The organism is Cupriavidus sp. C2SS-8b, from assembly GCF_057073745.1.
In genome coordinates this window covers 3,341,228-3,454,522 of record NZ_CP172716.1, presented here as the reverse complement: position 1 = coordinate 3,454,522, position 113,295 = coordinate 3,341,228, and the positions used below count along the sequence as shown (strand labels likewise).

Genomic DNA, 113,295 nt, shown 5'->3' with positions numbered 1-113,295 from the left:
AGCGCGACTTACGCCGTGCGCTCGTCGCGCGTGGTCGGCAGCACGTAGTTGCGGTATTGCTCGCGCAGCTTCAGCTTGAGCAGCTTGCCGGTGGCCGTATGCGGCAGCGCATCGACGAACACCACGTCGTCGGGCACCCACCAGCGCACTACCTTGCCAGCCAGGAAGGCAAGCAGTTCGGCCGCAGTGACTTCCTGATCGGGTCGCTTCACCACGATCAGCAGCGGCCGCTCCTGCCACTTCGGATGCGGCACGCCAATCACCGCGGCCTCGGCCACGGCAGGGTGGCTCATGGTGGCGTTCTCCAGGTCGATCGAGGAGATCCACTCGCCGCCGGACTTGATCACGTCCTTGGCGCGGTCCACCAGCTGCACATAGCCTTCGGGATCGATATTGGCCACATCGCCGGTGTCGAACCAGCCGTCGTTGTCGAGCGCGTCGTGATCGGCCTTGAAATATCCCGACGCAATCCACGGCCCGCGCACCTTGAGCCGGCCGAAGGCCTTGCCGTCGTGCGGCAGCGCGCGGCCCTCGTCGTCCTCGATGCGCAGTTCGACGCCCCACAGCGCGCGGCCTTGCTTGAGCTTGATCTTGAGCTGCTCGGCTTCGCTGAGGCCGGCGTGCTGCGGCAGCAGCGTGTTGATCACGCCGATCGGGCTGGTCTCGGTCATGCCCCAGCCCTGCATCAGGGTCGCGCCAAACTGCTTCTCGAAGCGCTCGATCATTGCCGCGGGCGCGGCCGACCCGCCTACGCCGGCCACGCGCAGCTCCAGTTCGCGCGGATCGATCTCGGGGTGAGCGTCCAGATACTGGAACAGCATCAGCCACACCGTGGGCACGGCGGTGGAGTAGTTCACGCGCTCGTCGCGCAGCAGCCGGTACACGCTTTCGCCGTCGAGGTGCTGGGCCGGCAGCACCATCTTCGCGCCGTTCATCGCGCACGCGTAGGGCAGGCCCCAGGCGTTGGCGTGGAACAGCGGCACGATCATCAGGATGCTGCTGGCCGGGCTCACGCCGAAAGTGTCGGAGCCGCTCGCCTTGAGGCTGTGCAGCACGGTGGAGCGGTGCGAGTACAGCACGCCCTTGGGATTGCCCGTGGTGCCGGACGTGTAGCACAACGACGATGCGGTGCGCTCATCGAACTGGGGCCACTCGTAATCCTCGCTGCTGCCGGCGAGCAGGTCTTCGTAGCAGAGCAGGTTGGGAATGCCCGCATCGGCCAGCGCCGCCATGTGTTCGGGATCCGTCATGGCGACGTAGTGCCTGACCGTCTTGAGTTGCGGTGCGAGCTTTGCGACCAGCGGCGCGAAGCAGCTGTCGAAGCACAGCACGCTGTCTTCGGCGTGGTTGACGATGTATTCGATCTGCTCGGGGAAGAGCCGCGGGTTGACGGTATGCAGCACGGCGCCGGAGCCCGACACGCCGAAATACATCTCCAGGTGCCGGTGCGTATTCCACGCCAGCGTGCCGATGCGATCGCCTTCGCTCAGCCCGAGCTTGGCGAGCGCGTTGGCGAGCCGCTTGGCGCGACGATGCACCTGGTCGTAGTTGCTGCGCACCGTGCCGCCTTCCACGGTGCGCGAGATGATCTCCTGTTGCGGGTGGTACGCCGCCGCGTACTCGATCAGCGATGAAATCAACAACGGACGGTCTTGCATGAGGCCCAGCATGATGCGTCTCCTTGTTTTGTTCTCGTGATGCCCCGGGAAGGACACCCCGGGGGTACTGGATACGGCGACAACAGGTGGATCAGCGGCCCTTGAACTGCGGCGGGCGCTTGCCCGTGAACGCGGCCACGCCTTCGCGGAAATCTTCGCTGCGGCAGGCCACCGACTGCTGCGACGCCTCAAGCTCGAGTTGCGCCGCCAGGTCGTTGCCCATGCTGGCATTGAGCGATGCCTTGATCAGGCCGTAGGCGAGGGTCGGCATGTTGGCGAGATGGTGCGCCATCTTGCTGGCTTCGGCCTGCAGCTCGTCGTCGGCGTGGACCTTCCACACCAGGCCGATGCGCTGGGCTTCCTCGGCATCGATCTTCTCGGCCAGGATGGCCAGCGCGCGCGCGCGCATTTCGCCCGCGTAGCGCGGCACGAAGTAGGTGCTGCCGGCATCGGGCACGAGGCCGATCTTCGAGAACGCCTGCAGGAACGAGGCGGACTTCGCGGCCAGCACCACGTCGGCGGCCAGCGCGATGCTCATGCCTGCGCCGGCGGCCACGCCGTTCACGGCGCTGATCACGGGCTTGGGCATCTCGCGCAGCTTGAGGATGAGCGGGTGGTAGCGCTCGCGCAGCAGCGCGCCGGAGTCGGCCATCTCACCGCCGGCATTCTGGCGCGCGGCCAGGTCCGCGCCCGACGAGAAGCCGCGGCCGGCGCCCGTCAGCACGACGGCGCGCACCGAATCATCGTCTGCGGCGCGCTCGACGGCGGCGCGCAGCTCGCGCAGCAGGTCGGCGTTGAGTGCGTTCAGGACTTCAGGGCGGTTCAGGGTGATGGTGGCTACGCCTTCGCTGGCGTGGTAGAGCACTGGGGAGGTCATCGCGGTGGTTTCCTTCGGGTGATCGTGGTGCTTCAGTTGGTCTTCAGGGCATCGGCCGAGGCGTCGCCGAGCTTGCTGCCGCCGTCGCAGTCGAGGATGGTGCCGGTGACGTAGCGCGCGTTGTCGCAGCTCAGGTACAGCGCGGCATCGGCAATGTCCTGCTTGCTGCCGTAGTCGCGCAGCGGCAGGCGGCCCTTGTAGCGCGCTTCCATCTCGGGCGTGGGCGCCAGGCGGGCCATGCCTTCGGTATCCGCGATCGGGCCGGGAGAAATGGCGTTCACGCGCACGCCGGCCGGGCCCCATTCCATCGCCAGGCATTTCACCAGCATGTTGATGCCCGCCTTGGCCGCGCACGCGTGGGCCTGGAACATCATCGCATTCACGCCCTGCGGCGCGGTGATGGCGATCAGCGAGGCGCCCGGCTTGTTCAGGTAGTCGAACGACGCGCGAAACACATTGAACGTGCCGATCAGGTCGATATCCACGACGGTCTTGAAGCCGTTGGCCGACATGCCGACCACCGGCGCCAGGAAGTTGCCGGCGGCGCCCGAGATGACGATGTCGATCGGGCCGAGCGTGTCGCGTGCCTGTTTCAGCGCCGCTTCCACGGCTGCGTAGTCGCGCACGTCGGCGGCCATGCCGATGGCGGTGCCGCCGGCCTCGGTAATGGTGGCTGCTGCAGCGGCAACGCGCTCGGGGTCGCGGCTGATCAGCGCGAGCTTTGCGCCGGCGCGGGCAAAGCCCTGGGCGATGCCAAGGTTGATGCCGGACGAGCCGCCGGCCACGAACACGGTCTTGCCGGCGAGCGCGTCAGGACGAAATGCACTGGACATGGGATTCCCTCTGTTGAATGGGTGAGCGAAGCAAGGCACCGGTGCGCGCAGCGTACCGGCGGTTCACGTAAAGGGAGCAGGGGAAGCAGGGCCAGGTTCAGCGCAATGCGCGCGGCGTCGGCCAGGGATTGCGGCAGATATTGCAGCAGATATTGCGGCAGGAATCGGCGTAGGCGCAAACGTGCATGGGTGTCTCCTGTCTGTAGTTTTGGCTGGCTCGGCTTGCGACATGCTAACCTGAAGACGGATTCGATTCATGCACGCCTTGCGCAATACCGCGCCGCAGCACCGGAAATTATGTGGCGCCACGCGGCGGCGCGGCAACCAGCAAAGACAGGCTTCCAAAAAGAAAAAGCCCGCACACCGTTGCGGTGTGCGGGCGGGCCTGCCGGATGAATCAGAGATGTATCAGGTAGGCGCAGTGCCCGTGAAGTGCGCCCCCGCGTCTTCACGAGCGGGGTCAATATTGCATCGGCGCACCCGGAAGCGCTTTGACCGGGGTCAAGCACTCAGGCGAGCAGCGCCGCAACCAGGTCCTTGCCGCGCGCCGCGGGCGCGCTTTCCTCAAAGTGCAGGGCGGCTTCGACATGGCTCAGGTGGTCGACCATCAACGCCACGGCGCGCTCCACGTCGCCCGCGCGGGCTGCTTCGATGAATTCGCGGTGCTCGTCGGACGAGCAGGCCGCGTCGCGCCGCGACTGGTACAGCATGGTGATGACCGCGCTGCGCGCGGAAAGCTCGCGCATCATCTCGGTCAGCACGCTGTTGCCGACCACTTCGGCCAGCACGATATGGAAATCGCCAAGCAGGCGGGTGCGGGTCTGGGCGTCGATGCCTTCAATCGACTTGCGCTCGGACGCCAGGTGCTTGTCGATGCGCTTGTAGTCCGCCGGCCGCGCCTTGGCGACGAACTCGCGCGCGAGCGCCGCTTCCAGGATGCGGCGCACTGCAAAGACCTCGCGCGCTTCTTCGGCGCTCGGCTTGGCGACGAAGGCGCCCTTGTCCGGCACGATCTGGATGACCTTGTCCTTGGACAGCATCAGCAGCGCCGCGCGCACCTTGGTGCGGCTCACGCGGTAGACGCTGGCCAGGGCTTCCTCCCGCAGCTTGGTGCCCGGAGGCAGCCGGTGCGAGACGATCGCCGCGACGATGTCGTCGGCGATCGCTTCGGCGGTCATGTCGGGATCGATATGCTCGGGCATGGCGTCTCTTGGGCGCAGCGGTTGCGCGTTGAGGAAATGCCGAGATTCTAGCGTCCCGCCGCGGGCGACGGCACCGGCGCTACGACTTCGGCCGCATCGGCCATCGGCAGGCCCTCGTCCAGTTCGGTGGCCGGCACCATGCCGTTGAGCACGTCATGCGCGCGGCCGCGGTCGATATCCTTCTCCCAGGCCGCCACCACCACGGTCGCCACGCAGTTGCCGATCAGGTTGCCCAGGGCCCGCGCAATGCCGATAAACCAGTCAACGGAAAGCACCAGCACCAGGCCGATGGCCGGGATGGCCGGATGCGCCGACAGCGTTGCCGCCAGGATCACGATGGCCGAGCCCGGGATGCCGTGCGCGCCCTTCGAGGTAATCAGCGCCACCGCCAGGATGCCGAGCAAATCGCCCATGGCCAGCGGCGTATTGGTGGCCTGCGCGATAAACACGGCGGCCAATGTCAGGTAGATCGAGAACGCGTCGAGGTTGAACGAGTAGCCAGTCGGGATCACCAGGCCGACCACGGACTTCTTGATGCCCATGAACTCGAGCTTCTTCATCACCTGCGGCAGCACGCTGTCGGACGAAGCAGTGCCGAGCACCACCAGCAGTTCGGCGCGCAGGTAGCGGATCAGCTTGATCACCGAGAAGCCGCACAGCCGCATGATCGTGCCCAGCACCACCAGCACGAAGAGGGTCACCGCACCGTAGAACAGCACCACCAGGAAGCCGAGCTGCTTGAGCGAGCCGATGCCGTACTTGCCCACCGTGAATGCCACCGCGCCCAGCACGCCCAGCGGCGCGAGCTTGATGATGAAGCCCATCATCTTGAACAGCGTGTGCGAGAAGGTGTCGATCAGGCTGACCAGCGGCCTGGCCTTTTCCCCGACCAGCGACAACGCGCAGCCGAACAGCACCGAGACCAGCAGCACCTGCAGCACGTCGCCGCTGGAGAAGGCGCCCATGATGGTGTTCGGGATCAGCTTGAGCAGGAAGTCGGCCGTGCCCTCGCTCTTCACCTTGGTGGCGTTCTCGATGTAGCCGGCAATGGCGGAAGCATCGAGCGAGCGTGGATCCACGTTCATGCCGGTGCCCGGATGGAACACATAGGCCAGCAGGATGCCGAGCCCCAGCGCAATGGTGGTAACGATCTCGAAATAGAGCACCGCCTTGATGCCCACGCGGCCGACCTTCTTGAGTTCGCCCGCGCCGCAGATGCCGGCCACGACCACGCAGAACACGATGGGGCCGATCAGCATCTTGACCAGCTTGATGAACGCGTCGCCCAGCGGCTTGAGCTTGGCGGCGAATTCTGGGAACAGCATGCCGAGCACCGTGCCGATCACCAGGGCGATCAGCACCTGGCCGAACAACGAGCGGGTAAAGCGGGTGTGGAGGCGGCCACCAGGGGCGGGGCGCGACTGGACTGCGTGCTGCATGGTTGTGTCTCCGTACCGGGTCGTCGCCTGCGCTGTTCGCTGGCCGCCCGTTATCTGATTCCAGGAATGCCTGGCTGCCCGGTACTGATTCACTGCCTGGGCTGCCGGCCTGCCGTTCAGGACGCACCGTCGAGTCTCGGAAGCATCACCCCGCGGAATGCCCCCCTGTTGGGGCGGAATCCACGCAATCCATTGTTCGGACCGGATTGTCCGCAGCGGATTGTCTGAACGTTGGACCGAATATAGTGCATATCATTTTTGTATGCAATTTTTGAATTCACTGTGCTACCATGAATCGCACAGAATAGAGCTTCGGCCCGGGGTTTCGTACTCCGGCTGGCGCCCCCGCCAGCCCGCGTGCCGCCGCTCCAAGCCCTTCAGCAGGAGACAACGCATGGCAGCAAACCTGTCGCCGTCCGCAGACATCGGCACGCGCATCATGGCCTGGCACGACGCCCTGGCCGTCCACACCGAGCAGCCCGGCATGCTCACCCGCACCTACCTGACCGAGGCCCACCATGGCGCCGCCGCGCAGTTGACCGAGTGGATGCAGGCCGCCGGCATGACCGTGCGCCGCGATGCCGCCGGCAACGTGATCGGCCGCTATGAAGGCACCGAGCCCGGCGCTCCCGCGCTGCTGACTGGTTCGCACTTCGACTCGGTGCGCGACGGCGGCCGCTATGACGGCAACCTCGGCGTGATCCTGCCGGTCGCCTGCGTGGCCGAATGGAATCGACAGGGCAAGCGCTTCCCGTTCGCCATCGAGGTGGTCGGGTTCGCCGAGGAAGAGGGCGTGCGCTTCAAGGCCACGCTGCTCGGCAGCCGCGCGATTGCCGGTACCTTCGACACCAACGTGCTCGACAACGTCGACGACAGCGGCAAGACCATGCGTGAAGTCATGGCCGCGGCCGGCTTCGACCCGGCCGGCCTGCCCGCCGCCGCGCATGACCCGAAAAAGGTGCTGGCCTTCATCGAAGTTCACATCGAACAAGGACCGGTACTGCTCAATGAAGGCCTGCCGGTCGGCGTGGTGACCGCGATCTCGGGCGCCAGCCGTTTCCTCGTCGAACTGGAAGGCCTTGCCGGCCACGCCGGTACGGTGCCGATGGACATGCGCCGCGACGCGGCCATGGCCGGCGCCGAGATTGGCTTGTACATCGAGAAGCGCTGCGGCGGCAAGCCTGGGCTGGTCGGCACGGTCGGCCAGTTCAACGTGCCCAATGGCGCCACCAATGTGGTGCCGGGGCGCGCGGTGTTCTCCATCGACATCCGCTGCGGCGAGGACGCCGAGCGCGAGGCCGCCGTCAATGACGTACTGGCCGAGATCGAACGCGTGTGCGCACGCCGCAACGTGCGCGCGCAGGTGCGCAAGACGCACGAAGCCAAAAGTGTTCCCTGCGCCCCGTGGCTGCAGGAGCAATGGGCCGCCGCCATCGCCCGCCAGGGCGTGCCGGTGCGCCACCTTCCCTCCGGCGCAGGCCATGACGCCATGGCCATTGCCGCGATTGCCGATGTCGCGATGCTGTTCGTGCGATGCGGCAACGGCGGCATCAGCCACCACCCCACCGAAATCATGACCGCCGAGGATGCCGAACTGTCCGCGCGCGTGTTCAGCGATTTCGTCGAGCAATTCCAGCGGCAGCAATAAGCTGCGCACCGGAACGCTTCCTGAAGCTACAGCACAACCCCTGAGAACAAGACATGACCGCACGAGACAATATGAATCCGACCGAAACCGCGCTGACGACGTTCATCGACCAGCACCGCCCGCAGCAGGAAGCCTTCCTGGCCGAGCTGGTCAAGGTGCCCTCCGATAACCCGCCGGGCGACTGCGACGCCCATGGCAAGCGCGCCAAGGAACTGCTCGAAGGCCTCGGCTTCACCGTCGAAGCGCACAAGGTGCCTGACGAGCAGGTCAAGGCCGCCGGCATGATCAGCGCCACCAACCTGATCGTGCGCAAGCAGTTCGGCACGGGCGGCCCGGTCATCGCCATGAACGCCCACGGCGACGTGGTGCCTCCGGGCCTGGGCTGGACCAAGGACCCGTACGGCGGCGAGATTGCCGACAGCGAGCATGGCCCGGTCATGTACGGCCGCGGCGTGGCCGTGTCCAAGTCGGACTTCGCCACCTACACCTACGCCGTGCTGGCGCTGATGGAAGCCGAGAAGCAGGGCGCCGAGATCAACGGCGCGGTCGAGCTGCAGTTCACCTATGACGAGGAAACCGGCGGTGACATCGGTCCCAAGTTCCTGCTCGACAACAACCTGAGCAAGGCCGACTACGCGATCTCGGCCGGTTTCTCGTACGGCATCACGTCGTCGCACAACGGCTGCCTGCACGTCGAAGTGACGGTCAGGGGCAAGCAGGGCCACGCCGCCATGCCGCACACCGGCGTGGACGCGATCGAAGCCGCCACGCATATCCTGCAAGCCATCTACGGCCTGCGCGCCGAGCTGGCCACGCGCAAGTCGAAGGTGCCGGGCATCGACACCGCCACGCTGAACGTCGGCCTGATCAAGGGCGGCATCAACACCAACGTGGTGCCGGACCTGGTGACGTTCCGCGTCGACCGCCGCATGATCCCCGAGGAAATCGGCTTCGACGCCGAAGGCGAGATCCGTGCCGTGGTGGAAAAGGCCGCCAAGGACCGTCCGGGCATCGAAGTGAAGGTCGAGCGCATCATCCTGGCCGAGCCGCTGTCGGAACTGCCGGGCGTGGAAAAGCTGATCGGCGCGCTCAAGGGCCGTGCCGAGTCCGTGTTCGGCGTGGACATCCCGGTGCAGGGCGTGCCGCTGTACACCGACGCGCGCCACTACACCAAGCGCGGCATCCCGACCGTGCTGTACGGCGCCGGCCCGCGCACGCTGATGGAAGCGCGCGGCCACAACTCGGACGAGAATCTGCGCCTCAATGACCTGAACCGCGCGACCAAGGTGGTGGCGCTGGCGCTGTCGGACCTGATGAAGTAAGTCAAAGCCGCTTCACCTATGAAAACAGCCCGCAGCGATGCGGGCTGTTTTCATTTGTGCCGCGCGACGCAATTCGATCGGTATCCGGATGAATAATGTCACCCAACTTATTGCCTTCATAATTCATTCGGTCGATGGAATCATAGCCATTGCAGCAATGGGTACGCGCCATGAGGGATCGCCGTGCACCAAACTGGCCTCCGGCCTTGCTAACGGGCTGATTCTGGCAAACTACCGCGCCCGATCCCAAGCTCTCGCTGCATCAGCACCGTATCGATCCACTGCCCATGCTTGAAGCCGACCGCCTCCAGCCGGCCGACGGTGCGGAACCCCAGCCGTTCGTGGACAGCGAGCGATCCCGCGCCTTCCCCGTTGGACGTGCAGGCAACGACGGCGATCATCTGCCGCCAAGGCCCGGTCTCGCAGCGCGCGATCAGCGCTTCCAGCAGCGTCCGCCCCAGGCCCTCGCCGACACAACGGTGGTCGATGTAGATCGAATCCTCGATGGCGAAGCGGTATGCGCTGCGCGCACGGTACGAAGACGCGTAGGCGTAGCCGAGCACCTCTCCATCGCGTTCCGCGACCAGGTAGGGCAGGCCCTTGCGCAGGACTTCGGCCATGCGCAGCTGCATGTCGTCGGCGTCCGGCGGCGTTTCCTCGAACGAAGCCCGGCCATGCAGCACATGATGGGCGTAGATGGCCTGGATAGCCGGGACGTCGGCCCGACCGGCGTCGCGCAGGGTGAAGGGCTTGCGTAGCGGGCCCGTGGTGGCCGGCATGGCTGGATTCGTCATGATGGAAGGGCGCACGCCGCGCTCCGCGGAAGGTAGATGTGCAGGGAACCAGCACAATGCATGCCGGAGCACGCAAGCAAACTTGCACTACGCTGGTGCACGTATATAGTGCGTCATTATTCGACAAGAAGGACACCTGCCATGATCACGATCTATCACAACCCCCGCTGCTCGAAATCGCGCGAAACGCTGGTCATGGTCGAAGCCGCCGCCGAACGCCTGGGCGAACCGCTGGAGATCGTGGAGTACCTGAAGGCGCCGCCCTCCCTGACGACGCTGCGCCAGCTCCAGACCATGCTGGGCGTGTCCGCGCGCGAGATGATGCGTGACAACGAGGCGCCTTATGCGGAACTGGACCTGGCGGACCCAGGCCTGACCGAGGCGGAACTGCTGGCCGCGGTGGCTGACAATCCTGTCCTGCTGCAGCGGCCCGTGGTGGTACGGAATCGCCGGGCCGTGATCGGCAGGCCACCTGAGAACGTGGTGTCGTTGCTGGCCTGAGGGTTTGAGAGCTTCGTAGCCCTCAAATAAAACCGGCCTTCACGAACGTGAAGGCCGGCCCGGTCAGTCAAGCGAAAACGCTTCAGGCGAGTCGTCTAATAAACACCCAGCCAGTGCGCGGCTTCCTGACCGAAAGAGATGGCGGCCATCACCACAAGCAGCACGACCAGCACGACCGTGCTGACGTACAGGGTGGCCCTGGCGACTTCGGCGTCCTCGTCCAGGCTGTGGTGGTGCTGGATCTGCGTCTCATGGCGCGCCGGATGCGGCCAATGGATCCGGCCGGCCAGTTCCCTGAAGTGCAGGTCGGTTGGAATACGCATGATCAACTCCTCCTCGACGGGAGCCGCGCAGGCCGGGTGACAGGATCAGGTTGGCAGATGGCGTTGATTGCGCTGGGTCCGCGCATCGCAAGTCGTCTGGTTTCACCCGGTGTCGCCACCTGCATCTTTACTATAGGCGGGCTGGGCGCAGATGCCAGTCCGCGCACATGCACCGTCGCCCGTGACCTATGGGGCGAGCGGCGGAGGTGAGGGTTCGCTTGCTTCAGAAGCCGCGCCAGCGGCCAATCTGGCTTCTCGCGCACGGACTTCAGCGAGCATGTTGCAGAACAAGGCGCCTTGCTCGAGCGCGTCGTCCAGCGCCACGTGGGTATGGGGCAGCGGGTCCTTCCAGGCGTCCGGGAAGGCCGGCTTGATGGTCTTGCGGTACGGCAGCCCGGTCAGCGCGAAGCCCAGCGTCTTGACGTCGAGCGCGGCCCAGCCGAACGGCGAACGGCCCGCGAAGCGCATCATGTACCAGAACATCCACGTGAAATCGAAGCCGGCCGGGAAGGCCACGAAGACCGGCTTGCCGGGCAGGCTCTCGACCCATTCGACGTAGCGCACCATGGCTTGTTGGGGCGGTTGAAGGTCGCGCCGGCAGGCGGTCCAGGCTTCGGGCTGGGTCTCCCACCACTGCATCTGGACCGGATGGCCCACGGCGCCCGGCAGGGTTTCAAGATTCGCCGAGAACGTGCCCACCACGGTCTTGTCGGCCAGCATGGCGGCCGAGGCGAACGACAGCATCGAATGGGGGCCGGGAATCGGCCCGTCGGCCTCGATGTCGGTGCTGACGTAGATTTCCGGACGGGTATCGGGGGCTTGTCGTTTGGCCATGGCGCTTGCGCTTGCGGAGCTGGCCTGCCGCTCAGGCCGCGTCGATGAGGTGATCGGCGACGTACGGGTTGTTGCGGCGCTCTTCGCCGAACGTCGACACCGGGCCGTGGCCGGGGATGAAGGTCACGTCCTCGCCCAGCGGCCACAGCCGCGTGCGGATCGAGCGGACCAGGTCGGCATGGTTGCCGCGCGGAAAATCGGTGCGGCCGATCGAGCCGGCGAACAGCACGTCGCCCACCACCGCGAGCCGGTTCCCGCGCGAAAAGAACACCACGTGGCCGGGTGTGTGGCCGGGGCAGTGGTAGACCTCGAGCGTTTCGCCGCCGAACTGGACGGTATCGCCGTCCTGCAGCCAGCGATTGGGCTCGAACACCTCGGCCTGGCCAAAGCCGAAGCGGCGGGTCTGTTCCGGCAACTGTTCGATCCAGAAGCGTTCATCCTCCTGGGGGCCTTCAATCGGGATGCCGAGCTGGCGCGCCAGTGCCGCGGCACCGGCGCAGTGGTCCACGTGGCCATGCGTCAGGAAGATCTTTTCCAGCGTCACGCCCTGTTCCTTCACCGCCTCCAGGATGCGATCCAGGTCACCCCCAGGATCACACACGGCCGCCTTGCCGGTGTGCTCGTCGATCAGCAGCGAACAGTTTTGCTGGAAGGGCGTGACGGGGATCAGCAGGACTTTCATGAGTGTCTTTTCGTAGGCCGCGACGGGGCTCGGTCGCATGCGGCGGGTTGTGCCGGCATTGTAGCGCCGGCCGACATCGAACCTCGTTCATCGCATGAATGTGCTGATTGCGGTACTCGCCTCGCGCACCTCGCCATCGCCGCAATCCCTTGCCACACGGTGGATTCCGGGGAATTGAGGGGCCGTTCGTGCGAGATCGCACATAATTCGTAACAAAATCAATGGTATAGCTGCAGCGGTACGATGTTAGACTCCCGCGATGAATTGGATTCTGCCGATTTTCTCCGGCTGGCAGCGGCTGGCAAAACTGGGCACATGCACGGCATGCGCCGTAGTGCTGGCCGCCTGTGCAACGCCGCCTGAAGGTGGCGATTCTTCGAGCGCCGGCACTTCCGGCGCTGTGCCGACCAAGGCTGCCCGCACCCCGAAAACGGCCCAGGCCGACAAGCCGGATACCGGCAGCTGGAACCTGTTCGGTGTCGAGCAGGAAGACAGCAGCCTGAGCGGCCGGTCGCTGGACGGCCTGCGCGCTGACATGGGCTCGTTCGAGCAGCGCGGCATGGCATCCTGGTATGGCAAGGGCTTCCATGGCCGCAAGACCGCCAATGGCGAACGCTTCGACATGCGCGCGATGACCGCGGCCCATCCGTCGCTGCCGCTCGATAGCTGGGTGCTGGTGCGCAACCTGCGCAACAACAAGGTGGCCGTGCTGCGCATCAACGACCGCGGCCCGTACCACGGCAACCGCGTGCTGGACGTGTCCTACGGCGCCGCGCGCCGCCTGGGCTTTGTCGACCACGGCGCCACGCAGGTGGAGATCCGCCGCCTGTCGCGCACCGAAGTGGCCGCCCTGGGCCCGCAGTTCGACGCTGGCGGCAATGAAGCCGGCGACGGCGCCGGCGATGACGATGTCGCGGTGCCCGAACTGGCCAACTCGCTCGCGCCCGCCAAATCGCACAAGGCGTCCGCGAAGGGCCGGTCGACGGCCAAGCGCAAGCGCCACTGACACGGCGCGGGCCGAGCATGCCGCCGCGCGCGCCGGTCCTCCCTTTCGCCTGTCTCTGCCTTTCCCGCCTTCCCGGCTTTCCCCGCTTTTCCTCAGTCCCCGCCGCGCTGCGCCAGTGCCAGCTTGTAGAGCGCATCGGTATCCGCGCCAGTAATCGCGGCGGCCAGCTTGGCCGCGCGCTTCGCGGGCAGCTCCGCCAGCAGCAACGACAGGACGCGCTGCGCTTCGGCGTCGGGCGCGCCATCGTCCGCGGTTCCCGCCGCGCCTTCCACGACCAGAACGAATTCGCCCTTGGCGCGCGTGGCCTCGGCCGCCAGCCATGCGGGCGCCTCGCCGACGGTCATCACCGGGGTTTCCTCGAACAGCTTGGTCAGCTCGCGCCCGATCAGCAGCCGTCGGGTGTCCGGCAGGCCGGCGGCCAGCGCGGCCAGCGTTTCGGCAATGCGGTGCGGCGCTTCGTACAGCACCCAGGCATGGTCGAGCGCAGCGAGCGTGGCGATCGCCTCGGCACGCGCCTTGGCCTTGCTCGGCAGGAAGCCGACAAAGGTGAAACGGCCCGCGCCGGTATCGAGCATTTCGCCGGCAACCGACAGCGCCGCCACGGCGGCACTGGGGCCGGGCAGCGGCACCACGGGCAGGCCGGCGGCGCGCGCCGCCTCGACCAGCCGCGCGCCGGGATCGGAAATGCCCGGCGTACCCGCGTCCGATACATAGGCAATGCGCTCGCCTGCGGCCAGGCGCTGCACGATACGGCCGGCGGCCTCGCGTTCATTGTGTTCGTGCACGGCCACCAGCGGGCGCTGCAGGCCGACGCGCGACAGCAGCTGCCCGGTATTGCGCGTGTCTTCGCAGGCAATGGCATCGGCCAGGCCGAGCACATGCAGCGCGCGCAGCGACAGGTCCGCCACATTGCCGATCGGGGTCGCCACGACATACAGCGTGCCGGCCGGGTACGACTGGCCGGCCGCCAGCGAGATCCAGTCACTCATGAGAACTTCCGTTGATTCGAGCATTCAAAAGCACGACGCAGGCGCGCGGCGCGCTGGCCGAGGACCGCGCGCTTGCCCACCTGCAGCGGCACGGCTTGCAGCCCGTGGTGCGCAATTATCGCTGCAAAGGCGGCGAGATCGACCTGGTGATGCGCGCGCCGGACGACACGCTGGTGTTTGTCGAGGTGCGCCAGCGCAGCGCGGCCGCGTTTGGCGGCGCGGCGGCCAGCGTGACGCCGGCCAAGCAGCGGCGCCTGGTGCTGGCGGCGCTGCACTACCTGGGTACGCTGGCGCAGCAGCCGCCGTGCCGGTTCGACGTGGTGGCCCTGGCGCCGGGCCGGCTCGAGTGGCTGCCGCACGCCTTCGACCTGGATGCCGCGGGCGACCTTTACTGAGCGCGGCTGAGCGCGGCTGACGGGCCGCGCTGGTTCATAATGCGCGATATTGCGCGGCACGTGCCGCGACAGCAACAACAAGGCCCCCATCGAGCGATGAGCATCGAAAGCATTCAGCAGCAATTCCTGGACAGCGCCGACACCAAGCGCCAGGCCGCGGACGTGATGGCGCCGCACATCGACGCCGCCATCGAACGCATGGTCGGTGCGCTGACCAGCGGCAACAAGATCCTGGCCTGCGGCAATGGCGGTTCGGCCGCCGACGCCCAGCATTTCGCCGCCGAACTGGTCGGCCGCTTCGAACGCGAGCGGCCCGGCCTGGCGGCGATCGCGCTGACCACGGACAGCTCGATCCTGACAGCCATCGGCAACGACTATGACTTCAGCATGGTGTTCTCCAAGCAGGTCGAGGCGCTCGGCCAGCCCGGTGACATCCTGCTGGCGCTGTCCACGTCGGGCAACTCCGCCAATGTGATCGCCGCGATCGAAGCCGCGCGCCAGCGCGACATGGGCGTGATCGCGCTGACCGGCAAGGGCGGCGGCCAGATCGGCGCCATGCTCGACGAATTCGATATCCACCTGTGCGTGCCGAGCGAGCGAACGGCGCGCGTCCAGGAAGTTCACCTGCTCACCCTGCATTGCCTGTGCGATGGTATCGACGAGGCATTGCTCGGCGAAGCCTGACCCACTTACCCCAAGCTACAGCAAGGACAGCATGAAGAAACTGCCTTTCCAAGCCTCCCGGCTGACCCGCATCGCGCTCACCGCAGCCGTGCTCGCGGTCGGCACCACCCAGCTCGCCGGCTGCCTCCCGGTCATGGCCGGCGCCGTGGCCAGTGGCGTGACGGTTGCCACCGACCGCCGCCCGACTGCCACGCAAACTGTTGACCGCGGCCTGCAGATGGAGGCCGACAGTACGCTCAGCTCGCGCTACAACGGCCAGGCGCGCGTGAGCGTCACGGTATTCAACCGTAAGGTGCTGCTGACGGGCGAGGCCGCCAACGACAACGTGAAGCAGCAGGTCGACCAGTACGTGCGCGGCCTGCCCAATGCGCGCGTGGTGATCAACGAGCTCGAGATCGCGTCGTCGCCGTCGTTCATGACAACGAGCGAGGACACCTACCTGACCAGCAAGGTCAAGACCCAGCTGATGGCCGCCGAGGGCGTGCCATCCAACTCCATCAAGGTCACCACCGACAAGGGCGTGGTCTACCTGCTGGGCATCGTCACCACGCCCGAAGGCGACCGCGCCACCGAAGTGGCCCGCAACACCAGTGGTGTCACCAAGGTCGTCAAGGCGTTCGACTACGTGAACGAAGCCGAACGCGCGCGCCTGGACCAGGCCTCGACCTCGCAGAACCCGCAGCTGGATGGCACCGTCGGTACACCGGCGCCCGTGCAATCGGTGCCGGGCGTGGGTGGCCCCGTCAATGCGCCGGCCGGCTCCTCCACCGCCAATGGCGCTGTTGCAACGCCGGTGACGTCGCCGGTGGCTTCCCCGGTGGCGCTGCCGCCAGGCCGCAGCCTGCCCTGAGCAGGACCTTGCCGTCAGGCCGCAACGCCTGCCTGACATCATGCGGATTTCGTTCCGCCCGCCCGCGCGCAATGTGATACGGTAGCCACGCGCCGCCCGCCGGGCGGACCCCGGAGCGAGACCATGACCAGGATCCCCTTGCCCGCGGCGCTGGCCGCGCTGGCCTTGCCGATCGCGTGCGGCACCGCCTCCGCGGCCGACACGGATGCATCGGCGCTGCGCGCCCGCAACCACGCCGCGGCCTGCACCAGCTGCCATGGCCCGCAAGGGCGGCCGCCTGCGGGTAGCCCCATTCCGGCGCTGGCCGGGCGTGCCCAGTCCGAACTCGTCTCCCAGATGCAAGCGTTCAAGGCCGGCAAGCGCCCCGCGACCGTCATGCACCAGATTGCCAAGGGCTACAGCGACGACCAGATCACGGCGATTGCCGGCTGGTTTGCCGCTGTCAGGTAAGGGAGAACGCCATGCAACGACGCGACTTCCTCAAAGCGGCGGCCGGCGCCGCTGCACTGGGTACGCTGGGCGCGCACGCGGCAGCGCCGGCGAAAGTGGTGGTGATTGGCGGCGGGTACGGCGGCGCCACCGCGGCGCGTTATCTGCGCGAGTGGAGCGGCCACAAGATCGATGTCACGCTGGTAGAGCCCGATCCGGCCTTCGTCTCATGTCCGCTGTCCAATCTTGTGATCGGCGGCAGCCGGCGCATGGAGGACATCACCGTGTCCTATGACGCGCTGGTGCGCCGTCACGGCGTGAAGCTGGTTCGCGACCGCGCGCTGGCCATCGACGCCGGCAGGCGCACGGTACGCCTGGCCGGCGGCGCCACGCTGCCCTATGACCGCCTGGTGCTGTCGCCCGGCGTCGACATGCTCAGCGACGCCTTGCCCGGATTGCAGCAGCCCGGCGGCGACCAGATCCTGCATGCCTGGAAAGCGGGTCCGCAGACGCTGGCGCTGCGCCGCCAGCTCGAAGCCATGCCGGACGGCGGCACCTTTGCCATCAGCATTCCGCTGGCGCCTTACCGCTGCCCGCCGGGCCCCTACGAGCGGGCCTGCCAGGTGGCGCACTATTTCCGCCGGCACAAGCCGCGCAGCAAGGTGCTGATCCTCGATGCCAATCCGGACATCACCTCGAAGGCGGCGCTGTTCCGCCAGGTCTGGGGCACGCAGTACCAGGGCATGGTCGAGTACCGGCCGCAGTACAACGCCGTCGATGTCGACGCCGCCACGCGCACCCTCAAGTTCGACGTGCAGGATGACGAACGGGCCGACGTGCTCAACGTGCTGCCGCCGCAGCGGGCCGGCGCGATTGCCGTGTCGGCCGGACTGGCCACGGCCAATGGCCGCTGGTGCGAGGTGGATTTCCTGACCTTCGAATCGATCGCCGTGCCCAACATCCACGTCCTCGGCGACGCCATCCAGATCGCGCCGCTGATGCCTAAATCGGGGCACATGGCCAACCAGCATGGCAAGGTCGCGGCGGCGGCCATCGTCGCGCTGCTCTCGGGCGGCACGCCGGACGCCGAGCCGCTCTATAACAACACCTGCTACAGCTTCACGTCGGATCGCGAAGCGGTGCATGTGGCCAGCGTGCATCGCTACGATGCCGCGCAGAAGACGATGGTGACGGTGCCCGGATCGGGCGGACTGTCGGCGGCGCCCAATGTGCCGGAGGGCGATTTCGCGCTGGCGTGGGCGAAGGGGATCTGGGCGGATATGTTGGGGTAGCCGGCTTCGCAAGAACCGCAAGAACGTGCAATGCCCCCGCCCCGGGGGGCTGCTACGCTGGAGCTTTCCGATCCGCGCCCCGTCCCCATGCAAGCCAAAGACCGTCTCCTAGCCCTGGCCATCGTCTGCGTCTGGGGCGTCAATTTCGTTGTTATCAAGGTCGGACTGGCCGGTGTTCCGCCGATGCTGCTGGGCGCGCTGCGCTTCTGCCTGGTGGTGTTTCCGGCCATCTTCTTCATCCCGCGCCCGCGCGTGCCGCTGCGCATGTTGCTGGCCTATGGCATGACCATCAGCCTCGGGCAGTTCGCGTTCCTGTTCTATGCGATGGCAGTCGGCATGCCCGCCGGGCTGGCGTCGCTGGTGCTGCAGTCGCAGGTCTTCTTCACGGTGGGCATCGCCGCGCTGTGGCTCGGCGAGCCGGTGCGCTGGCATAACCTTGCCGGCATGCTGGTGGCCGCTTGCGGACTGGTGCTGATCGGTTCGGGCGCTGCAACGGGTACGGCCCCGGGGGGCATGAGCGTCGCCGGATTCCTGCTGACACTGTGCGGCGCGGCCTGCTGGGCAAGCGGCAATATCGTGAGCAAGACGATCGGTCCGGTCGACCTGCTGGGCCTGGTGGTGTGGGCGGCGCTGATCCCGATCGTGCCCTTTGCGCTGCTGTCGCTGTGGTTCGAGGGGCCGGCGCGCATCGCGGCAAGCCTCACCCATGTCTCCGGCGCGGCGATGTTCGCGGTGCTGTACCTGGCCTTCGCCGCGACCATCTTCGGCTACACCATGTGGGGCCGGCTGCTGACACGCTACCCGGCCAGCCAGGTGGCGCCGCTCACGCTGCTGGTGCCGGTGGTGGGGCTGCTGGCCGCGCACGGGCTGCTTGGCGAAGACTTGTCGCTGGCCCAATGGGCCGGCGCCGCCGTGGTGATGGCGGGGCTGCTGCTCAATGTCTTCGGCGGCCGGTTGTGGGTCGGCCGGCGCTTCGCACGCCGCTGAAGACGCGTGGGTTCTGGTGCCGCCGTGCCACAGGCGGCACAATCATGCTGTTCCGCATCAATGGGTAAACACTATATGCGCAATCACGCATATACGAATATATTGGAAGCCATGGAAGAGCTGGATCGCGTGTTCGAAAAGGTGTCGGGTTATTTCAGCCTGCTGGCGGAGCCTACGCGGCTGAAAATCCTGCACGCACTGTGCGACGGCGAGAAGCCGGTGAATACGGTGGTGGAGACGGTGGGTTCGTCGCAGACCAACGTGTCACGGCATCTCAACGCGATGTACCGCTCGGGCGTGCTGTCGCGCCGCAAGGAGGCGAACCTGGTGTACTACGCCATTGCGGACGAAAGCGTGGTGGAGCTGTGCCGCACGGTTTGCGTGCAGGTGGCCAGCCGGCTGGAGGACAATGCCCTGGCCTCCGGCGCGGTGGACCGCTTCATGGCCCAGCCTGAACCGCCACCCGCCCGGCGCCGCAAGGCCGCGCAGTAGCCTGGCTCTTCCTGCAGACCGCATCAGAACAGGCGCGCCGCCGTGGCGAGCGTGCCGGAGGAGACGGCATTGCAGGAACGGAATCCGCGCGGGCGCATCGTGCCAGCGCCCGAACACTTCGTCAGCCCCACGCTGCAGCAGGACATCGACCGGCACGGCCTGGACAGCCCGCGCCGGGACTTCCTGCGCAAGAGCTTCCTTGGCGCCGCCGCCGGCATCGCCGCGGCCGGACTGGGCCGGCGCGCGCTGGCCGCCGATGGTGATCCCGCCATCCTGGAGCCGCAGCCGTGGGCCACGACGCTGGGCCAGCCCGTGGCGGCGCGGCCGTACGGGCAGCCTTCGGTCCATGAGAAGAACCTTGTGCGGCGCGAGTCGCCGGGCCTGACGCGCGTCTCGGCGGCCTCGGTCGCCTTCGCGCCGCTGCAGGGGCTGTTCGGCATCATCACGCCCAGCGGCCTGCATTTCGAGCGGCACCATCAGGGCTGGCAAGACATCGATCCCGTCCGCCACCGCCTGATGATCAACGGACTGGTCAAGGCGCCGCGCGTCTATACGATGGACGACCTGATGCGCCTGCCGTCGGTGTCGCGCATGCATTTCATCGAGTGCGGCGCCAATACCGGCATGGAGTGGGGCAACGTGGCGGTGCCGACGGTGCAGTACACCCACGGCATGCTGTCGTGCTGCGAATTCACCGGCGTGCCGCTCAAGGTGCTGCTGGACGACGCCGGCGCGGACCTGCGCCGCGGCAAGTACCTGCTGGCCGAGGGCGGCGACGGCTCCGGCATGACGCGCACCATCCCGATGGAGCTGGCCGACGAGATCATCGTCGCCTGGGGCATGAACGGCGAGATGCTGCGCCCGGAGAACGGCTATCCGCTGCGGCTGGTGGTGCCGGGCGTGCAGGGTGTGTCATGGGTCAAGTGGCTGCGCCGGCTGGAGCTGGGCGATCAGCCCTGGAACGCCAAGGACGAGACCATCCACTACGTGGACATGATGCCGGACGGCAAGCTGCGCCAGTATTCCTCGATCCAGGAATGCAAGTCGGTCATCACCTCGCCGTCGGGCGGGCAGCAGATGGTCGGCAAGGGCTTCTACAACATCAGCGGGCTGGCATGGTCCGGGCGCGGGCGCGTGCGCCGCGTGGATGTCTCGACCGACGGCGGGCGCAACTGGCGCACGGCACGGCTGGAGACGCCGGTGCTTTCCAAGTGCCTGACGCGCTTCAATCTCGACTGGGACTGGGATGGCGGGCCGGCCATCCTGCAAAGCCGCGCGATCGACGAAACCGGCTACGTGCAACCGAAGATGGCGCAGCTGCGCGCGGTGCGCGGCACGCGCTCGATCTATCACAACAACGCTATCCAGAGCTGGCAGGTGGCCCGGAGCGGGGAGGTGTCCAATGTCCACGTGGGCTGACACGGCGCGCGCGCTGGCGCTGGCGGCCGGCTGCCTGGCCTCGACGGCCTGGGCCGGTACGGCAGACACGGCCGCGGCCCGCGCGGCACTGGGCCGAACCGCGACCGCGGCCGAGGTCGCGGCCTGGGATATCGACGTGCGCCCCGATTTCAAGGGGCTGCCCAAGGGCAGTGGCACGGTGGCCCAGGGTCAGAAGATCTGGGACGGCAAGTGCGCGTCGTGCCACGGCGATTTCGGCGAATCGAACGAAGTCTTCTCGCCGATCGTCGGCGGCACCACGGCCGAGGATATCCGCAACGGCCGCGTCGCCGCGATGACCGGCAACCAGCCATACCGAACCACGCTGATGAAAGTCAGCACGGTCAGCACGCTGTGGGACTACATCCATCGCGCCATGCCATGGAATGCGCCGCGCAGCCTGAACGCCGACGATGTCTATGCCGTCACAGCGTACCTGCTGAACCTGGGCGAGATCGTGCCGGCAGACTTCACGCTGTCGGACGCGAACATCGCCGAGGTTCAGCGCAAGATGCCGAACCGCAACGGCATGACCACGGACCACGGCATGTGGCCGGGGCGCGGAAAGCCTGATACGCACAACACGGCGTGCATGGAAAACTGCGAAGCGACGGTGAAGGTAGTCTCGGCCATGCCGGACTACGCGCGCGATTCGCACGGTGACCTGTCGCAGCAGCAGCGCGCCTTCGGGCCGACGCGCGGCGTGGCGGCGCTGGCTTCCGCGCAAGCCGTACCGGTTGCTGCGGCGCCAGTGGCGCCCGGGGCCAGACTGACCGGCCAGTACCAGTGCATGGCGTGCCATGCGCTCGACCGCAAAGTGGTGGGGCCGTCATTTTCGGAGATCGCCGGCAAATATCGCGGGCAGGGTGACGCCCATGCCGCGCTGGAGCGCAAGGTCAAGGCGGGCGGGCAGGGCGCGTGGGGCAGCGTGCCGATGCCGCCGCAGCCTCAGATTCCCGATTCGGACATCCGCGCCATGGTGGGGTGGATTCTTGAGGCAAAATAGCGGGCTGGCCGCTGGAGTGCCCCCAGGCGGCGGCCAGCGTGTGTTGCGCCGCAGCGCAGTCCGGTTGTGGCGTTGCCTTTGCCGTCCCCACGGCTATACAAAGCTTGGAGCTTAATAATGAAGCAGTTTGTCATCGCAGCGCTGATGCTTGGCGCCGCCGCATCGGCCCACGCGGTCGATGCCGCCAAGGCACAGGAGATTGCCAACAAGAACGCCTGCATGGGTTGCCACCAGGTCGACAAGAAGCTGGTTGGTCCCGCCTACAAGGACGTGGCCGCCAAGTACAAGGGCGACAAGAACGCCCTTGCGACGCTGACCAAGAAGGTCAAGACCGGTGGTTCGGGCGTGTGGGGTCCTGTGCCGATGCCCGCCAACACTGGCCTGAGCGACGCCGAGGCGAAGACCGTGGTGGAGTGGGTCCTGGCTGGCGCGCCGGCCAAGTAAGCACCGGCCCGCAAGGGCCAGCGCACCGATGCAACAGGCCGGCCGGCATCCGCCGCGCGGGCCTGGACACAGAGCACAGCGGCCGGCCAAGCACCGGCCGCATGCAGCAAGCACCGCCCTGGCGGTCGACCACGACTGGGAACGGAGTAGCCGGAGAGCAAAGCACAATGAATTCCAAACGAAGAGAAGTACTGCGGGTCACCGCTGTCCTGTCGCTGATGGCCGCAACGGGCCTGATCACCGAAGCGCAGGCAGCCGAGTGGAACAAGACCGCCTTTGACGGCAAGAGCGTGGCCGATGTCATCAAGGCCCTCGGCGGCAGTGGCACCGAAAAGAGCACCGCCATCACCTTCAACGCCCCGGATATCGCCGAAAACGGCGCCGTGGTGCCGGTGGCCGTGACCAGCACGATCCCGGATACCGAGCAGATCGCCATCCTGGTCGAGAAGAACCCGAACACGCTGGCCGCGGATTTCGTGATCCCGGCGGGCACCGAACCGTTCGTCTCCACGCGCGTGAAGATGGGCCAGACCTCCGTGGTGCATGCCGCGGTCAAGGCCGGCGGCAAGTGGTACGTGGCATCCAAGGAAATCAAGGTCACCTTGGGCGGCTGCGGCGGCTGAGCCCCGCGCCCCGCGACACCACGAACATCTGCAACAGGAGAGAACCATGGCAGACCCGATGCGCGTACGCGCCACCGAAAACGGCGGCGTGACAGACGTCAAGATTCTGATGAAGCACGACATGGAAACCGGCCAGCGCAAGGACAGCGCCGGCAAGACCATTCCGGCGTGGCATATCCAGACCGTGAGCGCCCAGTGCAAGGGCAAGGAAGTGTTCCGTGCCCAGTTCGGCCCGGCGGTGTCCAAGGACCCGTTCCTGAACTTCAAGTTCAAGGGCGGCGCCAAGGGCGACAAGGTCACCGTGACCTGGATCGACAACCGCGGCGACAAGCGCACCGACGAAGCGACGATCGCCTGATCAGCGACGAATCGTCGACGCAAAGGCGGCCCGGCGCGCGCGGCTGTCGTCTGCTATGGTTCTGGTCGGAAACTGACCTCGGGAACAATCATGCGGCGAGCATTCATTCGGGCATCGGCGGCACTGGCCGCCATCGGACTGGCGGCCAAGGCGGCGGCGCAGACGGCGCCGGCAGGCAAGGGCGGGCGCGTCAAGGTGGTGTACCAGCTTTCGGAAGGCATCGACCAGGCGGTGCGCGCGATGGGCAACCTGCGCAACCACCTGAACGGCGCGCCGGGGACCAAGATCGTCGTGGTCGCGTTCGGCTACGGCGTGGATTTCCTGGTGGAAGGCGCCAAGGATTCGCGCGGCAACACCTTTGACGGCCCGGTAGGCGCGCTGGCTTCGGCCGGTGTCGAATTCCGCGTCTGCCGCAATACGCTGAACGCACGCAAGATCTCCGAGTCGAGCCTGCTGATGGAATCGAAGATCGTACCGGCCGGCGTGGTGGAAATCGCCCGCCTGCAGTTTGACGAAGGCTACGCCTACATCAAGCCTTGAGGATGGCCCGGGCTCCGGAAGGCCCGGCAACAGAAGAATGACCCGGCGCACGAGCGGCCGGGAGGAGAAGCCCCCAATGACCAAGATCCGACGCCTTGCCACGGGCGCCGCGCTGGCCGCGGCCGGTGCGGCTGCGCTGACCCTGGCGGCCGCCGTGCACGCGCAGGGCAGCACCGCCGACGAAATCGCCAAGTACCGCCAGATGCTGGCCGAAGGCAATCCCGCCGAGTTGTGGGAAGCCGCCGGCGAAGAGCTGTGGAAAAAGCCCGCCGGCCCGAAGAACGTCTCGCTCGAACAGTGCGACCTGGGCAAGGGCCCGGGCGTGACCAAGGGCGCCTACGCCGAACTGCCGCGCTACTTCAAGGACACCGGCAAGGTCATGGACCTGGAGCAGCGCCTGGCTTATTGCCGCGTGACGCTGCAGGGCCTGACCCAGGAACAGGCGATGGCCAATCCGTTCTCGTCGTCGGGCAAGCCGTCGGACATCGAGCGCCTGGTCTCGTACCTGACCGCCGAATCGCGCGGCGTGAAGATGAACGTGCAGCTCAGCCACCCGGAAGAGCAGCGTACCTACGCGCTCGGCCAGAAGATGTTCTTCTACCGCGGCGGCGCCTATGACTTTGCCTGCGCCACCTGCCACGCGGTGGACGGCCAGCGCATCCGGCTGCAGGACCTGCCCAACCTGCTGAGCGAGAAAGGTGCGCAGGCGGCCTACACGACGTGGCCCGCCTACCGTGTCTCGCAGGGCGAGGTACGCACCATGCAGCACCGCCTGTACGACTGCCTGCGCCAGCAGCGCTTTCCCGAGCCGGCCTACGGCTCGGACGTGATCACCGCCCTCACCATGTTCCTGGCCAGGAACGCCAACGGCGGCACCTACGATGGCCCCGCCATGAAGCGCTGACCAGCACGGGAGACAGACATGCAACGATTCACCAAGCAATACGGCGTGTGGGCGGCCGCCGCACTGGCACTGGCCGCGAGCACCGGCGCGATCGCGCAGGACAGCGCCAAGGCCAAGCCGACGGCGAAGGCCAAGGTCGCCGCCGTCAGCAGCGCCGACATGAAGCACCTGATCGAAGGCTCGTTCACTTCGAAGGGGCCGGCCACGGTCGAGGGCGTGCTCAACCAGGACGCCATGCAGCAGGCCTGCAGCCAGTACCCGGACCGCTCCAAGGTGCCGGCGGCTACTGCAAAGAAGATTGAAGCGGGCGAGCTCAAGCAGGTGAAGTACCCTGCCGACGGCCAGTGGCTGGGCGACTGGAAGGAAGGCGAGAAGGTCGCGCAGAACGGCCGCGGCATGCAGTTCTCCGACAAGGTAGGCGGCACCAACGGCGGCAACTGCTATGCCTGCCACCAGATGACCAAGGCGGAGATCTCGTTCGGCAATATCGGCCCGTCGCTGTACCAATACGGCAAGCTGCGCGGCAATTCCGAGGACGTGGTCAAGTACACCTGGGGCAAGATCTGGGACTCCAGCGCGTATGCGGCCTGCTCCAACATGCCGCGCTTCGGCCACAAGGGCATCCTGACCGAAACGCAGATCCGCGACGTGATGGCGCTGCTGCTGGACCCGGCTTCGCCGGTCAACCAGTAAGGGCACGGGCATGCTGCGTGCTCGCACCGCCTTCATCGCGTGGCTGCTGGCCGTTGGCCTGATGGCAGGCGCCGGGAGCGCCGGCGCGCTGGAGGTCGGCGACACCGTGCGGCTGCCCGATGTGCAGACGCTCGATGGCCGCACCGTCAGCGCCGCATCGCTCGCCGGCAAGCCGCTGATCGTCGAGGTGTGGGCCTCGTGGTGCCCGTTCTGCGCCATGCAGAATCCGCGCCTGCAGAAACTCTACGAGCGCACGCGCGGCACGCCGCTGCAGGTGCTGACCGTCAGCATCGATAAGGATCCGCGCGAGGCCGCCGAGTACCTGCGCAAGCGCGGCTACACCTTCCCGGTCACGATGGATTCGCCGGCACTGCGCAGCGCCATCAGCCCGCGCAAGGGCCTGCCGGAGCTGTATGTGATCGACGCGCGCGGGCGCGTGGTGCAGAAGGAAGTGGGCGAGATGCTCGAAGACGAGGTCGCAGCGCTCGACCGTTACGCGAAGCCCTGAATCATTGCCTTGCCGCGTGCGCCGACGCCTGTCGCCACGCGGCCAATATGAAACCGATGCCGGAAGCGCCTTGCAGGCCTTGCAAGGTGCGCACCGGCACGCCGATTCGACAGGAAGAGACGACATGAACCGACGCGAGTTCCTGCAGGTGCTGGCCATTGCCGGCGCGGGTGGCATGAGCTTTCCCGCCAGCGCGGCCCAGGCGGCGAAGTCCGCCGAGGCCATGTACGACCTGCCGCGCTTTGGCAATGTCCACCTGCTGCATTTCACCGATTGCCATGCGCAGCTGCGGCCGGTGTACTTTCGCGAGCCCAACGTCAACCTTGGCATCGGCGCCTATGCCGGCAAGCCGCCGCACCTGGTCGGCGACGCGCTGCTGCGCCACTACGGCATCCGCCCCGGCACGCCGCAGGCGCATGCGTTCACCTACCTGGACTTCAACGAGGCCGCGCAGCGTTATGGCAAGGTCGGCGGGTTTGCGCACCTAGCCACGCTGGTCAAGCGCATGAAGGCCAGCCGGCCCGGAGCGCTGCTGCTCGATGGCGGCGACACCTGGCAGGGCTCCGCCACCGCGCTGTGGACCAAGGGCCAGGACATGGTCGACGCGGCGCTGGCGCTCGGCGTCAACGTCATGACGCCGCACTGGGAAATGACGCTCGGCGCCGACCGCGTCAAGGAAATCGTCGAAAAGGACTTCAAGGACAAGGTCTCGTTCCTGGCGCAGAACATCAAGACCAACGACTTCGGCGATCCGGTCTTCGATCCGTACGTGATACGCGACATCAACGGCGTGGCGGTGGCCATCATCGGCCAGGCATTCCCGTACACGCCGATCGCCAACCCGCGCTATTTCGTGCCGGACTGGACCTTCGGCATCCAGGAGGAGAACCTGCAGCAGGTCATCGACGATGCGCGCAGCAAGGGTGCGCAGGTGGTGGTACTGCTGTCGCACAACGGCATGGATGTCGACCTGAAGCTGGCCTCGCGCGTGCGCGGGCTCGACGCGATCCTGGGCGGCCACACGCATGACGGCATGCCGGCGCCGGTGCCGGTGAAGAATGCCGGCGGCACCACGCTGGTCACCAACGCGGGCTCCAACGGCAAGTTCCTGGGCGTGCTGGACTTCGACGTGAAAAACGGCAAGGTGACGGATTTCCGCTATCGCCTGCTACCGGTGTTCGCCAACTACCTGCCGGCGGATCCGGCCATGGACGCGCTGATCAAGAAGGTCCGCGCCCCGTACGAACAGAAGCTCGGCGAAGTGCTGGCCGTGAACCGCGGCCTGCTGTACCGGCGCGGCAATTTCAACGGCACGTTCGACCAGCTGATTCTCGACGGCCTGATGGAAGTGCAGGGCGCGCAGATCGCGTTTTCTCCGGGCTTCCGCTGGGGCACTACCTTGCTGCCGGGCGAGGCCATCACCATGGAACACCTAATGGACCAGACTGCCATCACCTATCCGTACACCACGGTGACGGACATGAGCGGCGAGACCATCAAGACCATCCTGGAAGACGTGGCCGACAACCTGTTCAACCCGGACCCGTACTACCAGCAGGGCGGCGACATGGTGCGCGTGGGCGGGCTGCAATACACCATCGATCCGAACGCCGGCATGGGCAAGCGCATCAGCGACATGCGCCTGAACGGCCAGCCATTGGATGCCGGCAAGACCTACAAGGTGGCCGGCTGGGCGCCGGTGGCCGAAGAGGCGCGCCAGACGGGCGGCGCGCCGATCTGGGACGTCATGGCCCAGTGGCTGCGGGCCAGCAAGGAAGTCAGCGCCCGCCCGCTGAACCAGCCGCGCGTGGTCGGCATGGACCGGAATCCGGGCATGGCGGCGTGATGTTGTGCGGGATCGTCACCCGGCGGGTACCGATTGAAGCGTCAAACGGAAGTAGGCTACAATCATCCGCGTCGGGCCGATAGCTCAGCTGGGAGAGCGCTGCGTTCGCAATGCAGAGGTCGGGAGTTCGATCCTCCTTCGGTCCACCAGATACAAAGCACAAAGGGCTCGGAATTCGTTCCGAGCCCTTTTGCTTTTTGTCTTCCGCGTTTCTTCGCCGTGTCTCACGCCACCCGCGGCCCCCGCTTAACCTTCAGCGCCGAAGGCCGTACCTGTTGCAGCGCCCGCAATGACTGCAGCGCATCCTCCACCGCCTCGATCCCGTCCCGCAGCCGTGCCGTGGCATAGCCGAGCCGGCTCTGCATATCCGGGTCCGGCGCGGACAAATGCTCGAGCGCATCGACCTCCGCCTGCATCTGGCCGATCAGGCGGCGCAATTGTGATGTGCTATGCGAAGCAAGCGACCGGATTGCCATGCGAACTCCTTGGACGTCGACATCGGGGACGCAAGTTGTACGGTAGTACGTCACAGCAGGATCGCCAGCGCTGTTACGTCTCCATACACCTGTCTCGTCTCTTGCAGGCGACGGCCGCCGCTCAGTCCATCGCTGCGTGCGCCATGTCGGCCGGAACCTGCCGGGCGGGGCGAACCAGAAGGATCAGCGGTACGACCAGCAGCGTGGCGATGAACATCAGCTTGAAATCGTTGAGGTAGGCGATCATCGACGCCTGCTGGTTGATGGCATGGTTCAGCGCCAGCAGGTCGGTGCGCGAGCCGTTCGCCACCATCGACTGCAGGTTCGGGTTGAAGACGCTGACATGCGCGGCCAGGTCGGCGTGCGCGACCTGCGTGTTGCGCGTCATCAGCGACTGGATGACCGAGATGCCGATGCTGCTGCCGATATTTCTCACCAGGCTGTAGGTGGCGGTGCCATCGGCACGCAGATCCGGCCGCAACGTGGAAAATGTCAGCGCGCTGAGCGGCACGAATACCAGCCCAAGCCCGAAACCCTGGATCACGCCGGGCCAGACGATATCGGACATCGACAGCACAATGGTGTAGTGCATCATCTGCCACAGCGCGAACGCGGAAATCAGGAACCCCGACAAGAGCAGAAGCCGCGCGTCGATGCGCCGCAGCAGGCGGCCCGCTAGCAGCATCGCCACCATGGTGCCGGCGCCGCTGGGCGCGGTGACCAGGCCGGTGGTGGCCACGGGATACTGCATCAGCCCCTGCAGCATCGGTGGCAGCAGCGCGCGCGTCGCGTACATGACCGCGCCGATGACGAAGATGAAGCAGGTGCCGGTGGCGAAGTTGCGGTCCTTCAGCAGTTCATAGCGGAAGAAGGACTTCGAACCGGCGGTGGCCGTGTGCACGACGAAGTAGGCGAAGCTGATGAGCGCCAGCATCGCCTCGATGCGGATTTCGAGCGAGCTGAACCAGTCGAGCTGCTCGCCGCGGTCCAGCATGGCCTGCAACGCGCCGATGGCCAGACTCAGCGTGGCAAAGCCGAACGCGTCGAACCGGACTTCGCGGCGCGGCGGCCGGTCGGGCAGGAAGGTCATAACGCCGAACATCGCGAACGCGCCGATCGGCACGTTGATGAAAAACACCCAGCGCCAGTTGTAGCTGTCGGTCAGCCAGCCGCCCAGCGTCGGGCCGAGGATCGGGCCGACCATCACGCCCATGCCCCAGACCGCCATGGCCTGGCCTTGCCGCGAGGGCGGGTTGATGTCGAGCAGGATGGACTGCGACAGCGGCACCAGCGACGCCCCGAAGACCCCCTGCAGCAGGCGCGCTGCCACGATCTGAGGCAGCGTGTCGGCCAGTCCGCAAAAAGCCGAGGCCACGGTGAAGCCGCCGATGGCGACCAGCAGCAGCTTTTTCACGCCCAGGCGGTCGGACAGCCACCCGGTCAGCGGCGTGGCGATGGCTGCCGCCACGATGTACGAGGTCAGCACCCACGTGATTTCGTCCTGCGATGCCGACAACGCGCCCTGCATATGGGGCAGCGCGACGTTGGCGATGGTGCTGTCCAGCGTCTGGATCAGCGTGGCCAGCATGATCGATACCGTGATCATCGGCCGGTTCAGCGGCGTGTCGGCGCCGGCCTGCCGGGCAATGGAAGACATGGGAGACGGTGGGGGCTGTTCGATTGATAAGCGTGCTTATTATATGGCCGGCCAGGCCTTGTGCGCTGGCTCCGCGCGGGCCGTGTGCCGGCCCGTTCACTGTCATGGTTCTTCGGCTATAGTCGCGCGATGGAATCGGAATCGGAAAAACGCCTTGGCTTCCTGGTCACCGACGTGGGCCGCCTGTGCGGCAAGCGCTTCGACGACCTGGCGAAGTCCACGCTGGACCTTACGCGCGCGCAATGCCGCGCGCTCGCCTACCTGGCCCACCACGGCGAGATCAACCAGGCCAGCCTGGCCGACATTCTCGAGGTAGCGCCGATTTCGGCGGGGCGGCTGCTCGACCGCATGGAGGAGGGTGGCTGGATCCTGCGCCGGCCCAACCCGGACGACCGCCGCGAGCGTCTCGTGCAGATGACCGGCAAGGCCCGCAAGGCGCTGGACCGGGCGCGGCGCGTCGGCGACGAGATCGCCGGCGAAGCCATGCGCGGCTTCACGCCGCAAGAGCAAGAACAACTGATCACCCTGCTGCAGCGCGTGCGCGCCAACCTGGTCGCCGCGGTGGAGCGCTGAACCATCATGCCCCTTCAGGATCCTTCCGTGCGCCGCGCAGCGGACGCACACGCCGATTACCTTGCCGGCCGGCGCAGCACGCTGGTCAGTGTCGCGGTCAATATCGGGCTAAGCCTGGCCCAGGCCGTGGCCGGGCTGTGGGCGGGCTCGCAGGCGCTCCTTGCCGATGCGCTGCACTCGCTGTCTGACCTGTTGTCGGACTTCGTCGTCCTGCTGGCCGGCCACCACGGCCGCAAGGGCCCGGACTCCGATCACCAGTACGGCCACCGGCGCTACGAAACCGCCGCCTCGCTGGTACTGGGCTGCCTGCTGCTGGCGGTCGGGCTGGGCATGCTGTGGTCGGCGGTCGGCAAGATCCAGCATCCGCAGGGTGCCCAGGCGGTCAAGCCGATCGCGCTATGGGTGGCCGCGGTCGCGCTGCTGTCCAAGGAGCTGCTGTTCCGCTACATGCTGGCCGTGGCCAAGCGGGTGCGCTCGGGCATGCTGGTGGCCAATGCCTGGCACGCGCGCTCGGATGCCGCGTCCTCGCTGGTGGTGGCGCTGGGCATCGGCGGCAACCTGCTCGGCTACCACGTGCTCGATCCGGTGGCCGCCGTCGTGGTGGGCCTGATGGTGGCGCGCATGGGCGCGAAGTTCGGCTGGGACGCGCTCAATGACCTGATGGACCGCGCCGCCGATGCCGAAACCGTCGAGGCGATCCGGCACACCATCCTCGAAACGCCGGGCGTGCTGGGCGTCCATGACCTGCGCACGCGCAAGATGGGCGACCAGATACTCGTCGACGTGCATCTGGAAATCGATGCCAACCTCACGGTAGCCCAAGGCCATGCCATCGCGGCCGAAGCGCATCGGCGCACCGTGGTCAGCCACGGCGTGCTGAACGTCATGACCCATGTCGATCCGGTATACACCTCCGCGCCCCGAGCGCCCCACTGAGCGCCCTGTGGATATCTACGCCCCGGCCTGGGGATAACTGCACGGGAAAGCTGTGCTCCGCCTGGGGGCGCGCTGTGAGCCGTATACGGACAAAACGGGCGCCGTTTTTGCCGACGTATACGGAAGGTTCCGGATATCCCGGTGCAGCGGCCATCGCTCCATAGGGTTGTCTTTATTGCAACCTCTTGATCCACAAAGAAAAAGAGCGGTTATCCACACCCAGGCGTGACGTTTACCTACTACTACTATCTACGTATACGTAAACAGTATTAAAGACAGCAGTCAGATCATTCCTGTCAGCGACGAGTCAGGTTTACGGATCCTGCCTAAACGCGGCGTATACCGTGCCGCGCCCCTCCTTTCCAAGCGTCGCTCCCTAGAGCTTGCCGCGCAGCACCGCGAGAAGCCGTGGTGGTATGTGAACTCCACAGCTTATTGTAGATGAGAATGTTAACCATTATCATTTGCATCTAGTCGAAACGTATACCTCCGCTGTGCGCTCAAATCGTTGCTCTCGCCACCATCGGCCCCTCGCTATCGCCATCGCATTGCTTTGCCCATGGTTGGCACCAGCCGTGGCCGAGGCAGCCGACGCGGATGCCCTGCCGACCGTCGTGGTCACCGGCACCCGTTCGGAGAAGACGCTCGATGAAACGCCGGTGCGCACCGAGGTGGTCGACGGCAAGGAGATCGCGCGAACCCATGCCCGCACGCTCAAGGACGCGCTCGAAAACGTGCCCGGCCTCCAGTTGCGCGAGATCCATGGCAAGTCCGGCTACGAAGTCACGCTGCAGGGCATGACCAGCGACCAGGTGCTGATCCTGATCGACGGGCTGCCGGTCAGCGCCAGCACCGGCTCGACGGTGGATGTATCGCAATACCTGCTGACCGAAGTCGATCGCGTCGAGGTGGTCAAGGGTGCGAGTTCGGCCCAGTACGGCAGTTCGGCGATGGGCGGCGTGATCAACGTCATCACCCGCCCGATCGCGCGCGGCTTCGCGGGGGCGGTGTCAGCCGACGCGGGCTCCTACGGCGCGCAGAACGCCGATGGCAGTCCCGGACAGCTGCACGGCAATGTCCGGGTCGAAGGCGGCGGAGAAACCTGGCGCGCGCGCGTGAGCGCCGATGCGCTCGACAACAAGGGCTTTGCGGTGGATCCCGATGGCTGGACGCGCCACGGCGATGCCGTGCGCCGCGAGCAATATGCCGGCCGCCTCGAGTGGCTGCCCTCTGCCGCCGGCAAGTTCTGGATCGATGCCAGCGCCTATCGCGAGAACGACGAGCAGCGCTACCAGTACTACGCGCCACCGTTCTACGTGCCGCAGCGCAAGACCGAGGACATCTCGCGCAACCGCTTCACCGGCGGCGGCAAATGGCGCTTCGACAACGGCCTGACCGCTCGTCTTGCCGGCGTGACCGAAGACTACGACAGCACCACGCACGAGTACTCGAACAACTTCCAGACCGCCACGCGCAACGCTTCAATGCGCACCGACCACGTCTCGCTGCAGCTCGATCTGCCGGCGCGGAAATCCCAGCTGTGGCAGGTCGGCGGCGACTTCCACCACGAAACCCTCAGCCAGACGGCCAACGGCACCTCCGAACTGCTCGGCAACGCGGTGCGCACCGCCAGCGAGCTCTATGTGCAGGACGACATCATTCTCAGCGATACCTGGGAGATCGTGGCCGGGCTGCGCGGCCAGCATGACTCCGATTTCGGCAGCCATTTCGCGCCCAAGGTCGGCGTGCGCGCGAACCTGCTGGCGAGCGAAGACTGGAAGGGCGTGGCGCGTGCCAACTTCGGCCAAGGCTATCGCGTGCCAAACCTGAAGGAACGCCATTTCCTGTTCGATCACAGCTCGCTCGGCTACATGGTGCTCGGCAACCCGAACCTGAAGCCGGAGTCGTCCAACAGCTTCCAGTTGGGCGGCACGCTGAGCTGGCGCGACCGCGTGACGGTCGACACCAACCTGTTCTACAACCGCGTCACGGACCTGATCCAGACCGACATGAGCAACTTCGCCGTGGTCAACGGTGTGGCGCTCTACACCTACCGCAACGTCGCGCGGGCGCGCACGCAAGGCATCGAGACCTCGGTGCGCTGGCAGGCAACCAGCCGGATCGGCCTGAACGCCGCCTACACCTATACCGATACCGAAGACCTCGACAACGGCACCGAACTCACCCGCCGCCCGCGCAGCATGGCGCGCCTGGGGCTGGACTGGCGCGTGTTCTCCCGCACCGGCCTTTCCGTGCGTGGCCGCTTCCAGAGCAGCGAACTGGTGGATTCCACCACGGGCGCGCGCTCGCCGGGCTGGTCGACGCTCGATCTCGTACTGAACCAGAAGATCGGCCGCGGCGTGACGGCGTTCATTGGCGTCAACAACTTGTTCGACCGCCAGCGCGACTTTTCAAATGCCAGCGACTTTGGCCCCGTGGCAGGCCGCTTCGTCTATCTCGGCGCGCGCTTCAACACCGACGGCACTTTTTGATTCATCGGGGAACACAAAGGGAAATCACAGGAGAGGGAATTTGCAATGAATCGCATCTCGACATCTACGCTGGTCGCCATCGCGACAGCACTGGTACTGGTCGCGTGCGGCGGTGGCGGCGATGACGCCGGCACGAGCGCAGGCAGCACCAGCGGCAATTCCGGCAATTCCGATAGCTCCGGTTCGGACAATAGCGGAAACAGCGGCAACACCGGTGGCACGACCAATGGCTTCACGCAGTCCGCCAAGTGGACCTTCGCCATGCCCGCCAGCGGCAGCGCCATCTGCTACGACTTCAACGCGAAGGCCGAAGTCGCCGACTGCTCGGGCAATGCCTGGGACCTGAAGGTCAAGGGCAGCGGCATGACCGCGACGCTGTGGACCAACAGCGGCACCAGCGGCACCGGCGCGGGCGGCGCATTCGGCGGCCCGTTCGACCACACCTGGGCCGAACTGCGGACCTGGCAGAACGCCACGACCGATCCGAAGAGTGGCGCCATTCCGAGCACGCTGTTCTTCAAGGACGCGGCCAGCGGCGTGTTCTCGGGCACCAACGATATCGCCTCGGCCGTATTCGAGTACGGCGTGGGCGGAGCCAACGACCACTTGCTGTACCCGAACTTCCGCACCATCCTGATCACCACCGACAGCACCAGGCCCGATCCGGTCGGCACCTCCGTTTCGCCGGTCTTCGCGCTGCAGGTCACGGGCTACTACGGCGGCCCGAGTGGCACCACATCGGGCAATCCGTCATTCCGCTGGGTAGACCGCAGCGACGTGAGCCAGACCGTGCGCACCGCCCAGGTCAGCGCAGCCAGCGACTGGGTCTACTACGACCTGCAAGCCGGCGCCGTGACGACCGCCTCGGGCAACTGGCACATCGCGTTCAACCGCTACACCTTCAAGCTCAACGGTGGCGAATCGGGCAGCGGCAAGGTCGCCGGCTATGTCGGCAAGACGCCGGCCGGCTTCTACGATGCCGACAAGAAGCCGGTGCCCGCAAAGTTCACGGACTCGTCGAACCTGGCCGCTACCTTGTCCGACCTGACCTCGGCGAGCCTCGATGTGCCCGCGACCGCCAGCGCGTGGGTGAAGGACACCACCGCATCGTCGCTGAATCCGAAGCAGACCGGCAGCTACCCTGACCCGCTGAACTTCGGCTGGTACACGTATTACCCGACTGCCACCGCAGCCGCGTCGGCCGGATTGCCCGCGGTGGCCCACGTGATCAAGGCCAATGCAGACGGCGCCAGCCTGCTGCGCGGCGGCGAGGGCAATACCTACGCCCGCTTCCACCTGACGCAGATCGCGTACGCGGACCCGAACAACGCTTCCAGCAAGCAGACCTGGACCTTCGAGTTCGACGTCCAGCCCTGACGCGACACCACGACGACGGGGGCGATGCGCCGCGGCCCTGCGGGGCCGCGCAGCCCTCGCTGCCTTCTCACGAACGCTATTCGCAACACTTATCCACATGGAATACGACAGCATCGAATCCCTGCGCGCCCGTCACCAACAACTGGTCGATGATTCGCCCAGGCTGCGCATCCGCGAACGCGCGCTGCACCTTGGCGTGCCCGAAGCCGCGCTAGTTGCCGCCGGGTGCGGCGTGACTTCGCTGGAACTGGCCGGCCCCGCGCAGCCGCTGTTCCGCGAACTGGGAACGCTCGGCCGCGTCATGGCGTTGTCGCGCAATGACTCGGCTGTGCATGAACGCCACGGTACCTACCTCGACATCCGGGCCGGCGGCCCGGTCGGCATCGTGCTCGGTCCCGATATCGACCTGCGCATGTTCTTCGCGAGTTGGAAGTACTTCTACGCGGTGACCGAGAACGGCCGCCGGAGCCTCCAGTTCTTCGACCAGCGCGGCGAGGCCGTGCACAAGGTGTATCGCACCGAACAGACCGACGGTGCCGCGTGGGATGCGCTGGTGGCGCGCTTTGCCGCGGCCAGCCAGACCCCGGTCGTGGCCGAGCCGCTGGCGCGGACCGAAGAGGCCGATGCGCCCGGCGACGCCACCGCGCTGCGCGCGCACTGGCGCGGGCTCACCGACACGCACGACTTCTTCGGCATGCTGCGCCAGTTCAAGGTGTCGCGCCTTGGCGCGCTGAGCGCGGTCGGTCAGGACCTGGCGCAAAAGGTTGCCAACGATACCGTCGAAATCATGCTGATGCGCGCCGCCGAGACAGCGCTGCCGATCATGTGCTTCGTGGCCAACCCGGGCATCGTGCAGATCCACACCGGTCCGGTCAGCAACCTGGTGCGCACCGGCCCGTGGTTCAACGTGCTCGATGAAACCTTCAACCTGCACCTGAACACCGACGCCGTGGTGTCGTCGTGGGTCGTCAACAAGCCGACCAGCGATGGCTGGGTGACTTCGCTCGAACTCTATGGCGCGGACGGCGAGCTGATCGTGCAATTTTTTGGCGATCGCAAGCCGGGCAAGCCGGAGCTGCCGGCATGGCGCCAGCTGCTGCAATCGCTGTGCGGGCAGCCGCTGGCGGCTTAACGGTTCGGGGAGGAAAAATCATGGACCATCCGCGCAGAAGGCGAGCGCTGAAGTCGCTGGGCACGCTGCTGGGCGCGTTGCCCGTGCTGGTGCTAGCCCGGCCAGGCATGGCGCCCGCACGCGTCGTGGGGCTGGGCGGCCCCGTTACGGAGATCGTCTATGCGCTCGATGCAGGCACAAGCCTGGTGGGCGCCGATTCTTCGAGCGTCTATCCGCCCGCGGCGCTGAAGCTGCCGCGGGTCGGATACTACCGCGCCTTCTCGGTCGAAGGCGTGGCGAGTCTCAAGCCCAGCCTGGTGCTGGCGTCGGACCAGAGCGGCCCACCGCAGGCGCTGGAGCAACTTGGCAAGCTCGGCGCGAAAGTCGTGGTGGTGCCGTCCGACCCCACGCTCGATGCGCTCGACCAGCGCATTCGCGCGGTGGCGGCCTCGCTCGATATCGCCCCGCGCGGCGAAGCGCTGGTTGAGCGCATCCATGCGCAGTTGCGCGACGTCCATCCGGCCGGGCGCGGCCAGCGCGTGCTGCTGGTGAGCAGCCATACTGGCAAGCTGCTCGCGGCCGGCGGCGATACCGCGGGCTCGGCCATGGTCCGGCTCGTCGGCGCCGACAACGTGCTGGCTTCGCAGAGCGGCTACAAGCCGTTCTCGTCGGAGGCGGCAGCCGCGCTGCGGCCGGACGTGATCATCACCACGACGCTGTCGGTCAACGCGAGCGGCGGCCTCGATGCCTTCCTGGCGCAGGGCGGCCTGAACATGACGCCGGCAGCGCGCGCCAAACGCGTGGTGGTGATGGACGACCTGCTGCTGCTCGGCTTCGGCCCGCGCTTGCCCGAGGCGCTGCGCCAGCTTTCGGCAGGCCTTGCCGCCAACGGTTCGCCGGCGCGCTGAGACCGAGATCCCTGCTTTTCTTCGACGCCCCCATCCGACAGGTTCACGCGTGAGTTCCGTCCGTTCCCTGATGTTCCGCCTGCACGGCTGGCGGCGGCCATCGCCGGCCTACGTCTTCGTGGCGCTGTGCGCACTGCTGGCCATCACCGCGCTCGGTGCCGCCGCGAGTGGCGCGATGTCGATCCCGCGCACGCAGATCCTGCGAGTCCTGTTGTCTCCCGATGCCGATGGCGAGGCTGCGATCTGGCGCAGCGTGCTGCTGGAGGTGCGACTGCCGCGCATCGTGCTGGCGATGACGGCCGGCGCGGCGCTGGCGTTGTCCGGCGCGGTGATGCAGGCGCTGTTCCGCAACCCGCTGGCGGAGCCCGGCCTGATTGGCATTTCGCTCGGGGGCGCGGCCGGGGCCGTGGCGGCCATCGTGCTGGGCGCCGAAGGGCTGGTCGCGATTGCGCCGGCGGCCTTCGCCGGCAGCCTGGCTGCTACCGCGCTCGCGTACCGGCTCGGCAGCCGGCGCGCCGGCATGGCCAACCTGCTGCTGGCCGGCGTGGCCATCAATGCGATCTGCGCCAGCGTGGTCGGCTTCTTCACCTACCAGGCCAGCGACGTGCAACTGCGCAACCTGACCTTCTGGAACATGGGCAGCCTGGCCGGCGCGAGCTGGGACATGCTCGCGTGGCTGGTGCCGCTGGTGATCGTGCTCGGCGCGCTGCTGCTGCGCGACTGGCGCGCGATGAACGCGCTGCTGCTGGGCGAGCGCGAGGCCCTGCATCTTGGCTTCGACCTCGTGCGCATGCGCCGTCGCCTCGTGGTGCTGACCGCGCTGCTGGTGGGCCCGGTGGTGGCGGTGACAGGAACCATCGGCTTTGTCGGGTTGGTGGTGCCCCACCTGATCCGGCTGCCATTGGGCGCCGACCATCGTTGGCTGCTGCCGAATGCGCTGGGCGGCGGCGCCATGGCGCTGACGCTGGCCGACTGGCTCGCGCGCGTCGCGGTCATTCCGGCCGAGCTGCCCATCGGCATTGTCACGAGCCTGGTGGGCGGCCCGTTCCTGTTGTGGATGCTGTCGCGAAAGGGAGGCTGAGATGCTGTCTTCCCGTGGACTGGTCTGCCACCGCGGCACGCGCCGCGTGCTCGACGGCATCGACCTGGACCTGCACGCCGGCGAAGTGCTGGGCGTGCTCGGCGCGAACGGCGCCGGCAAGACCACCTTGCTGGCGACGCTGGCCGGCGAGATGGACGCGAGCGGCGGCACCGTCACGCTCGACCACCGGCCGCTGCGCGAATGGAAACCCGCATGGCTCGCGCGCCGCCGCGCGGTGTTGCCACAGTCGGCCACGCTCAGCTTCGACCTGTCGGTGCGCGAAGTCGTGGCGATGGGCGCTTATCCATTTCCGGAGCTGAGCCCGGTCGAAGCGTTCGTGCTGATGGCGCGCGCCTTGCGGCTTGCCGATGCCGGCGCGCTCGGCACGCGCCGCTACATGGACTTGTCAGGCGGTGAGCGGCAGCGCGTGCAGTTCGCACGGGCGCTGTTGCAGGTACTCGCCGCGCGCGCGCCGGGCCAGTATCGCGCGCTCTTTCTCGACGAGCCGACTTCCAGCCTCGATCCGCGCCACCAGCTCCTGCTGCTGCAGGCCGTGCGGGCGTTGAGCCGCGAGGAAGGCCTGGCGGTGCTGGTCGTGCTGCATGACGTCAACCTTGCGGCGCGGTGGTGCGACCGCCTGCTGCTGCTTTCGAACGGACGAGCGGTCGCGCACGGCGTGCCGGCGCAGGCGCTGACGCCGCAGACCCTGGAACGCGTCTATGCGCTGCCCGCGCAGGTGTCGGCGGGCGATATCCCGGCGGTGACGTTCAATCTGCCCTGAACGCGCGCCGGGCAGGTCGCTGCGCAGGGGTCGGTCAGCGCGGGACCTTGAATGCCTTGCGCGCATGAAGCGCTTCGGCCCGCGCCCAGCAGCCGTCCTGGTGGTCGTTGACCAGCCCCATCGCCTGCATCAGCGCGTACATCGTGGTCGGCCCGACAAAGCGCCAGCCGCGCCGCTTCAGGTCCTTGGACAGCGCCGCCGACTCCGGCGAGGTCGCCATGGTGCGCAGGACTTCCGGCGTCAGTACCCTGGGCCGGCTGGCCGGGTCGGGCTCGTAGCGCCAGAAGTAGGCCGCCAGCGACGATTCCGTTTCGAGCAGTTCCGCCGCCCGCTGCGCATTGTTGATGGCGGCTTCGATCTTGCCGCGGTGGCGCACGATGCCGGCATCGCCGAGCAGGCGCTGGATATCGCGCTCGCCAAAGCGGGCGACCTTCTCGATATCGAAATTGGCGAATGCCTTGCGGAAGGACTCGCGCTTGCGCAGGATGGTCAGCCAGCTCAGGCCGGCCTGGAAGCCCTCCAGGCAGAGCTTCTCGAACAGCCGGCGATCATCGTCGACCGGATAGCCCCATTCGTTGTCGTGGTAGTGGCAGTAGTCTTCCAGCGTGCCGCACCAGCCGCAGCGCACGCGTTCCGCGGCGGCTTCCTGTTTGCTTGTCATGCGTGCCTTTCCATGGCCCGGGGTTCGTCATCTGGCGGCCGCTTGCGCGGTGCCGGCATCAGCCGGTGATCATGCACCGGGCCGACCGTTTGCGGAAGGCCGGAATCGGACATGCGGATCGCCGCGGTGATGTTCAGAAGCTCGCAGCAAGCCCGAGCGAAACGCCCGATACGTTATTGCCGAACACATACCGCACCACCGCGCGGATCCGCGTGACGAAGACCTCATGGGCACTGGTGTCGAGTTCCAGTCCGGTGCCCAGCGTGGTCAGGTAATTGAAGCCGAGCACGCCGGCCTGGCTGCCGAGGTAGTGCGAATGCGACAGCTCCAGTACGTAGCGGACTGGGCGGTCCAGCGCGCGCAGGCCGGTCGGCGCACGCCAGCGGGCGTACAGGTTGGCGGTCTGCGCGGTCGCCGTGCCCGTCACGCCGGGGGATGAGCCACCGAAGCTCTGCAGGTGGATATTGGTGTAGCGCAGTTCCAGGTCGATCTCGTGGGTATTGCGGTAGTGCTCCCAGTCGAGCATGACGGAGCCGCCGAGGCCGTAGGCGTTCAGGGAACCGTGCTCGAGGAAATTGATGCTCGCGTCGGTGTTCCGCTCGATCACAAGTTCGCCCACGCGGAGGTCGCTGGAGACGTTGCCGAGCGAGGCATTGAAGATCGGCCGGAACACCAGTTCCTTGTTCTCGGTCAGCGGGAAGTCCCAGCCGACGCCGATGGTCCCGGAAAACGTGTTCCACCGGACCGGCAGCGGACGCGATTCGGCGCCCCGGGTGGCGACGAAGGTCGGGTCGTAGCGGCTGTAGGCGATCGCCCCTTCCAGGTAGAGCGGGAACGACTTGCTCCAGGTGAAACCGCCGCCGAGCTGCCACATGAAGACGCCGGGATTGTCGGTGGTTGCGTTGTTGATCGACAAGGAGCTGGAAGCCAGGTCCGGCACGACCGAGTACGACATCAGCGTGAGCACGCCGTTGGCATGCTTCTGCACATTGGTGCCGATGATCTGGAAGCCGTTCGAACCCTGGGCCTGTGCCCGTGCCTGCCCCGGCATCAGCGAGAGCGAACCCGATAGGGCCAGGCAGGCCGGCAGGGCCGCCGCGGCCCTGCGAATTTGCTGGAATGCGGACATTCGAGTTGCCGGGTAGGGTTCCGAATCCGGCGCCGTGCTGCGCGCGCCTCACCGGTGGAGCATTCTAGCTAGGGATGATGCCTGCTGTATGAGGTCTGGTGCGCCTGCACGAATCTTTTCAGATCACCCGTTGCAAGGTTTCACATGGACACTGCGCGGCTATCCCGCAGGGCGGCGGCGCGGCGGACTGGATGCCGGGTCCGGCTCGGCCGGCGGCGGCAGCGCGGCGCGCCTGCGCGTGAACCACAGCAGCGCGGCGCTGGCCAGCCACCCGGCGACGAATACCGTGTCTCCGGCATGGTTGATCCAGTAGGACGCGCCGGGCGTGCCGAAGACGGCATACAGAACGGTGGCCGGCATCCGCGCGGCAATCCATAGCGCGACAGCCGGCGCGCTGGCATAGGCGCCGGGCCGCCACCAAAGGGCGGGAATCGGTGCGGGCCGCCTGTGGCGGCGCGGAATGCGCTGGACCACGAAGATCTCCCTCTCGCGGGGTGCTGGCTGGCGGCGTGCGTCGTGCCGCGCGCCGGATGAGCCGGAACAGGCTCCTCGCAGGCATCGTATGCCTTCTCCCTGGCCCTCGGGGCACAGGGACGATGCGCTGTGTGGGACACCCCACGATCGCTGACGCACTTCCATTCAAGTTTTTTGCACGAAGTGTCCGCAAATGCGATCCGCCGGGCCGCCCCTTCTTTGTCAAACTGATTTCATTCCACGAAAGGCTTTGAAGGTGAGTGCCATGCTTCCCTCGATCTACGTCTCCCACGGTTCGCCCATGCTGGCGATCGACCCGGGCCCGACCGGGGCCATTTTCGACACGCTCGGCGCCAGCCTGCGCGCGCAGCGGCCGCGCGCGGTGCTGGTGATCTCGGCGCACTGGATCTACAGCACGCTGGCGGTCAGCACGCGTGAACGGCAGGAGGCGTGGCATGACTTCGGCGGCTTTCCGCGCGAACTGTACGCGCTGCGCTATGACGCCCCGGGCTCGCCCGAGTTGGCTGCGCGCGTCAAGGCGCTGGTCGAAGCCGCGCACATCCCGGGCGCGGGCTTTGTCGGCTTTGACGACGAGCGCCCGCTGGACCACGGCGCCTGGATGCCGATGCGCCACTTTGTCCCCGATGCCGACATCCCGGTGGTGCAACTGGCGCTGAACCCGTACCTGTCGCCTGCCGTGCAGATCGAGATCGGCCGCGCGCTGGCGCCGCTGCGCGACGAAGGCGTGCTGGTGCTCGCCTCGGGCAGCTTCACGCACAACCTGCAGGAAGTGTTCGGCGGTGGCCGGCGCGCCCAGCACGGCCCCGCGACGGAGCCGTATGTCGATGCCTTCCGCGGCTGGATGCTCGACGCGCTCGACGAGGCGCTGGCGACCGGTGATACCAGCCGCATCGCCGATTACCGTGCCCAGGCGCCGCACGCGCGCCGCGCGCATCCGACCGACGAGCATTTGCTGCCCTTCTACGTGGCGCTCGGTGCCGCGCTGGGCACGCGCGAGGCCGGCACGGCACAAGCGCCTGCGGATGTGGCGCGCGTCGCGGATGAAGTGACGTACGGCGTGCTGGCCATGGACACCTTCGTGTTCAGCGGCCAGGGCGCCGGTGCGCAGCCACCCGTGCGCGCCGCCGCCTGAGTTCTAGCGCTTGCGCGCAGGCAGCTAGCGCCGCGCCGAGCGGGCGCCTGCCAGTGCGATCCACCCCATGGTCAGCGCCATCGTGCCCCGGGTGGCGTGGGCCACGCGCGGGGGCGATGCGGCGGGAACGGTGGACGGCGGCGATACGCCGGGACTTGACTCGGACATGGCGGGAACTGCGTGGCGCGTGCACAAGGCGCGGCCTTTGGCAAAGGGGCCATTGTCCCGCATTGCCGTGATGGCCGTGTGAAAGGGGAAAGCTCGAAAACCCGCGTCAGTCCATCACACGCAGCAGGCCGCGCCGGTGCAGTGCAAACGCAAACGAAATCAGGGCTGCCAGCCCCAGCGCCACCATGGCCCACAGCATCAGCCAGTAGCCCCCGGCGGCGCGCCAGAGCAGGGCGCCCAGCCACGGCGAGGCGGCCTGCATCAGCAGCACAGGCGTCATCATCAGGCCGTTAAGGGTGGCGTAGTGATGGCGCGAGATCAGTTCCGGCATGGCCATGGCGCGCAGCATGGTGTTGACGCCATTGGCGCAGCCATAGAGGACTGCCGCAACCATCAGCCAGGCACCGTGCCCGAGCGCCATGCACAGCAGGCCGGTCGTCATCAGCGTGTAGACCGGCACGGACAGCCGCACCGGGTGTCGCACCGAAGCGCGCATCATCAGCAGGCGGCCCACCACCTGCGCCGGGCCGATCAGCGCGGCGACCGCGAGCTGCTGGCCCAGTGTCAGGCCTTTTTCGGTCAGCATCGGGATCAGGTGCGCGCCGAGCAGCGAGGCCACCATGATCGTTGCCGTGAAGGCCAGCACGACCGCCCAGAACACCGGCTGGCGCAGCGTCGCGCGCGCGATGCCCTTGCCGGCGGCATCGCCCGCAGGCAATGGCGAGGCCGGCTGCACGGCCGCGTAGCTGGCGTGCAGCGTGTAGCGCAGGCGCGCATGCAGCGGCGCGCAGACCAGCAGGTTGAGCGCGGCAAAGCCCGCCAGCGTCGGCCGCCAGCCGATCAGCAGCACCAGCCACTGCGCCAGCGGCACGAAGATCGTGCTGGCAAAGCCGGCCATCAGCGTGACCGTGACGATCGGCTTCTGGTAGCCGTCTCCGTACGCCTGGCGCAGCACCACGAAGGCGGGTTCGTAGAGCGTCGTGGCCATGGCCAGGCCCAGCGGCACCCACATCAGCAGGAACATCGTGGGAGAGGGCGACCACGCCCACAGCAGGAGCCCGGCCGCCCCCAGCAGCGAGCCGGCGCCCATCACGCGATTCGCCGGCATGCGATCCAGCAGCCGGCCCACGGCAAACGAGCATAGCGCCCACACCAGCAGGCCGAGCGAATAGCCGCCGGCCAGGAAGGGCTTGGAATAGCCCAGCGCGCGCGTCATGGGCTCGATGAAGACTGTGAAGGCGAAGTACAGCGTGCCCCACGAGATGGTCTCGGTCAGTCCAAGCATCCAGACCAGCCGGCGTGGCGGCGTGGCTGGCGTGGCTGTGTTGGCGGGAACGGAAGGCGGGGCGGAGTCCGCGTCGGGCGTGGCGTCGGTTCGGATCATGGCGCGCCCGGCGCATGGGGAACTGGCGGCGGGCTAAGCGGAAATTGTAGCGACCACCGGCGCGCCGTGGTGACGCTCAGGCACTTTCGGCCGGGCCTTTGAGTTCGACCACGTTGCCATCCGGATCCTTCAGGTACAGCGACGGCCCTTTGCCTTCGGCGCCGAAGCGCTGCTCCACCGCACCGGTCTCCACGCCGTGGCGTGCCAGCGCGGCACGGATGGCGTCGGCATCGAACGGGTCGATGCGCAGGCAGAAATGGTCAAGGTTGCGGCCCTCCGCGCCGGGGCCCGAGCCGCCGGCGCGGCCAAGCGGGCCGTCGAGCGAGACCAGGTCGATCAGTCCGCTGCCCGCGCGCAACTGCGTCAGGCCGAACGCGGGCTGCTCGCGTTCCACGCTGCAGCCGAGCACATCGACGTAGAAACGCCGCAGCCGGTCCACGTCGGCGGTGCGCAGCACCAGGTGGTCGATACCGAGGATGCGAAACATGTCAGCTCCCGGTCCGGCGTTCAGTGGTGCAGGCCGTCGTAGTCGATGACCTTCAGCGCGTCCAGATCGACGTTGTCGAGGCAGCGCACATTGACCGCCGCCATCGGCTTGCCGTCCTTGTCCTGCCCATCCGCATATGGCCCGCAGCCGCATACCGCGCAGAAGCGGTGCGCGATCTTCATGGTGTTGAAGCGGTAGGTCGACGCGTTCTCCTCGGGTGTCGTCAGCTTGAACTCCAGGCGCGGCACGAACCACAGCAGGTGCCCGCGCCGGCGGCAGATCGAACAGTTGCAGCGGATCACGCTGGGAATGTTGTCGGCCTCCACCTCGAAGGCGATGGCACCGCAATGACAGCTGCCGTGGAAAGTCATGTCGTCTCCTCCTTGTTCGACCGGTTTAGCCTGACGGATGATGCATCGCATCAATCCGCGCATTGTTCAGTCTTTGACAGTGTAGTCGCGCGGCCAGTGCCACAATGCCCTGCACCGCATCCATCACGACAGGCAACCCCGCCGCCAAGGAGACCAGCATGAGCGACACCCATGTGCCCGCGCACGCCACTTTCAGCCACATGGAGCACGGCACCCGTGAAGACTGGGCCGCCATCTCCGCCGAATTCATGCCGTTCGCCAAGGCCTTGCCCGACCGCGTGCTCGCGCACCTGCGCCTGCTCGAAGGCGATTGCGGCGGCTTTCCCGTGGACCGGCTCACGCACTCGCTGCAGACCGCCACGCTCGCGCACCGCGATGGCCGCGATGAGGAATACGTGGTGTGCGCGCTGCTGCATGACATCGGCGACACGCTCGGGAGCTACAACCACCCCGATATCGCCGCCGCCATCCTCAAGCCCTTCGTCAGCGCGGAGAACCTGTGGATGGTCGAGAAGCATGGTGTGTTCCAGGGCTACTACTTCTTCCATCACCTGGGGCTGGACCGCAACCTGCGCGAGCAATTCCGCGACCAGCAAGAACTGTTCGAGCGTACCGCGGAGTTTTGCCAGAAATATGACGCGGCCGCGTTCATGACGGATTACGACACGCTGCCGCTCTCGTTCTTCGAGCCGATGGTGCGGCGCGTGCTCTCCAACCCGCGCAACTCGATGTATGTGAAGCCGGGGGAGAAGGAGTTGGCGCGGGCGTAAGCGTGAGCCGACCGATTGTTTTCCCTCTCCCCTCAGCGGGAGAGGGGAGCAAACAAAGATCACGCCACGCGCTGCGCCGTCTCCGGATGGCGGAACTGCTCCAGCAGCTTTGCCCAGCGCACACGCACTGCCTTCAGGTCGTTCTCCTTCACATGGCCAAAGCCGCGGATATCATCCGGCAGGTTGGCCAGTGCCACGGCGGTGTCATAGTTGGCCGCATTCAGGCCAGCGGTCAGCTCATCCAGCAACGCACGGTATTCGCCAATCAGCGCGCGTTCCGTACGGCGCTCCTCGGTCTTGCCGAAGATGTCGAGCATGCCGCCACGCAGTCCCTTCATCTTGGCGAGCACACGGAACAGCGACATCGTCGACGGCCCGAACTTGCGCTTGACCAGGTGGCCCTTGTCGTCGCGCTTGGCGGTGGTCGGCGGCGCTAGCCAGAAATTGAGCTGGTAGTCCTTGCCCGGCTCGCCTTCGAACTGCGCGCGCAGCTTGTCGAGGAAGCTCGGGTCGGTGTACAAGCGCGCGACCTCATACTCGTCTTTGTAGGCCATCAGCTTCGCCAGGTTGCGTGCGGCCGCTTCGGTAAGCGGCAGCGGCTTGCCGCCGCCCGCCAGCGCGCTTTCGGCCGCGCGCACGCGGTCGATGGCTTCGCGGTAGTTGCGTGCATAGGCCGCATCCTGATAGGCGGTCAGGTGCTCGACGCGGCGGGCGATCAGCTTCTCCAGCAGCGCGCCGGAGGACGTCGGCAGCTTCACTACTTCCGCGCCCTCAGCCGATACCTTCAGCTTGCCGGTCAGCGACAGCACGTGCTCCGGGTCATGCGCCATGTGGCGGCCCCAGTCGAATGCGGCCTTGTTCTTTTCCACGGCCACGCCGTTGAGTTCGATCGCACGTTCCAGCGCCTGCAGCGTCAGCGGGATCCAGCCCTTCTGCCAGGCATAGCCCAGCACCAGCGGGTTGGTATAGATGGCATCGCCGAGCAGCGCCACGGCCAAAGCGCTCGCGTTGATGAAGTCGCACTGCGCGCCGACCGCGTTGCGGATGTCCTGCTCGGCCGACAGCCCCGGGAATTGCCACTTCGGGTTCTTGATGAACTCGGCGGTCGGCGTCTGCGACGTGTTGACCACCGCGCGGGTGCGGCCCTGCTGCGTCTTCGAGATGACTTCGTCGTTAGCCGAGACGATCGCATCGCAGCCGATGACCAGGTCCGCCTCGCCCATCGCGATGCGCGTCGCATGCAGGTCTTCCGGCCGCGCCGCGAGCTGCACATGCGACAGTACGGCGCCGCCTTTCTGCGCCAGCCCCGCCATGTCGAGCACAGTGACGCCCTTGTTCTCAAGGTGCGCGGCCATGCCGAGCAGGCCGCCGATGGTCACCACGCCGGTGCCGCCCACGCCCGTCACCAGAATGCCGTAAGCGCGGCGAATCTCAGGCAGCGCAGGCTCAGGCAGCGCGGGCAGGCTGTCCATCGCCACGCCATGCTGCTCGGGCTTGCGCACCTGCGCGCCTTCGGCCGTCACAAAGCTCGGGCAGAAGCCGTTCACGCACGAGAAATCCTTGTTGCACGACGACTGGTTGATCTGCCTCTTGGTGCCGAACTCGGTCTCCAGCGGTTCCACCGACAAGCAGTTCGACTTGACCGAGCAGTCACCGCAGCCTTCGCACACCGCGTCGTTGATGAAGGCGCGGCGCGGCGGGTCTTCCATCGTGCCGCGCTTGCGGCGGCGCCGCTTCTCGGTGGCGCAGGTCTGGTCATAGATCAGGATCGTGCAGCCCGGCACCTCGCGCAGTTCGCGCTGGACCGTATCGAGCTGGTCGCGGTGGTAGACCGTGACGCCGTCCGGCAGCTTGATCGCCGCGTTGTACTTCTCCGGCTGGTCCGTGACGATGACGACCTTCTTCGCGCCTTCGCTGTGGACCTGCCACGCGATGTCCTGCACCGAGAGCTGGCCATCGAGCGGCTGGCCGCCGGTCATGGCCACCGCGTCGTTGTACAGGAGCTTGTAGGTGATGTTGACCCCGGCCGAGATCGATGCGCGGATGGCCAGCAGCCCCGAGTGCATGTAGGTCCCGTCGCCGAGATTGGCGAACACATGCTTGTCGCCCGCAAACGGCGCCTGGCCGATCCACGCCACGCCTTCGCCGCCCATCTGGCTGAAGGTGCTGGTATTGCGGTCCATCCACACCGTCATGTAGTGGCAGCCGATGCCGGCCAGCGCGCGCGAGCCCTCGGGCACGTTGGTCGAGGTATTGTGCGGGCAGCCCGAGCAGAACCACGGCTTGCGCTCGGCCGTCACGCGCGGCGTGGCCAGCGCCTTTTCCTTGGCCTCGATGATCGCCAGCCGCGCGGCGATGCGCGCGCGCACGTCCACGGGCAGGTCGAATTTCTCCAGCCGCGTGGCGATGGCCTTGGCGATGATGGCGGGCGACAGCTCGTAATGCGCCGGCAGCAGCCAGTTGTTCTGCGGGATCGACCATTCGCCGCCCGCGTTGTCCTTCTCGTCGAACTTGCCGTAGACCTTGGGGCGCACGTCGTCGCGCCAGTTGTACAGCTCTTCCTTGAGCGCGTACTCCATGATCTGGCGCTTCTCTTCGACCACCAGGATTTCCTGCAGGCCTTCGGCAAACGCGCGCGCGCCATGCGCTTCGAGCGGCCAGACGCAGCCGACCTTGTACAGCCGGATGCCGATCTGCGCGCACATGGCATCGTCCAGCCCGAGGTCGGCCAGCGCCTGGCGCGTATCCAGGTAGGCCTTGCCGCCGGTCATGATGCCGAAGCGCGCGTGCGGCGAATCGATTTCGATGCGGTCGATCTTGTTGGCGCGCACATAGGCCAGGCCGGCGTACCACTTGTAGTCGAGCAGCCGCGCTTCCTGCTCCAGCGGCGGATCGGGCCAGCGGATATTGAGGCCGCCCGGCGGCAACGCGAAATCGTCAGGCAGCACGATCTGCACGCGGTGTGGATCGAGTTCGACCGACGCGGATGACTCGACCACGTCGGTGACGCACTTCATCGCCACCCATAGTCCCGAGTAGCGGCTCATGGCCCAGCCATGCAGGCCATAGTCCAGATACTCCTGCACGTTCGACGGATACAGCACCGGCAGGCCGCAGGCCTTGAAGATGTGCTCCGACTGGTGCGCCAGCGTCGACGACTTGGCCGAATGGTCGTCGCCCGCCAGCACCAGCACGCCGCCATGGCGCGACGAGCCCGCGGAGTTGGCGTGCTTGAACACGTCGCCGGTGCGGTCCACACCCGGCCCCTTGCCGTACCACATGCCGAACACGCCATCGAACTTCGCATCCGGGTACATATTGACCTGCTGCGAGCCCCATACCGACGTGGCGGCAAGGTCCTCGTTCAGGCCGGCCTGGAACACGATGTTGTGCGCGGCGAGATGCTTCTTCGCTTTCCACAGCGACTGGTCCAGCGCACCCAGCGGCGACCCGCGATAGCCGGAGATAAAGCCGGCCGTATTCAGGCCGGCGGCGTGGTCGCGTTCCTGCTGCAGCATCGGCAGGCGTACCAGCGCCTGCGTGCCGCTGATGTAGATGCGGCCACGCTCCAGCGTGTATTTGTCGTCGAGGGAAACGTTGGCGAGCGCGCGGCGGATGGCGTCGCTGACCGGCGTGGTCAGGGGGGCATTCATAGGTGCTCCTCTATGGGGTGTGTGGTCGGGATCACCGACTCCTACATGCGTGGGGCAACCGACCTGAGGCTCTTGTGGAGGGTTCGGCAGGTTGTATCTCTGCGGGGCATGGTAGCACCGCTGAAATTGCCGGGGCACCTTGCAACGCAGCATAATCCGCACCGTGGCGGCCCGTGGTTTCCCGTATGGACAGGGCTTCGCGTGTACACTGCGATGCATCCAACGCGGCGCCCGCATGCACGACGATGTGGCTCAAGGCGCCCCTGCGACGGACCGGCACGCGCCGGCCCGGTGCAACCTCCACCCGGCAGCATGGCCGGGAATCTCCTCCGAGCAGGACAGAACATGACCAACTCCCCCCGCCAGGGCACCGCGACCCTGGCCGTACTGATCGACGCCGACAACGCGGCGCCCGCCATCATCGAAGGCCTGCTGGCCGAAGTCGCCAAATTCGGCGTCGCCGCCGTCAAGCGCATCTACGGCGACTGGACCAAGCCCAACCTGTCGGGCTGGAAGGATTGCCTGCTGTCGCATTCGATCCAGCCGATCCAGCAGTTCCGCTACACGGTCGGCAAGAACGCCACCGACAGCGCGATGATCATCGACGCCATGGACCTGCTGTACACCGAACGCTTCGACGGCTTCTGCCTGGTGTCGAGCGACAGCGACTTCACGCGCCTGGCTTCGCGCATCCGCGAGCAGGGGCTGACGGTCTATGGCTTTGGCGAACGCAAGACGCCCAAGCCATTCGTGACGGCATGCGACCGGTTCATCTATTCCGACGTGCTGCGCGCCGAAACCGAGGTGGACGAGGCGGTCCCGCCGCCGCGCCGCCGCAGCACCGGCGAACTGCGCCAGGATTCGCGCCTGGTGCGGCTGCTGCAGAGCGCGTCGCAGGCGGTGTCGGATGAGGACGGCTGGTCGACGCTCGGCGGCATGGGCAACCACATCGCCAAGCAGGCGCCGGAGTTCGACTCGCGCAACTACGGCTACGGCAAGCTATCGGAACTGGTGGTCGCCACGGGCCTGTTCGAGGTCGAGACGCGCAACGGCGGCAACAACAAGACCATCTGGGTGCGGTTGAAGAAGCGCGGCAAGGGTGGCCAGGACGGCGATGGCCGCGCTGTTGCGGGCCAGCGTCAGCCGGAGAAGCAGCAAGGCCAGCCTCAGCAGCAGCCGCAGCAATCCCAGCCTGCGCCGCGGCCGGACCATCGTCGGCCGGTCGCTCAGGCGGAAGTCGCGTCGGTCCCGGTTTCCGTGCCCGAACCGGAACCTGCGGTAGCGGCTGTTGAAGCGGCACCCGTTGTTCCGGAGGCCGTACCTGAACCTGCGCCTACGCCGGTTGCAGAACCTCAGGCTCCGGTCGTCGCGGATATCGTTCAGGAGGAACCGGCTGCTCCGGCCAAGAAGACCCGCAAGCGGGCGCCGCGCCGGCCTGACGTCAGCCTCAGCGAGACGCCCTGGCCGATCGAACAATCCGTTTTCGCCGCACCCGGAGATACGGTCTTGACCGCGCAGGTGCAGGAAGCGTTTGAAGGGTTTGCCGAAGCACCGGCGGTGGTCGAACAAGAAGCCAAGCCTGCAAGGAAGCCACGCAGGAAGGCGAAGGCCTGAACGTCGAGGCGTCGTGCCCGGCGTGCCGGGGCACGACTCATCTGACCAGCTGGTTGATCTCGATAATCGGCATCAGCACTGCCAGCACGATCAGCAGCACCACAACCCCCATCGTCAGGATCAGCAGCGGCTCGAGCAGGCTGGTCAGAAACAGCGTGCGCCGCTCCAGCTCCTGGGCTTCGCCTTGCGCGGCACGGTCGAGCATCGTCGGCAGGTTGCCGGTGGCCTCGCCGGAGCGGATCAGGTGCACCAGCACGGGCGGGAACTGGTTCTGCGCGGCCAGCGCCCGCGCCAGAGATGCCCCTTCCCGCACCCGCGTGTTCGCATCCTCCACATTGGCCCGCAGCGCCTCGTTGGTCAGTGTTTCGCCCGCGGCCTGCAGGCTGCGCAGGATCGGCACGCCGGCCGATACCAGGATCGCCAGCGTGCCGGCGAAGCGCGCGGTGTTGTAGCCGCGGATCAGCTTGCCGAGCAGCGGCGCGGTCAGCAGCCACCGGTGCCATTCCAGCCGCACTGCCGGCTGCTTCAGCAGGCTGCGCACGATTGCCGCGACGATGCCGATCACGATCAGCGCCGCCCACCACCAGTTCCGCACGAAATCCGACAGTGCCAGCATGATGATCGTCAGCGTCGGCAGCTTCTGCTTGGTGTTGGCGAACACGCTGACCACCTGCGGCACCACATACGACAGCAGGAAGATGACGATGGCGAACGCCACCACCGTGACGATGGCCGGGTACGTGAACGCCAGCCGGATCTTCGACGTCAGCGCATTGCGCGATTCGATGTAGCCGGCCAGCCGCTCCAGCACCAGCCCAAGGTGGCCCGAATGCTCGCCGGCGGAAACCAGCGCGCGGTAGATGTCCGGGAAATCGCGCGGATGCTGGGCCAGCGCCACCGACAGCGCGCTGCCGCCCATCACCTCGGCGCGGATGCCGGCCAGCAGTTCGTGCACGTATGGGCGCTCAGCCTGGTCAGCCAGTGCGCCGAGCGCTTCATCCAGCGGCAGGCCCGAGACGATCAGGCTGGCCAGCTGGCGCGTGAACAGCGCCTGTTCCTGCGTGGACAGCCGGCGCGTGAACAGCTGCGTGCCGCTGCGCGGCGCATGCCCGGCGCCGGCGAGCGGGTCGACCGTCAGCGGCGTCAGCCCACGCGCGCGCAGTTGCGTGCGCGCCTGCCGCGGGCTGTCGGCCTCGATCACGCCGCGGTCGGTCTTGCCCCGGGCGTCGGCGGCTTCATAGCGGAATGCGGGCATGGCGGCGTTCCGTCAGTCGCGCGTGACGCGCAGCACTTCTTCGAGCGACGTGGCGCCGCTGTCGATCCAGCGCTGCGCATCGCCGCGCATGGTCTGCATGCCGTGCGCCAGCGCCACCTGCTTGATCTCCGATTCAGGCTGCTGGCGGTGGATCATGGTGCGGATCTCGTCGTCGACGGTAAGCAGTTCGTACACGCCCATGCGCCCCTGGTAGCCCGAGTTGCCGCACTTGTCGCAGCCCACCGCGTGCCAGACATGCTGCAGCGGCTTGCCCTGTGTATGCAGGGTTTCGGCTTCGCCGGCAGTGACTTCGATGACTTCCTCGCGCTTGCAATGGGGGCACAGCCGCCGTACCAGCCGCTGCGCCAGCACGCCCAGCAGCGACGACGACAGCAGGAAGGGCTCGATGCCCATGTCCACCAGCCGCGTGATGGCCGAGGCCGAATCATTGGTGTGCAGCGTGGCCAGCACCAGGTGGCCGGTCAGCGACGCCTGCACCGCGATCTGCGCGGTCTCCAGGTCGCGGATTTCGCCGATCATGACCACGTCCGGGTCCTGCCGCAGGATCGCGCGCAGGGCCTTGGCGAAGGTCATGTCGATGCGCGCGTTGACCTGGGTCTGGCCGATGCCGTCGAGGTCGTACTCGACCGGATCTTCCACCGTCATGATGTTGGTGGTGCGCGAATCGAGGCGCGACAGCGCCGCATACAGCGTGGTGGTCTTGCCCGAACCGGTCGGCCCGGTGACCAGCACGATGCCGTGCGGCTGGCGGATCAGGTCGTCGAAGCCACCCAGCGTGCGCGGCGACATGCCGAGCTTGGCCAGGTCGAGGCGGCCCGCCTCCTTGTCCAGCAGGCGCAGCACCGCGCGTTCGCCATGGCCGGTGGGCAGCGTCGACACCCGCACGTCCACCGGACGCCCACCCACGCGCAGCGTGATGCGGCCATCCTGCGGCAGGCGTTTCTCGGCGATGTCGAGCTGCGCCATGATCTTGATGCGCGAGATCAGCGCGCCATGCAGCGCCTTCTTGGGCCGCACCACGTCGCGCAGCGTGCCATCGACGCGGAAGCGCACCACCGACGCCGATTCGAACGGCTCGATGTGGATATCCGACGCGCCCTCGCGCGCGGCCTGCGTGAGCAGCGCGTTGATCATGCGGATGATCGGCGCATCGTCTTCGGACTCGAGCAGGTCTTCCACGGCGGGAATGTCCTGCATCAGGCGCGACAGGTCGACTTCGCCTTCCACTTCGCCCACCACCTGCGCGGCGCTGCCGTCCTGGCGGTTGTAGGCGTCGGACATGGCCCGCTCCAGCGCGTCGGGCTCCATCACCCGCAGGCGCAGCGCGCCATGCACGCGCGCCACTTCGGCGAGTGCCGCCGGGGAAGTGGTGCGGCAGACCCAGACTTCGAGGCCGTCGGCGCGCTGGTGCGCGATCAGCAGCGGCGCTTCGCGCGCAAAGCTGTATGGGACCAGGCGCGCCGCGATCGGTGACGGCGGCTCCTGGAGTTCAGTGACGGCTGGGGCTTCGCTTGCCATGATGGGGTTCAGTTGCCGCGTCCGGACGCCGTCCCGGCGAACGCACCGTTGCTGCCTTGCTGGGTCAGCGGCTGTGGCACGGGTTGCGGGGACTGCGGTACTGTCTGGGGCACCGATTGCGGCACCGATTGCGGCAAGGGCAGCGGGCCCGGCACCGGGCCGGTATTGCGCGGGTCGACAAACGGCGTGGCCGGCGCATCCGCGGGCGGCAGCACCGGCGTGTTTTCGTCGCGCACCATGATGTTAGGCGAGATGAAGCTGCCCTGCTGGTTGCGCATGTAGTCGTAGCGGTCCGCCGTCAGCCGGTCGGCGGCGCCGGCCGTGCGCATCACATACGGGCGCAGGAACACCAGCAGGTTGGTCTTGGAGCGGTTCTTGTTCTCGTAGCGGAACAAGCCGCCGATCCAGGGGATATCTCCGAGCACCGGCACCTTCTGCACGCCGTCGCCGTAGGAGTCCTCGATCAGCCCGCCCAGCACAATGATCTGGCCGTCGTCGACCAGCACATTGGTCTCGATCGAACGCACATTGGTGGTCGGGCCCTGCACCTGTGTCAGCGTGCCCGGCACCACCGATGACGATTCCTGGAAGATCTGCATCTTGACGCTGCCGCCGTCAGTGATCTGCGGCCGCACGCGCAGCGTGATGCCGACGTCCTTGCGGTCGAAGGTCTGGAACGGGGTGACCGAAGCCGCACCACCGGTCTGCGCATAGGAGCCGGTCGTGATCGGGATATTCTGGCCGATCAGGATCTTCGCTTCCTCGTTTTCCATCGTGATCAGGTTCGGCGTCGACAGCAGGTTCACGCTGCCGTTGGTGCCCAGCGCGCGCAGCAGCGCGCCCAGGCCGAGCGCCTTGTTGACGATGCCCAGGTTCAGGCCGCCAATGTCGGGCACCAGCTGCGTGGCCGCCGCAATGCCGGCAGCATGGTTGGCGTTGTAGGCGGCGCCGGCCAACGTCAGGTTGACGATGTTCTTGCCGCCCGTGCCGAAGTTGGTGCCGGCGAAGACATTGTTGTTGCCGCTGCTCGAGCTGATCAGCCCCTGCCACTGGATGCCGAGTTCGCTGGCTTGCGTGGAGGTGACTTCCACGATCATCGACTCGATGTAGACCTGCGCGCGCCGCGCGTCGAGGTCTTCGATCACGCCGCGCAGGTTCCGATAGACCGGCTCGCTGGCCGTGATGATCAGCGAGTTGGTGGAGGGGTCGGCCTGGATGATGCCGCCCGTGGTCGGCTGGGTGTTCTGGTTGAACGATGCCGCGAACGCGGAATTGCCATAGGCGCCGCCAGAACCGGAACCCGAACCACTGGTGCCGCTGGTGCGCATGCCGGTCTGATTCGCCGTGGTGCCGCCGGTAAACTGGCCGCCGGCCGGCGTGGAAACGTTGGTCAAGCCGCCCGCGCCGGCGGCACCGGCGGCGCCCGGTTGGGTGCTGGCGGCAAAGCTGCTGTCCGCGGCGACGATGGCGCGCAGCGTCGCGGCCAGCTTGACCGCATCCGCGTTCTTGAGCGGCACGACCCAGATATTGCCGGGCCGCGCATAGGGCTGGTCGAGCTTTTCGATCAGCATGCGCGCCTGCTGCAGCCGCGCGCGGCTCGACGCGCGGATCATCAGCGAGTTGCTGCGCGGCTCGGCCACCACGGTCGTGCGCAGGCTGCTGTCGACGCCCGCTGCGCCGCCCGCGCCGGTCGCGGACGCTGCCGGATCGAGCAGCTTCTGCAGCACCAGCGCGGTGTCGCTGGCGATGGCGTTCTTCAGCGGTACCAGTTCGACCTCGCCGGAGGCCGGCGCGTCGATCGCGGCGATGATGCGGCCCAGACGCCGCAGGTTCTCGGCATAGTCCGTGATGACCAGCGTGTTATTGGCCGGGTAGGCGGTGATCGTGTTGTTGGGCGCGATCATCGGCCGCAGCACGGGCACCAGGTTGTTGGCCGACTCGTAGTTCAGGCGGAAGACCTGCGTCACCACCTGGTCGCCGCGCCCGCCGGCGCTGCCAGCTACGATCGGCGAGCCTTGCAGCTTGGCGTCCGCTTCGGGCACGACCTTGGTGAAGCCGTTGCTTTCCACCATCGCATAGCCCTGCATGCGCAGCACCGATCCCAGGGTTTCCAGCGCCTGGGCTCGCGAAACCGGCTGCTCGGTCACCAGGTTGACCGTGCCCTTCACGCGCGGATCGATCACGAAATTCTTGCCGGTGGCCTGGCCCACGGCCTTGACGACGGAATCGAGGTCGGCGTTGACGAAGTTCAGCACCACCTGGTCCCGGTTGCGCGGCGTGATGTCCGGGGGCGGGGGCACGCCAGGGCTGGCGGGCTGTTGCGCCCACAGCGGCGCCGGCGCCAGCAGCGAAAGCCCGCATAGCAGGACCACGGCGCGGGCACTGGCGGTGTGGAAAAAGGGTCGGGTGGCTTCGGTTTTCATGTTCGGTTCCGGTCGGCTCCTGGCGCAGGCAGGCATCAGAAGCTCAGCCTTGTCACATTGTTCTCTCGTCGTCCCAGCAGGCTCAGCAGGCTGTTCAGCGGGGCGGCGGCTTCGGGCTCGGCATGGGCCGTGCCTTCAAAGCGCGCCTGCCGGCCCAGCGTGCCGCTGCCATCGAGGTGCAGCGGACCGGCAATGGTGCTCAGCGCGAGCTTGCCATCGGCGCCATTCCAGTCGATTTCCGCACGGTAGCTGCCCAGCGGGCGCAGCCGGCTGACCGACGACGATACTTGTTCGATGCGCAGCGTGATATGCCCGTACAGCAGTCCGCCCGCGAACTTGCCCTGCAGCGCGGACCAGTCCGCGCGCATCAGGCCGTCCGGGCGCAGCGTGTTGAACGGCGCGCCCACGCCTTCCAGCAGCGCGGCCGGCAGGCGGATGGCGCCGGACTGCGCGGTCCAGCCGCCCGGCGTGATGGTCAGTGCGACCGGCGCGGGCATGGCTTCGGTATGCGTGAGCACCAGGCGCGCACGGCCGGTCAGCAGCGGCCAGAAGGCCAGCGACCATTGCAGCCGGCCCGGCAGCACCGCCGCGGTCTGGCTGCCCGCGCCTGCCGACAGTGCCAGCGTGGCGCTGCCATGCCAGATCGACCCGGAGGCGTCGGCGAGCAGCACCCGGCGTTGCGTCCGCGCTGCCACCGTATCGGCAATCCAGGCCGCGGGCAGCATGGCCAGCACGGTAATGCCGGCAGTGGCCAGGCCCAGCAGCAGCCAGCCGGCGCGGCGCCAGCCCGCCGGCTGGCGCAGTTTGCGTCGGGGCAGCCGCAGGGACTCCAGGCGTACCATCAGCTGCGGCCGCCCGGACCCTGCAGGGTCGCGCTGACATTGACCAGCGCGGTGGCGCCGACGTAGACGATGCGCGCATCCGTGACTTTCAGGCGCTGCTGCTGGCGCACGTCCTGCAGCCAGCCCGCCACCGCGCCGAACGGCGCCTTGTCGAGCTGCACCTGGACGCTGTTGTCGGCCCCGGCGGCCAGCCGTGTTGCCTTGAGGCCATATTTGCCGAGACTGTCCTGCAAGGCCTGGGTAAGGGCCTCGCCGCGCAAGGCAGGCGCGGGGCTCGCGTTCAGGCCGCGGGCCTCTTGCGCCAGGGTTTGCATTTCCGCGAGTTCGGCGCGCAGCGCCGGCAGGCTGCGCGACAGTCGCGCCCGGCCGTCCGCGGCGGGCTCCCACAGCACGGTATAGATGAGCACCAGTCCCAGTACCGCGGCGCCCCCTGCGAGGATGGCCTGCTCGCGCGGATTGCGCGCGGACCAGAAGGCGTCGAACTGGTCGCGCCAGGCTTGCGGCACGCGCGGTTTCATGCGCGTGAACCATGCGGCGGCGGGGCGGCGCTTCGCGGAGCCCTGTGATGTCTGTGGGCGGAGGTTGTCTTGGCTCGGGCTCATGATTCGGCTCACAGGCCTGGCTTGATGAGCCAGCGCGAGCCGGCAGGTCCGGCGGGGCGCGTGGCCACGTCCGTCTTGTCTTCTTCCATCTGCAGGCCTGCCTGGCGCACGGCGCCACGCAGCGCGGCGGTATCGGTGCCGGGCTTGAGTGTGGCAACCAGCGCGCGCCCGCGATATTCGAGCGCCTGCAGCGCGTCCGGGGCGAGCTGGCGGGCCGCCTGGCCAAACCGGTCGGCCAGCGGCAGGAAGTCGTCCGGCGTACTGCGCCCGCTGGCCAGGCGAAGCTGTTCCACCTGCCGCCGCATCTGCAGCGGGGCATCGAGCACGGTCTGGATCTGCGGGAAGGCGGTGTGCAGGGTCTGCAGCTGCGCGGCTTCCAGTCGCTGCTGTTCGTGGCGCAGCATCAGCCAGTGCACGTTCATGCCGAGCAACTGGACCAGCACGACGCCGGCAGCCAACGCCAGCGGCAGACGCCACGCCAGCAGGTTCCAGCGATCGGCGCGGCCCTGGGCGAATTCGAATTGCGCGAGGTCGAGCCCGGGTTCTTGCAGGCAGCCCTGGGCGCCGGTGATCCACAGGCGCCAGTCGGCGGCGGGAGCCTGGCGCAGCGCGGGCGCAGGGGCACTAGCCACGGCGCTGGCGTCGCCATGCCAGTTGCCTTCGGGCGCAAGCGCCTGCCATGCGGCAAGCGCGTCATTGCCAAGCAACAGGCCATAGCCTTCATGGGGACCGGTGCGCACCGTGAGTTGCCACTGGCCGCTGCCAGGCGCGGTCGAAGGGGCCAGTGTCGGCTCGACCAGGCCTTCGGGCTGGGCCAGCGAAGCGGCCGCGGCTTCGACGACCAGCGTGGCCGGCTGCGCCGGGGCGCTCTCGCCGTCTCCGGCTTGCGGCGGCGTCGCCAGCGGCAGGCACATCTGCGCCGGCAGGATATGGCGGCGTCGATGGCGGTGTTCGGCAAAGGCATCGAGCACCGCGCGCAGCCACGCCCGGTCAGCCACCATCAGCAGGCGGCGCTGCGGGCCGCGCGCCGTCCGCGAGGCGTCGCCGTCCAGCGCGGGACCCACGCCGATGTGGCAGGGCTGTGCATCGGTGGCCAGCGCATCTTCCACCAGGTTGGGCAAGGCCTGCTTCAGGCGCGCCGGCGGCAGCGGCGGTACGGTGGCGGTGGTGAGCAGTACGTCACTGGCGGCGAGGATGAGCACCAGGCGCTCCGCGGCCGGCAGCGCAGCAATCTGAGCGTGGCCTTCGCGCAACACTTCCGGCGCCGGCGCGGCGCTGCTGCGCCGGGCGGCGGCCTTGGCCGCGTCGCGTACGAGCGCAAACGGCAGGGCTCCAAAATGCCAGGGCTGCGGTTGGTCGTGCGGCCGGTGCGGCAGGCGAACGTACAGGGTGGTACTCAAGGTTTCCTAGCGTTGACGTCAGTGAGGCCGTGACTTGGGGGTGGCGTACCGGGGCAGCGGGAGTGCCGGGGCACGGAGACGCCGACTGGCGGATACGGACTGGCGGGGCGCCGCTCGGCATGGCGCCACGGTCGCGGCAGCGCCGCAGCATACCTTGCCTGTGTGACTAATCCGCGTCAATAGCATTCTCCCCCGGTATCCCGGCCGCCAATATCGGTAGCAGCCCGCCTGGTCGCGCGCAAATCGCGGATATGGGTCATCGCAGGTCGGGCAGGCGGTCGGTGTCGTGGATCCATAGCACGCGCGTGGTGTTGGCGTTGCCCAGGACCTCGCCCCGGTAGACCAGCGACACCTGCAGCCGGCTCGCCCGCTCATGGCGCACCAGGCCGTAGATCAGGAAATAGTGCGTGCGCACGTCCAGCATGGCGGTCAGGGTGCTGGTGTCGGCCTGCGGCGCCACGCTGGTCAGCTTGGTCTGCAGGTCGCCGACGTTATTGAAATAAGCGCGATCGCGCTCGCGGACCAGTTCGCGCGCGCGGTCCAGCGCCAGGTTGTTGATCACGGCCGACAGCACTTCGGGATCGGCCGTATTGGCGTTGACCAGCGTGCGCTCGGGCAGCACCGTGATGAACGGCTCGAGTGCGGCGACCATCTGCGGCGTGTAGCCGGGGACCGCGAGCAGGCTCTGGGCGCTGTCGGGCGGGCGCGGCACGGGCTGGCCGTCGGTGCCGCCTTGCGCGGCACGCAGCATGAAGCGGCCCGTGGTGTCGGCGAGCGAAGGATTCAGGCCCACGGTCTGCAGCAGCCGGCGGTAGACCGCCAGCGCGGCCGGGTCGACCGTGGCGGCACGGCCCCCGGTCGGGGTGGCGGTCCACAGCACCAGGTTGGTGAGGTTGAAACGCGCCTGGGCGTCCAGGATGCGGCCCGACAGGAACGAGGTCTCGCCCGACTGGTCGGTGCGCAGCGCCGCGCCCAGGAAATCCGACAGCCGGGTCTCGGCGATCGGCACGGCCCAGGGCTCGCCCAGCTCGTCCACGCTGCTGCGGCGCTGGTCGTCGCGCAGGATCAGCCGCGCCCAGTCCACGGCCGCGCGCTCGATCCACGTCGCCTGCGCCAGCAGGCGCTGGTTCTCGATCGAACGGATCTGCACCTGCTGGCGCCACAGCATGCCGGACACCACCACCACGGCCAGCGTGACCATCAGCAGCGCCGTGACCACGGCGGCACCGCCGGCACGGCGGCGGGGCAGGGACGGGAAGCGTCGGCGCATGGTCACAGGCCCGTCATGCAGATCTTGAGGAAGTTGCGCGGTGCGTCGCCGCCGCCCATGCGCGCCTGGACCGACAGCTCCACGGCCCGGACGACCGCGCTGGTCGGTGTGGGCGCCGCTACGGCGCTGGCACCGGAACTGGCATTGGCATTGGCATTGGCATTGGCATTGGCATTGGCATTGGCATTGGCATTGGCACTGGAGGGATTGAACAACGCGCTGCGGATGCGGCCGTTGTCCGCCAGCCAGCCCTGCGGATCGATCCATACGCGCGTGCCCAGGCTGTCCACATCGGACAGCACGCGGCGCACCTGCACGTTAGTTTGCCGGCCGGCCTGGCGCAGTCCGAGCAGCGCGGACTGCACGGCGGCGCGGCTGTCGACCGGCGGGGTCGCGAGGCGGACCAGCGCGTTGCCGTCCAGCCGGTAGCTGAGCGCCTGCCACATCGGTGGCTGGTTCTCTTCGCGGCGGTCGCGCACCATCAACACCTGGCCGTTCCCGACTTCCACCGGGCTGGCCTGCAGCAGGTCCGCGCTGGCCAGGTGTTCGCAATCGGACTGGAACTGGCCATAGAGCACCTTGAGGGCGTCAAGCCGGGCGTCATGGTCGATGAGCCGTTCGCGGCTGCGCGTCATGCTGTCCAGCGCGCGCCAGCCGATCACGGCCATGACCGCCAGCAGCGTGATGGCCACCAGCATCTCGAGCAGCGTGAAGCCGCGCCGGCGATCAGAGCAGGTTGCGCGTTTCATTGGGGATGATGGTGACCAGCCACGCCAGGCGCACCGAGCGGTCGGCGGCGGACGGATAGACCGCGATTTCGACGCGCCGGAATACGGGATTGGGCGTGCCGGAGACGGTCTGCTCGCAATAAAGCGGCGTGCCGCCCTGCGGGCAGGCATAACCGCTGACTCCGGGCTCGGGCCAGGTCTTGGTCAGGCGCAAGGTGGCCAGCTGGTTCTCGGCACTGAATTCAGCCAGCATGCGCGACTGCAGCGCGGCGCTGGCATCGACCATGCTGCCCATGGCCCGCATGGCCGCGGTCAGCGCGACGGCCAGGATGGTGAGCGCCACCAGCACTTCGATCAGCGTGAAGCCGCCTGCCTCGCGGCGGCCGGGATGCGCGCGCTGCATCATGGCGCGCTGGCAAAGTAGCGGCCGCCGCCATCGCCGGCGACCTCCACGCGGATATCGCCGCGCACCAGGATCAGCCGCTGCGGCCCGTCGATCAGCTCGCGCCCGAAGACCAGGCGCGGCGGCCCGCCCGTGCCGGCATTGCGGCCGCCTTCGGCGACGATCACCTGGTCCGGCATCAGGCGCCAATGACCCGGCGCGAACACATCGGTGCGCATGGGGACCCAGCCGTTGGGCGTGGATTCGAGAAAGCGCCAGCCGCTGGTATTGCCTTCCCACGCGATCGGCCGGGCGCCGAGTTGGGCTTCTTCCTGCGCCAGCTCGAACAGGCGCGCGATGCGCTGGCCGTCGTCCAGCAGGCGCCCGCGCTCATTGGGCGATGCATTGACGGCCACCAGCGAAATGACGATGCCGGCGATCACCATGACCACCAGCAATTCCAGCAGGGTGAAGCCCCGTGGCCGGCAAGCGGCGGCGCGGCGGCGCGGGGCCGGTTTCATGCTGCGGGGGCGGCGTTATTCCCAGTTGCCGATGTCGGCGTCATTGCCGCTGCCGCCGGCCTGGCCGTCGGCACCGAAGCTGAAGACGTCGATCTCGCCGCGCACGCCGGGGTTCAGGTACTGGTACGGATGGCCCCACGGGTCCTTGGGCAGCTTCTCCAGGTAGCCGCCGCCCTTCCAGTTGTTGGGCACGGGCTCGGTGGTCGGCTTGGCCACCAGCGCGGCCAGGCCTTGCTCGGTGGTCGGGTAGCGGCTGTTGTCGAGCCGGTAGAGCTTGAGCGCCTGCATGATCGACGAGATGTCCTGGCGCGCCGCCACGATGCGGGCTTCGTCGGGACGGCTCATGATCTTGGGCACCACCAGTGCCGCCAGCACCCCCAGGATCACGATCACCACCATGATTTCGATCAGGGTGAAGCCGCGGCTGCCGCGGGCGCGGAGCGAACTCAGGGAACGGGTATTGGCGGAAAGGGGTGAGAATCTGCGCATCGTATCTGGGCCTCTTGCTGGATCTCGGGGGCGGCCCGCTGGCCGCGCGCCCGGCGTTCGACAGCCAGTATAACCGCCGACCATGACTGTTTTTTGTGGCGTCCGATTCTCGCACGCCTTAGTCTGGTGGATGTCGCGGCATTGCGCGGTGCAACAATAACTTGCATTTGAAATACTGTTTATCTACCATGTCACCACGATGCAACTGACCCGCTTCTCCGACTACGCCCTGCGGCTGCTGATGTACGTCGCGCGCGCCGACGGCAGCCGGCAAATCACCATTGCCGAGGTGGGGCAGCAGTTCGAGATCTCGCACCACCACCTCGTAAAGGTGGCGGCGCGCCTGTCGAAGCTGGGTTGGATTACCGCTACGCGCGGTCGCCACGGCGGTCTGGAACTGGGTCCGCAAGCCCAGCAACTGACCATCGGCACGATCCTGCGCGAGCTGGAAGGCCACAAGCCGGTGATCGACTGTGACAACCCGCCCTGTGCGCTGAACGGCAATTGCCGGCTGCGCCGGGCGCTGGATGAGGCAGAGCAGGCGTTCTACGGCGCGCTCGACACCGTCACCCTGGCGGATGTCACCGGCAGCCAGACCGCCGAGTCGATCATCCGGCTGCATCGCGATTTTATGAGCCGGCGTACGGCCTGAACGGTACTCCCTGAGTCGTCGTTCAGACGCCCCGTGCGCCGGCTTTGTTGTGAGTAAAAACATGCATTTTATTTGCATGAATTAAACGGAGCCTTACCTGATGTTGTCTGCTGCTTCCCGCCCCTACATTGATGCCAGCGTACCGGTGTTGCGCGAACATGGCCTCGCCATCACCACCCATTTCTACCGCGAGATGTTCGCGGACCGGCCCGAATTGACCCAGCTCTTCAACATGGGCAACCAGGCCAACGGTTCGCAGCAGCAGTCCCTCGCGTCCGCGGTTTTCGCCTACGCCGCCAATATCGACAACGCCAGCGCGCTCGCGCCGGTGGTCGATCGCATCGTGCACAAGCATGCGGCCGTGGGCCTGAAGCCCGCGCACTATCCGATCGTCGGGAAGCACCTGCTCGGCGCCATTTCCGCCGTGCTGGGCGGCGCCGCCACGCCTGACCTGCTTGCCGCCTGGGATGAAGCCTACTGGCTGCTGGCCGGCGAACTGATCGCGGCCGAAGCGCGCCTGTACCAGAGCACGGGCCTGGCCGCCGGCGAGCGCATCGCGGTGCGTGTCGAGCGCCGCGAAGTGCAGAGCGACAACGTGGTCGCGCTCACCCTGGCGGCCGTCGACGGCCAGCCGCTGCGCGATTTCCGCCCGGGCCAGTACGTCAGCGTCGAAGTCACGCTCGCCGACGGCAACCGCCAGCAACGCCAGTACTCGCTGTCCGCCGAGCGCGGGCTGCCGACGTGGCGGATCTCGGTCAAGCGCGAGGATGGCGACCATGCCACGCCGTCGGGCGCCGTGTCCAACTGGCTGCACGCCAACGCCCAGCCCGGCACCGAGCTCGCGGTGAGCGCACCGTTCGGCGAATTCGCGCCGCGCCTGGACGGCCACCGCCCGCTGGTGCTGCTGTCGGCCGGTATCGGCATCACGCCGATGCTGTCGGTGCTGCGCACGCTGGCGCTGCAGGGCTCCAGGCGTGAAATCCTGTTCGCCCATGCCGCGCGCGACGGCCGCCACCACGCGCACCGCGCCGACGTGGCGTGGGCCAGGGAGCGCTTGCCGCAACTGCGTACCCACGTCAGCTATGAACAGCCGCAGGCCGCCGACGTGGCCGACCGCGACTACGACCACGCGGGCACCATGCCGGTTGCCGCGCTGCTGGGCGCGACCGAGACCAGCCTGTTCGTCGATGGCGACTTCCACCTGTGCGGTCCGCTCGGCTTCATGCAGGCCCAGCGTCATGCGCTGATCAGTGCCGGCGTTCCGGTCGGGCATATCCACCGCGAAGTGTTTGGCCCCGATCTGCTCGACGATCTGCTATAAGCCGTCACAGACACGGTCATGGGCCTCTGGTACGCTTGACGCGTTCCTGTCGAGCGTACCGCCCAATCCGTGCAACTCTCTCTCCGGCCTGTTTTCCGTCTCGATGCCGCGGCCTGGCTGCCGCGCGCAGCGGCCCTGGTTCTCTTCGTCGCGCTGTGCGCGCTGGCGACACGCTGGATGCTGGTCTTCAGCGCGATGCGGACCATCCCGGTCCCGCAAGCCGCGCGCGTGGCGCAGACCGAAGCGGTGGAGACCGGCGCCGTGGCCACGCTGTTCGGCGGCTCGGCCCAGGGCGGCGTGCGCGACGTGCAGCTCATCGGCGTCGTGGCGGATGTGTCCGACGGCGCGGGCGCCGCGATCGTGTCGCTCGACGGTGGCCCGCCCAAGGCCGTGCGGACGGGCACGGCACTGTCGCAGCAGATTCGCCTGGTAGAGATCCATGGCCGCTCGGTCGTGATCGAGCGCAATGGCGTGCGCCAGGAAATCGTGCTGCCGGTGCAGGCCAGCGTGCCGAACGCCGGTGCGGCGCCGCTGCCCGCTACGCCGCCCTCGGGCGCCGCCGCTCCGCTTGCCACGCCGATGCCGCCACCACCCGCACCCGCGGTGAGCCAGCCGCCTGCGCAGACGCCACAGCCGGTGCCGCCACCGGCGACCATGCCGCAGCAAGCGCCGGCACAACCGCTGATGCAAAACATCGACCCGCACCAGCTGCAGCCCGCCGTGGCGCCACACGCGCCCATGGCGAACCCGCTCGTGCCCAAGAACTGAGTCCGGCGGCGCAGCCGGTGCCGGCACGTATTCACATATTCGTCTTCGCTTGCGATCGCTTACGGCCGGAAGCCCTTTCTGTGAGCCGCGTAACATCGTATTAAAAGCGCCAACTTCCCTGCATCGTCCGCGTTCTAATCCGTACATGCCCACGACATGAAAAGGAGCAAGACATGCAAGGCAAATCCAAGTCGCAGATCCTCAAGCACTTCCTGGCCGCCTCCGCCGCATTCCTCGTTGCCGGCGGTGCCTTCGCCCAGGCCTCGGCGCCTGCCCCGGGAACCGCGCCCGCACCGGGCCAGCACGGCGACATGCACCGCCACATGGAACACGGCGGGGGCATGTGGATGAAGTCGATCGACACTGATGGCGACGGCACGATTTCCAAGGCCGAAGCCGATGCGCTCTTCAACCGCATCGACGCCAACCACGACGGCAAGCTGGACAAGAACGAGATGTCGGCTTACCGCAAGGCTTCGATGGAGCAACGCCGCGCCGAGATGCAAAAGGAGTTCGAGGCGAAGTTCAAGGCTGCTGACAAGAACGGCGACGGCGCGCTGACCAAGGATGAAGTCCAGGCCGGCATGCCGCGCCTGGCGCGGCGCTTCGATCAGCTCGACGCCAACCACGATGGCAAGCTGACTCTCGCCGAGATCAAGGCGGGCATGGAGAAGATGCATCAGGAACGCATGCAGCGCATGCCGCGCGGACCGGGCGCGCCGTCGGCGCCGTCGAGCAGCGGCGGCTGACCAGCAGAGCGCTCCGTATCCCGGGGCGATGTCTGATACGGACGCGCGACCCTCACCGGTCGCGCGTTTTGCTTTTTAGCGCTTCGTGATGCTCGAAATGTGGGAGGGCATGCCGGAAAACCGCTGAACAACCGTAGAATGCCCGCTGCCCGTGCAACGGGTCTGGCATCCTTCCTTGCCGCCCCCCAAGTGGTTTTGCCGTGGCACGCCGGTCCCGTGAAAGCGTGTACGGCAAACCGGGCGCTCGCCGTCCATTCCGCCTCAAGAGTGATGAATACGGCCGCAAATCTGAGGAGATGCCACAAAAAATTGCGTACTTGTGCACAACTTGCTAAATTTGCGCAAAAAAATTGCCAATAAACATATTGCGGAGCAACGAAATCGTGAGCAAGGTGGAGTTGGACAAGATCGACCGGAAGATCCTTGAGGTCCTGCAGACCAACGGCCGGTTGACCAACCTGGAGGTGGCCGAGCGCGTGAACCTCTCGCCGAGTCCGTGCCTGCGGCGCATCCGGCGGTTGGAGGAAATCGGCGTGATCCGCCAGTATGCGGCGCTGCTGGAGCCCGGCAAGATCGGCCTGGGCCTGCTGGCCTATATCAACGTCCGGCTGGAGAAGCATGGCGGCGCGCCCAAGGGCAAGGCACCGCTGGACCTGTTCCGCGCTTCCATCTCCACGTGGCCGGAGGTGGCTGCGTGCCACGCCATGACCGGCGAGATGGACCTGCTGCTCAAGGTCTATGTGGAAGACATGGAGCACTTCGCGCGTTTCATGCAGGAACAGTTGCTGGCCCACCCGTCGGTCATCGACGTGCGTTCGAGCTTTGCGCTGGAAAGCATCAAGGACACCACGGCGCTGCCGGTTGCCGGCGGCTGAGCTGCCGCGCCAAACAAAAACGGCGCATCGTCACGATGCGCCGTCTGGCGTGAGGTCCGGGCCTGGCCGGCGCTCGGCGAGTGGATCAGGCGGTGCCCTTCTGCGGCACCATCGAGCGCCAGAAGCGCAGCCCGAAGCGGCGCGCGTCGCGCAGGTTGCGGCGCACCAGGTAGTCGAGGTCGGCGACTTGCTCGTCCAGGGCCTCGGTCAGGCGGCTCATGGTGTCCGCGGGTGGCAGTTCCAGGTAGGCGTCGGCCTCGCCGTACGCGTACTGCACCTTCATGCCGGCCTTCTTGGCGATGTGCATCATCGCCGCGTTGCGCGACAGGCAGTGCATGTACAGCGTGCGAACGCTGGTGTTGCGGCCGTGCATGGCGGCGCGCTCGAACAGCGCACTGCCGATGCCGCGACCGCGCGCGCTCTTCGACACCGAGACGCCGAATTCCGCCACGCGGCCCTGCGCGTTGTCGCGCAGGTTGGCGAAGTGGCCGACGCCGACCAGTTCGAGCTTTTCGTCGTACACGCCGAACACGGAATCATGGTCGAAGTCGATGCTGTCGACATACGCTTCAATCACGTGATCGCCAACCGACTGGCCGAAACGGAGCAGGCGATCCTCCTCGCCCAGGGCGAGGAAATGCTTCAACAGGCGCGACCGGTGATGGGCGGCCAGCTCGCGCACCAGAACGGTGGCGCGCTGGGCGGCCTGTGCGGCGGCTGCCTTGCGCAGATCTTCGTCGGTAACGGCGCCGACTGCCTTGCTCAGTTCGAGCGGATTCACGATGTTTCCTTCCCGGTGCAATCCGGTGCAATCACGATAAAAATAGCATTGTCGCGGTGTTTCGCCAGGCACTTTTTGCTTCAAGACATGCCGGATTGGGGAAAACACTATATTGCTGCGACGTGAAAAGTATTGTAGCGGAACTGTCAGTTTGACGTAAGCTTCCTGCGCCGCAGCAGGGTCAGCCCGGTCGATTTTTTCAAAAAATTGTGAGTAAAATCAAAAACTTGAGAAAATGTGATGAATTGTTGCACCGTTCTGTCTGTGGATTTGGTGCAACGCCGCATATTTCTGGCCGCGGCGCTCGCGCTGAAGCGGGTACGCCTGATATTCCGGACTGAACCACCGTGCCGATGACCGAATCCCCCATCGTTGTGATCTATGCGCACCCCAAGCCGCGCCATTCGCGGGTCAACCGCCCGCTGGCGGAAGCGCTGGCGTCACTGCCAAACGTCGCTGTCCATGACCTGTATCGCCGCTACGTCGACTACGACATCGACGTCGTCACCGAACAGCGCGCGCTGGCCGCCGCGGAGACGGTCGTCCTGCAATATCCGGTGCACTGGTACAGCGTGCCCGCGCTGCTCAAGCTCTGGCTGGACGAGGTGCTCGAATATGGCTGGGCCTACGGCCCGGGCGGTACGGCGCTGCGCGGGAAGTCCGTGCTGGCGGTGGCGAGTACCGGCGGCACGTTCGATTCCTATGGGCCCGAAGGCAACCATGGCCACGCGATCGAAGCCTTCCTGCTACCGCTGGAGCGGACCGCGCGGCTGTGTGGCATGGACTGGCTGCCGCCGCTGGTGCTGCACGATGCCGACAACACCGACGCCCACGTCCTGGCCGAGCACATTGCCCATGTCTGCCGGCGCATCGGCGCCCATGAAGGCGGCCCGGCAGCGGCAGGCGCGGAGGTGGGCGCATGAACCAGCATGATTTCCTGATCGCGCTGGTGGTCTTCCTGGTGGCGGCCGTGGTGGCGGTACCGCTGGCGCGCCGCACCGGGCTGGGGGCCGTACTGGGCTACCTGCTGGCCGGCGCCGCCATTGGCCCGTTCGCGCTGCGGATGGTGACCAATGTCGAGTCGATCCTGCACTTCTCGGAATTCGGCGTCGTGCTGATGATGTTCGTGATCGGGCTGGAGCTGGAGCCACGCAAGCTATGGGCGCTGCGGCGGAGCATTTTCGGCTATGGCGGTGTCCAGCTTGCCGCCTGCGCGCTGGTGATCGGCATCCTGGCGGCGCTGGTCGGGGCGCCGTGGCCGGTGGCGCTGGTGGCGGGGCTGGGGCTGGCGCTGTCGTCGACGGCCATCGCGCTGGCCACGCTGGCCGAGCGCAACCTGTTCGGCACGCCCGCGGGCGGGGCCAGCTTCGGCATCCTGCTGTTCCAGGATATCGCGGCCATCCCGATGATCGCGCTGTTGCCGCTGCTCGCGGCCGAGAGCGCCGCCGATGCCGGCAAGGCGGGCGGCTGGCAGGCAGCAGCCAAGGGCGTGGCGGTGATTGCCGCGGTGGTGTTCGGCGGCCGCTACCTGGTGCGTCCGGCCCTGCGTTTCATCGCCCGGACCGACATGCGCGAGATGTTCACCGCGTTCGCGCTGCTGCTGGTGGTGGGCATTGCGCTGATGATGGACGCGGTCGGCCTGTCGATGGCGCTCGGCACCTTCGTGGCCGGCGTGCTGCTGGCCGATTCCGAGTACCGCCACGCGCTCGAGGCGGACCTGGAGCCGTTCAAGGGCTTGCTGCTCGGCATGTTCTTCATGGCGGTCGGGATGTCGATCGACTTCGCGGTGCTGGCACGTTCGCCGGGAACCGTGCTCGGCCTGGTGGCGGCATTTGTCGTCGCCAAGACCGCCGTGCTGGCGCTGCTGGCGCGGTACTTTGCCATTGCGCGCGGCCAGCGGCTGCTGTTCGCCCTGCTGATCTCGCAGGGCGGCGAGTTCGCCTTCGTCGTGTTTGGCGTGGCCGGCACCGCCGGCCTGCTGCCCCGCGAAACCGAAGCGCTGCTGGTGCTGATCGTGGCCTTGTCGATGGTGGCCACGCCGTTGCTGCTGCTCGCCTATGACCGGCTGGTGGCGCCGCATGTCGGCGCCATGAAGCGGCGCCCCGACGACGCCATCACGCCGCAGGACAACCCCGTGCTGATCGCCGGCTTCGGGCGCTTCGGCCAGATCATCGGCCGATTGCTGTATGCACAGGGCATCGGCGTCACCGTGCTGGACCATGATCCCGACCAGATCGAGTTCCTGCGACAGTACGGCTTCACGATCTTCTATGGCGATGCCACCCGGCTCGATCTGCTGGAGGCCGCCGGCATCGCCAAGGCCCGCATCCTGGTCGTGGCCATCGACGGCATGGACGACAGCCTGCAACTGATCGACCGCGTGCGCGAACGCTATCCGGACCTGCAGATCTACGCCCGGGCCCGCCATGTGTCGCATATCTACCAGCTCAAGGACCGCGGCGTGCAGCTGTTCGAGCGCGAGATGTTCGAGGGCTCGCTGATGCTGGGCCGGCGGGTGCTGGAAGGATTGGGGTTTGACCCGGCGCAGGCGCGCAGCGTCGCGCTGCGTTTCCGCCGCCACAACATCCAGGCCATCGACCGCTTCTATCCGCATTACACCGATCAGAAGAAGCTGGTGTCGCTGGCGCGCCAGGCGCGCGACGAGCTGGAAGAAATGTTCCGCCAGGACCGCGAGCAGCGGCGCCAGCAGGAAGAGGCCGAGTGGTCGTGATCCCGTGGACGGCCCGCCTTCAGCGGCGGGCCAGTGCTTCGGCGGCTGTGCCGGGTGCGCCGGCCTTGCCCGGCAGGCCGCCCTCGAGCAGGTCCACCACCATGTCGGCGAACGCCGCGTAGGACAGCTTGCCGCCCGGCTTGAGCCAGGTGAAGGTCCAGTTGATCATGCCGAACACCGTCATGGTCAGCGCCGTCTGGTTTTCGCGCGTGACGCGTTCCGGGTAGGCACGCCGGAGCATGCGCGAGAACGCCGCGACCACGTCGCGCTCGCGGCCAAGGATCATGACCCGCTGCTCCTCGGCCAGGAATTTGACGTCATTGATCAGCGCGATATGGCGCGTCTGGGAGTTCTCGTACTCGGCAAGGAACGCGCGGATCAGGCTGGCAAAGCTTTCGCGGTCGGTGCGGCCCTGGCGCTCGGAATCGGCCTCGACCTCGGTGACGATCAGCATCAGCCGGCGCGTGTAGCGGTCCAGCAGGTCGAACAGGATCGCTTCCTTGCTCTCGTAATAGTGGTACAGGCGCGCCTTGGAGGTGCCGCAGGCGGCGGCCAGGTCGGCCATCGAGGTGCTCGGGTAGCTGCTGTTGGCAAAGGCGGCGGCCGCCAGTTCCAGGATCTGCTCGCGCTGTGCTTCGAAGTCGGGGGCCTTGGTTCGCGCCATATCGGTCCGGCAGGGTGTCCGGGGAGGGGAAGAAGGGAAGGGCGCGTTATTCCGCGCCGGACGTCAGGTGCCGGCGCAGCTCGCAGGTGTCGAGGGAATCCGCGTTGCCGCGCAAGACCAGCCGGCCCGTGGAGATCAGTTCCCGGCAGCGCCAGAATACGAACCAGTCGCTGGCCAGCAAGCCTTCGATGGCGCCCATCACGCTTCCGACCACCTGGGCGGCGGGGGTCCAGTCGGTCGGGGCGCGGTCCATGATGATGTCGTCGATGCTGTGGTAGGCCGCCGGCACCAGCGTATTGCCTTTCCACAGCCGCACATCGGCGTTCTCGCGCACGTTCTGCTGCCATTCGTAGCCGAGCCGCCCCAGGCGCAGCACCGACACCGGCGCGATGGTCGAGAAGCGCCGCGCCAGCCGCGCCGGCGAATACATGCCGATCGCCGCCAGGCCGGCCTGCGGCGGCAGTTCCAGCTCGCGCAGGTCCATGGCCACTTCATTGATGCGCTGGGGCGCCTGGTACAGGTGGAACACCACGCGGCGCAGCATCAGCTGGTCGGCGGCGCTCTGGCCGTGCCAGATCGCGACTTCCATTTCGCTCTGGCGCAGCGTCTGCAGCTGCTCCAGTGCCTGGCGCATTTCGGCGGGAAAGTCGATGTCGGTGTGCGGGGCGACGCGTTGCCAGAAGCCGGCGCGGATCTGGCCAATGCCGTCCACGTCGACAAGCGGTCCCACGGCCAGGTCGTCGCGCAGCACGATCACGGGATCGGGCCGGGCAGCCTGGGCCAGCGCCTGGCGCAGGGTATTTCCGGCGACATCGCCGTTGACGACGTGGATATATTGCATGGCCGTGATTGTATATGCGTGGGACGGTTCTCAGTCACCTTGCCGGAGCCGGAAATGCGACCCCTTCTCATTGTAATCACGGCGTGACTTTGCTAGTCGGGGGCAGGCTCAGCGCTCGTCGTAGCTGACCACCACCCGCGGCGTGAGCGCACGGGCCTGGCAGGTCAGCACGAAGCCCTTCTCCATTTCCCACGGTTCCAGCGTGTAGTTCTTCTCCATCTCGACCCGCCCTTCAAGCACCTTGGCGCGGCAGGTGCAACAAACGCCGCCCTTGCACGCATAAGGCAGGTCCAGGCCCGCGGCCAGCGCGGTGTCGAGCACTTTGCCGTCTTCCATGGGCAGGCGCATGGTGTGCTGCTTGCCGTCCAGCACAACTACGAGCTCGGCCGTGCCCGCATGATCGGCATGGGCGTGGGCCGGGGCGCGCTTCTGGCGATCGATCGGCACGCCAAACCGTTCGGCGTGGATGCGGTGAGGGTCCACGCCGGCATCGCGCAGCGCCGTTTCCACCTCGTCGATCATCGACGCCGGGCCGCACACGAAGGCGGCGTCGATATCCTCCACCGGGATCAGCGTCCTGAGAAATGCAGAGACCCGGGCATGATCGAGCCGGCCGTGCAGCAGGTCGACTTCCTGCGGCTGGCGCGACAGCACGTGGTACAGCGTGAAACGCGCCAGGTACTGGTTCTTCAGGTCTTCGAGCGTTTCGGAAAAGATGATGCTGTCGACGTTGCGGTTGCCGTAGACCAGCGTGAAGCGGCTACGAGGCTCCGCCGCCAGCGTGGTGCGGATCAGCGACAGCACCGGCGTGATGCCGCTGCCCGCGGCAAAAGCCACGTAGTGGCGGGCAGCGCCGGCGTCCAGCGGTACATAGAAGCGCCCGTCCGGCGTCATCACGTCGATGATCTGGCCGGGCGCGAGCGCGTCGTGCAGGTGGCTCGAAAACACGCCATCCTCCACCAGCTTGACCGCCACGCGCAGTTCGCCGCGCTCGGCGTAGTCCTGGACCCCGCAGCAGATCGAGTACGAGCGGCGCAGGTCCTGGCCATCAACCGGGGCCCTGAGCGTCAGGAACTGGCCCTGCGTAAAGCGGTAGGCGTCGCGCAGGGACTCGGGCACCTCGAAGGCGATGGAGATCGTGTCGGCCGTCTCGGGGCGCAACTGCGCCACGCGCAGCGGATGGAACTGTGGGGTCATGGCAGCTCGCTCGGGACGGTGGATCAGCAAATTAATAGGGTTTGAAGTAGTCGAACGGCTCGCGGCAGTCCAGGCAGCGATAGAGCGCCTTGCAGGCCGTCGACGCGAAGCGCGAGATTTCCTGCGTGTGAAAGCTGCCGCAGCGCGGGCACGCTACCGTATCCGGCGCCTCGGCGCGTGCCGCGCGTGGTACGAAATTCAGGGGCTGCATGACCGGCGTCGTGGCCGCCATGCCGCACGGCTGCGGCGGGGCAATGCCGAACTCGCGCAGGCGCTCGCGCGCGGCATCGCTGATCCACTCGGTCGTCCATGCCGGCGACAGGGCGGTGCGGATGCGCCACGGCCCGAGCCCGGCCGCGTCAAGCGCGTGGCCGATATCCTCCGCGATCTGCGACATGGCCGGGCAGCCGGAATAGGTCGGCGTGATCGTGATTTCGAGCACGGCACCGTTAGCCACTGCGATCTCGCGCAGGATGCCGAGGTCGCGGATCGATACCACCGGGATTTCTGGGTCGGGAACGGCTTCCAGCGCAATCCAGGCAAGCGCTGTGCGTTTGGCGGCGCTGTCGAAATCGGATTCGGAGTCGGCCACGATGCGCATGTCAGTTTCCTGTTGCGCGCGCTACCACTGCGCGCCGGGATGGGCGCGCGCCAGGCTCTGCATCTCGGCCAGCAGGTAGCTCATATGCTCCGAATGCAGCCCATGCTTGCCGGTGGACACGAAGGCGCTGGGAACCGGCTTGTCTAGCGTGGCGACCTCCAGGGTCTCGTCGATCGTTGCCTCCCATGCATCGCGCAGGTCCGAGGTGGGCACGGCCACGCCCTGCGCGGCAGCGATCTGCTCCACGTCATCGCCGGCAAAGCACTCGTTCATATACGGCATCAGATGGTCGAGCGCGCGCTGCATGCGCCGGTGCGAGTCCTCGGTGCCGTCGCCAAGGCGGACCATCCAGCCGGCGGCGTGGTGCAGGTGATAGCGCGCTTCCTTGGCCGACTTCGCCGCGATGGCGGCCAGCCCTGCGTCGGTGCTGGCCTGCAGCACGTTCCACAGCTCGACCATCAGCGCGCTGTACAGGAAATTGCGCGTGATGGTGACGGCGTAGTCGCGGTCGCTGCTAGCGGTGCCGGCCAGCGGGCCGCTGTGGGGCAGCTCGGCCAGCGTCCAGTTGCCGAACTCGCGTTCGCCGCGCCAGTACGCGTAGTCGTCCTCATGGCGCGGCCGGCCGGTCAGTGCGCCTTCGAGTTCGCCGGCGTGGGCGTAGAGCAGCCGGGACTGGCCGATCAGGTCCAGGCTGATATTGGCCAGCGCGATGTCCTCTTCGAGCACCGGACCGTGGCCGCACCACTCGGCATTGCGCTGGCCAAGGATCAGCGCGTTGTCGGCAAGCCGCAGCACGTAGCGCAGCGCCGCGGTGCGCTCGGGCGGCAGGTGCGACAGCGCGAGGTCGGGCGTCGGGGTCGTCATGGTGGCGGGCCCTTACATGTGGTTGACTTCGTCGGGCAGCTGGTAAAAGGTCGGATGGCGGTAGATCTTGTCGGCCATCGGGTCGAACAGCTCGGCCTTTTCCTCGGGCGCGCTGGCGGTGATGGCGGTCGACGGCACCACCCAGATCGACACGCCTTCCTGGCGGCGCGTATAGACGTCGCGAGCCATGTGCAGCGCCTGCTGCGCGTCGGCCGCATGCAGGCTGCCGCAATGCTTGTGCTCCAAGCCCTGCTTGCTGCGCACGAACACTTCCCACAGCGGCCATTCGTTCCGGGTCATGCTGGTCTCCTTGTCCGTTGCCTCAGGCGGCTTGGCGCTGCGCTTCGCGCGCGGTTTGCTTCGCGGCGTGAGCCAGCGCGGCTTCGCGCACCCACGCGCCATCGTCATGGGCCTTCACGCGCGTAGCCAGGCGCTCGCGGTTGCACGGCCCGTCGCCATTGATCACGCGCCAGAACTCGTCCCAGTCCAGCGGACTGTAGTCGTAGTGGCCGCGCTCGTCATTCCATTGCAGGCCCGGATCGGGCAGCGTGACGCCGAGTACCTTGGCCTGCTCGACCGTCGCATCGACGAATTTCCGGCGCAGGTCGTCATTCGAGATGCGTTTGATACCCCAGGCCATGGTCTGGGTGCTGTTGGTGGACGCGGCGTCAGGCGGCCCGAACATCATCAGCACAGGGAACCACCAGCGGTTGACGGCGTCCTGCACCATCTCGCGCTGGGCGTCGGTTCCGCGCATCATCGCCAGCAGCGCGTCGAAGCCCTGGCGCTGGTGGAACGACTCTTCCTTGCAGATGCGGATCATCGCGCGCGCATACGGCCCGTACGAGCAGCGGCACAGCGGAATCTGGTTCATGATCGCAGCGCCGTCGACCAGCCAGCCGATCACGCCGACGTCGGCCCAGGTGAGCGTCGGGTAATTGAAGATCGACGAATACTTGGCCCGGCCGGTGTGCAGCGCATCGATCATTTCGTCGCGCGAGGCGTTCAGCGTTTCTGCGGCGGAATAGAGATAGAGGCCATGGCCGCCTTCATCCTGCACCTTGGCCAGCAGGATGGCCTTGCGCTTGAGCGATGGCGCGCGGCTGATCCAATTGCCTTCAGGCAGCATGCCGACGATTTCGGAGTGCGCGTGCTGCGAGATCTGCCGGACCAGCGTCTTGCGGTAGGCCTGCGGCATCCAGTCCTGCGGCTCGATCTTGCTGTCGGCGGCCATGCGCGCATCGAACGCCGCCTGGCGGCTGGCGTCGTCGAGGCCAGGCTCGGATGGAGCGACCGCAGCGGGATTGCCGGGCAAGTCCAGACTCTGCGTGTACATAGGAGCCTCCTTTGGCGGCGCCCGGTTCTCGCGACCGGCTTGCGCCTGGGTTCGGCCCCATTATATATAAGCCGACCGGTCGGTCAATTAAACGGAATGCGCCAACGCGACCTGGCCCGGAAGCAGCGTCCTGGGAACTTTTACAAAGACAAGTAAAGCCGGCGCGACATGGGCTCGCGTGCGGGCTCGATTCAATGACTGGGCGATCGGTACGAAACTTGCGCGGCGTACTGTTCGCCATGACAAACGATGCTCAAGCTTCGCTGCTGCGTCCCGGGCACAACTGCTGGCGCGTGGAGCCATGCGCGCGCTTTGCAATGCTGGTCGATGCGGATGCCTACTTCACCGCGCTGCGGGAGGCCCTGGCACGTGCCGAGCAAACCATCTTCATCCTCGGATGGGACATCGATAGCCGAGTGCGACTAGCGCACGACGGGCCGGACGATGGCCTGCCGGCCCAGCTTCGCGATTTTCTCAATGCCCTGTGCGCGCGCCGCAGCGGCCTGCACATCTATGTGCTGAGCTGGGATTTCGCCATGGTGTTTGCGTTCGAGCGCCAATTCCTGCCCGCGGCGCGGCAGCACTGGCAGGCACACCGCCGGCTGTCGTTCTGCCTGGATGGAAGTCACCCTGCCGGCGCATCGCACCACCAGAAGGTGGTGGTCATCGATCACTGTCTTGCGTTCGTGGGCGGGCTGGACCTGACCATCCGCCGCTGGGATACCCCAGACCACCGTGCCGACGACCCGCGCCGGATCGATCCGGACGGCAAGCCTTACGCGCCGTTCCATGACGTGCAGTGCATGGTCGATGGCGCGGCCGCGCGCGCCTTGGGCGACCTCGCGGCCGAGCGCTGGCTGCACGCGACGGGCCGCCATCCGCATGTACCGGAGATGCCGCAGTCGGACCCCTGGCCCAGCAAGGTCTCACCGGATGCCACCGAATTGCCGGTCGGCATCAGCCGCACGTATCCGGCCCGCGACGATGCGCCCGTCGTCAGCGAAATCCGCGCACTCCACGCCGATGCGATCGCCGCCGCGCAAAGCAGCCTCTACCTCGAAAACCAGTACTTCAGTTCAGGATTGATTGCCGACGCCTTTGCGTCGCGCCTGCGCGACCCCGAAGGGCCCGACATTGCCTTGGTCTCGCGCCGCACGGAAAGCGGCTGGCTGGAGGAGGCCACCATGGGCGTGCTGCGCGCGCGGCTCTGCCGGGATCTGCGCGCTGCCGATGCGCACGGTCGGTTCCAGCTCTATTGTCCGGAAGTGCCCGGCTTGCGAAGTGCCTGCGTCAACGTCCACAGCAAGGTGATGGTCGTGGACGACCGCCTGCTGACGATCGGCTCGGCGAACCTCAGCAACCGGTCCTTCGGGCTCGATACCGAATGCAACCTGGTGATCGAATCGAACGGCGACGCCCGTATCGCGGCTTCGATCCGCGCGATGCGCGACCGGCTGCTTTGCGAACACCTGGCGGTCGCGCCCGAGGTGCTGCATCAGGCGATGGCAACGCATCCCCGGCTGCATGAAGCGCTGCGCGCGCTGCATCGGACCGAAGGCCGCACGCTGGAGCCTTTTACGCCGAGCGTTGCCGAAGATGTCGACGCCGTGCTGCCCGACGCCACGCTGCTCGACCCGATCGAGCCGATCGACACCGATCAGGTGATGACCGAGTTCATCGGCCACGAGACGCGGCCGCGCGCGGCCAGCCACGTGGCCATGCTGGTGGCTTTCGTGCTCGCGCTGGCCGGCGTGGTGTTCGCATGGCGCTACACGCCGCTGCGCGAGTGGGCCGACTTCCGGCATCTGCTGGCGCTGGTGGAACGGGTCGATGACATGCCCCTGGCCCCGTTCGTCATGATGGGCGCGTATGTCGTGGGCGGGCTGACGATGTTCCCCGTGACCGTGCTGATCGTGGTGACGCTGGTGGTGTTCGGGCCGTTGTATGGGGGGGCGGTGGCGCTGGCCGGCACGGTGCTGGGCACGGCAGCGGGCTACACGGCCGGACGCCTGCTCGGGCGCGATGCGGTGCAGCGCTTTGGCGGCCGGCGGCTGAACCGGCTCAGCCAGCGGGTCGGCCAGCACGGGGTGCTGGCGATGGTGGCGCTAAGACTCGTGCCGGTGGCGCCGTTCACGCTGGTCAATCTCGTGGTCGGCGCGTCGCGCATCCGCCTGCGCGATTGCCTGCTCGGCACCGCCATCGGCATGTCGCCGGGCATCATCGTGTCGGCGTCATTGGTCGACCGCATCGCCGCCGTGGCGCACAATCCCGGCGCCGCGACATTCGCGCTGCTGGGGCTTGTGTTGTTGCTGCCCGCCGGCCTGTGGCTGTTGCTGCGGCGACGACGGCAGCGCCGCACACGGGCTCAAGCCCCTGCATACGGCACAGGTGCCAGCCACACGTGCGGCACGCGCGCCGCATCGAGCGAGAGGGCGCGATGAACGCGCCCACCCCGGCCGTGGCGGCCAGGCATGCCGAAATCGTGGTGGCCAGCTACAACATCCACGGCGGCGTCGGTACTGACGGGCACTTCGTACCCAAGCGGATCTGCGAAGTGCTGCGCGAACTGCGCGCCGACCTGGTCGCGCTGCAGGAGGTGGAAACCCGCGCCACCGGCTTCGACATGCTGCGCTTCCTGTCCGAACATACGGGGCTGCACGCGATACCGGGACCGACGCTGGTGCGCGATGACGGCGACTATGGCAATGCCTTGCTGACGCGCTACCCGCCGACGGCCGTTCGTCACATCGATCTCAGCGTGAACGGGTACGAGCCGCGCGGCGCCATCGATGCGCAGCTCGCCTGTGATGCGATCGAGTCCGGCACCTTCGCATTGCGCGTGATCGCCACGCACCTCGGCCTGCGCCCCGGCGAACGCCGCGCGCAGGTGCGCAAGCTGCTGACGGCGCTGGCCGAAGTCCCGGCCCAGCCGACCATCCTGCTGGGCGATGTCAATGAATGGTTCCTCTGGGGCCGGCCGTTGCGCTGGTTGCATGCGTATTTCGAGCGCACGCCGCATGTCTCGACGTTTCCGTCGCGCTGCCCGCTGCTCGCGCTCGATCGGATCTGGACCTCGCCGCGCGCGCACCTGGTCGCGGTGGCAAGCCACCGCAGCCCGCTCGCGCGGCTCGCCTCCGATCACCTGCCGCTGCTGGCGCGTATGCAACTCAGCTCAAGCTAGGCGCCTCATGCCTGCGCGGCATCCTTCCTTGGGCGGCGCACCGCCCTGAGCTTTCCGCTGCTGCCGCCGCCGCAGTAGAACTGGTCCCCGCCATCGGATTCGAGCCCGCTCACGCTGACACCCGCCGGCATTTCGAGGCGCTCCAACACTTCGCCGGAGCGAGGATCAATGCGCCGCAGGTCGCTGGCTTCGCCTTCCCACGTGCCGTGCCATAGTTCGCCATCGACCCATGTGACGCCGGTCACGAAGCGGCTCGACTCCAGGGTGCGAAGCACTTTGCCGGTTTCCGGGTCAAGCTGGTGGATCTTTCGCTCGCGATATTGCCCCACCCAGAGAGATCCTTCCGCCCAGGCCAGACCCGAGTCGCCTCCGCCGCCGGGCGCGGGAATGGTGGCAAGCACGCGGCCGGTCTGTGGATCGATTTTCTCGATGCGGCTCTCGGAGATCTGGAACAAGTGCCGTCCGTCGAACGCTGTTCCCGCATGTGCGGGTATTTCGATGGCACGCACCGTCTGCCCGCTGGCCGGATCGAGCGCATTGAGCTTGTCGCCGGAGGCGAACCATACCTGGCGCCCGTCGTAGGTGACGCCGTGGATGGCGTCGACGCCGGGGAACGGGCCGTATTCCCGAATGATTTCCGCTGCTGATGATCGCTTCATGTTCCTGTCCTCGTCACGGGTTATGTGCGTTTCATGCTAGCTGCCTGGCAGCGGCGCAGGGAGTAACAAGGTCGTCGCGAATCCGGGGATAGGGGGCGTCATCCAGCGACGCGCGCGGCCGTGGCCGACGGGCTGCACCTTGCCTGTTGCCGCCAGGGCATCGAGGGCGCGCTGCATGGTGCGCTGGCTCGCGCCGAGCGCAAGCGCCAGGGCTGAGCTTGACCACGACTCGCCGTCGGCCAGGCAGGCAAGTACGGTGGCGTAGGCGTCTTCGACGGGCAGTGCCAGCACGGCGACATCGGTGGCATCGCGCGGCGCGAGCGCGAATCCGCGGCCGGTCGCCGTGATGTCGCCCAGCGGCCCGAGCGCCGCGCGAAGCCGGCCGATTTCCACGCGCAGCCGCGCACGGTGCGAGGCATCGGAGAACTTCGTGCGGAAGGCGCGCGCGATCAGCGTGTCGCGCGGCACATCGTCGGGCCACGCTTCACCGAGCATGCGTGCAAGGGCGAACAACACCGGGCGCCGGGCGAGCGCGACCACGCTGTCGTTTTTGCGCACGACGAGGCGACACGCATCGACCACCAGCGTTGCGGAGGCCAGCAGCGTTTCCACTTCGTCGAGACGGAGCAACCGCTCGCTGCCGCGCTTGAGCAAGCGTGCAGCAGGCGTATCGAGGACGACGGAGGCGGTTTCCACTTCGGCCATCAAGGCAGGAATGCCGGCCTGACGCGCCGCGTCGGCGGCCCGGACGAGGGCGACGCGGGCCGCCGTCGTCCGCAGGCGCCGGATTGCGATGCCGGCCGCGACAAGTTCGTGCGCGGCCCGCAGGGCGGGCGGCAGGGGCGTAGTGAGGTCCAGTCCGGCAAGCCTGTGTTCAGCCTCATCGAGATGGCCGGTCAGCAGCAGGCGACGGACCTGCAGATAGTGGGCATGCGCTGCGTTGGCTCGGTCGCCGTGCGCTTCCAGCGTGGCGCGCGCCGCGTCGAGCGCCCGGACTGGCCAGCCCAGATCGCGCGAGGCGAGGGCGATTTCGGCCTCGGCGACGATGCAACGCGCGCTTGCCACCGCCTCCTTCGGGCCGAACGCGCGTGCGGCGGCACGCAACAGTGCCTTGGCGCGGGCGAAATCGCCCAGTTGCGCCATGGCGATCCCACGGAGCGCCAGCGCCGGAGCATCGTCACGGAGGGCGACGCGGTTGAGCGCGCCGAGCGGGTCACCTGACGCCAGCGCGCGAGCGGCAGCTGTGACTAGCGAGTCCATCCGGATTCCGCCACGCTTCTCATCTCATCGTTGGAGGTCGCGCGTAATCTAGCATGCGGCTCCTCGCCGCGTGCCGCAGGCAGCACGTGTAGTATGGGAAAGGCGGCCTGCAGCCACCATTCCCTTTTCCTGTCTACGGAGGTAACGAAGATGACCGGCGCGGCGTACAGCAAGATCGTGGTAGCGGTGGACGGCAGCAGCACGTCCACCCTGGCCCTGGATGAGGCGGTTCGGGTGGCGGGCCCGGGCGGCGCAACCGTGCTCGCGCTCTATGTCGTGGACAGCGCGACGCCGCTCTTCGATGCGGGCTTCTACGATCCAAGCCAGGTTCAGAAGGCATTCGTAGAGAGTGGGCAGCGCGCGCTCGAAGAGGCCGCCAGGCACCTGGCCGCCGCCAATGTGAAGCACGAAACCAGGCTCGTGAGCGAAGCACCCATACCGGGCGACATCGGCGCCTCCATCAATGAAGCGGCTCGTCAGTGGGGGGCCGATTTGCTCGTGATTGGCACGCATGGGCGGCGCGGCGTGCGCCGGCTGGTGCTGGGCAGCGTGGCCGAGGCGGTGATCCGGCAATCCACCATGCCGGTGCTGCTGGTGCGCGGTGAAGGCGCCGCGGACTGAGTACCGGGCGCGGCCGGCCGTCAGCCGGCGAAGCGGAAATGTCCGCTGCGCAGCACGATCTCGCGGGCCTCGGTCAGTTCGAACAGGCTTTCCGCCAGTTGCTCGATGCGCTGGCGATTGCTGGCGAACGCAGCCAGCAGGTCCTCCTCGCGCGGCGAACGCGCGCCGAAGTGCGCTTCGAGCGCTTCGGCTGTGACGGAATACCGGGTTGGACTACCGTTGACCGTTGCCGGGCAGGACAGCCTCAGGCTGACCGCGCAGTAGGTCGGGGTGGCGCGAGGAAACGAGACAGCGGACATGGCGTACCCCTCGTGCGGTCGACGAATCAATGACAACAGTCTAGGACATCGGTCGGCGTGGTAAAGGCGGCAAATCGACCCTCGCCTCGGATCGGGCATGGTGAAACAACTGGCTGCGCTCCGCGACGGCAGAATTGGTGCGATGCGGCAAATCAGTGAATCCATGTGTCGTCCGCAACGATCTGCAGCACTGTTGCATCATAGCCAGGCAATCGCCTCAAGTTCGGGTCCGGTTCTCGATTGCGCCCACGGTCGCGACGGAAATCCAATGGAGGCGTCAGCTTTGCCAAATTTCGGGCAAAAAAAACCCGCGCAGTGTTCTGCGCGGGTTGGAATCCACCGAGGTGGTGGAGGAGACAGACTTCACTATACACGTCTTGCTGCAACGCACCAAGCAGCGGTCAGGGAATGTTCTGTTTTTGACACATTGATGTTGTGTTGCTACAACGGGGGCGCCCGAATTTTGTTCTGGGGCAGCGCAGGCGACGCTTTTTTGAATTCTATCGAAACAGATAGGCAGCTCCGACAGCGCAGAACAAACCAGCGACATCAGCAACGAGCGCGCATGCGAGGGCTTGCCGCGTATTGCGCACGTTGACGCTGCCGAAATAGACCGCCAGGACATAGAACGTAGTCTCGGTCGATCCCTGGATAATGGCTGCAAGCCGGCCCTGGAAGGACTCCACGCCATAGGTGGTCATCACATCGACCATCAGTCCGCGGGCGCCGGCGCCGGACAGGATCTTCATCAATCCGACGGGCAGCGCGGGCACGAACTCCGTATCCAGACCGAGCCGGGAGAAGCCGGTTGTCAGGCCATGCATCAGAATGTCCATACATCCGGTAGCTCGGAATAGCCCGATTGCCACCAGGATCGCAACAAGGTAGGGAATGATCTGCACGGCGACGCCGAAGCCTTCCTTGGCGCCTTCAATAAAGGCCTCGTAGACGTTGATGCGGCGTATGGCGCCGCACACCAGGAAGACAGTGATCAGCGACAGAATGAAGCCGCTGCCTGCCAGGGCCGTGAGCTGGCTCACCCTATCCGGTGACGCATGGCGAAGCCAGGCCAGGAGTCCGCCCAAGCCTAGCGCGGCCAGAGCAAAGGCGGCGAGCACGGCCGGCCGGAACAGGTTCAGCCGTTGGACCCAGGCCACCGCCAGCAGGCCTGCCACGAATGAGCCACCGGTCGCCAGCAGCGTTGGAAGGAAGATATCCGCCGCATTGAACCCGACCAGCCCTTGCTTGATCGCAATGGCCTGCCGCATGGCGATGACCGAAGTCGGGATCAGCGTCAGGCCAGCGGTGTTCAGTACGATGAACATGATCTGGGCATCGGTGGCCACCTCGGGACGCGGGTTCAGTGTCTGGAGTTCGCGCATCGCGTTGAGGCCTAGCGGCGTCGCAGCGTTGTCCAGCCCGAGCAGGTTGGCCGAGAAGTTCATCATCATTGCGCCCTGGGCCGGATGGCCTTGCGGCACGCCGGGGAAAAAGTGGCGCAGCAGCGGGTTGACCAGTCGCGCAAAGGCATCCACGACGCCCGCGCGCTCGCCGATGCGCATGATGCCGAGCCAGAGGCTCATGATCCCGGCCAGTCCCAAGGCAATCTCGAATGCCGTGCGGGCGCTGTCGAACAGGCTGGCCAGCATCGCCGGAAACACGGCAACGTCGCCGTTGGCGAGCCGTATGCACGCCGCCAGGAAGGCGGTCAGGAAGAAACCGAGCCAGACGAAGTTCAGGACCATCGGGAATCAGGGCGAAGAAAGGATGGCCGGGCCGGGTTTGCGGCCCGGGCCCGGACAAGCGTCGCATCATAGCCGCGCGCCGTTGCGGGTGACAGGATCTTCGTCAGGCGATTTGTGCGCCGCGCTCGGCGAGCAGTTCGCGCAGTACCGAGCGGTGACAGTGCGCCTCGTCTTCGCAATAGCAGCCAACGGAGAAATTGGCCTTATGCGAAAGCGCTGCCAGCAGGTCCAGCGTATGGCTGGCATCGGGCGCGGTCATCTCCTTGCGGAAATGCCTGACGAAGGTGCGCCAGGCTTTATCGTCCTCGGCGGAAAGTGCCTCGGCGACCAGTTCGGCTGAGGGCGACAGGACGGGATACCAGACATCGTAGTAATCGCGGCTGGCAAACTCTGCCTTGGGGACGCCCCGAGGCGGGCGTCGGACCGTGCCAATGCGAAGGCCTTCATCCGCGGCGCGCGGGGAACCCAGTCGAACGATCCGGATGGTCATGGAAGTCTCCGCAAGGGCGGGCAGTAGCGAGATGTTGAAGTCTTCGATGATGAATCATCGTGTCGTGCATGACAAACGCGCGCATGTGGCGCTTAGGGCAGTCGTCTGTCCAGAACATCCTTATATAAATGCACACTGGCATTTGGAGGGGCGCCCGAACAGTGAGCGGATAGCGCCAATGCGCGCCTTCTCACGTTTCATACGCCGTTTTCTGTCGCCTGGAATTATTTCGCTGAATCGCTTGCCAAAGCCGGCGCACCCCCGTACTATTCGCCCCCTCGCAACACAACGCGGCGCTGCAAAGCAGACGTAGCAAGGGTTGCTGGGTTGATCGGGTGGTTCGGCGGCGCGAAGTTGGCGCGACGAACCGGAGCAAAAAAGATTGCTGACCTGGTTGACGAAACGAAGAAAGTGCTACATAATCTCGTTTCTCTGCTGCAGACAACGCAGCGCGCTGAACGGCAAAGCCGGCAGCGAAGTTCTTTAACAACCAAACAACCGATAAGTGTGGGCGCTGGGTAGCGGACGCACGAGGTCTTCGGACTTCGGAGCTTCACAAGTTATACAGTGCTCGCACAGCAAAACGTGACTGGGTCTTCGGATCTGGTCAGTCAGTTTTCTGAGAGTGAGCGACCGCTCGAAAGAGCGAGGGTCTTCGGACCCACACAGAGATTGAACTGAAGAGTTTGATCCTGGCTCAGATTGAACGCTGGCGGCATGCCTTACACATGCAAGTCGAACGGCAGCGCGGGCTTCGGCCTGGCGGCGAGTGGCGAACGGGTGAGTAATACATCGGAACGTGCCCTGTCGTGGGGGATAACTAGTCGAAAGATTAGCTAATACCGCATACGACCTGAGGGTGAAAGCGGGGGACCGGTAACGGCCTCGCGCGACAGGAGCGGCCGATGTCTGATTAGCTAGTTGGTGGGGTAAAGGCCTACCAAGGCGACGATCAGTAGCTGGTCTGAGAGGACGATCAGCCACACTGGGACTGAGACACGGCCCAGACTCCTACGGGAGGCAGCAGTGGGGAATTTTGGACAATGGGGGCAACCCTGATCCAGCAATGCCGCGTGTGTGAAGAAGGCCTTCGGGTTGTAAAGCACTTTTGTCCGGAAAGAAAACGTCCTGGTTAATACCTGGGGCGGATGACGGTACCGGAAGAATAAGCACCGGCTAACTACGTGCCAGCAGCCGCGGTAATACGTAGGGTGCGAGCGTTAATCGGAATTACTGGGCGTAAAGCGTGCGCAGGCGGTTTGATAAGACAGGCGTGAAATCCCCGAGCTTAACTTGGGAATGGCGCTTGTGACTGTCAGGCTAGAGTATGTCAGAGGGGGGTAGAATTCCACGTGTAGCAGTGAAATGCGTAGAGATGTGGAGGAATACCGATGGCGAAGGCAGCCCCCTGGGACGTCACTGACGCTCATGCACGAAAGCGTGGGGAGCAAACAGGATTAGATACCCTGGTAGTCCACGCCCTAAACGATGTCAACTAGTTGTTGGGGATTCATTTCTTCAGTAACGTAGCTAACGCGTGAAGTTGACCGCCTGGGGAGTACGGTCGCAAGATTAAAACTCAAAGGAATTGACGGGGACCCGCACAAGCGGTGGATGATGTGGATTAATTCGATGCAACGCGAAAAACCTTACCTACCCTTGACATGCCACTAACGAAGCAGAGATGCATCAGGTGCCCGAAAGGGAAAGTGGACACAGGTGCTGCATGGCTGTCGTCAGCTCGTGTCGTGAGATGTTGGGTTAAGTCCCGCAACGAGCGCAACCCTTGTCTCTAGTTGCTACGAAAGGGCACTCTAGAGAGACTGCCGGTGACAAACCGGAGGAAGGTGGGGATGACGTCAAGTCCTCATGGCCCTTATGGGTAGGGCTTCACACGTCATACAATGGTGCGTACAGAGGGTTGCCAACCCGCGAGGGGGAGCTAATCCCAGAAAACGCATCGTAGTCCGGATCGTAGTCTGCAACTCGACTACGTGAAGCTGGAATCGCTAGTAATCGCGGATCAGCATGCCGCGGTGAATACGTTCCCGGGTCTTGTACACACCGCCCGTCACACCATGGGAGTGGGTTTTGCCAGAAGTAGTTAGCCTAACCGCAAGGAGGGCGATTACCACGGCAGGGTTCATGACTGGGGTGAAGTCGTAACAAGGTAGCCGTATCGGAAGGTGCGGCTGGATCACCTCCTTTCCAGAGGCGCGCGTTCTGCGTGTCCAGTGTCCACACTTATCGGTTTGTTTGCTGTTACAGCCAAGGGTCTGTAGCTCAGGTGGTTAGAGCACCGTCTTGATAAGGCGGGGGTCGTAGGTTCAAGTCCTACCAGACCCACCAAGTTATCCGAGGGGGGATTAGCTCAGCTGGGAGAGCACCTGCTTTGCAAGCAGGGGGTCGTCGGTTCGATCCCGTCATCCTCCACCATCGCTCTGACGAGTGAGTTGCGGAAACCTGGAATTGGTTGTCAAAGGAAAGCATTTGATTGAGTGCTTCCCTTTGGCATTGCCAAGCGAGCGCGGGTCTATCCTGCGCATCGGCTGTTCTTTAACAATATGGGATGTAGTAAAGGTGTCGCGCGAGCGTTGATGAGACGCTGCAGTACAAACGCGATACCGGGTTGTGATTGTATCAACCAAAATGTATTTAAGTGATCGAAAGATGACTTGGAATACGGCACAAATGCGAGAACTCACCTGTAGCGATAGTGTCGCTGAGACACACTCGTTATAGGGTCAAGCGAACAAGTGCATGTGGTGGATGCCTTGGCGATCACAGGCGATGAAGGACGCGGTAGCCTGCGAAAAGCTTCGGGGAGCTGGCAAACAAGCTTTGATCCGGAGATGTCCGAATGGGGAAACCCGGCCCGCATGGGTCATCCCTTGCTGAATACATAGGCAAGGGAAGCGAACGCGGCGAACTGAAACATCTAAGTAGCTGCAGGAACAGAAATCAACCGAGATTCCCAGAGTAGTGGCGAACGAAATGGGAAGAGCCTTGTACTCTTTAGCAGTGTTGTTAGCAGAACGGGATGGAAAGCCCGGCCATAGCAGGTGATAGCCCTGTATGCGAAAACAGCGTTGTGGAACTAGGTGTACGAGAAGTAGGGCGGGACACGTGAAATCCTGTCTGAAGATGGGGGGACCATCCTCCAAGGCTAAATACTCGTGATCGACCGATAGTGAACCAGTACCGTGAGGGAAAGGCGAAAAGAACCCCGGGAGGGGAGTGAAATAGATCCTGAAACCGCATGCATACAAACAGTCGGAGCCTGGAAACGGGTGACGGCGTACCTTTTGTATAATGGGTCAGCGACTTACATTCAGTGGCAAGCTTAACCGATTAGGGCAGGCGTAGCGAAAGCGAGTCCGAACAGGGCGTTCAGTCGCTGGGTGTAGACCCGAAACCAGATGATCTATCCATGGCCAGGTTGAAGGTGCGGTAACACGTACTGGAGGACCGAACCCACTAACGTTGAAAAGTTAGGGGATGAGCTGTGGATAGGGGTGAAAGGCTAAACAAATCTGGAAATAGCTGGTTCTCTCCGAAAACTATTTAGGTAGTGCCTCGTGTCTCACCTTCGGGGGTAGAGCACTGTCATGGTTGGGGGGTCTATTGCTGATTACCCCGCCATAGCAAACTCCGAATACCGAAGAGTGCAATCACGGGAGACAGACATCGGGTGCTAACGTCCGGTGTCAAGAGGGAAACAACCCAGACCGCCAGCTAAGGTCCCCAAATATAGCTAAGTGGGAAACGAAGTGGGAAGGCTAAAACAGTCAGGAGGTTGGCTTAGAAGCAGCCACCCTTTAAAGAAAGCGTAATAGCTCACTGATCGAGTCGTCCTGCGCGGAAGATGTAACGGGGCTAAGCTATATACCGAAGCTGCGGACGCACAGCAATGTGCGTGGTAGGAGAGCGTTCCGTAAGCCTGTGAAGGTGTCTTGTAAAGGATGCTGGAGGTATCGGAAGTGCGAATGCTGACATGAGTAGCGATAAAGGGGGTGAAAGGCCCCCTCGCCGTAAGCCCAAGGTTTCCTACGCAACGTTCATCGGCGTAGGGTGAGTCGGCCCCTAAGGCGAGGCAGAGATGCGTAGCTGATGGGAAGCAGGTTAATATTCCTGCACCGTCGTATGATGCGATGGGGGGACGGATCGCGGAAGGTTGTCCGGGTGTTGGAAGTCCCGGTCCCTGCATTGGAGAAGGCGCTTAGGCAAATCCGGGCGCGGGATTCAAGGATGTGGGGCGAGCGGCCTAGTGCTGCGAAGCAATTGGAAGTGGTTCCAAGAAAAGCCTCTAAGCTTCAGTCATACGAGACCGTACCGCAAACCGACACAGGTGGGCGAGATGAGTATTCTAAGGCGCTTGAGAGAACTCGGGAGAAGGAACTCGGCAAATTGGTACCGTAACTTCGGGATAAGGTACGCCCTGGTAGCTTGACTGGCCTGCGCCAGAAGGGTGAAGGGGTTGCAATAAAATGGTGGCTGCGACTGTTTAATAAAAACACAGCACTCTGCAAACACGAAAGTGGACGTATAGGGTGTGACGCCTGCCCGGTGCCGGAAGATTAAATGATGGGGTGCAAGCTCTTGATTGAAGTCCCGGTAAACGGCGGCCGTAACTATAACGGTCCTAAGGTAGCGAAATTCCTTGTCGGGTAAGTTCCGACCTGCACGAATGGCGTAACGATGGCCACACTGTCTCCTCCCGAGACTCAGCGAAGTTGAAGTGTTTGTGATGATGCAATCTCCCCGCGGCTAGACGGAAAGACCCCATGAACCTTTACTGTAGCTTTGCATTGGACTTTGAACCGATCTGTGTAGGATAGGTGGGAGGCTTTGAAGCGTGGACGCTAGTCTACGTGGAGCCGTCCTTGAAATACCACCCTGGTTTGTTTGAGGTTCTAACCTTGGCCCGTGAATCCGGGTCGGGGACAGTGCATGGTAGGCAGTTTGACTGGGGCGGTCTCCTCCCAAAGTGTAACGGAGGAGTTCGAAGGTACGCTTGGTACGGTCGGACATCGTACCTAAAGTGCAATGGCAAAAGCGTGCTTAACTGCGAGACCGACAAGTCGAGCAGGTGCGAAAGCAGGACATAGTGATCCGGTGGTTCTGAATGGAAGGGCCATCGCTCAACGGATAAAAGGTACTCTGGGGATAACAGGCTGATACCGCCCAAGAGTTCATATCGACGGCGGTGTTTGGCACCTCGATGTCGGCTCATCTCATCCTGGGGCTGTAGCCGGTCCCAAGGGTATGGCTGTTCGCCATTTAAAGAGGTACGTGAGCTGGGTTTAAAACGTCGTGAGACAGTTTGGTCCCTATCTGCCGTGGGCGTTGGAATCTTGACGGGGGCTGCTCCTAGTACGAGAGGACCGGAGTGGACGTACCGCTGGTGTACCTGTTGTCTCGCCAGAGGCATCGCAGGGTAGCTATGTACGGAAGAGATAACCGCTGAAAGCATCTAAGCGGGAAACTCGCCTGAAGATGAGGATTCCCTGGCGGCTTGACCGCCTTGAAGGGTCGTTCGAGACCAGGACGTTGATAGGCTGGGTGTGGAAGCGCAGTAATGCGTTAAGCTAACCAGTACTAATTGCCCGTAAGGCTTGATCCTATAACCAGTGTGTTTTAGCCTGGTGGGTCGATCGCCTTGTGCCGGCTGATACAGCACAACCCAAGACTACAAAGACTACATCCCGAATTGGTGGCGTTGGACGAACTGCCCAGCGCCACAACCCCTTATGCCTGGTGACCATAGCGAGTTGGAACCACCCCTTCCCATCCCGAACAGGTCCGTGAAACGACTCCGCGCCGATGATAGTGCGGATTACCCGTGTGAAAGTAGGTCATCGCCAGGCTCTTACAATGCAAAACCCCTCGACAGCATGTGCTGCGAGGGGTTTTTGCTTTTCCGAATCACCCAAGCTCTGCTCCAGGCAGCGTGCTGGAACTGGTCCTAGGTCGCACTGGGACCTCGCACTAAGCCTTCTTCGGGCCTCCAGAGCGTCGATATGCGTCTCCCTATAGGGTGAGAACTCAGAAATTAAAACTGTGTTTGTGGGTTGCTACAGCCAGCGTCAGATCGCCAGGCAGTGGCCAGCTCGATGGTCCGGTCGATGCATTCCGCAACGGAAAGTGCTTGACAGGCGAGGCGAGAGGTCCCATAATCGATAGTTCTCTGCGGAGAGGTGCCCGAGTGGCTAAAGGGGGCAGACTGTAAATCTGTTGGCTTACGCCTACGCTGGTTCGAATCCAGCCCTCTCCACCAGAATGCAAGACAGTGACCGGCTACCAGGCCGGTGAAGCAGAAAGAACCAGGCGGGTGTAGCTCAATGGTAGAGCAGAAGCCTTCCAAGCTTATGACGAGGGTTCGATTCCCTTCACCCGCTCCAGATCGCGTGGTTGCTGTCGACAAGTAGTACTTCTAGTTTTGCCCATGTGGCTCAGTGGTAGAGCACTCCCTTGGTAAGGGAGAGGTCGGCAGTTCGATCCTGCCCATGGGCACCAAATACCGCACTGGCAATATCGCTGCCGACACAGGAGTCGTGAAATGGCAAAGGAAAAGTTCGAGCGGACCAAGCCGCACGTGAACGTTGGTACGATTGGTCACGTTGACCATGGCAAGACCACGCTGACCGCAGCGATCGCCACGGTGCTGGCAGCGAAGTTTGGCGGTGCCGCCAAGAAGTACGACGAAATCGACGCAGCGCCGGAAGAAAAGGCACGCGGTATTACCATCAATACCGCCCACGTCGAGTACGAAACGGCCAACCGCCACTACGCGCACGTTGACTGCCCGGGCCACGCCGACTACGTGAAGAACATGATCACGGGTGCCGCCCAGATGGACGGCGCAATCCTGGTTTGCTCGGCCGCTGACGGCCCGATGCCGCAAACGCGCGAGCACATCCTGCTGGCCCGCCAGGTTGGCGTGCCGTACATCATCGTGTTCCTGAACAAGTGCGACATGGTGGACGACGCTGAACTGCTCGAGCTGGTCGAGATGGAAGTTCGCGAGCTGCTGTCGAAGTACGAGTTCCCCGGCGACGACACCCCGATCATCAAGGGTTCGGCCAAGCTGGCGCTGGAAGGCGACAAGGGCGAGCTGGGCGAAGTCGCCATCATGAACCTGGCCGACGCGCTGGACACCTACATCCCGACGCCGGAGCGCGCCGTGGACGGTACGTTCCTGATGCCGGTGGAAGACGTGTTCTCGATCTCGGGTCGCGGCACCGTGGTGACCGGCCGTATCGAGCGTGGCGTGATCAAGGTCGGCGAAGAAATCGAAATCGTTGGTATCAAGCCGACGGTCAAGACGACCTGCACCGGCGTGGAAATGTTCCGCAAGCTGCTGGACCAGGGCCAGGCTGGTGACAACGTCGGTCTGCTGCTGCGCGGCACCAAGCGTGAAGACGTCGAGCGCGGCCAGGTGCTGTGCAAGCCGGGTTCGATCAAGCCGCACACCCACTTCACCGGCGAGGTGTACATTCTGTCGAAGGACGAAGGTGGCCGTCACACCCCGTTCTTCAACAACTACCGCCCGCAGTTCTACTTCCGTACCACCGACGTGACCGGCTCGATCGAGCTGCCGGCGGACAAGGAAATGGTGATGCCGGGTGACAACGTGTCGATCACCGTCAAGCTGATCGCCCCGATCGCCATGGAAGAAGGCCTGCGCTTCGCTATCCGCGAAGGTGGCCGTACCGTCGGCGCCGGCGTCGTGGCAAAGATCCTCGACTAAGCAGTCAATATCAGGCGAACGCGGCACCAACCGGCTGCGTTCGTTGCCAGAGGGATTGGCTTCATTGCTGATCCCACAGTAGTTTTAGGGGTATAGCTCAACTGGCAGAGCGTCGGTCTCCAAAACCGAAGGTTGGGGGTTCGATTCCCTCTGCCCCTGCCAAATCAATCAGCCGCGTCGCGAAAATCCTTCGTGACGCGGCTTAGTCTCGTTTGCGAAACATGGCCAATCCCAATGTCGAAACCGTAAACGCCAATAGCGGCAAGTGGTTGCTTGGCGTCGCGGTCCTGCTTGTGGTTGCCGGCGTCATCGGTTTCTATGCACTGGCACAGCAACCGTCTTATGTGCGTGGCGCCGCGCTGTTCGCGGGCATCGCGCTGGGCGTTGTCGTGGCGCTGGTGTCGGTGCCGGGCAAGGATTTCATTGGCTTCGCCAAGGAATCGTACCGGGAAGTTCGCAAGGTCGTCTGGCCGACGCGCAAGGAAGCCGGACAAATGACCGGGCTGGTGTTCGCCTTCGTCGTTGTGATGGCCTTGTTCCTGTGGTCGGCCGACAAGCTCATCGAGTGGGTCATCTTTTCGCTCGTACTGGGCTGGAAATAAGAGGTAGCGCATGACGGATAACGTCCAGCAGGAAAACACCGCCGCGGAATCGCCTTCGTCGAAGAAGCGCTGGTATGTCGTGCACGCATACTCCGGTATGGAAAAGAGCGTGCAGCGCGCGCTACAGGAACGCATCGAGCGCGCCGAGATGCAGGACAAGTTTGGCCGCATCCTGGTGCCTTCTGAAGAAGTCGTGGAAATCAAGGGTGGCCATAAGTCGGTCACCGAGCGTCGTTTCTTCCCGGGCTATGTCCTGGTCGAGATGGAAATGACCGATGAAACCTGGCACCTGGTGAAGAACACCAGCAAGGTGACCGGTTTCGTTGGCGGTGCCCGCAACCGCCCGAGCCCGATCTCGCAGCGCGAAGTCGACAAGATCATGACCCAGATGCAGGAAGGGGTCGAGAAGCCGCGTCCCAAGACGCTGTTCGAAGTGGGCGAAATGGTGCGCGTCAAGGACGGCCCGTTCACCGACTTCAACGGCAACGTGGAAGAAGTGAACTACGAGAAATCGCGCCTGCGCGTCTCGGTCACGATCTTCGGACGTGCGACGCCGGTCGAGCTGGAGTTCGGCCAGGTCGAGAAGGTGTAAGGAATTTGCTGGTTGCCCGCTGCAAGGCGAGCAACTGGCAAAGGCGCAGCCAAACGGCTGGGCCAAGAGGAGCGTGAGGCCGCGCGACAGTGCGGCGACAGCGCGTTACGACTCAACAGGATCATCTCCGTGAAACGGAGCGATCTGGATTGGAGTAGAAATGGCCAAGAAGATTATTGGCTTTATCAAGCTGCAGATTCCGGCTGGTAAGGCAAATCCCTCCCCGCCCGTTGGTCCCGCACTGGGTCAGCGTGGTCTGAACATCATGGAGTTCTGCAAGGCGTTCAACGCCCAGACCCAGGGTATGGAACCCGGTCTGCCGGTGCCGGTGGTGATTACCGCCTTCGCCGACAAGAGCTTCACCTTCGTGATGAAGTCGCCGCCCGCGACCGTGCTGATCAAGAAGGCCGCCGGCATCACCAAGGGTTCGCCGAAGCCGCACACCGACAAGGTTGGCAAGATCACCCGCGCCCAGGCTGAAGAAATCGCCAAGGCCAAGAACGCTGACCTGACCGCTGCCGATCTGGACGCCGCCGTGCGTACCATCGCCGGTTCGGCTCGCTCGATGGGCATCACCGTGGAGGGTCTGTAAATGGCTAAGGTTTCCAAGCGCGTCGCTGCCAACAAGGCAAAGATCGAGCGTACCAAGTTCTACCCGATCGACGAGGCCCTGGGCCTGGTGAAGGGCTGCGCCTCGGCGAAGTTCGACGAATCGATCGACGTGGCCGTGCAACTCGGCATCGATGCCAAGAAGTCGGACCAGGTTGTTCGTGGCTCCGTGGTGCTGCCTGCCGGTACCGGCAAGTCGGTGCGCGTGGCTGTGTTCGCCCAGGGCGACAAGGCCGAGGCCGCCAAGGCTGCTGGTGCCGACATCGTTGGCATGGAAGACCTGGCTGAGCAAGTCAAGGCCGGCAACCTGAACTTCGACGTCGTGATCGCTTCGCCGGACACGATGCGTATCGTCGGTACGCTGGGCCAGATCCTGGGCCCGCGCGGCCTGATGCCGAACCCCAAGGTTGGCACCGTGACCCCGGACGTCGCCCAGGCAGTGAAGAACGCCAAGGCCGGTCAGGTTCAGTTCCGCGTCGACAAGGCCGGTATCATCCACGCCACCATCGGTCGTCGTTCGTTCGAAGACACCGCCCTGAAGAGCAACCTGGCAGCACTGCTGGAAGCTCTGGTCAAGGCCAAGCCGGCTACGAGCAAGGGTGTGTACCTGCGCAAGATCGCCGTGTCGTCGACCATGGGTGTTGGCGTGCGTGTCGAGCAGGCTTCGCTGTCGGCCTGAGCTGACGGCACTCGGTTGACCGGAACCCGATAACGCCGGTCAGCAAAAGAATTGTAGGTTCCTGCCGACGGCAGGGGCTGTCTCCGGACCGTAAGGTAAGGAGCAAGGCTTTGGGCAGTGGTGCCCGCCGCAGGCGCAAGCCGTGGCAGGCATCGCTGGTTATCAAAGACCGCTGGTGTCCGCGTTGCTGCTGTCGGGGAGCGTGGGCTTAATCGGTCGGACCGTGCGCAACGGGGCAACCCGCTGCGACGACTTCCGGCCCGCCAGCGCAGATGGCGCACCCGAAGGGATTGATGAAGCCGGGCCAGACCCGGGTGATTCGGGCCAATCGGTCGCCGTTCGTATGGACTGATGTGCGTCGCAAGACAAGCATCGTTTTGGAGCTAAACCGTGCCACTCAATATTGAAGATAAGAAGGCCGTCGTTGCTGAGGTTTCGGCGCAAGTCGCCAAAGCCCAGACCATCGTCGTCGCCGAATATCGCGGCATCGCGGTTGGCGATCTGACCAAGCTGCGTGCGACCGCCCGCCAGCAAGGCGTCTACCTGCGCGTTCTGAAGAACACGCTGGCCCGCCGCGCTGTGGAAGGTACGCCGTTTGCTGGCCTCGCAGAGCAAATGACCGGTCCGCTGATCTACGGTATTTCCGAAGATGCAGTGGCCTCGGCCAAGGTTCTCAACGACTTTGCCAAGACCAACGACAAACTGGTCCTGCGCGCTGGGTCGTATGACGGCCGTGTGCTCGATGCTGCCGCCGTCAAGGCGCTGGCTTCGATCCCGAGCCGCGACGAACTGATTGCTCAGCTGCTTGGCGTGATGCAGGCACCGGTGTCGGGCTTTGCCCGTCTGCTGGCCGCCCTGGCTGCCAAGAATAGCGAAGGCGCTCCCGCAGAAGCGGAAGCCCCGGCTGCTTAAGGCTGCGTACAGATCGGGCATACCGATCGCAATACCGATACCGAATCAAATTTAGGAGTAATCCAAATGGCAATCACTAAAGACGACATCCTGGAAGCCGTTGGCGCGATGTCCGTGATGGAACTGAACGACCTGGTCAAGGCGTTCGAAGAAAAGTTTGGCGTGTCCGCCGCTGCGATGGCCGTGGCTGCTGCCCCCGGCGCTGGCGGTGCTGCCGCTGCTGAAGAGCAGACCGAGTTCAACGTGATCCTGGCCGAAGTCGGCGCTAACAAGGTTGGCGTGATTAAGGCTGTTCGCGAAATCACCGGCCTGGGCCTGAAGGAAGCCAAGGACCTGGTTGATGGCGCACCGAAGGCCGTCAAGGAAGGCGTGGACAAGGCTGCTGCTGCCGAAGCCAAGAAGAAGCTGGAAGACGCTGGCGCGAAGGTCGACGTCAAGTAATGCATCGCTCGCGTGCCTTTCGGCACGCGAATGGGGCTGGCAAAGGGAAACTCCCGGCGCCAGCCTTTTTGCGCTTGTGCGGGTGTGTTTGATTGGCCACTTGCAGCGGCGAAATGTGATGTGAGAGTTGCGTGAGCCGGGTTAAAAGCCCGATGTCTCAGCAGACGCCAAACATCAGTGGCAAACTACCGTGTTGCTGCTGATGTTTGTCTTCTGAACCGACTGCAGAAGACAAGTTTGGTCGGGTGTCCCCCGGGCGAGTGCAGGCTTTGCGCTAATGCATTGACCACACCGCCCGCAGCGTGCGGACACCGTCAGCCAGAGGTTGGTAGCGGCCAACCGCCAAATCCCCTCCCAGTCGCTGAACACCTCAGGCGCGGCCAGGTCCAGCTGCCCTGCGATGATTCGGAGATCCCATGGCGTACAGCTTCACCGAAAAGAAGCGCATTCGCAAATCCTTTGCGAAGCGCGCGACGGTTCATCAGGTTCCATTCCTGCTTGCAACCCAGATTGAATCCTACACCCAGTTCTTGCAAGCGGAAACGCCGACCGCGCGTCGCAAGACCGAAGGCCTGCAGGCCGCTTTCAACGCGATTTTCCCGATTGCCTCCCATAACGGGCTTGCCCGTATGGAGTTCGTCTCGTATCACCTGTCCAACCCGCCGTTCGACGTCAAGGAATGCCAGCAGCGTGGCCTGACGTTCCACTCGGCCCTGCGCGCCAAGGTTCGCCTGATCATCAACGATCGCGAGAACCCGGGCAAGGTGAAGGAAGTGAAGGAGCAGGAAGTCTACATGGGTGAAATTCCGCTCATGACTTCCACCGGTTCGTTTGTGATCAACGGCACCGAGCGTGTCATCGTGTCGCAGCTGCACCGCTCGCCGGGCGTGTTCTTCGAGCACGACAAGGGCAAGACCCACAGCTCGGGCAAGCTGCTGTTCTCGGCCCGTATCATTCCTTACCGCGGCTCGTGGCTGGACTTCGAGTTCGACCCGAAGGACATCCTGTACTTCCGCGTCGACCGCCGCCGCAAGATGCCGGTGACGATCCTGCTGAAGTCGATCGGCCTGACGCCGGAGCAGATCCTCGCGCACTTCTTCGTGTTCGACAACTTCACGCTGCAGTCGGAAGGCGCGCAGCTCGAGTTCGTGCCCGAGCGGCTGCGCGGTGAAGTCGCGCGCTTCGACATCGCCGACAAGAACGGCCGTGTCGTGGTCGAAAAGGACAAGCGGATCAACGCCAAGCATATCCGCGACCTGGATTCGGCTGGCACCAAGCTGATCAGCGTGCCGGAAGACTACCTGGTGGGCCGCGTGCTGGCGAAGAACATCATCGACCCGGATACCGGCGAGGTGATTGCCAACGCCAACGACGAGCTGACCGAGACCGTCCTCGAAAACCTGCGTGAAGCCGGCGTCAAGCAGATCCAGACGCTGTACACCAACGATCTGGACCAGGGCCCGTACATGTCGCAGACGCTGCGCGTGGACGAGACCGCCGACCAGACCGCTGCGCGTATCGCGATCTACCGCATGATGCGCCCGGGCGAGCCGCCGACCGAAGACGCCGTGGAAGCGCTGTTCCAGCGCCTGTTCTACAGCGAAGAGTCGTACGACCTGTCGCGCGTTGGCCGCATGAAGGTTAACAGCCGTCTGTCGCGCCCGACCGGCGAGGGCAGCATGGTGCTGCAGGACGAGGACATCCTCGAGACCATCAAGATCCTGGTCAACCTGCGCAACGGCAAGGGCGAGGTCGATGACATCGACCACCTGGGCAACCGCCGCGTGCGTTGCGTCGGCGAACTGGCGGAGAACCAGTTCCGTGCCGGCCTGTCGCGCGTGGAGCGCGCCGTCAAGGAACGTCTGGGCCAGGCCGAGACCGAGAACCTGATGCCGCACGACCTGATCAACTCGAAGCCGATCTCGTCGGCGATTCGCGAGTTCTTCGGTTCGTCGCAGCTGTCGCAGTTCATGGACCAGACCAACCCGCTGTCGGAAATCACCCACAAGCGCCGTGTTTCGGCTCTTGGCCCGGGCGGTCTGACGCGCGAGCGCGCCGGCTTTGAAGTCCGCGACGTGCACCCGACCCACTATGGCCGCGTGTGCCCGATCGAAACGCCGGAAGGCCCGAACATTGGCCTGATCAACTCGCTGGCACTGTACGCCCGCCTGAACGAGTACGGCTTCCTGGAAACCCCGTACCGCAAGGTCGAGAACAGCAAGCTGACCGACCAGGTCGACTACCTGTCGGCGATCGAGGAAGGCAAGTACGTGGTGGCCCAGGCCAACGCAACCGTCGACGGCGAAGGCAACCTGACCGACGAACTGGTGTCGGCGCGTGAAGGCTCCGAGCGTGAAACCCGTATGGTGACGCCGGACCGCGTGCAGTACATCGACGTGGCGCCGTCGCAGATCGTGTCGGCCGCTGCCTCGCTGGTGCCGTTCCTGGAACACGATGACGCGAACCGTGCACTGATGGGCGCGAACATGCAGCGTCAGGCCGTGCCTTGCCTGCGTCCGGACAAGCCGCTGGTGGGTACCGGCATCGAGCGCACCGTTGCGGTCGACTCGGGCACCGCCGTGCAAGCCATGCGTGGTGGCGTGGTCGACTACGTCGACGCGATGCGTATCGTGATCCGCGTGAACGACGACGAAGCCGTGGCCGGTGAAGTCGGCGTCGACATCTACAACCTGATCAAGTACACGCGTTCGAACCAGAACACGAACATCAACCAGCGTCCGATGGTCAAGGTGGGCGACCACGTGGCCCGCGGCGACGTCGTGGCCGATGGCGCCTCGACCGACCTGGGCGAGCTCGCGCTCGGCCAGAACATGCTGGTCGCGTTCATGCCCTGGAACGGCTACAACTTCGAGGATTCGATCCTGATCTCGGAGCGCGTGGTGGCCGAAGACCGCTACACCTCGATCCACATCGAGGAACTGTCGGTCGTTGCCCGCGACACCAAGCTCGGACCTGAAGAAATCACGCGCGACATCTCGAACCTGGCCGAAGCCCAGCTGGCTCGCCTGGACGAGTCGGGCATCACCTACATCGGCGCCGAAGTCGAAGCCGGCGACGTGCTGGTGGGCAAGGTCACGCCGAAGGGCGAGACCCAGCTGACGCCGGAAGAGAAGCTGCTGCGCGCGATCTTCGGCGAGAAGGCTTCGGACGTGAAGGACACCTCGCTGCGCGTGCCGTCGGGCATGAGCGGCATCGTGATCGACGTCCAGGTCTTCACCCGCGAAGGCGTGACCCGCGACAAGCGTGCCCAGTCGATCATCGACGACGAACTGAAGCGCTATCGCCTGGACCTGAACGACCAGCTGCGTATCGTGGAAGGCGACGCGTTCCAGCGTCTGGAGCGTCTGCTGGTCGACAAGACCGTCAACGGCGGTCCGAAGAAGCTGGCCAAGGGCGCGAAGCTGACCAAGGAATACCTGGCGGAAATCGACAAGTACCACTGGTTCGACATCCGTCCGGCCGACGAGGAAGTGGCTGCCCAGCTCGAAGCCGTCAAGGAAGCCATCGAGCAGAAGCGCCACGAGTTCGACCTGGCCTTCGAAGAGAAGCGCAAGAAGCTCACGCAGGGCGACGAACTGCCGCCGGGCGTGATCAAGATGGTCAAGGTGTACCTGGCCGTCAAGCGCCGCCTGCAGCCTGGCGACAAGATGGCAGGCCGTCACGGCAACAAGGGCGTTGTGTCCAAGATCACCCCGATCGAAGACATGCCCTACATGGCCGACGGTACGCCTGCCGACATCGTGCTGAACCCGCTGGGCGTGCCTTCGCGGATGAACGTGGGCCAGATTCTCGAGACCCACCTGGGCTGGGCCGCGCGCGGTCTGGGCGAGCGCATCGGCAACATGCTGAAGGCGCAAGCCAAGGCAGCCGAACTGCGCAAGCTGCTCACGCAGATCTACAACGAGAGCGGCAAGGTCGAAGACCTCGACAGCCTGTCGGATTCGGAAGTCCTGGAACTGGCCGAGAACCTGAAGAAGGGCGTGCCGTTCGCGACGCCGGTGTTCGACGGTGCGCATGAGGACGAAATCCGCCGCATGCTGGACCTCGCCTATCCGGAAGAGATCGCGAAGGAGAAGGGCCTGACCGCTTCCAAGCAGCAGGTCACGCTGTTCGACGGCCGCACCGGCGAAGCGTTCGAGCGTCCGGTCACGCTGGGTGTGATGCACATGCTGAAGCTGCACCACCTGGTCGACGACAAGATGCACGCGCGTTCGACCGGCCCGTACTCGCTCGTCACGCAGCAGCCGCTGGGTGGTAAGGCGCAGTTCGGTGGCCAGCGTTTCGGTGAGATGGAAGTGTGGGCACTGGAAGCCTACGGCGCATCGTACGTGCTGCAGGAAATGCTGACCGTCAAGTCCGATGACGTGAACGGCCGTACCAAGGTGTACGAAAACATCGTCAAGGGCGAGCACTCGATCGATGCCGGCATGCCGGAATCGTTCAACGTGCTGGTGAAGGAAATCCGCTCGCTGGGTATCGACATCGACCTCGATCGCTATTGATCGAGACGATGCGGGTGCCGGCCACGGCGGGCACCCACCAGCGCAGGATTTCCCACAGGATTGAATGCCGCGGCACCGGACAGACTCCGGGGCCGTGGCGAAACAAGGAGTTGCAATGAAAGCATTGCTCGATCTCTTTAAGCAGGTTCAGCAGGAAGAGCAGTTCGACGCGATCAAGATCGGCCTGGCATCGCCCGACAAGATCCGTTCGTGGTCGTACGGCGAAGTGAAGAAGCCGGAAACGATCAACTACCGTACGTTCAAGCCGGAACGCGACGGCCTGTTCTGCGCCAAGATCTTTGGCCCGATCAAGGACTACGAGTGCCTGTGCGGCAAGTACAAGCGCCTGAAGCACCGTGGCGTGATCTGCGAGAAGTGCGGCGTTGAAGTGACGCTGGCCAAGGTGCGCCGCGAGCGCATGGGCCACATCGAACTGGCCGCGCCGACCGCGCACATCTGGTTCCTGAAGTCGCTGCCGTCACGTCTGGGCATGGTCCTGGACATGACGCTGCGCGACATCGAGCGCGTGCTGTACTTCGAGGCATTCGTGGTGCTCGAGCCCGGCATGACCCCGCTCAAGAAGAGCCAGATCATGTCGGAAGACGACTACCTGGCGAAGTGCGACGAGTACGGCGAGGGCGAGTTCGTCGCCATGATGGGCGCCGAGGGCATCCGTGAACTGCTGCGCGGCATCGACATCGAGAAGCAGATCGAACAGATCCGTGCCGAACTGCAGGCTACCGGCTCCGAAGCCAAGATCAAGAAGTTCGCCAAGCGCCTGAAGGTGCTCGAGGCCTTCCAGCGTTCGGGCATCAAGCCCGAGTGGATGATCCTCGAAGTGCTGCCGGTGCTGCCGCCCGAACTGCGCCCGCTGGTGCCGCTGGACGGCGGCCGCTTCGCGACCTCGGACCTGAACGACCTGTATCGCCGCGTCATCAACCGTAACAACCGCCTGAAGCGCCTGCTGGAGCTGAAGGCCCCTGAAATCATCGTGCGCAACGAAAAGCGCATGCTGCAGGAAGCGGTTGACTCGCTGCTGGACAACGGCCGTCGCGGCAAGGCGATGACCGGCGCCAACAAGCGTCCGCTGAAGTCCCTGGCCGAAATGATCAAGGGCAAGGGCGGCCGTTTCCGTCAGAACCTGCTGGGCAAGCGCGTCGACTACTCGGGCCGTTCGGTCATCGTGGTGGGCCCGACGCTCAAGCTGCATCAGTGCGGCCTGCCTAAGCTGATGGCGCTCGAGCTGTTCAAGCCGTTCATCTTCCACAAGCTGGAAACGATGGGCATCGCCACCACTATCAAGGCGGCGAAGAAGGAAGTGGAAAGCCAGACGCCGGTGGTGTGGGACATCCTCGAAGAGGTGATCCGCGAGCACCCGGTGATGCTGAACCGTGCGCCGACGCTGCACCGCCTGGGCATTCAGGCGTTCGAGCCGGTGCTGATCGAAGGCAAGGCCATCCAGCTGCACCCGCTGGTCTGCGCAGCGTTCAACGCTGACTTCGACGGTGACCAGATGGCTGTTCACGTCCCGCTGTCGCTGGAAGCGCAGATGGAAGCCCGCACGCTGATGCTGGCCTCCAACAACGTGCTGTTCCCGGCCAACGGCGACCCGTCGATCGTGCCGTCGCAAGACGTGGTGCTGGGTCTGTACTACACGACCCGCGACAAGATCAACGGCAAGGGCGAGGGCATGACCTTTGCCGACATCAGCGAAGTGATCCGCGCCTACGAGAACAAGGAAGTCGAACTGGCTTCCCGCGTGAACGTGCGTATCACCGAGTATGAGCTGGTCGACAAGGACGCCGAGGGCGACGCGCGTTTCGCACCGAAGATCACGCTGCAGGCGACCACCGTCGGCCGCTCGATCCTGTCGGAGATCCTGCCGAAGGGCCTGCCGTTCTCGGTGCTGAACAAGCCGCTGAAGAAGAAGGAAATCTCGCGCCTGATCAACACCGCGTTCCGCAAGTGCGGCCTGCGCGAGACCGTGATCTTCGCCGACAAGCTGCTGCAGTCGGGCTTCCGCCTGGCGACGCGCGCCGGTATCTCGATCGCGATCGACGACATGCTGGTGCCGCCGCTGAAGGAGAAGATCATCTCCGAGGCTTCGGCCAAGGTGAAGGAATACGACAAGCAGTACATGTCGGGCCTGGTGACGGACCAGGAGCGTTACAACAACGTCGTGGACATCTGGGGCGCCGCCGGCGACCAGGTGGGCAAGGCGATGATGGAGCAGCTCCAGCACGAAGACGTGGTCGACCGCAATGGCAACACCGTCAAGCAAGAGTCGTTCAACTCCATCTACATGATGGCCGACTCGGGTGCACGGGGTTCCGCCGCGCAGATCCGCCAGCTGGCCGGCATGCGTGGCCTGATGGCAAAGCCGGATGGCTCGATCATTGAAACGCCGATTACGGCGAACTTCCGTGAAGGTCTGAACGTTCTGCAGTACTTCATCTCGACCCACGGCGCGCGTAAGGGTCTGGCCGATACGGCACTGAAGACCGCGAACTCGGGTTACCTGACCCGCCGTCTGGTCGACGTGACGCAGGACCTGGTCGTGGTGGAAGACGATTGCGGCACCTCCAACGGCGTGGCCATGAAGGCCCTGGTCGAAGGCGGTGAAGTGATCGAAGCCCTGCGCGACCGTATCCTGGGCCGTGTGACCGTGGCCGACGTGGTGAACCCTGAAACCCAGGAAACCGCGATCGAGACCGGCACGCTGCTGGACGAAGACCTGGTCGACCTGATCGACGCGATCGGCGTGGATGAAGTCAAGGTGCGCACGCCGCTGTCGTGCGATACGCGCTACGGCTTGTGCGCCAAGTGCTATGGCCGTGACCTCGGCCGCGGCGTGATGGTGAACTCCGGCGAAGCGGTTGGTGTGATTGCCGCCCAGTCGATCGGTGAGCCGGGCACGCAGCTGACCATGCGTACGTTCCACATCGGTGGTGCGGCATCGCGTGCGGCCGTGGCATCGAGCGTTGAAGCGAAGGCAACCGGTACCGTGCGTTTCACGGCGACCATGCGCTATGTGACCAATGCGAAGGGCGAGCTGATCGTCATCTCGCGTTCGGGCGAAGCGCTGATCACCGACGACCACGGCCGCGAGCGCGAGCGCCACAAGATCCCGTACGGTGCCACGCTGCTGGTGCAGGACGGCCAGGCCATCAAGGCTGGCACGCAGCTGGCCACGTGGGACGCACTGACTCGCCCGATCGTTTCGGAGTACACCGGCACGACCAAGTTCGAGAACGTGGAAGAAGGCGTGACCGTCGCCAAGCAGATGGACGAGGTCACCGGCCTGTCGACCCTCGTGGTGATCGACGCCAAGCGCCGCACGGCTGCCACCAAGGGCATTCGCCCGCAGGTGAAGCTGCTCGACGCGAACGGCCAGGAAGTCAAGATTCCGGGCACGGACCACTCCGTGACCATCGGCTTCCAGGTTGGCGCGCTGATTACCGTGAAGGACGGCCAGCAGGTTCACGTCGGTGAAGTGCTCGCACGTATCCCGACCGAATCGCAGAAGACCCGTGACATTACCGGTGGTCTGCCGCGTGTGGCCGAACTGTTCGAAGCGCGTTCGCCGAAGGACGCCGCCGTGCTGGCGGAAGTCACCGGCACGACTTCGTTCGGCAAGGACACCAAGGGCAAGCAGCGCCTGGTCATCACCGACCTCGACGGCAATGCCCACGAGTTCCTGATCGCGAAGGAAAAGCAGGTGCTGGTGCACGACGGCCAGGTGGTGAACAAGGGCGAAATGATCGTGGAAGGTCCGGCGGATCCGCACGACATCCTGCGCCTGAAGGGCATCGAAGAGCTGGCGCACTACATCGTGGACGAAGTCCAGGACGTGTACCGTCTGCAGGGCGTGAAGATCAACGACAAGCACATCGAGGTGATCGTTCGCCAGATGCTGCGCCGTGTGCAGGTGGCAGACGTGGGCGACACCAAGTTCATCCCGGGTGAACAGGTGGAGCGTTCGGAACTGCTCGACGAGAACGATCGCGTGATCGCCGAAGGCAAGCGTCCGGCGACCTACGAGAACCTGCTGCTGGGTATTACCAAGGCGTCGCTGTCGACCGACAGCTTCATCTCGGCGGCATCGTTCCAGGAAACCACGCGCGTGCTGACCGAAGCCGCGATCATGGGCAAGACCGACGACCTGCGTGGTCTGAAGGAAAACGTGATCGTTGGCCGTCTGATCCCGGCCGGTACCGGCCTGGCCTACCACCGTGCCCGCAAGGCACGCGAGTCGGCCGAACGCGAACGCGCCCAGGCGATCTCCGAAGAAGAGCAGTCGCTCTTCATCGAGCCGCCGCCGGTGGTGCAGGCGACCGAGGGTGAAGGCGACAACGCCTGATCCATGCAGTAGCGCTCCGCCGCAAGGCGGACCAGAAGCCCGGCTGATCCAGCCGGGCTTTTTTTTCGTCTGTGACCCGGTGTGATTTCGCCTTGAGGCGGCGGCCCTGCATCGCAGTATCGCTACAGACGTAAGAAACATCCGACAGTTTGTCCCGCCAGGGCGGACCGCTGCGTTCTTAGTGTATGGTTACGGCTTTTCCGGCTACCGCTATTCCGTTGTCCATGTCGCAAGCACTGGCGATCCTCAAGGATGTCTTCGGCTACCACGCCTTCCGCGGACGCCAGGGCGAAATCATCGATCATGTCGCGTCGGGTGGCGATTGCCTCGTCCTGATGCCGACCGGCGGCGGCAAGTCGCTTTGCTACCAGATCCCGGCGCTGCTACGGCAACGCGCCGGCCAGGGCGTCGGAATCGTGGTGTCGCCGCTGATCGCGCTCATGCAAGACCAGGTTGCCGCGCTGACCGAAGCCGGCGTGCGTGCCTGCGCACTCAATTCCACGCTGACCGGGTCAGAGGCTTCCGCGCTCGAGCGCGACCTGCTGGCGGGCCGCCTGGAAGTTCTCTATGTTGCGCCGGAACGTCTGATGACGCCGCGCTTTCTCGATCTGCTTGAACGCACGCGCGTCGGGTTGTTTGCGATCGACGAGGCGCACTGCGTATCGCAGTGGGGCCACGATTTCCGGCCCGAATATATCCAGCTGTCGGTACTGCACGAGCGCTTTCCGCACGTGCCGCGCATCGCACTGACCGCCACGGCCGACGCGGTCACGCGCGACGAGATCATCGAACGGCTGTCGCTGGATGATGCGCGAGTCTTCGTCTCCAGCTTCGACCGCCCGAATATCCGCTACCGGATCGTCGAGAAGGACAACGCCAGGCAGCAGTTGCTGGCCTTCATCAAGGCCGAGCACACCGCCGCAGATGGCACGCATGACAGCGGCATCGTCTATTGCCTGTCGCGCAAGAAGGTGGAGGACACTGCCGAGTGGCTGAGGAGCCATGGCCTCAATGCGCTGCCGTATCACGCCGGGATGGACCCGGCCACGCGACAGCGCCACCAGTCGCGCTTTCGCGAAGAGGAAGGCGTGGTGATGGTCGCTACCATTGCCTTTGGCATGGGCATCGACAAGCCGGACGTACGCTTCGTCGCTCACCTGGACCTGCCCAAGAGCATGGAAGGCTACTACCAGGAAACCGGCCGCGCCGGCCGGGACGGGCTGCCGGCCAATGCCTGGATGGCGTACGGTCTCGGCGACGTGGTGCAGCAGAAGCGCATGATCGACGAATCCGAAGCCGACGACGCCTTCAAGCGCGTGTCATCGGCGAAGCTCGATGCCTTGCTGGGATTGTGCGAGACGGCGGGCTGCCGGCGCGTGCGCATCCTGGCCTACTTCGACGAGGCCAGCGAACCTTGCGGCAACTGCGATACCTGCCTGGAGCCGCCCGCCACCTGGGACGGCACGCGCGAAGCGCAGATGGCGCTGTCCTGCGTCTATCGTACGGCGCAGGCCAGCCGGCTGCATTTCGGCGCTACCCACCTGATCGATGTGCTGCGCGGCAATGCATCCGAAAAGATCAGGCAGTGGGGCCACGACAAGGTCTCGACCTTCGGCATCGGCAAGGACCGCACCGTCCATGAATGGCACACCGTCTTCCGCCAGCTGATTGCCCAGGGTTTGCTGGTGATCGACCATGGCGGCCACGGCGCGCTGCTGCTGGGGGAGGGCGCGCGCGAAGTGCTCAAGGGCGGCCGGCAGATCATCCTGCGCCGGCAGGCCACGAAGCCCGGCAAGTCCGGCGAGCGCGCCGCGCGTGGCGCCCGCACCGACCATACCGCCGACATGGACGCCGGCACGCTGGCCAACTGGGAGGCCCTGCGCCGCTGGCGCACCGACGCCGCGCGCGAGCATGGCGTGCCAGCCTACGTCATCTTCCATGACGCCACGCTGGCCGAACTGGCTCGCACCGCGCCGGATTCCCTGTCGGCCATGGAAGGCATTCCCGGGATTGGTGCATCCAAGCTCGAGCGCTACGGCCAGGCCATCGTCGATACGCTGAACCGGGTTTAGACGCGCTGGGCAGCATTCGGTATACGGCTTGACCGTATACGATTCCGCTGCTACCATGCCAGATTCGAGTTTTTGGCTTTGGATTTCGCTCGCCCGTCGGCTATGTGGACCTTGATCCGCTGCCCGGCAAGCCTTCCGGATGGCTTCTGGCAGTCCGGCGGCGGTAGATGCGGGATCCGGGTGTCGGCTCGCGCTCTTTGGAATGCTGTTACCGCACAGTCCCTCCCTTGAGCGCCCGCTCACCTCTCCCGCCCAAAACCCGTAGTTGCCTCTTTCCCCGGTCCTGCCGGGCGTGAGAGGTGTTTTTCGTAAAACCAAGCTGGATTGAACAATGCCAACTATCAACCAACTGGTTCGCAAGCCGCGCGTCTCTGAAGTCATCAAGAGCAAGAGCCCGGCACTTGAGAACTGCCCGCAGCGTCGCGGCGTGTGCACCCGCGTGTACACCACGACGCCGAAGAAGCCGAACTCGGCACTGCGTAAGGTCGCCAAGGTGCGCCTGACCAACGGTTTCGAAGTCATTTCGTACATCGGCGGTGAAGGCCACAACCTGCAGGAACACTCGGTCGTGCTGATCCGCGGTGGCCGTGTGAAGGACTTGCCGGGTGTGCGTTACCACATCGTCCGTGGCTCGCTGGACTTGCAAGGCGTGAAGGACCGCAAGCAAGCCCGTTCGAAGTACGGTGCGAAGCGTCCGAAGGCTGCCTAAGCTTTTATCGCAAGCAACAAGCGACAGTCGGTGGCAAGTGTCACGGAACTGTCAAAAGGCGGCGGTACAACGGAGCGTTTTTGTGCGCCGTGCCGTCGAGTAAGTGGTCACCCGGCGAATTTGCTGTTCATGCATGCAAGCTAGTTGGTGGCCGGAGAGCGGAGACAACAAACCGCGCTCTCAACTGAATCTAAAGGAAATAAGATGCCACGTCGTCGTGAAGTCCCCAAGCGGGACGTTCTGCCTGATCCGAAGTTCGGTAACGTTGAAGTTGCCAAGTTCATGAACGTGCTGATGCTGGACGGCAAGAAGTCGGTTGCCGAACGTATCGTGTACGGCGCGTTCGACCAGATCGAAAAGAAGGCAGGCAAGGCCCCCATCGAAGTGTTCTCCGTTGCGATCAACAACGTGAAGCCGGTGGTGGAAGTGAAGAGCCGTCGCGTGGGCGGCGCCAACTATCAGGTTCCGGTCGAAGTCCGTCCGTCGCGTCGTTTGGCATTGGCGATGCGTTGGCTGCGCGAGGCCGCGAAGAAACGCAGCGAGAAGTCGATGGCGCTGCGCCTGGCAGGTGAGCTGCTGGAAGCATCGGAAGGCCGTGGCGGCGCGATGAAGAAGCGCGACGAAGTGCACCGCATGGCCGAAGCCAACAAGGCGTTCTCGCACTTCCGCTTCTAAAGCGCGCGAAAACACTGTTGGTTGCCGGGCGGGCTGTGTTTTTACACATCTCGCCCGTTTGTGTTAAGGGCGCGCGGCATGAGATGCCGGCGCCTCACGAACGAATAGAGGATTAAAGTGGCTCGTAAGACTCCCATTGAGCGCTACCGCAATATCGGTATTTCCGCTCACATTGACGCGGGTAAAACCACCACGACCGAACGTATCCTGTTCTACACCGGTGTGAATCACAAGATCGGTGAAGTGCACGACGGCGCGGCCACCATGGACTGGATGGAGCAGGAGCAGGAGCGTGGCATCACGATCACCTCCGCTGCGACGACTGCCTTCTGGAAGGGCATGGCGGGTAACTACCCCGAGCACCGCTTCAACATCATCGACACCCCGGGACACGTGGACTTCACCATCGAGGTGGAGCGTTCCATGCGCGTGCTGGACGGTGCATGCATGGTGTACTGCGCAGTGGGCGGCGTGCAGCCGCAGTCGGAAACCGTGTGGCGCCAGGCCAACAAGTACAAGGTTCCGCGTCTGGCGTTCGTCAACAAGATGGACCGTACCGGCGCGAACTTCTTCAAGGTCTACGACCAGCTGAAGACCCGCCTGAAGGCCAACCCGGTGCCCGTCGTGGTGCCGATCGGCGCTGAAGACGGCTTCCAGGGCGTCGTCGACCTGCTGGAAATGAAGGCGATCGTCTGGGACGAAGCCAGCCAGGGCGTGAAGTTCGAATACCAGGACATCCCGGCCGAGCTGCAAGACACCGCTGCCGAATGGCGCGAGAAGATGGTCGAGTCCGCCGCCGAAGCCAGCGAAGAGCTGATGGAAAAGTACCTGGGCGGCGAAGAGCTGACCCGCGCCGAGATCGTCAAGGCGCTGCGTGACCGTACCATCGCCTGCGAAATCCAGCCGATGCTGTGCGGAACCGCGTTCAAGAACAAGGGCGTGCAGCGTATGCTCGACGCCGTCATCGACTTCCTGCCGTCGCCGGTCGACATTCCGCCGGTTACGGGCACGGACGAAGACGACAGCGAGAAGAAGCTCGAGCGCAAGGCTGACGACACCGAAAAGTTCTCGGCACTGGCGTTCAAGATCATGACCGACCCGTTCGTGGGCCAGCTGATCTTCTTCCGCGTCTACTCGGGCAAGATCAACTCGGGCGACACCGTCTACAACCCGGTCAAGGGCAAGAAGGAACGCCTGGGCCGTATTCTGCAGATGCACGCCAACCAGCGCGAAGAAATCAAGGAAGTGCTGGCCGGCGACATCGCCGCTGCAGTGGGCCTGAAGGACGCCACCACGGGCGACACGCTGTGCGATCCGGCTGCACCGATCGTGCTCGAGCGCATGGTGTTCCCGGAGCCGGTGATCTCGCAGGCTGTCGAGCCGAAGACCAAGGCTGACCAGGAAAAGATGGGTATCGCCCTGAACCGCCTGGCCGCTGAAGATCCGTCGTTCCGCGTGCGTACCGATGAAGAATCGGGCCAGACCATCATTTCGGGCATGGGCGAGCTCCACCTCGAAATTTTGGTCGACCGCATGAAGCGCGAATTCGGCGTGGAAGCCAACATCGGCGCGCCGCAAGTGGCCTACCGCGAAACCATTCGCAAGACGGCCGAAGGCGTCGAAGGCAAGTTCGTCAAGCAGTCGGGCGGCCGCGGCCAGTACGGTCACGCTGTCATCACGCTGGAACCGCAAGAGCCGGGCAAGGGCTTCGAGTTCATCGACGCCATCAAGGGCGGTGTGATTCCTCGCGAGTACATCCCGGCAGTCGAAAAGGGTATCGTCGACACGCTGCCGAACGGCATCCTGGCCGGCTTCCCGGTGGTGGACGTGAAGGTCACGCTGACGTTCGGTTCGTACCACGACGTGGACTCGAACGAAAACGCGTTCCGCATGGCCGGCTCGATGGCTTTCAAGGAAGCCATGCGCAAGGCCAGCCCGGTTCTGCTCGAGCCGATGATGGCCGTGGAAGTGGAAACGCCGGAAGACTACACCGGTACCGTGATGGGCGACCTGTCGTCCCGCCGCGGCATCGTGCAGGGCATGGACGACATGGTGGGCGGCGGCAAGATCATCAAGGCCGAAGTCCCGCTGTCGGAAATGTTCGGTTATTCCACGTCGCTGCGCTCGGCCACGCAAGGCCGCGCCACGTACACGATGGAATTCAAGCACTACGCTGAAGCACCGAAGAACATCGCCGAAGCCGTGATGACGGCCAAGGGCAAGTAATTGGAAGTTCGCCGCCGCGCCAGCCGGAGCGGCGGCGCGATGAAACAACAAGATTGCATTCCTATCAGGAGCTGAAAAATGGCAAAGGAAAAGTTCGAGCGGACCAAGCCGCACGTGAACGTTGGTACGATTGGTCACGTTGACCATGGCAAGACCACGCTGACCGCAGCGATCGCCACGGTGCTGGCAGCGAAGTTTGGCGGTGCCGCCAAGAAGTACGACGAAATCGACGCAGCGCCGGAAGAAAAGGCACGCGGTATTACCATCAATACCGCCCACGTCGAGTACGAAACGGCCAACCGCCACTACGCGCACGTTGACTGCCCGGGCCACGCCGACTACGTGAAGAACATGATCACGGGTGCCGCCCAGATGGACGGCGCAATCCTGGTTTGCTCGGCCGCTGACGGCCCGATGCCGCAAACGCGCGAGCACATCCTGCTGGCCCGCCAGGTTGGCGTGCCGTACATCATCGTGTTCCTGAACAAGTGCGACATGGTGGACGACGCTGAACTGCTCGAGCTGGTCGAGATGGAAGTTCGCGAGCTGCTGTCGAAGTACGAGTTCCCCGGCGACGACACCCCGATCATCAAGGGTTCGGCCAAGCTGGCGCTGGAAGGCGACAAGGGCGAGCTGGGCGAAGTCGCCATCATGAACCTGGCCGACGCGCTGGACACCTACATCCCGACGCCGGAGCGCGCCGTGGACGGTACGTTCCTGATGCCGGTGGAAGACGTGTTCTCGATCTCGGGTCGCGGCACCGTGGTGACCGGCCGTATCGAGCGTGGCGTGATCAAGGTCGGCGAAGAAATCGAAATCGTTGGTATCAAGCCGACGGTCAAGACGACCTGCACCGGCGTGGAAATGTTCCGCAAGCTGCTGGACCAGGGCCAGGCTGGTGACAACGTCGGTCTGCTGCTGCGCGGCACCAAGCGTGAAGACGTCGAGCGCGGCCAGGTGCTGTGCAAGCCGGGTTCGATCAAGCCGCACACCCACTTCACCGGCGAGGTGTACATTCTGTCGAAGGACGAAGGTGGCCGTCACACCCCGTTCTTCAACAACTACCGCCCGCAGTTCTACTTCCGTACCACCGACGTGACCGGCTCGATCGAGCTGCCGGCGGACAAGGAAATGGTGATGCCGGGTGACAACGTGTCGATCACCGTCAAGCTGATCGCCCCGATCGCCATGGAAGAAGGCCTGCGCTTCGCTATCCGCGAAGGTGGCCGTACCGTCGGCGCCGGCGTCGTGGCAAAGATCCTCGACTAAGCAACTTCCTGGGACATGCCCGCGGGCGTGTCCCCTTTGATCCGGGCACATTGCCCATCGCTCTTTTAAGGAAATATCATGCAGAACCAGAAGATCCGTATCCGCCTGAAGGCTTTCGACTATCGCCTGATCGACCAGTCGGCAGCCGAAATCGTGGATACCGCCAAGCGTACCGGCGCGATCGTCAAGGGCCCCGTGCCCCTGCCGACCCGCATCCAGCGCTTTGACATCCTGCGTTCGCCGCACGTCAACAAGACCAGCCGTGATCAGTTCGAGATCCGCACTCACCAGCGCCTGATGGACATCGTCGACCCGACCGACAAGACCGTCGACGCGCTGATGAAGCTCGACCTGCCGGCAGGCGTGGACGTCGAGATCAAGGTGTAATCATGCTTCGGGCCGCGCCAGCGGCCTGCTGCAGAAAAACGGCGAACTTCGGTTCGCCGTTTTTGTTTTGCGGGACGGCAGCGCCCCCCTTGCCCGCGAGCCGCCGGTGGACATCTGTCATCATGAAGGGCAGGCGCAGCCGCGCACGGCGGCCGTACCCACCGCAACCTAAAGGAGCAGAAGGCATGGGCCGGACCATCCAGATCCAGACCCAGGACGGCAGTTTCAGCGGATATCTCGCCACCCCGGCGGCAGGCAAGGGCCCCGGCATCGTGTTGTGCCAGGAAATCTTCGGAGTCAATGCCACCATGCGGCAGGTGGCTGACTACTACGCCGAGGAAGGCTATACCGTGCTCGTGCCGGATCTGTTCTGGCGCATCGCGCCGGGCATCGAGTTGGCCGACCGCGGCGAGGACTTCCAGCGTGCGCTTGGTCTATACCGGCAGTTCGACGAGGACAAGGGCGTGCAGGACGTCGGCGCGGCCTTGGCCGCGCTGCGCCAGCGTCCGGAATGCGTGGGACATACCGGCGTGCTGGGCTTCTGCCTGGGCGGGAAGCTGGCCTACCTGGCGGCGTGCCGGTTGCCGGATGTGGCCTGTGCCGTCGGCTATTACGGCGTCGGCATCGAGCACGCCTTGGCCGAGACGCCAAATATCCGCGGCCGGCTGGTGCTGCATATCGCCGAGCGCGACGGATTCTGCCCGCCGGAGGCGCAGGCCCGGATCCGCGAGGCGCTAGGCGGTCAGCCTGCCATCGAACTCTACCTGTACCCGGGCATGGACCACGCATTTGCACGCGCGGGCGGAGAGCACTTCGACAAAGCCTCGGCGCTGACGGCACACCAGCGCTCCATCGCTGCGTACCGCGGCGAAATGGGCCCGCACTATGACTTCTCGGCGCTGTGGGATAAGCACTGCGAATACGAGTTCGCCACTCGTGATGTCGATGCCACCATGGCGACGATGGTGGGCGAGCCCTACGTCAACCACATCCCCACGATGACGGGCGGCGTCGGACACCAGCAGCTCCGGCGCTTCTACCAGCATCACTTCGTCCACAGCAATCCGCCCGATACCACACTGATTCCGCTGTCGCGCACCATCGGAGCAAGCCAGGTCGTCGACGAGATGTTGTTTTGTTTCACGCACACCTGCGAGATCGACTGGATGCTGCCCGGCGTGCCGCCAACCGGCAAGCGCGTGGAGATTCCGCTGATCGCCATCGTCAAGTTCCGGGGCGACAAGCTCTACCACGAGCACATCTACTGGGACCAGGCCAGCGTGCTGGTGCAGATAGGGAAGCTGGACCCGAAGGGGCTGCCGGTGGCGGGCGTGGAGACAGCGCGCAAGCTGCTAGATGAAACGCTGCCCTCCAACACGCTGATGGCTCGTTGGACCGAAAGCGAAGGCAAGTAAAAGCCCGTGCTTGCCCCGGTATCGCTCGTTCCAGGGCGGCCATTTCGACGCCCTCGCGGCCTGAACGGAGCGCTTCGGCGGCTATCGCGCCGCCGAAAGTCTGCTTCGCGGCGCAATTTCCCCGGCTACTGTGGTT

The 113,295-nt window shown here is 65.5% G+C and carries 103 protein-coding genes, 7 tRNA genes and 3 rRNA genes; 68 read left to right on the top strand and 45 right to left on the bottom strand.

What is annotated here, in order from left to right; all coding sequences use genetic code 11:
* Positions 1-8 precede the first annotated feature (8 nt).
* The 5 genes from ACIGJB_RS16105 to ACIGJB_RS16085 form a co-directional block, all read right to left on the bottom strand.
* On the bottom strand, positions 9-1,670 hold the full coding sequence (locus tag ACIGJB_RS16105) for a long-chain-fatty-acid--CoA ligase (protein WP_483730674.1): 1,662 nt from the start codon (positions 1,668-1,670) through the stop codon (positions 9-11).
* Positions 1,671-1,749: 79 nt separating this feature from the next.
* The gene (locus ACIGJB_RS16100; protein ID WP_483730673.1) at positions 1,750-2,535 is read right to left on the bottom strand and encodes an enoyl-CoA hydratase-related protein; all 786 of its coding nucleotides are present in this window, start codon (positions 2,533-2,535) and stop codon (positions 1,750-1,752) included.
* Positions 2,536-2,567: 32 nt separating this feature from the next.
* Positions 2,568-3,368 (bottom strand): SDR family oxidoreductase, encoded by an 801-nt coding sequence (locus ACIGJB_RS16095; RefSeq protein ID WP_483730672.1) that lies wholly within the window; start codon positions 3,366-3,368, stop codon positions 2,568-2,570.
* Positions 3,369-3,877: 509 nt separating this feature from the next.
* The gene (locus tag ACIGJB_RS16090) at positions 3,878-4,570 is read right to left on the bottom strand and encodes a GntR family transcriptional regulator (RefSeq protein ID WP_483730671.1); all 693 of its coding nucleotides are present in this window, start codon (positions 4,568-4,570) and stop codon (positions 3,878-3,880) included.
* Between the two features lie 47 nt (positions 4,571-4,617).
* Entirely contained in the window at positions 4,618-6,009 is a 1,392-nt protein-coding gene (locus tag ACIGJB_RS16085) for a C4-dicarboxylate transporter DctA (RefSeq protein ID WP_483709759.1), read from the bottom strand.
* A 394-nt stretch (positions 6,010-6,403) separates the two neighbouring features.
* On the opposite strand from ACIGJB_RS16085, the gene ACIGJB_RS16080 reads away from it, so the two are divergent.
* Together ACIGJB_RS16080 and ACIGJB_RS16075 are read left to right on the top strand one after the other, a co-directional pair.
* Positions 6,404-7,657 carry an allantoate amidohydrolase gene (locus tag ACIGJB_RS16080; protein ID WP_483730670.1) on the top strand — a complete coding sequence of 418 codons (1,254 nt, stop codon included), beginning with the start codon at positions 6,404-6,406 and terminating at the stop codon, positions 7,655-7,657.
* Between the two features lie 53 nt (positions 7,658-7,710).
* Positions 7,711-8,979: a M20/M25/M40 family metallo-hydrolase gene (locus ACIGJB_RS16075; protein WP_483730669.1), complete on the top strand. Its 1,269-nt coding sequence runs from the start codon at positions 7,711-7,713 to the stop codon at positions 8,977-8,979.
* A gap of 16 nt (positions 8,980-8,995) precedes the next feature.
* On the opposite strand, the gene ACIGJB_RS16070 is transcribed toward ACIGJB_RS16075, so the two are convergent.
* Both ACIGJB_RS16070 and ACIGJB_RS16065 read right to left on the bottom strand, forming a co-directional pair.
* Positions 8,996-9,151, bottom strand: coding sequence for a hypothetical protein (locus tag ACIGJB_RS16070; protein ID WP_483730668.1), 156 nt, complete (start codon positions 9,149-9,151; stop codon positions 8,996-8,998).
* 37 nt (positions 9,152-9,188) lie between these two features.
* On the bottom strand, positions 9,189-9,773 hold the full coding sequence (locus ACIGJB_RS16065) for an N-acetyltransferase family protein (RefSeq protein ID WP_483732354.1): 585 nt from the start codon (positions 9,771-9,773) through the stop codon (positions 9,189-9,191).
* A gap of 141 nt (positions 9,774-9,914) precedes the next feature.
* Here ACIGJB_RS16065 and arsC point away from each other — a divergent pair, with 141 nt between their 5' ends.
* On the top strand, positions 9,915-10,274 hold the full coding sequence (arsC, locus tag ACIGJB_RS16060) for an arsenate reductase (glutaredoxin) (RefSeq protein ID WP_483730667.1): 360 nt from the start codon (positions 9,915-9,917) through the stop codon (positions 10,272-10,274).
* A gap of 95 nt (positions 10,275-10,369) precedes the next feature.
* Here arsC and ACIGJB_RS16055 read toward each other — a convergent pair whose 3' ends face one another.
* From ACIGJB_RS16055 to ACIGJB_RS16045, 3 genes are all read right to left on the bottom strand, one after another.
* Complete coding sequence (locus tag ACIGJB_RS16055; RefSeq protein WP_483730666.1) at positions 10,370-10,597, bottom strand: hypothetical protein; 228 nt, start codon at positions 10,595-10,597, stop codon at positions 10,370-10,372.
* A gap of 186 nt (positions 10,598-10,783) precedes the next feature.
* Positions 10,784-11,431 carry an exonuclease gene (locus ACIGJB_RS16050; RefSeq protein ID WP_483730665.1) on the bottom strand — a complete coding sequence of 216 codons (648 nt, stop codon included), beginning with the start codon at positions 11,429-11,431 and terminating at the stop codon, positions 10,784-10,786.
* Positions 11,432-11,462: 31 nt separating this feature from the next.
* A complete protein-coding gene (locus ACIGJB_RS16045; protein ID WP_483730664.1) occupies positions 11,463-12,113 on the bottom strand; it encodes an MBL fold metallo-hydrolase in 651 nt (216 codons plus the stop codon).
* Positions 12,114-12,372: 259 nt separating this feature from the next.
* Here ACIGJB_RS16045 and ACIGJB_RS16040 point away from each other — a divergent pair, with 259 nt between their 5' ends.
* On the top strand, positions 12,373-13,119 hold the full coding sequence (locus tag ACIGJB_RS16040) for a septal ring lytic transglycosylase RlpA family protein (RefSeq protein WP_483730663.1): 747 nt from the start codon (positions 12,373-12,375) through the stop codon (positions 13,117-13,119).
* Between the two features lie 92 nt (positions 13,120-13,211).
* Here ACIGJB_RS16040 and rsmI read toward each other — a convergent pair whose 3' ends face one another.
* On the bottom strand, positions 13,212-14,108 hold the full coding sequence (gene rsmI, locus ACIGJB_RS16035; protein ID WP_483730662.1) for a 16S rRNA (cytidine(1402)-2'-O)-methyltransferase: 897 nt from the start codon (positions 14,106-14,108) through the stop codon (positions 13,212-13,214).
* Positions 14,109-14,119: 11 nt separating this feature from the next.
* Here rsmI and ACIGJB_RS16030 point away from each other — a divergent pair, with 11 nt between their 5' ends.
* The 18 genes from ACIGJB_RS16030 (at position 14,120) to ACIGJB_RS15945 (ending at position 27,745) form a co-directional block, all read left to right on the top strand.
* Positions 14,120-14,503, top strand: a complete 384-nt coding sequence (locus tag ACIGJB_RS16030) for a YraN family protein (RefSeq protein ID WP_483730661.1) — start codon at positions 14,120-14,122, stop codon at positions 14,501-14,503.
* Between the two features lie 96 nt (positions 14,504-14,599).
* Positions 14,600-15,187, top strand: coding sequence for a phosphoheptose isomerase (locus ACIGJB_RS16025; RefSeq protein ID WP_483730660.1), 588 nt, complete (start codon positions 14,600-14,602; stop codon positions 15,185-15,187).
* Between the two features lie 31 nt (positions 15,188-15,218).
* Complete coding sequence (locus ACIGJB_RS16020; RefSeq protein ID WP_483730659.1) at positions 15,219-16,037, top strand: BON domain-containing protein; 819 nt, start codon at positions 15,219-15,221, stop codon at positions 16,035-16,037.
* A gap of 123 nt (positions 16,038-16,160) precedes the next feature.
* The gene (locus ACIGJB_RS16015; protein ID WP_483730658.1) at positions 16,161-16,487 is read left to right on the top strand and encodes a c-type cytochrome; all 327 of its coding nucleotides are present in this window, start codon (positions 16,161-16,163) and stop codon (positions 16,485-16,487) included.
* Positions 16,488-16,498: 11 nt separating this feature from the next.
* The gene (locus ACIGJB_RS16010) at positions 16,499-17,758 is read left to right on the top strand and encodes an FCSD flavin-binding domain-containing protein (RefSeq protein ID WP_483730657.1); all 1,260 of its coding nucleotides are present in this window, start codon (positions 16,499-16,501) and stop codon (positions 17,756-17,758) included.
* Between the two features lie 87 nt (positions 17,759-17,845).
* The gene (locus ACIGJB_RS16005) at positions 17,846-18,745 is read left to right on the top strand and encodes an EamA family transporter (protein ID WP_483730656.1); all 900 of its coding nucleotides are present in this window, start codon (positions 17,846-17,848) and stop codon (positions 18,743-18,745) included.
* A gap of 75 nt (positions 18,746-18,820) precedes the next feature.
* Positions 18,821-19,237, top strand: a complete 417-nt coding sequence (locus tag ACIGJB_RS16000; RefSeq protein ID WP_483730655.1) for an ArsR/SmtB family transcription factor — start codon at positions 18,821-18,823, stop codon at positions 19,235-19,237.
* Positions 19,238-19,306: 69 nt separating this feature from the next.
* Positions 19,307-20,656, top strand: coding sequence for a sulfite dehydrogenase (gene soxC, locus ACIGJB_RS15995; protein WP_483730654.1), 1,350 nt, complete (start codon positions 19,307-19,309; stop codon positions 20,654-20,656).
* On the top strand, positions 20,640-21,680 hold the full coding sequence (locus ACIGJB_RS15990) for a c-type cytochrome (RefSeq protein WP_483730653.1): 1,041 nt from the start codon (positions 20,640-20,642) through the stop codon (positions 21,678-21,680). The genes soxC and ACIGJB_RS15990 overlap by 17 nt, the downstream gene beginning before the upstream one ends.
* Before the next feature lie 117 nt (positions 21,681-21,797).
* The gene (locus tag ACIGJB_RS15985) at positions 21,798-22,124 is read left to right on the top strand and encodes a c-type cytochrome (RefSeq protein WP_483730652.1); all 327 of its coding nucleotides are present in this window, start codon (positions 21,798-21,800) and stop codon (positions 22,122-22,124) included.
* A 167-nt stretch (positions 22,125-22,291) separates the two neighbouring features.
* On the top strand, positions 22,292-22,747 hold the full coding sequence (gene soxY / locus ACIGJB_RS15980) for a thiosulfate oxidation carrier protein SoxY (protein ID WP_011299383.1): 456 nt from the start codon (positions 22,292-22,294) through the stop codon (positions 22,745-22,747).
* 46 nt (positions 22,748-22,793) lie between these two features.
* Complete coding sequence (soxZ, locus tag ACIGJB_RS15975) at positions 22,794-23,105, top strand: thiosulfate oxidation carrier complex protein SoxZ (protein ID WP_483730651.1); 312 nt, start codon at positions 22,794-22,796, stop codon at positions 23,103-23,105.
* 90 nt (positions 23,106-23,195) lie between these two features.
* Positions 23,196-23,645 (top strand): DsrE family protein, encoded by a 450-nt coding sequence (locus ACIGJB_RS15970; RefSeq protein WP_483730650.1) that lies wholly within the window; start codon positions 23,196-23,198, stop codon positions 23,643-23,645.
* Positions 23,646-23,721: 76 nt separating this feature from the next.
* Complete coding sequence (gene soxA / locus ACIGJB_RS15965) at positions 23,722-24,549, top strand: sulfur oxidation c-type cytochrome SoxA (protein ID WP_483730649.1); 828 nt, start codon at positions 23,722-23,724, stop codon at positions 24,547-24,549.
* 18 nt (positions 24,550-24,567) lie between these two features.
* Complete coding sequence (gene soxX / locus ACIGJB_RS15960; RefSeq protein ID WP_483730648.1) at positions 24,568-25,242, top strand: sulfur oxidation c-type cytochrome SoxX; 675 nt, start codon at positions 24,568-24,570, stop codon at positions 25,240-25,242.
* Between the two features lie 10 nt (positions 25,243-25,252).
* Positions 25,253-25,750 (top strand): TlpA family protein disulfide reductase, encoded by a 498-nt coding sequence (locus tag ACIGJB_RS15955; protein ID WP_483730647.1) that lies wholly within the window; start codon positions 25,253-25,255, stop codon positions 25,748-25,750.
* A gap of 124 nt (positions 25,751-25,874) precedes the next feature.
* A complete protein-coding gene (soxB, locus tag ACIGJB_RS15950) occupies positions 25,875-27,596 on the top strand; it encodes a thiosulfohydrolase SoxB (RefSeq protein WP_483730646.1) in 1,722 nt (573 codons plus the stop codon).
* A gap of 73 nt (positions 27,597-27,669) precedes the next feature.
* A tRNA-Ala gene (locus tag ACIGJB_RS15945) sits at positions 27,670-27,745 on the top strand.
* Positions 27,746-27,820: 75 nt separating this feature from the next.
* Here ACIGJB_RS15945 and ACIGJB_RS15940 read toward each other — a convergent pair.
* Together ACIGJB_RS15940 and ACIGJB_RS15935 are read right to left on the bottom strand one after the other, a co-directional pair.
* A complete protein-coding gene (locus ACIGJB_RS15940) occupies positions 27,821-28,072 on the bottom strand; it encodes a hypothetical protein (RefSeq protein ID WP_483730645.1) in 252 nt (83 codons plus the stop codon).
* Positions 28,073-28,193: 121 nt separating this feature from the next.
* Complete coding sequence (locus ACIGJB_RS15935; protein WP_483730644.1) at positions 28,194-29,729, bottom strand: DHA2 family efflux MFS transporter permease subunit; 1,536 nt, start codon at positions 29,727-29,729, stop codon at positions 28,194-28,196.
* Positions 29,730-29,858: 129 nt separating this feature from the next.
* Between ACIGJB_RS15935 and ACIGJB_RS15930 the strand changes: the two genes are divergently transcribed.
* The 8 genes from ACIGJB_RS15930 to ACIGJB_RS15895 all read left to right on the top strand — a co-directional run bounded on the left by ACIGJB_RS15930 (position 29,859) and on the right by ACIGJB_RS15895 (position 38,988).
* Entirely contained in the window at positions 29,859-30,302 is a 444-nt protein-coding gene (locus ACIGJB_RS15930; RefSeq protein WP_483730643.1) for a MarR family winged helix-turn-helix transcriptional regulator, read from the top strand.
* Between the two features lie 6 nt (positions 30,303-30,308).
* Positions 30,309-31,238, top strand: coding sequence for a cation diffusion facilitator family transporter (locus ACIGJB_RS15925; RefSeq protein ID WP_483730642.1), 930 nt, complete (start codon positions 30,309-30,311; stop codon positions 31,236-31,238).
* A 575-nt stretch (positions 31,239-31,813) separates the two neighbouring features.
* Positions 31,814-33,730 (top strand): TonB-dependent receptor plug domain-containing protein, encoded by a 1,917-nt coding sequence (locus ACIGJB_RS15920; protein WP_483730641.1) that lies wholly within the window; start codon positions 31,814-31,816, stop codon positions 33,728-33,730.
* A 45-nt stretch (positions 33,731-33,775) separates the two neighbouring features.
* Positions 33,776-35,107 carry an HmuY family protein gene (locus ACIGJB_RS15915; RefSeq protein WP_483730640.1) on the top strand — a complete coding sequence of 444 codons (1,332 nt, stop codon included), beginning with the start codon at positions 33,776-33,778 and terminating at the stop codon, positions 35,105-35,107.
* 97 nt (positions 35,108-35,204) lie between these two features.
* Positions 35,205-36,239: a hemin-degrading factor gene (locus ACIGJB_RS15910; RefSeq protein WP_483730639.1), complete on the top strand. Its 1,035-nt coding sequence runs from the start codon at positions 35,205-35,207 to the stop codon at positions 36,237-36,239.
* 20 nt (positions 36,240-36,259) lie between these two features.
* Entirely contained in the window at positions 36,260-37,126 is an 867-nt protein-coding gene (locus ACIGJB_RS15905; RefSeq protein WP_483730638.1) for a heme/hemin ABC transporter substrate-binding protein, read from the top strand.
* 133 nt (positions 37,127-37,259) lie between these two features.
* A complete protein-coding gene (locus ACIGJB_RS15900; RefSeq protein ID WP_483732353.1) occupies positions 37,260-38,207 on the top strand; it encodes a FecCD family ABC transporter permease in 948 nt (315 codons plus the stop codon).
* A gap of 1 nt (position 38,208) precedes the next feature.
* Complete coding sequence (locus ACIGJB_RS15895; RefSeq protein WP_483730637.1) at positions 38,209-38,988, top strand: heme ABC transporter ATP-binding protein; 780 nt, start codon at positions 38,209-38,211, stop codon at positions 38,986-38,988.
* Between the two features lie 34 nt (positions 38,989-39,022).
* Here the strand turns inward: ACIGJB_RS15895 and ACIGJB_RS15890 are convergent, their stop codons facing one another.
* The 3 genes from ACIGJB_RS15890 to ACIGJB_RS15880 all read right to left on the bottom strand — a co-directional run bounded on the left by ACIGJB_RS15890 (position 39,023) and on the right by ACIGJB_RS15880 (position 41,252).
* Positions 39,023-39,649 carry a DNA-3-methyladenine glycosylase I gene (locus tag ACIGJB_RS15890; protein WP_483730636.1) on the bottom strand — a complete coding sequence of 209 codons (627 nt, stop codon included), beginning with the start codon at positions 39,647-39,649 and terminating at the stop codon, positions 39,023-39,025.
* Between the two features lie 133 nt (positions 39,650-39,782).
* Complete coding sequence (locus ACIGJB_RS15885; protein ID WP_483730635.1) at positions 39,783-40,778, bottom strand: hypothetical protein; 996 nt, start codon at positions 40,776-40,778, stop codon at positions 39,783-39,785.
* Positions 40,779-40,937: 159 nt separating this feature from the next.
* Positions 40,938-41,252: a hypothetical protein gene (locus tag ACIGJB_RS15880; protein WP_483730634.1), complete on the bottom strand. Its 315-nt coding sequence runs from the start codon at positions 41,250-41,252 to the stop codon at positions 40,938-40,940.
* A 265-nt stretch (positions 41,253-41,517) separates the two neighbouring features.
* Here ACIGJB_RS15880 and ACIGJB_RS15875 point away from each other — a divergent pair, with 265 nt between their 5' ends.
* Positions 41,518-42,405 carry a DODA-type extradiol aromatic ring-opening family dioxygenase gene (locus ACIGJB_RS15875; RefSeq protein ID WP_483730633.1) on the top strand — a complete coding sequence of 296 codons (888 nt, stop codon included), beginning with the start codon at positions 41,518-41,520 and terminating at the stop codon, positions 42,403-42,405.
* Positions 42,406-42,429: 24 nt separating this feature from the next.
* Here ACIGJB_RS15875 and ACIGJB_RS15870 read toward each other — a convergent pair whose 3' ends face one another.
* The 4 genes from ACIGJB_RS15870 to ACIGJB_RS15855 all read right to left on the bottom strand — a co-directional run bounded on the left by ACIGJB_RS15870 (position 42,430) and on the right by ACIGJB_RS15855 (position 44,815).
* Complete coding sequence (locus ACIGJB_RS15870; protein ID WP_483730632.1) at positions 42,430-42,573, bottom strand: hypothetical protein; 144 nt, start codon at positions 42,571-42,573, stop codon at positions 42,430-42,432.
* A gap of 106 nt (positions 42,574-42,679) precedes the next feature.
* A complete protein-coding gene (locus ACIGJB_RS15865; protein WP_483730631.1) occupies positions 42,680-43,957 on the bottom strand; it encodes an MFS transporter in 1,278 nt (425 codons plus the stop codon).
* Positions 43,958-44,033: 76 nt separating this feature from the next.
* Positions 44,034-44,444, bottom strand: a complete 411-nt coding sequence (locus ACIGJB_RS15860) for a VOC family protein (RefSeq protein ID WP_483730630.1) — start codon at positions 44,442-44,444, stop codon at positions 44,034-44,036.
* Positions 44,445-44,464: 20 nt separating this feature from the next.
* Positions 44,465-44,815: a GFA family protein gene (locus tag ACIGJB_RS15855; RefSeq protein ID WP_483730629.1), complete on the bottom strand. Its 351-nt coding sequence runs from the start codon at positions 44,813-44,815 to the stop codon at positions 44,465-44,467.
* A 158-nt stretch (positions 44,816-44,973) separates the two neighbouring features.
* On the opposite strand from ACIGJB_RS15855, the gene ACIGJB_RS15850 reads away from it, so the two are divergent.
* The gene (locus ACIGJB_RS15850; RefSeq protein ID WP_483730628.1) at positions 44,974-45,585 is read left to right on the top strand and encodes an HD domain-containing protein; all 612 of its coding nucleotides are present in this window, start codon (positions 44,974-44,976) and stop codon (positions 45,583-45,585) included.
* Positions 45,586-45,644: 59 nt separating this feature from the next.
* On the opposite strand, the gene ACIGJB_RS15845 is transcribed toward ACIGJB_RS15850, so the two are convergent.
* The gene (locus ACIGJB_RS15845) at positions 45,645-49,238 is read right to left on the bottom strand and encodes an indolepyruvate ferredoxin oxidoreductase family protein (RefSeq protein WP_483730627.1); all 3,594 of its coding nucleotides are present in this window, start codon (positions 49,236-49,238) and stop codon (positions 45,645-45,647) included.
* Positions 49,239-49,583: 345 nt separating this feature from the next.
* On the opposite strand from ACIGJB_RS15845, the gene ACIGJB_RS15840 reads away from it, so the two are divergent.
* Positions 49,584-50,852 carry an NYN domain-containing protein gene (locus ACIGJB_RS15840; protein ID WP_483730626.1) on the top strand — a complete coding sequence of 423 codons (1,269 nt, stop codon included), beginning with the start codon at positions 49,584-49,586 and terminating at the stop codon, positions 50,850-50,852.
* Positions 50,853-50,889: 37 nt separating this feature from the next.
* Here the strand turns inward: ACIGJB_RS15840 and gspF are convergent, their stop codons facing one another.
* The 11 genes from gspF to gspG form a co-directional block, all read right to left on the bottom strand.
* Entirely contained in the window at positions 50,890-52,107 is a 1,218-nt protein-coding gene (gene gspF / locus ACIGJB_RS15835) for a type II secretion system inner membrane protein GspF (protein ID WP_483730625.1), read from the bottom strand.
* A gap of 12 nt (positions 52,108-52,119) precedes the next feature.
* Complete coding sequence (gspE, locus tag ACIGJB_RS15830) at positions 52,120-53,646, bottom strand: type II secretion system ATPase GspE (RefSeq protein ID WP_483730624.1); 1,527 nt, start codon at positions 53,644-53,646, stop codon at positions 52,120-52,122.
* A gap of 8 nt (positions 53,647-53,654) precedes the next feature.
* Complete coding sequence (gspD, locus tag ACIGJB_RS15825; protein WP_483730623.1) at positions 53,655-56,069, bottom strand: type II secretion system secretin GspD; 2,415 nt, start codon at positions 56,067-56,069, stop codon at positions 53,655-53,657.
* Between the two features lie 35 nt (positions 56,070-56,104).
* Positions 56,105-56,911 carry a type II secretion system protein N gene (locus tag ACIGJB_RS15820; RefSeq protein ID WP_483730622.1) on the bottom strand — a complete coding sequence of 269 codons (807 nt, stop codon included), beginning with the start codon at positions 56,909-56,911 and terminating at the stop codon, positions 56,105-56,107.
* Positions 56,911-57,513 (bottom strand): type II secretion system protein M, encoded by a 603-nt coding sequence (locus tag ACIGJB_RS15815; RefSeq protein ID WP_483709694.1) that lies wholly within the window; start codon positions 57,511-57,513, stop codon positions 56,911-56,913. Before ACIGJB_RS15815 ends, ACIGJB_RS15820 begins: the two co-directional genes overlap by 1 nt.
* Positions 57,514-57,521: 8 nt before the next feature.
* The gene (gene gspL, locus ACIGJB_RS15810; RefSeq protein WP_483730621.1) at positions 57,522-58,913 is read right to left on the bottom strand and encodes a type II secretion system protein GspL; all 1,392 of its coding nucleotides are present in this window, start codon (positions 58,911-58,913) and stop codon (positions 57,522-57,524) included.
* 256 nt (positions 58,914-59,169) lie between these two features.
* Positions 59,170-60,183, bottom strand: coding sequence for a type II secretion system minor pseudopilin GspK (gene gspK / locus ACIGJB_RS15805; RefSeq protein WP_483732352.1), 1,014 nt, complete (start codon positions 60,181-60,183; stop codon positions 59,170-59,172).
* Between the two features lie 2 nt (positions 60,184-60,185).
* On the bottom strand, positions 60,186-60,932 hold the full coding sequence (locus ACIGJB_RS15800) for a PulJ/GspJ family protein (RefSeq protein WP_483730620.1): 747 nt from the start codon (positions 60,930-60,932) through the stop codon (positions 60,186-60,188).
* A complete protein-coding gene (gspI, locus tag ACIGJB_RS15795; RefSeq protein ID WP_483730619.1) occupies positions 60,910-61,317 on the bottom strand; it encodes a type II secretion system minor pseudopilin GspI in 408 nt (135 codons plus the stop codon). Before gspI ends, ACIGJB_RS15800 begins: the two co-directional genes overlap by 23 nt.
* Positions 61,314-61,814: a GspH/FimT family pseudopilin gene (locus tag ACIGJB_RS15790; RefSeq protein WP_483730618.1), complete on the bottom strand. Its 501-nt coding sequence runs from the start codon at positions 61,812-61,814 to the stop codon at positions 61,314-61,316. The genes gspI and ACIGJB_RS15790 overlap by 4 nt, the downstream gene beginning before the upstream one ends.
* A gap of 15 nt (positions 61,815-61,829) precedes the next feature.
* On the bottom strand, positions 61,830-62,213 hold the full coding sequence (gene gspG / locus ACIGJB_RS15785; protein WP_254615977.1) for a type II secretion system major pseudopilin GspG: 384 nt from the start codon (positions 62,211-62,213) through the stop codon (positions 61,830-61,832).
* A 289-nt stretch (positions 62,214-62,502) separates the two neighbouring features.
* Between gspG and ACIGJB_RS15780 the strand changes: the two genes are divergently transcribed.
* The 5 genes from ACIGJB_RS15780 to ACIGJB_RS15760 all read left to right on the top strand — a co-directional run bounded on the left by ACIGJB_RS15780 (position 62,503) and on the right by ACIGJB_RS15760 (position 66,668).
* Positions 62,503-62,955: an RrF2 family transcriptional regulator gene (locus ACIGJB_RS15780; RefSeq protein ID WP_483730617.1), complete on the top strand. Its 453-nt coding sequence runs from the start codon at positions 62,503-62,505 to the stop codon at positions 62,953-62,955.
* Between the two features lie 100 nt (positions 62,956-63,055).
* On the top strand, positions 63,056-64,276 hold the full coding sequence (locus ACIGJB_RS15775; protein WP_483730616.1) for a globin domain-containing protein: 1,221 nt from the start codon (positions 63,056-63,058) through the stop codon (positions 64,274-64,276).
* Positions 64,277-64,345: 69 nt separating this feature from the next.
* Positions 64,346-65,044 (top strand): type II secretion system protein N, encoded by a 699-nt coding sequence (locus tag ACIGJB_RS15770; RefSeq protein ID WP_483730615.1) that lies wholly within the window; start codon positions 64,346-64,348, stop codon positions 65,042-65,044.
* Between the two features lie 173 nt (positions 65,045-65,217).
* Entirely contained in the window at positions 65,218-65,793 is a 576-nt protein-coding gene (locus ACIGJB_RS15765; protein ID WP_483730614.1) for an EF-hand domain-containing protein, read from the top strand.
* Between the two features lie 383 nt (positions 65,794-66,176).
* Positions 66,177-66,668, top strand: a complete 492-nt coding sequence (locus ACIGJB_RS15760; RefSeq protein ID WP_211946200.1) for an Lrp/AsnC family transcriptional regulator — start codon at positions 66,177-66,179, stop codon at positions 66,666-66,668.
* Between the two features lie 85 nt (positions 66,669-66,753).
* On the opposite strand, the gene ACIGJB_RS15755 is transcribed toward ACIGJB_RS15760, so the two are convergent.
* Positions 66,754-67,449 carry a GNAT family N-acetyltransferase gene (locus ACIGJB_RS15755; RefSeq protein WP_483709679.1) on the bottom strand — a complete coding sequence of 232 codons (696 nt, stop codon included), beginning with the start codon at positions 67,447-67,449 and terminating at the stop codon, positions 66,754-66,756.
* 353 nt (positions 67,450-67,802) lie between these two features.
* On the opposite strand from ACIGJB_RS15755, the gene kefF reads away from it, so the two are divergent.
* Both kefF and kefC read left to right on the top strand, forming a co-directional pair.
* Entirely contained in the window at positions 67,803-68,372 is a 570-nt protein-coding gene (gene kefF, locus ACIGJB_RS15750; RefSeq protein ID WP_483730613.1) for a glutathione-regulated potassium-efflux system oxidoreductase KefF, read from the top strand.
* Positions 68,369-70,180 carry a glutathione-regulated potassium-efflux system protein KefC gene (kefC, locus tag ACIGJB_RS15745; RefSeq protein ID WP_483730612.1) on the top strand — a complete coding sequence of 604 codons (1,812 nt, stop codon included), beginning with the start codon at positions 68,369-68,371 and terminating at the stop codon, positions 70,178-70,180. Before kefF ends, kefC begins: the two co-directional genes overlap by 4 nt.
* 19 nt (positions 70,181-70,199) lie before the next feature.
* Here the strand turns inward: kefC and ACIGJB_RS15740 are convergent, their stop codons facing one another.
* From ACIGJB_RS15740 to paaA, 7 genes are all read right to left on the bottom strand, one after another.
* Entirely contained in the window at positions 70,200-70,844 is a 645-nt protein-coding gene (locus ACIGJB_RS15740) for a TetR/AcrR family transcriptional regulator (RefSeq protein ID WP_483730611.1), read from the bottom strand.
* Positions 70,845-70,890: 46 nt separating this feature from the next.
* A complete protein-coding gene (locus ACIGJB_RS15735) occupies positions 70,891-71,685 on the bottom strand; it encodes a DUF1835 domain-containing protein (protein ID WP_483730610.1) in 795 nt (264 codons plus the stop codon).
* Positions 71,686-71,793: 108 nt separating this feature from the next.
* Positions 71,794-72,882 carry a 1,2-phenylacetyl-CoA epoxidase subunit PaaE gene (gene paaE, locus ACIGJB_RS15730; protein ID WP_483730609.1) on the bottom strand — a complete coding sequence of 363 codons (1,089 nt, stop codon included), beginning with the start codon at positions 72,880-72,882 and terminating at the stop codon, positions 71,794-71,796.
* A 31-nt stretch (positions 72,883-72,913) separates the two neighbouring features.
* Positions 72,914-73,483 (bottom strand): 1,2-phenylacetyl-CoA epoxidase subunit PaaD, encoded by a 570-nt coding sequence (paaD, locus tag ACIGJB_RS15725; protein WP_483730608.1) that lies wholly within the window; start codon positions 73,481-73,483, stop codon positions 72,914-72,916.
* 21 nt (positions 73,484-73,504) lie between these two features.
* A complete protein-coding gene (gene paaC, locus ACIGJB_RS15720; protein WP_483730607.1) occupies positions 73,505-74,347 on the bottom strand; it encodes a 1,2-phenylacetyl-CoA epoxidase subunit PaaC in 843 nt (280 codons plus the stop codon).
* A gap of 12 nt (positions 74,348-74,359) precedes the next feature.
* A complete protein-coding gene (gene paaB, locus ACIGJB_RS15715; RefSeq protein WP_483709668.1) occupies positions 74,360-74,647 on the bottom strand; it encodes a 1,2-phenylacetyl-CoA epoxidase subunit PaaB in 288 nt (95 codons plus the stop codon).
* 22 nt (positions 74,648-74,669) lie between these two features.
* On the bottom strand, positions 74,670-75,683 hold the full coding sequence (paaA, locus tag ACIGJB_RS15710; RefSeq protein WP_483730606.1) for a 1,2-phenylacetyl-CoA epoxidase subunit PaaA: 1,014 nt from the start codon (positions 75,681-75,683) through the stop codon (positions 74,670-74,672).
* A gap of 239 nt (positions 75,684-75,922) precedes the next feature.
* Here paaA and ACIGJB_RS15705 point away from each other — a divergent pair, with 239 nt between their 5' ends.
* Both ACIGJB_RS15705 and ACIGJB_RS15700 read left to right on the top strand, forming a co-directional pair.
* Positions 75,923-78,124: a VTT domain-containing protein gene (locus ACIGJB_RS15705; RefSeq protein ID WP_483730605.1), complete on the top strand. Its 2,202-nt coding sequence runs from the start codon at positions 75,923-75,925 to the stop codon at positions 78,122-78,124.
* On the top strand, positions 78,121-78,864 hold the full coding sequence (locus ACIGJB_RS15700; protein ID WP_483730604.1) for an endonuclease/exonuclease/phosphatase family protein: 744 nt from the start codon (positions 78,121-78,123) through the stop codon (positions 78,862-78,864). Before ACIGJB_RS15705 ends, ACIGJB_RS15700 begins: the two co-directional genes overlap by 4 nt.
* A 5-nt stretch (positions 78,865-78,869) precedes the next feature.
* On the opposite strand, the gene ACIGJB_RS15695 is transcribed toward ACIGJB_RS15700, so the two are convergent.
* Entirely contained in the window at positions 78,870-79,523 is a 654-nt protein-coding gene (locus tag ACIGJB_RS15695) for a Vgb family protein (RefSeq protein ID WP_483730603.1), read from the bottom strand.
* 36 nt (positions 79,524-79,559) lie between these two features.
* Positions 79,560-80,783: a helix-turn-helix domain-containing protein gene (locus ACIGJB_RS15690; protein ID WP_483730602.1), complete on the bottom strand. Its 1,224-nt coding sequence runs from the start codon at positions 80,781-80,783 to the stop codon at positions 79,560-79,562.
* Positions 80,784-80,933: 150 nt separating this feature from the next.
* On the opposite strand from ACIGJB_RS15690, the gene ACIGJB_RS15685 reads away from it, so the two are divergent.
* Complete coding sequence (locus ACIGJB_RS15685; protein ID WP_483730601.1) at positions 80,934-81,404, top strand: universal stress protein; 471 nt, start codon at positions 80,934-80,936, stop codon at positions 81,402-81,404.
* Positions 81,405-81,424: 20 nt separating this feature from the next.
* On the opposite strand, the gene ACIGJB_RS15680 is transcribed toward ACIGJB_RS15685, so the two are convergent.
* The 3 genes from ACIGJB_RS15680 to ACIGJB_RS15670 all read right to left on the bottom strand — a co-directional run bounded on the left by ACIGJB_RS15680 (position 81,425) and on the right by ACIGJB_RS15670 (position 83,938).
* Complete coding sequence (locus tag ACIGJB_RS15680) at positions 81,425-81,703, bottom strand: DUF1488 family protein (protein ID WP_483730600.1); 279 nt, start codon at positions 81,701-81,703, stop codon at positions 81,425-81,427.
* 500 nt (positions 81,704-82,203) lie between these two features.
* Positions 82,204-83,448: a nucleoside recognition domain-containing protein gene (locus ACIGJB_RS15675; RefSeq protein WP_483730599.1), complete on the bottom strand. Its 1,245-nt coding sequence runs from the start codon at positions 83,446-83,448 to the stop codon at positions 82,204-82,206.
* Positions 83,449-83,551: 103 nt separating this feature from the next.
* Positions 83,552-83,938: a DUF488 domain-containing protein gene (locus ACIGJB_RS15670; protein WP_483730598.1), complete on the bottom strand. Its 387-nt coding sequence runs from the start codon at positions 83,936-83,938 to the stop codon at positions 83,552-83,554.
* 674 nt (positions 83,939-84,612) lie between these two features.
* Here ACIGJB_RS15670 and ACIGJB_RS15665 point away from each other — a divergent pair.
* From ACIGJB_RS15665 to ACIGJB_RS15545, 25 genes are all read left to right on the top strand, one after another.
* Positions 84,613-86,146 (top strand): 16S ribosomal RNA (locus ACIGJB_RS15665).
* Between the two features lie 64 nt (positions 86,147-86,210).
* A tRNA-Ile gene (locus tag ACIGJB_RS15660) sits at positions 86,211-86,287 on the top strand.
* 11 nt (positions 86,288-86,298) lie between these two features.
* Positions 86,299-86,374, top strand: a tRNA-Ala gene (locus ACIGJB_RS15655).
* 306 nt (positions 86,375-86,680) lie between these two features.
* A 23S ribosomal RNA gene (locus tag ACIGJB_RS15650) occupies positions 86,681-89,561 on the top strand.
* Positions 89,562-89,691: 130 nt separating this feature from the next.
* A 5S ribosomal RNA gene (rrf, locus tag ACIGJB_RS15645) occupies positions 89,692-89,805 on the top strand.
* The 16S, 23S and 5S rRNA genes sit together here with 5 tRNA genes alongside, the layout of an rRNA operon.
* Positions 89,806-90,129: 324 nt before the next feature.
* Positions 90,130-90,215: transfer RNA gene (locus tag ACIGJB_RS15640), tRNA-Tyr, on the top strand.
* A 50-nt stretch (positions 90,216-90,265) separates the two neighbouring features.
* Positions 90,266-90,339: transfer RNA gene (locus ACIGJB_RS15635), tRNA-Gly, on the top strand.
* Between the two features lie 40 nt (positions 90,340-90,379).
* A tRNA-Thr gene (locus ACIGJB_RS15630) sits at positions 90,380-90,454 on the top strand.
* A 43-nt stretch (positions 90,455-90,497) separates the two neighbouring features.
* Complete coding sequence (gene tuf, locus ACIGJB_RS15625; protein ID WP_464221500.1) at positions 90,498-91,688, top strand: elongation factor Tu; 1,191 nt, start codon at positions 90,498-90,500, stop codon at positions 91,686-91,688.
* An 86-nt stretch (positions 91,689-91,774) separates the two neighbouring features.
* Positions 91,775-91,850: transfer RNA gene (locus ACIGJB_RS15620), tRNA-Trp, on the top strand.
* A gap of 59 nt (positions 91,851-91,909) precedes the next feature.
* The gene (gene secE, locus ACIGJB_RS15615; RefSeq protein WP_483709659.1) at positions 91,910-92,290 is read left to right on the top strand and encodes a preprotein translocase subunit SecE; all 381 of its coding nucleotides are present in this window, start codon (positions 91,910-91,912) and stop codon (positions 92,288-92,290) included.
* 10 nt (positions 92,291-92,300) lie between these two features.
* Complete coding sequence (nusG, locus tag ACIGJB_RS15610) at positions 92,301-92,882, top strand: transcription termination/antitermination protein NusG (protein ID WP_483730597.1); 582 nt, start codon at positions 92,301-92,303, stop codon at positions 92,880-92,882.
* A 160-nt stretch (positions 92,883-93,042) separates the two neighbouring features.
* Positions 93,043-93,474 carry a 50S ribosomal protein L11 gene (gene rplK, locus ACIGJB_RS15605; protein ID WP_010810467.1) on the top strand — a complete coding sequence of 144 codons (432 nt, stop codon included), beginning with the start codon at positions 93,043-93,045 and terminating at the stop codon, positions 93,472-93,474.
* The gene (gene rplA, locus ACIGJB_RS15600; protein WP_483709657.1) at positions 93,475-94,170 is read left to right on the top strand and encodes a 50S ribosomal protein L1; all 696 of its coding nucleotides are present in this window, start codon (positions 93,475-93,477) and stop codon (positions 94,168-94,170) included.
* A 390-nt stretch (positions 94,171-94,560) separates the two neighbouring features.
* Positions 94,561-95,082: a 50S ribosomal protein L10 gene (gene rplJ, locus ACIGJB_RS15595; RefSeq protein WP_483709656.1), complete on the top strand. Its 522-nt coding sequence runs from the start codon at positions 94,561-94,563 to the stop codon at positions 95,080-95,082.
* A gap of 66 nt (positions 95,083-95,148) precedes the next feature.
* Positions 95,149-95,523: a 50S ribosomal protein L7/L12 gene (gene rplL, locus ACIGJB_RS15590; protein WP_011299320.1), complete on the top strand. Its 375-nt coding sequence runs from the start codon at positions 95,149-95,151 to the stop codon at positions 95,521-95,523.
* Positions 95,524-95,939: 416 nt separating this feature from the next.
* Positions 95,940-100,046 (top strand): DNA-directed RNA polymerase subunit beta, encoded by a 4,107-nt coding sequence (rpoB, locus tag ACIGJB_RS15585; RefSeq protein WP_483730596.1) that lies wholly within the window; start codon positions 95,940-95,942, stop codon positions 100,044-100,046.
* 115 nt (positions 100,047-100,161) lie between these two features.
* Positions 100,162-104,406: a DNA-directed RNA polymerase subunit beta' gene (rpoC, locus tag ACIGJB_RS15580; RefSeq protein ID WP_483709653.1), complete on the top strand. Its 4,245-nt coding sequence runs from the start codon at positions 100,162-100,164 to the stop codon at positions 104,404-104,406.
* 224 nt (positions 104,407-104,630) lie between these two features.
* The gene (recQ, locus tag ACIGJB_RS15575; RefSeq protein WP_483730595.1) at positions 104,631-106,478 is read left to right on the top strand and encodes a DNA helicase RecQ; all 1,848 of its coding nucleotides are present in this window, start codon (positions 104,631-104,633) and stop codon (positions 106,476-106,478) included.
* Positions 106,479-106,809: 331 nt separating this feature from the next.
* Entirely contained in the window at positions 106,810-107,187 is a 378-nt protein-coding gene (gene rpsL / locus ACIGJB_RS15570) for a 30S ribosomal protein S12 (RefSeq protein WP_006576501.1), read from the top strand.
* Positions 107,188-107,391: 204 nt separating this feature from the next.
* Entirely contained in the window at positions 107,392-107,862 is a 471-nt protein-coding gene (gene rpsG / locus ACIGJB_RS15565; RefSeq protein WP_010810459.1) for a 30S ribosomal protein S7, read from the top strand.
* A gap of 117 nt (positions 107,863-107,979) precedes the next feature.
* Complete coding sequence (fusA, locus tag ACIGJB_RS15560; protein WP_483709650.1) at positions 107,980-110,088, top strand: elongation factor G; 2,109 nt, start codon at positions 107,980-107,982, stop codon at positions 110,086-110,088.
* A 78-nt stretch (positions 110,089-110,166) separates the two neighbouring features.
* Positions 110,167-111,357 carry an elongation factor Tu gene (gene tuf / locus ACIGJB_RS15555; protein ID WP_464221500.1) on the top strand — a complete coding sequence of 397 codons (1,191 nt, stop codon included), beginning with the start codon at positions 110,167-110,169 and terminating at the stop codon, positions 111,355-111,357.
* A 78-nt stretch (positions 111,358-111,435) separates the two neighbouring features.
* Entirely contained in the window at positions 111,436-111,744 is a 309-nt protein-coding gene (gene rpsJ / locus ACIGJB_RS15550) for a 30S ribosomal protein S10 (protein ID WP_006160488.1), read from the top strand.
* Positions 111,745-111,929: 185 nt separating this feature from the next.
* Positions 111,930-113,159 carry a dienelactone hydrolase family protein gene (locus ACIGJB_RS15545; RefSeq protein ID WP_483730594.1) on the top strand — a complete coding sequence of 410 codons (1,230 nt, stop codon included), beginning with the start codon at positions 111,930-111,932 and terminating at the stop codon, positions 113,157-113,159.
* The last annotated feature ends 136 nt before the right edge of the window (positions 113,160-113,295 follow it).

Bases quoted from the DNA above. Each gene is read 5' to 3' on its own strand.
- ACIGJB_RS16050 (WP_483730665.1), bottom strand. From the start codon at position 11,431: ATGGCCAAACGACAAGCCCCCGATACCCGTCCGGAAATCTACGTCAGC.
- gspF (WP_483730625.1), bottom strand. From the start codon at position 52,107: ATGCCCGCATTCCGCTATGAAGCCGCCGACGCCCGGGGCAAGACCGAC.
- kefC (WP_483730612.1), top strand. From the start codon at position 68,369: ATGAACCAGCATGATTTCCTGATCGCGCTGGTGGTCTTCCTGGTGGCG.
- paaB (WP_483709668.1), bottom strand. From the start codon at position 74,647: ATGACCCGGAACGAATGGCCGCTGTGGGAAGTGTTCGTGCGCAGCAAG.
- ACIGJB_RS15895 (WP_483730637.1), top strand. From the start codon at position 38,209: ATGCTGTCTTCCCGTGGACTGGTCTGCCACCGCGGCACGCGCCGCGTG.
- ACIGJB_RS15740 (WP_483730611.1), bottom strand. From the start codon at position 70,844: ATGGCGCGAACCAAGGCCCCCGACTTCGAAGCACAGCGCGAGCAGATC.
- ACIGJB_RS16055 (WP_483730666.1), bottom strand. From the start codon at position 10,597: ATGCGTATTCCAACCGACCTGCACTTCAGGGAACTGGCCGGCCGGATC.
- ACIGJB_RS15695 (WP_483730603.1), bottom strand. From the start codon at position 79,523: ATGAAGCGATCATCAGCAGCGGAAATCATTCGGGAATACGGCCCGTTC.
- tuf (WP_464221500.1), top strand. From the start codon at position 110,167: ATGGCAAAGGAAAAGTTCGAGCGGACCAAGCCGCACGTGAACGTTGGT.
- ACIGJB_RS15885 (WP_483730635.1), bottom strand. From the start codon at position 40,778: ATGTCCGCATTCCAGCAAATTCGCAGGGCCGCGGCGGCCCTGCCGGCC.
- arsC (WP_483730667.1), top strand. From the start codon at position 9,915: ATGATCACGATCTATCACAACCCCCGCTGCTCGAAATCGCGCGAAACG.
- ACIGJB_RS16000 (WP_483730655.1), top strand. From the start codon at position 18,821: ATGCGCAATCACGCATATACGAATATATTGGAAGCCATGGAAGAGCTG.
- rplA (WP_483709657.1), top strand. From the start codon at position 93,475: ATGGCTAAGGTTTCCAAGCGCGTCGCTGCCAACAAGGCAAAGATCGAG.
- ACIGJB_RS15930 (WP_483730643.1), top strand. From the start codon at position 29,859: ATGGAATCGGAATCGGAAAAACGCCTTGGCTTCCTGGTCACCGACGTG.
- rplK (WP_010810467.1), top strand. From the start codon at position 93,043: ATGGCCAAGAAGATTATTGGCTTTATCAAGCTGCAGATTCCGGCTGGT.
- ACIGJB_RS15690 (WP_483730602.1), bottom strand. From the start codon at position 80,783: ATGGACTCGCTAGTCACAGCTGCCGCTCGCGCGCTGGCGTCAGGTGAC.
- ACIGJB_RS15935 (WP_483730644.1), bottom strand. From the start codon at position 29,729: ATGTCTTCCATTGCCCGGCAGGCCGGCGCCGACACGCCGCTGAACCGG.
- ACIGJB_RS16025 (WP_483730660.1), top strand. From the start codon at position 14,600: ATGAGCATCGAAAGCATTCAGCAGCAATTCCTGGACAGCGCCGACACC.
- ACIGJB_RS15685 (WP_483730601.1), top strand. From the start codon at position 80,934: ATGACCGGCGCGGCGTACAGCAAGATCGTGGTAGCGGTGGACGGCAGC.
- paaC (WP_483730607.1), bottom strand. From the start codon at position 74,347: ATGACGACCCCGACGCCCGACCTCGCGCTGTCGCACCTGCCGCCCGAG.
- recQ (WP_483730595.1), top strand. From the start codon at position 104,631: ATGTCGCAAGCACTGGCGATCCTCAAGGATGTCTTCGGCTACCACGCC.
- ACIGJB_RS15840 (WP_483730626.1), top strand. From the start codon at position 49,584: ATGACCAACTCCCCCCGCCAGGGCACCGCGACCCTGGCCGTACTGATC.
- soxA (WP_483730649.1), top strand. From the start codon at position 23,722: ATGACCAAGATCCGACGCCTTGCCACGGGCGCCGCGCTGGCCGCGGCC.
- ACIGJB_RS15815 (WP_483709694.1), bottom strand. From the start codon at position 57,513: ATGAGCCCGAGCCAAGACAACCTCCGCCCACAGACATCACAGGGCTCC.
- rpoB (WP_483730596.1), top strand. From the start codon at position 95,940: ATGGCGTACAGCTTCACCGAAAAGAAGCGCATTCGCAAATCCTTTGCG.
- gspD (WP_483730623.1), bottom strand. From the start codon at position 56,069: ATGAAAACCGAAGCCACCCGACCCTTTTTCCACACCGCCAGTGCCCGC.
- gspK (WP_483732352.1), bottom strand. From the start codon at position 60,183: ATGCGCCGACGCTTCCCGTCCCTGCCCCGCCGCCGTGCCGGCGGTGCC.
- ACIGJB_RS15855 (WP_483730629.1), bottom strand. From the start codon at position 44,815: ATGACTTTCCACGGCAGCTGTCATTGCGGTGCCATCGCCTTCGAGGTG.
- ACIGJB_RS15700 (WP_483730604.1), top strand. From the start codon at position 78,121: ATGAACGCGCCCACCCCGGCCGTGGCGGCCAGGCATGCCGAAATCGTG.
- kefF (WP_483730613.1), top strand. From the start codon at position 67,803: ATGACCGAATCCCCCATCGTTGTGATCTATGCGCACCCCAAGCCGCGC.
- ACIGJB_RS16100 (WP_483730673.1), bottom strand. From the start codon at position 2,535: ATGACCTCCCCAGTGCTCTACCACGCCAGCGAAGGCGTAGCCACCATC.
- rpsJ (WP_006160488.1), top strand. From the start codon at position 111,436: ATGCAGAACCAGAAGATCCGTATCCGCCTGAAGGCTTTCGACTATCGC.
- rsmI (WP_483730662.1), bottom strand. From the start codon at position 14,108: ATGAGTGACTGGATCTCGCTGGCGGCCGGCCAGTCGTACCCGGCCGGC.
- secE (WP_483709659.1), top strand. From the start codon at position 91,910: ATGGCCAATCCCAATGTCGAAACCGTAAACGCCAATAGCGGCAAGTGG.
- paaE (WP_483730609.1), bottom strand. From the start codon at position 72,882: ATGACCCCACAGTTCCATCCGCTGCGCGTGGCGCAGTTGCGCCCCGAG.
- ACIGJB_RS15875 (WP_483730633.1), top strand. From the start codon at position 41,518: ATGCTTCCCTCGATCTACGTCTCCCACGGTTCGCCCATGCTGGCGATC.
- gspI (WP_483730619.1), bottom strand. From the start codon at position 61,317: ATGATGCAGCGCGCGCATCCCGGCCGCCGCGAGGCAGGCGGCTTCACG.
- ACIGJB_RS15955 (WP_483730647.1), top strand. From the start codon at position 25,253: ATGCTGCGTGCTCGCACCGCCTTCATCGCGTGGCTGCTGGCCGTTGGC.
- ACIGJB_RS15870 (WP_483730632.1), bottom strand. From the start codon at position 42,573: ATGTCCGAGTCAAGTCCCGGCGTATCGCCGCCGTCCACCGTTCCCGCC.
- ACIGJB_RS16045 (WP_483730664.1), bottom strand. From the start codon at position 12,113: ATGAAAGTCCTGCTGATCCCCGTCACGCCCTTCCAGCAAAACTGTTCG.
- soxY (WP_011299383.1), top strand. From the start codon at position 22,292: ATGAATTCCAAACGAAGAGAAGTACTGCGGGTCACCGCTGTCCTGTCG.
- ACIGJB_RS15850 (WP_483730628.1), top strand. From the start codon at position 44,974: ATGAGCGACACCCATGTGCCCGCGCACGCCACTTTCAGCCACATGGAG.
- ACIGJB_RS15670 (WP_483730598.1), bottom strand. From the start codon at position 83,938: ATGACCATCCGGATCGTTCGACTGGGTTCCCCGCGCGCCGCGGATGAA.
- tuf (WP_464221500.1), top strand. From the start codon at position 90,498: ATGGCAAAGGAAAAGTTCGAGCGGACCAAGCCGCACGTGAACGTTGGT.
- ACIGJB_RS16070 (WP_483730668.1), bottom strand. From the start codon at position 9,151: ATGGCGCGTACCCATTGCTGCAATGGCTATGATTCCATCGACCGAATG.
- ACIGJB_RS16085 (WP_483709759.1), bottom strand. From the start codon at position 6,009: ATGCAGCACGCAGTCCAGTCGCGCCCCGCCCCTGGTGGCCGCCTCCAC.
- ACIGJB_RS16105 (WP_483730674.1), bottom strand. From the start codon at position 1,670: ATGCTGGGCCTCATGCAAGACCGTCCGTTGTTGATTTCATCGCTGATC.
- gspG (WP_254615977.1), bottom strand. From the start codon at position 62,213: ATGGTGGTGATCGTGATCCTGGGGGTGCTGGCGGCACTGGTGGTGCCC.
- rpoC (WP_483709653.1), top strand. From the start codon at position 100,162: ATGAAAGCATTGCTCGATCTCTTTAAGCAGGTTCAGCAGGAAGAGCAG.
- ACIGJB_RS15845 (WP_483730627.1), bottom strand. From the start codon at position 49,238: ATGAATGCCCCCCTGACCACGCCGGTCAGCGACGCCATCCGCCGCGCG.
- ACIGJB_RS15970 (WP_483730650.1), top strand. From the start codon at position 23,196: ATGCGGCGAGCATTCATTCGGGCATCGGCGGCACTGGCCGCCATCGGA.
- soxB (WP_483730646.1), top strand. From the start codon at position 25,875: ATGAACCGACGCGAGTTCCTGCAGGTGCTGGCCATTGCCGGCGCGGGT.
- ACIGJB_RS15865 (WP_483730631.1), bottom strand. From the start codon at position 43,957: ATGATCCGAACCGACGCCACGCCCGACGCGGACTCCGCCCCGCCTTCC.
- ACIGJB_RS15915 (WP_483730640.1), top strand. From the start codon at position 33,776: ATGAATCGCATCTCGACATCTACGCTGGTCGCCATCGCGACAGCACTG.
- ACIGJB_RS15860 (WP_483730630.1), bottom strand. From the start codon at position 44,444: ATGTTTCGCATCCTCGGTATCGACCACCTGGTGCTGCGCACCGCCGAC.
- ACIGJB_RS15940 (WP_483730645.1), bottom strand. From the start codon at position 28,072: ATGGCAATCCGGTCGCTTGCTTCGCATAGCACATCACAATTGCGCCGC.
- rpsG (WP_010810459.1), top strand. From the start codon at position 107,392: ATGCCACGTCGTCGTGAAGTCCCCAAGCGGGACGTTCTGCCTGATCCG.
- rpsL (WP_006576501.1), top strand. From the start codon at position 106,810: ATGCCAACTATCAACCAACTGGTTCGCAAGCCGCGCGTCTCTGAAGTC.
- ACIGJB_RS16090 (WP_483730671.1), bottom strand. From the start codon at position 4,570: ATGCCCGAGCATATCGATCCCGACATGACCGCCGAAGCGATCGCCGAC.
- ACIGJB_RS15820 (WP_483730622.1), bottom strand. From the start codon at position 56,911: ATGGTACGCCTGGAGTCCCTGCGGCTGCCCCGACGCAAACTGCGCCAG.
- ACIGJB_RS15910 (WP_483730639.1), top strand. From the start codon at position 35,205: ATGGAATACGACAGCATCGAATCCCTGCGCGCCCGTCACCAACAACTG.
- ACIGJB_RS15680 (WP_483730600.1), bottom strand. From the start codon at position 81,703: ATGTCCGCTGTCTCGTTTCCTCGCGCCACCCCGACCTACTGCGCGGTC.
- ACIGJB_RS15890 (WP_483730636.1), bottom strand. From the start codon at position 39,649: ATGACAAGCAAACAGGAAGCCGCCGCGGAACGCGTGCGCTGCGGCTGG.
- ACIGJB_RS15765 (WP_483730614.1), top strand. From the start codon at position 65,218: ATGCAAGGCAAATCCAAGTCGCAGATCCTCAAGCACTTCCTGGCCGCC.
- ACIGJB_RS15735 (WP_483730610.1), bottom strand. From the start codon at position 71,685: ATGCAATATATCCACGTCGTCAACGGCGATGTCGCCGGAAATACCCTG.
- ACIGJB_RS15990 (WP_483730653.1), top strand. From the start codon at position 20,640: ATGTCCACGTGGGCTGACACGGCGCGCGCGCTGGCGCTGGCGGCCGGC.
- ACIGJB_RS16065 (WP_483732354.1), bottom strand. From the start codon at position 9,773: ATGACGAATCCAGCCATGCCGGCCACCACGGGCCCGCTACGCAAGCCC.
- nusG (WP_483730597.1), top strand. From the start codon at position 92,301: ATGACGGATAACGTCCAGCAGGAAAACACCGCCGCGGAATCGCCTTCG.
- ACIGJB_RS15985 (WP_483730652.1), top strand. From the start codon at position 21,798: ATGAAGCAGTTTGTCATCGCAGCGCTGATGCTTGGCGCCGCCGCATCG.
- ACIGJB_RS16020 (WP_483730659.1), top strand. From the start codon at position 15,219: ATGAAGAAACTGCCTTTCCAAGCCTCCCGGCTGACCCGCATCGCGCTC.
- soxX (WP_483730648.1), top strand. From the start codon at position 24,568: ATGCAACGATTCACCAAGCAATACGGCGTGTGGGCGGCCGCCGCACTG.
- ACIGJB_RS15775 (WP_483730616.1), top strand. From the start codon at position 63,056: ATGTTGTCTGCTGCTTCCCGCCCCTACATTGATGCCAGCGTACCGGTG.
- paaA (WP_483730606.1), bottom strand. From the start codon at position 75,683: ATGTACACGCAGAGTCTGGACTTGCCCGGCAATCCCGCTGCGGTCGCT.
- gspE (WP_483730624.1), bottom strand. From the start codon at position 53,646: ATGGCAAGCGAAGCCCCAGCCGTCACTGAACTCCAGGAGCCGCCGTCA.
- ACIGJB_RS16075 (WP_483730669.1), top strand. From the start codon at position 7,711: ATGACCGCACGAGACAATATGAATCCGACCGAAACCGCGCTGACGACG.
- ACIGJB_RS16040 (WP_483730663.1), top strand. From the start codon at position 12,373: ATGAATTGGATTCTGCCGATTTTCTCCGGCTGGCAGCGGCTGGCAAAA.
- ACIGJB_RS16080 (WP_483730670.1), top strand. From the start codon at position 6,404: ATGGCAGCAAACCTGTCGCCGTCCGCAGACATCGGCACGCGCATCATG.
- ACIGJB_RS15925 (WP_483730642.1), top strand. From the start codon at position 30,309: ATGCCCCTTCAGGATCCTTCCGTGCGCCGCGCAGCGGACGCACACGCC.
- ACIGJB_RS15705 (WP_483730605.1), top strand. From the start codon at position 75,923: ATGACAAACGATGCTCAAGCTTCGCTGCTGCGTCCCGGGCACAACTGC.
- ACIGJB_RS16095 (WP_483730672.1), bottom strand. From the start codon at position 3,368: ATGTCCAGTGCATTTCGTCCTGACGCGCTCGCCGGCAAGACCGTGTTC.
- ACIGJB_RS15800 (WP_483730620.1), bottom strand. From the start codon at position 60,932: ATGAAACGCGCAACCTGCTCTGATCGCCGGCGCGGCTTCACGCTGCTC.
- ACIGJB_RS15545 (WP_483730594.1), top strand. From the start codon at position 111,930: ATGGGCCGGACCATCCAGATCCAGACCCAGGACGGCAGTTTCAGCGGA.
- ACIGJB_RS16005 (WP_483730656.1), top strand. From the start codon at position 17,846: ATGCAAGCCAAAGACCGTCTCCTAGCCCTGGCCATCGTCTGCGTCTGG.
- ACIGJB_RS16015 (WP_483730658.1), top strand. From the start codon at position 16,161: ATGACCAGGATCCCCTTGCCCGCGGCGCTGGCCGCGCTGGCCTTGCCG.
- rplL (WP_011299320.1), top strand. From the start codon at position 95,149: ATGGCAATCACTAAAGACGACATCCTGGAAGCCGTTGGCGCGATGTCC.
- ACIGJB_RS15675 (WP_483730599.1), bottom strand. From the start codon at position 83,448: ATGGTCCTGAACTTCGTCTGGCTCGGTTTCTTCCTGACCGCCTTCCTG.
- soxZ (WP_483730651.1), top strand. From the start codon at position 22,794: ATGGCAGACCCGATGCGCGTACGCGCCACCGAAAACGGCGGCGTGACA.
- ACIGJB_RS15780 (WP_483730617.1), top strand. From the start codon at position 62,503: ATGCAACTGACCCGCTTCTCCGACTACGCCCTGCGGCTGCTGATGTAC.
- ACIGJB_RS15790 (WP_483730618.1), bottom strand. From the start codon at position 61,814: ATGAAACCGGCCCCGCGCCGCCGCGCCGCCGCTTGCCGGCCACGGGGC.
- ACIGJB_RS15905 (WP_483730638.1), top strand. From the start codon at position 36,260: ATGGACCATCCGCGCAGAAGGCGAGCGCTGAAGTCGCTGGGCACGCTG.
- ACIGJB_RS16010 (WP_483730657.1), top strand. From the start codon at position 16,499: ATGCAACGACGCGACTTCCTCAAAGCGGCGGCCGGCGCCGCTGCACTG.
- paaD (WP_483730608.1), bottom strand. From the start codon at position 73,483: ATGCGCATCGTGGCCGACTCCGAATCCGATTTCGACAGCGCCGCCAAA.